Source organism: Natronospira bacteriovora, assembly GCF_030848495.1.
Taxonomy (GTDB): domain Bacteria; phylum Pseudomonadota; class Gammaproteobacteria; order Natronospirales; family Natronospiraceae; genus Natronospira; species Natronospira bacteriovora.
In genome coordinates, this window is the sequence record NZ_JAVDDT010000006.1 from 57,672 (window position 1) to 173,014 (window position 115,343).

Annotated in this window: 99 protein-coding genes (2 of these 99 cut by a window edge); 29 read left to right on the forward strand and 70 right to left on the reverse strand. The window is 63.8% G+C overall.

The features are described 5' to 3' along the window. The 4 genes from RBH19_RS09715 to nadS form a co-directional block, all read right to left on the reverse strand. Positions 1 to 907: the 5' portion of a mannose-1-phosphate guanylyltransferase/mannose-6-phosphate isomerase gene (locus RBH19_RS09715; RefSeq protein WP_306728651.1), read on the reverse strand. The gene continues 524 nt to the left of window position 1, outside the view; only the first 907 of its 1,431 coding nucleotides appear in the window; its start codon is at positions 905 to 907; its stop codon lies off the left edge, out of view. A 58-nt stretch (positions 908 to 965) separates the two neighbouring features. Beyond that, the gene (locus tag RBH19_RS09720) at positions 966 to 2,312 is read right to left on the reverse strand and encodes a phosphohexomutase domain-containing protein (RefSeq protein WP_306728652.1); all 1,347 of its coding nucleotides are present in this window, start codon (positions 2,310 to 2,312) and stop codon (positions 966 to 968) included. 102 nt (positions 2,313 to 2,414) lie between these two features. Next, entirely contained in the window at positions 2,415 to 3,314 is a 900-nt protein-coding gene (gene galU, locus RBH19_RS09725) for a UTP--glucose-1-phosphate uridylyltransferase GalU (protein ID WP_306728653.1), read from the reverse strand. 301 nt (positions 3,315 to 3,615) lie between these two features. After that, complete coding sequence (gene nadS / locus RBH19_RS09730; RefSeq protein ID WP_306728654.1) at positions 3,616 to 3,906, reverse strand: NadS family protein; 291 nt, start codon at positions 3,904 to 3,906, stop codon at positions 3,616 to 3,618. Between the two features lie 562 nt (positions 3,907 to 4,468). Between nadS and ftsY the strand changes: the two genes are divergently transcribed. The 3 genes from ftsY (at position 4,469) to ftsX (ending at position 7,454) form a co-directional block, all read left to right on the forward strand. Further along, positions 4,469 to 5,407 (forward strand): signal recognition particle-docking protein FtsY, encoded by a 939-nt coding sequence (ftsY, locus tag RBH19_RS09735; protein WP_306728655.1) that lies wholly within the window; start codon positions 4,469 to 4,471, stop codon positions 5,405 to 5,407. A gap of 305 nt (positions 5,408 to 5,712) precedes the next feature. Then, positions 5,713 to 6,426, forward strand: a complete 714-nt coding sequence (gene ftsE, locus RBH19_RS09740) for a cell division ATP-binding protein FtsE (RefSeq protein ID WP_306728656.1) — start codon at positions 5,713 to 5,715, stop codon at positions 6,424 to 6,426. Continuing rightward, a complete protein-coding gene (gene ftsX / locus RBH19_RS09745; protein ID WP_306728657.1) occupies positions 6,426 to 7,454 on the forward strand; it encodes a permease-like cell division protein FtsX in 1,029 nt (342 codons plus the stop codon). The genes ftsE and ftsX overlap by 1 nt, the downstream gene beginning before the upstream one ends. 290 nt (positions 7,455 to 7,744) lie before the next feature. Here the strand turns inward: ftsX and rpoH are convergent, their stop codons facing one another. From rpoH to RBH19_RS09780, 7 genes are all read right to left on the reverse strand, one after another. Further along, a complete protein-coding gene (rpoH, locus tag RBH19_RS09750; RefSeq protein ID WP_306728658.1) occupies positions 7,745 to 8,626 on the reverse strand; it encodes an RNA polymerase sigma factor RpoH in 882 nt (293 codons plus the stop codon). 57 nt (positions 8,627 to 8,683) lie between these two features. Continuing rightward, positions 8,684 to 9,817: a carboxypeptidase-like regulatory domain-containing protein gene (locus RBH19_RS09755; protein WP_306728659.1), complete on the reverse strand. Its 1,134-nt coding sequence runs from the start codon at positions 9,815 to 9,817 to the stop codon at positions 8,684 to 8,686. Between the two features lie 246 nt (positions 9,818 to 10,063). Next, the gene (locus tag RBH19_RS09760; protein ID WP_306728660.1) at positions 10,064 to 14,689 is read right to left on the reverse strand and encodes a S8 family serine peptidase; all 4,626 of its coding nucleotides are present in this window, start codon (positions 14,687 to 14,689) and stop codon (positions 10,064 to 10,066) included. 281 nt (positions 14,690 to 14,970) lie between these two features. Beyond that, positions 14,971 to 15,879 (reverse strand): heme o synthase, encoded by a 909-nt coding sequence (gene cyoE, locus RBH19_RS09765; protein ID WP_445353975.1) that lies wholly within the window; start codon positions 15,877 to 15,879, stop codon positions 14,971 to 14,973. A gap of 29 nt (positions 15,880 to 15,908) precedes the next feature. After that, the gene (locus RBH19_RS09770) at positions 15,909 to 16,952 is read right to left on the reverse strand and encodes a COX15/CtaA family protein (RefSeq protein WP_306728662.1); all 1,044 of its coding nucleotides are present in this window, start codon (positions 16,950 to 16,952) and stop codon (positions 15,909 to 15,911) included. Between the two features lie 216 nt (positions 16,953 to 17,168). Next, positions 17,169 to 17,792 carry a redox-active disulfide-containing membrane protein gene (locus RBH19_RS09775; RefSeq protein WP_306728663.1) on the reverse strand — a complete coding sequence of 208 codons (624 nt, stop codon included), beginning with the start codon at positions 17,790 to 17,792 and terminating at the stop codon, positions 17,169 to 17,171. Further along, on the reverse strand, positions 17,779 to 18,495 hold the full coding sequence (locus RBH19_RS09780) for an SURF1 family protein (RefSeq protein WP_306728664.1): 717 nt from the start codon (positions 18,493 to 18,495) through the stop codon (positions 17,779 to 17,781). Before RBH19_RS09780 ends, RBH19_RS09775 begins: the two co-directional genes overlap by 14 nt. 46 nt (positions 18,496 to 18,541) lie before the next feature. Here RBH19_RS09780 and RBH19_RS09785 point away from each other — a divergent pair, with 46 nt between their 5' ends. Beyond that, on the forward strand, positions 18,542 to 18,748 hold the full coding sequence (locus tag RBH19_RS09785; protein ID WP_306728665.1) for a twin transmembrane helix small protein: 207 nt from the start codon (positions 18,542 to 18,544) through the stop codon (positions 18,746 to 18,748). A 365-nt stretch (positions 18,749 to 19,113) separates the two neighbouring features. Here RBH19_RS09785 and RBH19_RS09790 read toward each other — a convergent pair whose 3' ends face one another. The 11 genes from RBH19_RS09790 to bioB form a co-directional block, all read right to left on the reverse strand. Continuing rightward, positions 19,114 to 19,980, reverse strand: a complete 867-nt coding sequence (locus RBH19_RS09790) for a cytochrome c oxidase subunit 3 (RefSeq protein ID WP_306728666.1) — start codon at positions 19,978 to 19,980, stop codon at positions 19,114 to 19,116. Between the two features lie 56 nt (positions 19,981 to 20,036). Continuing rightward, on the reverse strand, positions 20,037 to 20,582 hold the full coding sequence (locus tag RBH19_RS09795) for a cytochrome c oxidase assembly protein (RefSeq protein WP_306728667.1): 546 nt from the start codon (positions 20,580 to 20,582) through the stop codon (positions 20,037 to 20,039). A gap of 17 nt (positions 20,583 to 20,599) precedes the next feature. After that, positions 20,600 to 20,722, reverse strand: coding sequence for a hypothetical protein (locus tag RBH19_RS09800; RefSeq protein WP_306728668.1), 123 nt, complete (start codon positions 20,720 to 20,722; stop codon positions 20,600 to 20,602). A 19-nt stretch (positions 20,723 to 20,741) separates the two neighbouring features. Continuing rightward, positions 20,742 to 22,322: a cytochrome c oxidase subunit I gene (ctaD, locus tag RBH19_RS09805; protein WP_306728669.1), complete on the reverse strand. Its 1,581-nt coding sequence runs from the start codon at positions 22,320 to 22,322 to the stop codon at positions 20,742 to 20,744. Between the two features lie 27 nt (positions 22,323 to 22,349). After that, positions 22,350 to 23,219: a cytochrome c oxidase subunit II gene (coxB, locus tag RBH19_RS09810; RefSeq protein ID WP_306728670.1), complete on the reverse strand. Its 870-nt coding sequence runs from the start codon at positions 23,217 to 23,219 to the stop codon at positions 22,350 to 22,352. Between the two features lie 80 nt (positions 23,220 to 23,299). Further along, positions 23,300 to 23,779 (reverse strand): DUF2244 domain-containing protein, encoded by a 480-nt coding sequence (locus RBH19_RS09815; RefSeq protein ID WP_306728671.1) that lies wholly within the window; start codon positions 23,777 to 23,779, stop codon positions 23,300 to 23,302. Positions 23,780 to 23,998: 219 nt separating this feature from the next. Next, complete coding sequence (gene bioD, locus RBH19_RS09820) at positions 23,999 to 24,691, reverse strand: dethiobiotin synthase (RefSeq protein ID WP_306728672.1); 693 nt, start codon at positions 24,689 to 24,691, stop codon at positions 23,999 to 24,001. Positions 24,692 to 25,066: 375 nt separating this feature from the next. Then, positions 25,067 to 25,936 carry a malonyl-ACP O-methyltransferase BioC gene (gene bioC / locus RBH19_RS09825; protein ID WP_306728673.1) on the reverse strand — a complete coding sequence of 290 codons (870 nt, stop codon included), beginning with the start codon at positions 25,934 to 25,936 and terminating at the stop codon, positions 25,067 to 25,069. Further along, entirely contained in the window at positions 25,914 to 26,684 is a 771-nt protein-coding gene (gene bioH / locus RBH19_RS09830; RefSeq protein ID WP_306728674.1) for a pimeloyl-ACP methyl ester esterase BioH, read from the reverse strand. The genes bioC and bioH overlap by 23 nt, the downstream gene beginning before the upstream one ends. A gap of 441 nt (positions 26,685 to 27,125) precedes the next feature. Next, positions 27,126 to 28,340: an 8-amino-7-oxononanoate synthase gene (bioF, locus tag RBH19_RS09835; protein WP_306728675.1), complete on the reverse strand. Its 1,215-nt coding sequence runs from the start codon at positions 28,338 to 28,340 to the stop codon at positions 27,126 to 27,128. Beyond that, positions 28,324 to 29,388, reverse strand: a complete 1,065-nt coding sequence (bioB, locus tag RBH19_RS09840) for a biotin synthase BioB (protein WP_306728795.1) — start codon at positions 29,386 to 29,388, stop codon at positions 28,324 to 28,326. The genes bioF and bioB overlap by 17 nt, the downstream gene beginning before the upstream one ends. A 210-nt stretch (positions 29,389 to 29,598) precedes the next feature. Here bioB and RBH19_RS09845 point away from each other — a divergent pair, with 210 nt between their 5' ends. Next, on the forward strand, positions 29,599 to 30,309 hold the full coding sequence (locus RBH19_RS09845; protein WP_306728676.1) for a ComF family protein: 711 nt from the start codon (positions 29,599 to 29,601) through the stop codon (positions 30,307 to 30,309). A gap of 455 nt (positions 30,310 to 30,764) precedes the next feature. Here RBH19_RS09845 and RBH19_RS09850 read toward each other — a convergent pair whose 3' ends face one another. From RBH19_RS09850 to RBH19_RS09870, 5 genes are all read right to left on the reverse strand, one after another. Beyond that, on the reverse strand, positions 30,765 to 33,353 hold the full coding sequence (locus RBH19_RS09850) for a bifunctional aspartate kinase/diaminopimelate decarboxylase (protein WP_306728677.1): 2,589 nt from the start codon (positions 33,351 to 33,353) through the stop codon (positions 30,765 to 30,767). An 893-nt stretch (positions 33,354 to 34,246) separates the two neighbouring features. After that, the gene (locus RBH19_RS09855) at positions 34,247 to 34,825 is read right to left on the reverse strand and encodes a hypothetical protein (protein ID WP_306728678.1); all 579 of its coding nucleotides are present in this window, start codon (positions 34,823 to 34,825) and stop codon (positions 34,247 to 34,249) included. An 11-nt stretch (positions 34,826 to 34,836) separates the two neighbouring features. Beyond that, positions 34,837 to 35,856, reverse strand: a complete 1,020-nt coding sequence (locus RBH19_RS09860) for a hypothetical protein (RefSeq protein WP_306728679.1) — start codon at positions 35,854 to 35,856, stop codon at positions 34,837 to 34,839. Positions 35,857 to 35,870: 14 nt separating this feature from the next. Next, entirely contained in the window at positions 35,871 to 36,521 is a 651-nt protein-coding gene (locus RBH19_RS09865) for a penicillin-binding protein activator LpoB (RefSeq protein WP_306728680.1), read from the reverse strand. A 57-nt stretch (positions 36,522 to 36,578) separates the two neighbouring features. Then, positions 36,579 to 38,261 carry a COG3014 family protein gene (locus RBH19_RS09870; RefSeq protein WP_306728681.1) on the reverse strand — a complete coding sequence of 561 codons (1,683 nt, stop codon included), beginning with the start codon at positions 38,259 to 38,261 and terminating at the stop codon, positions 36,579 to 36,581. 730 nt (positions 38,262 to 38,991) lie between these two features. Here RBH19_RS09870 and RBH19_RS09875 point away from each other — a divergent pair. The 3 genes from RBH19_RS09875 (at position 38,992) to ubiA (ending at position 42,322) form a co-directional block, all read left to right on the forward strand. Further along, on the forward strand, positions 38,992 to 40,281 hold the full coding sequence (locus RBH19_RS09875; RefSeq protein ID WP_306728796.1) for an MFS transporter: 1,290 nt from the start codon (positions 38,992 to 38,994) through the stop codon (positions 40,279 to 40,281). A gap of 566 nt (positions 40,282 to 40,847) precedes the next feature. Further along, positions 40,848 to 41,381, forward strand: coding sequence for a chorismate--pyruvate lyase family protein (locus RBH19_RS09880; RefSeq protein WP_306728682.1), 534 nt, complete (start codon positions 40,848 to 40,850; stop codon positions 41,379 to 41,381). Continuing rightward, complete coding sequence (ubiA, locus tag RBH19_RS09885) at positions 41,378 to 42,322, forward strand: 4-hydroxybenzoate octaprenyltransferase (RefSeq protein ID WP_374728973.1); 945 nt, start codon at positions 41,378 to 41,380, stop codon at positions 42,320 to 42,322. The genes RBH19_RS09880 and ubiA overlap by 4 nt, the downstream gene beginning before the upstream one ends. Before the next feature lie 197 nt (positions 42,323 to 42,519). Here the strand turns inward: ubiA and recG are convergent, their stop codons facing one another. The 6 genes from recG to RBH19_RS09915 all read right to left on the reverse strand — a co-directional run bounded on the left by recG (position 42,520) and on the right by RBH19_RS09915 (position 49,810). Further along, a complete protein-coding gene (gene recG / locus RBH19_RS09890) occupies positions 42,520 to 44,631 on the reverse strand; it encodes an ATP-dependent DNA helicase RecG (protein ID WP_306728683.1) in 2,112 nt (703 codons plus the stop codon). Continuing rightward, positions 44,624 to 45,010: a deaminase RidA gene (gene ridA, locus RBH19_RS09895; protein WP_306728684.1), complete on the reverse strand. Its 387-nt coding sequence runs from the start codon at positions 45,008 to 45,010 to the stop codon at positions 44,624 to 44,626. Before ridA ends, recG begins: the two co-directional genes overlap by 8 nt. A gap of 637 nt (positions 45,011 to 45,647) precedes the next feature. Further along, positions 45,648 to 47,834 (reverse strand): bifunctional GTP diphosphokinase/guanosine-3',5'-bis pyrophosphate 3'-pyrophosphohydrolase, encoded by a 2,187-nt coding sequence (spoT, locus tag RBH19_RS09900; RefSeq protein ID WP_306728685.1) that lies wholly within the window; start codon positions 47,832 to 47,834, stop codon positions 45,648 to 45,650. A 22-nt stretch (positions 47,835 to 47,856) separates the two neighbouring features. After that, entirely contained in the window at positions 47,857 to 48,159 is a 303-nt protein-coding gene (gene rpoZ / locus RBH19_RS09905) for a DNA-directed RNA polymerase subunit omega (protein ID WP_306728686.1), read from the reverse strand. A gap of 149 nt (positions 48,160 to 48,308) precedes the next feature. Further along, the gene (gene gmk / locus RBH19_RS09910) at positions 48,309 to 48,935 is read right to left on the reverse strand and encodes a guanylate kinase (RefSeq protein WP_306728687.1); all 627 of its coding nucleotides are present in this window, start codon (positions 48,933 to 48,935) and stop codon (positions 48,309 to 48,311) included. An 8-nt stretch (positions 48,936 to 48,943) separates the two neighbouring features. Continuing rightward, on the reverse strand, positions 48,944 to 49,810 hold the full coding sequence (locus RBH19_RS09915) for a YicC/YloC family endoribonuclease (protein ID WP_306728688.1): 867 nt from the start codon (positions 49,808 to 49,810) through the stop codon (positions 48,944 to 48,946). Between the two features lie 166 nt (positions 49,811 to 49,976). Here RBH19_RS09915 and RBH19_RS09920 point away from each other — a divergent pair, with 166 nt between their 5' ends. The 7 genes from RBH19_RS09920 to RBH19_RS09950 all read left to right on the forward strand — a co-directional run bounded on the left by RBH19_RS09920 (position 49,977) and on the right by RBH19_RS09950 (position 55,890). Then, positions 49,977 to 50,717 carry a PP2C family protein-serine/threonine phosphatase gene (locus tag RBH19_RS09920; RefSeq protein WP_306728689.1) on the forward strand — a complete coding sequence of 247 codons (741 nt, stop codon included), beginning with the start codon at positions 49,977 to 49,979 and terminating at the stop codon, positions 50,715 to 50,717. 90 nt (positions 50,718 to 50,807) lie between these two features. Continuing rightward, positions 50,808 to 51,536 carry a ribonuclease PH gene (gene rph, locus RBH19_RS09925; RefSeq protein ID WP_306728690.1) on the forward strand — a complete coding sequence of 243 codons (729 nt, stop codon included), beginning with the start codon at positions 50,808 to 50,810 and terminating at the stop codon, positions 51,534 to 51,536. After that, the gene (gene rdgB, locus RBH19_RS09930; protein WP_306728691.1) at positions 51,533 to 52,123 is read left to right on the forward strand and encodes an RdgB/HAM1 family non-canonical purine NTP pyrophosphatase; all 591 of its coding nucleotides are present in this window, start codon (positions 51,533 to 51,535) and stop codon (positions 52,121 to 52,123) included. Before rph ends, rdgB begins: the two co-directional genes overlap by 4 nt. Further along, the gene (gene hemW / locus RBH19_RS09935) at positions 52,117 to 53,319 is read left to right on the forward strand and encodes a radical SAM family heme chaperone HemW (RefSeq protein ID WP_445353977.1); all 1,203 of its coding nucleotides are present in this window, start codon (positions 52,117 to 52,119) and stop codon (positions 53,317 to 53,319) included. Before rdgB ends, hemW begins: the two co-directional genes overlap by 7 nt. Continuing rightward, entirely contained in the window at positions 53,319 to 53,507 is a 189-nt protein-coding gene (locus RBH19_RS09940) for a zinc ribbon domain-containing protein (RefSeq protein ID WP_306728693.1), read from the forward strand. Before hemW ends, RBH19_RS09940 begins: the two co-directional genes overlap by 1 nt. 441 nt (positions 53,508 to 53,948) lie before the next feature. Then, positions 53,949 to 54,158 carry a 50S ribosomal protein L31 gene (rpmE, locus tag RBH19_RS09945; protein ID WP_306728694.1) on the forward strand — a complete coding sequence of 70 codons (210 nt, stop codon included), beginning with the start codon at positions 53,949 to 53,951 and terminating at the stop codon, positions 54,156 to 54,158. 433 nt (positions 54,159 to 54,591) lie between these two features. Further along, positions 54,592 to 55,890 (forward strand): citrate synthase, encoded by a 1,299-nt coding sequence (locus RBH19_RS09950; protein WP_306728695.1) that lies wholly within the window; start codon positions 54,592 to 54,594, stop codon positions 55,888 to 55,890. A 192-nt stretch (positions 55,891 to 56,082) separates the two neighbouring features. Here RBH19_RS09950 and hemE read toward each other — a convergent pair whose 3' ends face one another. From hemE to RBH19_RS10000, 10 genes are all read right to left on the reverse strand, one after another. After that, positions 56,083 to 57,156, reverse strand: coding sequence for a uroporphyrinogen decarboxylase (gene hemE, locus RBH19_RS09955; RefSeq protein WP_306728696.1), 1,074 nt, complete (start codon positions 57,154 to 57,156; stop codon positions 56,083 to 56,085). Further along, positions 57,153 to 57,872: an orotidine-5'-phosphate decarboxylase gene (pyrF, locus tag RBH19_RS09960; protein WP_306728697.1), complete on the reverse strand. Its 720-nt coding sequence runs from the start codon at positions 57,870 to 57,872 to the stop codon at positions 57,153 to 57,155. The genes hemE and pyrF overlap by 4 nt, the downstream gene beginning before the upstream one ends. A 42-nt stretch (positions 57,873 to 57,914) precedes the next feature. Then, positions 57,915 to 59,000 carry a 3-dehydroquinate synthase gene (gene aroB, locus RBH19_RS09965; RefSeq protein WP_306728698.1) on the reverse strand — a complete coding sequence of 362 codons (1,086 nt, stop codon included), beginning with the start codon at positions 58,998 to 59,000 and terminating at the stop codon, positions 57,915 to 57,917. Between the two features lie 13 nt (positions 59,001 to 59,013). Continuing rightward, positions 59,014 to 59,538 carry a shikimate kinase AroK gene (gene aroK / locus RBH19_RS09970; protein WP_306728699.1) on the reverse strand — a complete coding sequence of 175 codons (525 nt, stop codon included), beginning with the start codon at positions 59,536 to 59,538 and terminating at the stop codon, positions 59,014 to 59,016. A gap of 128 nt (positions 59,539 to 59,666) precedes the next feature. After that, positions 59,667 to 61,475, reverse strand: coding sequence for an Ig-like domain-containing protein (locus RBH19_RS09975; RefSeq protein WP_306728700.1), 1,809 nt, complete (start codon positions 61,473 to 61,475; stop codon positions 59,667 to 59,669). 156 nt (positions 61,476 to 61,631) lie between these two features. Beyond that, positions 61,632 to 63,800, reverse strand: coding sequence for a type IV pilus secretin PilQ (locus tag RBH19_RS09980; protein ID WP_306728701.1), 2,169 nt, complete (start codon positions 63,798 to 63,800; stop codon positions 61,632 to 61,634). Between the two features lie 19 nt (positions 63,801 to 63,819). After that, positions 63,820 to 64,362, reverse strand: coding sequence for a pilus assembly protein PilP (locus RBH19_RS09985; protein WP_306728702.1), 543 nt, complete (start codon positions 64,360 to 64,362; stop codon positions 63,820 to 63,822). A gap of 2 nt (positions 64,363 to 64,364) precedes the next feature. Beyond that, positions 64,365 to 64,979, reverse strand: a complete 615-nt coding sequence (locus RBH19_RS09990; protein WP_306728703.1) for a type IV pilus inner membrane component PilO — start codon at positions 64,977 to 64,979, stop codon at positions 64,365 to 64,367. Between the two features lies 1 nt (position 64,980). Further along, entirely contained in the window at positions 64,981 to 65,544 is a 564-nt protein-coding gene (locus RBH19_RS09995) for a PilN domain-containing protein (RefSeq protein ID WP_306728704.1), read from the reverse strand. Continuing rightward, a complete protein-coding gene (locus RBH19_RS10000) occupies positions 65,544 to 66,578 on the reverse strand; it encodes a pilus assembly protein PilM (RefSeq protein ID WP_306728798.1) in 1,035 nt (344 codons plus the stop codon). Before RBH19_RS10000 ends, RBH19_RS09995 begins: the two co-directional genes overlap by 1 nt. A gap of 344 nt (positions 66,579 to 66,922) precedes the next feature. Here RBH19_RS10000 and RBH19_RS10005 point away from each other — a divergent pair, with 344 nt between their 5' ends. Beyond that, positions 66,923 to 69,385: a penicillin-binding protein 1A gene (locus RBH19_RS10005; RefSeq protein ID WP_306728705.1), complete on the forward strand. Its 2,463-nt coding sequence runs from the start codon at positions 66,923 to 66,925 to the stop codon at positions 69,383 to 69,385. A gap of 218 nt (positions 69,386 to 69,603) precedes the next feature. Next, entirely contained in the window at positions 69,604 to 70,224 is a 621-nt protein-coding gene (locus RBH19_RS10010; RefSeq protein ID WP_306728706.1) for a hypothetical protein, read from the forward strand. A gap of 83 nt (positions 70,225 to 70,307) precedes the next feature. On the opposite strand, the gene RBH19_RS10015 is transcribed toward RBH19_RS10010, so the two are convergent. Both RBH19_RS10015 and RBH19_RS10020 read right to left on the reverse strand, forming a co-directional pair. After that, positions 70,308 to 71,990 (reverse strand): AMP-binding protein, encoded by a 1,683-nt coding sequence (locus tag RBH19_RS10015; RefSeq protein ID WP_306728707.1) that lies wholly within the window; start codon positions 71,988 to 71,990, stop codon positions 70,308 to 70,310. 217 nt (positions 71,991 to 72,207) lie between these two features. Next, positions 72,208 to 73,140 carry a MerR family transcriptional regulator gene (locus RBH19_RS10020; protein WP_306728708.1) on the reverse strand — a complete coding sequence of 311 codons (933 nt, stop codon included), beginning with the start codon at positions 73,138 to 73,140 and terminating at the stop codon, positions 72,208 to 72,210. A 215-nt stretch (positions 73,141 to 73,355) separates the two neighbouring features. Here RBH19_RS10020 and RBH19_RS10025 point away from each other — a divergent pair, with 215 nt between their 5' ends. Next, positions 73,356 to 74,039: an HAD family hydrolase gene (locus RBH19_RS10025; RefSeq protein WP_306728709.1), complete on the forward strand. Its 684-nt coding sequence runs from the start codon at positions 73,356 to 73,358 to the stop codon at positions 74,037 to 74,039. Between the two features lie 68 nt (positions 74,040 to 74,107). Here the strand turns inward: RBH19_RS10025 and RBH19_RS10030 are convergent, their stop codons facing one another. From RBH19_RS10030 to RBH19_RS10050, 5 genes are all read right to left on the reverse strand, one after another. Next, positions 74,108 to 75,448, reverse strand: coding sequence for an MFS transporter (locus RBH19_RS10030; protein ID WP_306728710.1), 1,341 nt, complete (start codon positions 75,446 to 75,448; stop codon positions 74,108 to 74,110). After that, entirely contained in the window at positions 75,438 to 76,664 is a 1,227-nt protein-coding gene (locus RBH19_RS10035; protein WP_306728711.1) for an SAM-dependent methyltransferase, read from the reverse strand. The genes RBH19_RS10030 and RBH19_RS10035 overlap by 11 nt, the downstream gene beginning before the upstream one ends. After that, the gene (locus RBH19_RS10040) at positions 76,637 to 77,446 is read right to left on the reverse strand and encodes a DUF1365 domain-containing protein (protein WP_306728712.1); all 810 of its coding nucleotides are present in this window, start codon (positions 77,444 to 77,446) and stop codon (positions 76,637 to 76,639) included. The genes RBH19_RS10035 and RBH19_RS10040 overlap by 28 nt, the downstream gene beginning before the upstream one ends. A gap of 3 nt (positions 77,447 to 77,449) precedes the next feature. Further along, positions 77,450 to 78,802 (reverse strand): NAD(P)/FAD-dependent oxidoreductase, encoded by a 1,353-nt coding sequence (locus tag RBH19_RS10045; protein ID WP_306728713.1) that lies wholly within the window; start codon positions 78,800 to 78,802, stop codon positions 77,450 to 77,452. Between the two features lie 199 nt (positions 78,803 to 79,001). Then, complete coding sequence (locus tag RBH19_RS10050) at positions 79,002 to 79,634, reverse strand: arylesterase (protein ID WP_306728714.1); 633 nt, start codon at positions 79,632 to 79,634, stop codon at positions 79,002 to 79,004. Between RBH19_RS10050 and RBH19_RS10055 the strand changes: the two genes are divergently transcribed. From RBH19_RS10055 to RBH19_RS10065, 3 genes are all read left to right on the forward strand, one after another. Continuing rightward, complete coding sequence (locus RBH19_RS10055) at positions 79,612 to 80,307, forward strand: ABC transporter ATP-binding protein (protein ID WP_306728715.1); 696 nt, start codon at positions 79,612 to 79,614, stop codon at positions 80,305 to 80,307. The genes RBH19_RS10050 and RBH19_RS10055 overlap by 23 nt on opposite strands. After that, entirely contained in the window at positions 80,304 to 82,811 is a 2,508-nt protein-coding gene (locus RBH19_RS10060) for an ABC transporter permease (RefSeq protein WP_306728716.1), read from the forward strand. The genes RBH19_RS10055 and RBH19_RS10060 overlap by 4 nt, the downstream gene beginning before the upstream one ends. 129 nt (positions 82,812 to 82,940) lie before the next feature. Continuing rightward, entirely contained in the window at positions 82,941 to 83,459 is a 519-nt protein-coding gene (locus RBH19_RS10065) for an NUDIX domain-containing protein (RefSeq protein WP_306728717.1), read from the forward strand. Positions 83,460 to 83,486: 27 nt separating this feature from the next. Here the strand turns inward: RBH19_RS10065 and RBH19_RS10070 are convergent, their stop codons facing one another. Then, a complete protein-coding gene (locus RBH19_RS10070) occupies positions 83,487 to 84,920 on the reverse strand; it encodes a cryptochrome/photolyase family protein (RefSeq protein WP_306728718.1) in 1,434 nt (477 codons plus the stop codon). A gap of 507 nt (positions 84,921 to 85,427) precedes the next feature. On the opposite strand from RBH19_RS10070, the gene RBH19_RS10075 reads away from it, so the two are divergent. Further along, entirely contained in the window at positions 85,428 to 86,030 is a 603-nt protein-coding gene (locus RBH19_RS10075; RefSeq protein WP_306728719.1) for a DUF502 domain-containing protein, read from the forward strand. A gap of 301 nt (positions 86,031 to 86,331) precedes the next feature. On the opposite strand, the gene RBH19_RS10080 is transcribed toward RBH19_RS10075, so the two are convergent. The 8 genes from RBH19_RS10080 to RBH19_RS10115 form a co-directional block, all read right to left on the reverse strand. After that, positions 86,332 to 87,294 carry a D-2-hydroxyacid dehydrogenase gene (locus RBH19_RS10080; RefSeq protein ID WP_306728720.1) on the reverse strand — a complete coding sequence of 321 codons (963 nt, stop codon included), beginning with the start codon at positions 87,292 to 87,294 and terminating at the stop codon, positions 86,332 to 86,334. Between the two features lie 33 nt (positions 87,295 to 87,327). Further along, on the reverse strand, positions 87,328 to 88,407 hold the full coding sequence (locus RBH19_RS10085; RefSeq protein ID WP_306728721.1) for an EAL domain-containing protein: 1,080 nt from the start codon (positions 88,405 to 88,407) through the stop codon (positions 87,328 to 87,330). 150 nt (positions 88,408 to 88,557) lie between these two features. After that, positions 88,558 to 89,034: a protease complex subunit PrcB family protein gene (locus RBH19_RS10090; protein WP_306728722.1), complete on the reverse strand. Its 477-nt coding sequence runs from the start codon at positions 89,032 to 89,034 to the stop codon at positions 88,558 to 88,560. 72 nt (positions 89,035 to 89,106) lie between these two features. Beyond that, positions 89,107 to 91,821 carry a phosphoenolpyruvate carboxylase gene (gene ppc / locus RBH19_RS10095; protein ID WP_306728723.1) on the reverse strand — a complete coding sequence of 905 codons (2,715 nt, stop codon included), beginning with the start codon at positions 91,819 to 91,821 and terminating at the stop codon, positions 89,107 to 89,109. A gap of 49 nt (positions 91,822 to 91,870) precedes the next feature. After that, positions 91,871 to 92,338: a TspO/MBR family protein gene (locus RBH19_RS10100; protein WP_306728724.1), complete on the reverse strand. Its 468-nt coding sequence runs from the start codon at positions 92,336 to 92,338 to the stop codon at positions 91,871 to 91,873. Then, the gene (locus RBH19_RS10105) at positions 92,335 to 92,976 is read right to left on the reverse strand and encodes a fumarylacetoacetate hydrolase family protein (protein WP_306728725.1); all 642 of its coding nucleotides are present in this window, start codon (positions 92,974 to 92,976) and stop codon (positions 92,335 to 92,337) included. Before RBH19_RS10105 ends, RBH19_RS10100 begins: the two co-directional genes overlap by 4 nt. Further along, a complete protein-coding gene (ltaE, locus tag RBH19_RS10110; RefSeq protein WP_445353978.1) occupies positions 92,973 to 93,983 on the reverse strand; it encodes a low-specificity L-threonine aldolase in 1,011 nt (336 codons plus the stop codon). Before ltaE ends, RBH19_RS10105 begins: the two co-directional genes overlap by 4 nt. Positions 93,984 to 94,360: 377 nt before the next feature. Further along, a complete protein-coding gene (locus tag RBH19_RS10115) occupies positions 94,361 to 97,156 on the reverse strand; it encodes a hypothetical protein (protein WP_306728727.1) in 2,796 nt (931 codons plus the stop codon). 166 nt (positions 97,157 to 97,322) lie between these two features. Here RBH19_RS10115 and RBH19_RS10120 point away from each other — a divergent pair, with 166 nt between their 5' ends. Then, positions 97,323 to 98,708, forward strand: coding sequence for an alanine/glycine:cation symporter family protein (locus tag RBH19_RS10120; RefSeq protein WP_306728728.1), 1,386 nt, complete (start codon positions 97,323 to 97,325; stop codon positions 98,706 to 98,708). 16 nt (positions 98,709 to 98,724) lie between these two features. Here RBH19_RS10120 and RBH19_RS10125 read toward each other — a convergent pair whose 3' ends face one another. Further along, complete coding sequence (locus RBH19_RS10125; RefSeq protein WP_306728729.1) at positions 98,725 to 101,214, reverse strand: CHASE2 domain-containing serine/threonine-protein kinase; 2,490 nt, start codon at positions 101,212 to 101,214, stop codon at positions 98,725 to 98,727. Positions 101,215 to 101,424: 210 nt separating this feature from the next. Between RBH19_RS10125 and RBH19_RS10130 the strand changes: the two genes are divergently transcribed. After that, positions 101,425 to 102,093, forward strand: coding sequence for a hypothetical protein (locus RBH19_RS10130; protein ID WP_306728730.1), 669 nt, complete (start codon positions 101,425 to 101,427; stop codon positions 102,091 to 102,093). 12 nt (positions 102,094 to 102,105) lie between these two features. On the opposite strand, the gene RBH19_RS10135 is transcribed toward RBH19_RS10130, so the two are convergent. Further along, the gene (locus RBH19_RS10135) at positions 102,106 to 102,516 is read right to left on the reverse strand and encodes a hypothetical protein (RefSeq protein WP_306728731.1); all 411 of its coding nucleotides are present in this window, start codon (positions 102,514 to 102,516) and stop codon (positions 102,106 to 102,108) included. Positions 102,517 to 102,601: 85 nt separating this feature from the next. Between RBH19_RS10135 and rlmM the strand changes: the two genes are divergently transcribed. Both rlmM and RBH19_RS10145 read left to right on the forward strand, forming a co-directional pair. Further along, positions 102,602 to 103,693 (forward strand): 23S rRNA (cytidine(2498)-2'-O)-methyltransferase RlmM, encoded by a 1,092-nt coding sequence (rlmM, locus tag RBH19_RS10140; RefSeq protein ID WP_306728732.1) that lies wholly within the window; start codon positions 102,602 to 102,604, stop codon positions 103,691 to 103,693. A gap of 143 nt (positions 103,694 to 103,836) precedes the next feature. Further along, positions 103,837 to 104,667, forward strand: coding sequence for a substrate-binding periplasmic protein (locus RBH19_RS10145; RefSeq protein WP_306728733.1), 831 nt, complete (start codon positions 103,837 to 103,839; stop codon positions 104,665 to 104,667). A 90-nt stretch (positions 104,668 to 104,757) separates the two neighbouring features. On the opposite strand, the gene RBH19_RS10150 is transcribed toward RBH19_RS10145, so the two are convergent. The 3 genes from RBH19_RS10150 to msrA form a co-directional block, all read right to left on the reverse strand. Then, positions 104,758 to 106,803, reverse strand: coding sequence for a M13 family metallopeptidase (locus RBH19_RS10150; RefSeq protein ID WP_306728734.1), 2,046 nt, complete (start codon positions 106,801 to 106,803; stop codon positions 104,758 to 104,760). A 197-nt stretch (positions 106,804 to 107,000) separates the two neighbouring features. Then, positions 107,001 to 107,411 (reverse strand): PilZ domain-containing protein, encoded by a 411-nt coding sequence (locus RBH19_RS10155; RefSeq protein WP_306728735.1) that lies wholly within the window; start codon positions 107,409 to 107,411, stop codon positions 107,001 to 107,003. Positions 107,412 to 107,540: 129 nt separating this feature from the next. Continuing rightward, positions 107,541 to 108,017, reverse strand: a complete 477-nt coding sequence (msrA, locus tag RBH19_RS10160; protein WP_306728736.1) for a peptide-methionine (S)-S-oxide reductase MsrA — start codon at positions 108,015 to 108,017, stop codon at positions 107,541 to 107,543. 201 nt (positions 108,018 to 108,218) lie between these two features. Between msrA and RBH19_RS10165 the strand changes: the two genes are divergently transcribed. Next, complete coding sequence (locus RBH19_RS10165) at positions 108,219 to 109,499, forward strand: NRAMP family divalent metal transporter (protein ID WP_306728737.1); 1,281 nt, start codon at positions 108,219 to 108,221, stop codon at positions 109,497 to 109,499. Positions 109,500 to 109,543: 44 nt separating this feature from the next. Here the strand turns inward: RBH19_RS10165 and RBH19_RS10170 are convergent, their stop codons facing one another. Beyond that, on the reverse strand, positions 109,544 to 109,789 hold the full coding sequence (locus RBH19_RS10170) for a 2TM domain-containing protein (protein WP_306728738.1): 246 nt from the start codon (positions 109,787 to 109,789) through the stop codon (positions 109,544 to 109,546). Between the two features lie 83 nt (positions 109,790 to 109,872). Beyond that, positions 109,873 to 110,127, reverse strand: coding sequence for a PA2433 domain-containing protein (locus tag RBH19_RS10175; protein WP_306728739.1), 255 nt, complete (start codon positions 110,125 to 110,127; stop codon positions 109,873 to 109,875). A 230-nt stretch (positions 110,128 to 110,357) separates the two neighbouring features. On the opposite strand from RBH19_RS10175, the gene RBH19_RS10180 reads away from it, so the two are divergent. Then, on the forward strand, positions 110,358 to 111,302 hold the full coding sequence (locus tag RBH19_RS10180; RefSeq protein ID WP_306728740.1) for a universal stress protein: 945 nt from the start codon (positions 110,358 to 110,360) through the stop codon (positions 111,300 to 111,302). A gap of 88 nt (positions 111,303 to 111,390) precedes the next feature. Here RBH19_RS10180 and RBH19_RS10185 read toward each other — a convergent pair whose 3' ends face one another. From RBH19_RS10185 to RBH19_RS10195, 3 genes are all read right to left on the reverse strand, one after another. Beyond that, complete coding sequence (locus tag RBH19_RS10185) at positions 111,391 to 111,768, reverse strand: PilZ domain-containing protein (RefSeq protein ID WP_306728741.1); 378 nt, start codon at positions 111,766 to 111,768, stop codon at positions 111,391 to 111,393. A 34-nt stretch (positions 111,769 to 111,802) separates the two neighbouring features. Next, positions 111,803 to 113,083, reverse strand: a complete 1,281-nt coding sequence (locus tag RBH19_RS10190; protein WP_306728742.1) for a hypothetical protein — start codon at positions 113,081 to 113,083, stop codon at positions 111,803 to 111,805. 88 nt (positions 113,084 to 113,171) lie between these two features. Then, positions 113,172 to 114,086, reverse strand: a complete 915-nt coding sequence (locus tag RBH19_RS10195) for an NAD-dependent protein deacetylase (RefSeq protein ID WP_306728743.1) — start codon at positions 114,084 to 114,086, stop codon at positions 113,172 to 113,174. A gap of 150 nt (positions 114,087 to 114,236) precedes the next feature. On the opposite strand from RBH19_RS10195, the gene RBH19_RS10200 reads away from it, so the two are divergent. Further along, positions 114,237 to 115,142, forward strand: coding sequence for a DMT family transporter (locus RBH19_RS10200; protein ID WP_306728744.1), 906 nt, complete (start codon positions 114,237 to 114,239; stop codon positions 115,140 to 115,142). Positions 115,143 to 115,182: 40 nt separating this feature from the next. On the opposite strand, the gene RBH19_RS10205 is transcribed toward RBH19_RS10200, so the two are convergent. Continuing rightward, a protein-coding gene (locus RBH19_RS10205) for a hypothetical protein (RefSeq protein WP_306728745.1) crosses the window boundary here: on the reverse strand, positions 115,183 to 115,343 show its 3' portion. The gene runs 100 nt beyond the window's last position; 161 of the gene's 261 nt are visible here — the last part of the coding sequence; the start codon falls outside the window, past its right edge; the stop codon is at positions 115,183 to 115,185.

Below are 115,343 nucleotides of genomic sequence, written 5' to 3' on the forward strand. Positions count from 1 at the left end.
CCAGGGTGTCACCGTCGCAGACATTGCCCCGCTCGTCACAGGCCTGGCCGGCCTGGCCGCGCTCCAGGTAGGACTGCCAGGAGCCGATGTCGCTCCACTGGATGTTGACCGGGATGACCCGGGCCGAGGCGGTCTTTTCCATTATGGCGTAGTCGATGGAGTCGGCGCGGGCCTCGGCAAAGGCGGCCGCGTCGGGGCGGACAAAGATACCATCGGTCTTGCGACCGTCGAATGACCGTTTCACGGCGGCCATGATGTCCGGGGCGTGGGCCTGGAGCTCATCAACGATCTTTTGCGCTGGGAACAGAAACATGCCGCTGTTCCAGAGGAATCGGCCGCTCTCGAGGTATTTTTCCGCCGTCGCCCGATCCGGTTTTTCCACGAACTGCTTCATTGGCCGGACCGGGGCCGAGCCGTCGCCGTCCAGCTCGATGTAGCCGTAGCCCGTCTCCGGGCGGGCGGGCTGGATGCCAAAGGCGACCAGGTCGTCCAGCGTCAGGTGTTCCATGGCGGCCGACAGGGCCTCGGCCAGGGGGCCGTCGTCCTCAATCCAGTGGTCGGCCGGGAGCACCAGCATGCGGGCGTCGGGATCGGTCTCGGCGATCTCCAGGGCCGCCAGGGCGATGGCAGCGGCGGTGTTCTTGGGTTCGGGCTCCAGGATCACGCTGGCGCTGTCGTGGCCGGCGTCCTTGAGCGCGTCCGCAATCAGGAAGCGGTGCTCCTCGTTGCCCACCACCACGGGGTGGCTGTTGCACAGGCCGTTGAGGCGCTGAAGAGTGGCGCCCATCATGGGCTCGCTGCCGAACAGGGTGTGAAACTGTTTCGGAAAGGCCTTTCGGGACAGGGGCCACAGGCGGGAGCCGACGCCCCCGGCGAGGATCACCTTGACGATGTTCTGGTCGGTCATTCTTGCTCCCTTGACGCTGTTCTTGTCGAGGCTGAAGCCTCTCCCACACTATCTTGCTCTAGGCCTGATCGATCAGGTCGAGGATCTCGCGGGTGCGGGCCTGCATGAGGGCCTGGTCGCCGCGGGATTCCACATTGAGACGCAGCAGCGGCTCGGTGTTCGACTTGCGCAGGTTGAAGCGCCAGTCCTCGAAAGCCACGCTCAATCCATCAGTGTAATCCGCCTCGCCGCCCTGGGACAGGTAGGTGTCCTTGATCCGGGCCAGGCAGGCGTCGGCGTCATCCACCTTGCGGTTGATCTCGCCGCTGGCCGGGTAGGCGGCGATGGCCTCGGCCACGAGCTCGCCCAGGGATTTGCCGGTCTTGCAGACCAGTTCGGCCACCAGCAGCCAGGGGATCATGCCGCTGTCGCAGTAGGCGAAATCCCGGAAATAGTGGTGGGCGCTCATTTCGCCGCCGTAGAGGGCATTTTCCTGGCGCATGCGCTCCTTGATGAAGGCGTGGCCGGTCTTGCTCTGGATGGGCGTGCCGCCGGCCTTCTCCACCGTGGCGACGGTGGCCCAGGTGAGGCGCGGGTCGTGGATGATCTTCTCGCCGGGCCATTTCTCCAGCAGGGACTTGGCCAGCAGGCCGACGATGTAATAGCCCTCGATGAAGCTGCCTTTCTCGTCGAAGAAAAAGCAGCGGTCGAAATCGCCGTCCCAGGCGATACCCATGTCGGCGCCGGTGCGCTGGACGGCCTCGGCGGTGGCCTCACGGTTTTCCGGCAGCAGGGGGTTGGGGATGCCGTTGGGGAAATGGCCGTCCGGCTCGTAGTGAATCTTCTCGAAGCGGAAGGGGAGTTGTTTTTCCAGCTCGTCGATCACCTTGCCGGCGGCGCTGTTGCCGGGGTTTACCACGATCCGCAGCGGTTTGAGATTGGCCGGCTCGATGTAGGAGAGCAGATGCTCGACATAGGCCTGGCGGGTATCCACGGAGCGGATCTCGCCGGGCTGCTCGGCCGGGTTGCCGGTGTTTTCTTCGGCGACGCGGTCGCGGATGGCGAACAGGCCGGTATCGCCACTGATGGGGCGGGACTCGGCCCGAACCAGCTTCATGCCGTTGTAATCGGCCGGGTTGTGGCTGGCGGTGACCATGATGCCGCCGTCGGCCTCAAGATGACTGGTGGCGAAATAGACTTCCTCGGTGCCGCACAGGCCAATATTGAGGACATCCACGCCACGGGAGGTGAGACCCTCGCTCAGGGCCTGCGCGAGGCCGGGGCTCGACAGGCGGATGTCGTAGCCAACGACAACGGTTTTCGGCGCCAGCTCCACGGCGAAGGCCTCGCCGATCAGGCGGGCGACCGCCGGGGTCAGTTCGTCTGTGGTGCGGCCACGGATGTCGTAGGCCTTGAAGAAATTCATGTTTTACACCATCCCGATACGACGAGGAGCCGGCCTGTCGGGGGTTCCCCTGCCCCGCCAGGCCGGTGAGCAATCGGAAAGACTACCGTGTTTTCGGGCCCGTCAGGAAGCCCGGGATTGCGCCTGTTCGCGGGCATACCGCATCAGATAATCCGCAAACGGACCACCCAGCTCCGGGTGTTTCAGCGCCATTTCCACCGTGGCTTCCAGATAGCCCAGCTTGTCGCCGCAGTCGTAGCGCTTGCCGTGGAAGTTGTAGGCGTAAACGGCCTCTTCCTGCTGGAGGGCGTCGATGGCATCGGTGAGCTGGATTTCATTGCCGGCGCCCCTGGGGGTGTTTTCCAGGTGGTGGAAGATACGCGGAGTCAGTGCGTAGCGGCCGATGACGCCCCAGTTGGAGGGGGCATTTTCCGGGGCCGGCTTTTCCACGATCCTGTTGAGGCGGCGGAGCTGGTCGCTGACTTTGTCGCCGGCGACGATACCGTACTTGTTGCTGTGTTCCTGCGGGATCTGCTGGACGCCGATGAGGCTGTGGCCGAGCTGGTCGAATTGCTCGCCCATCTGGGCCAGGCAGCCCTTGCCGCCGTTGTGGACGAGGTCATCGGCGAGGACCACATAGAAGGGTTCGTTGCCGACGATGTTCCTGGCGCAGAGCACGGCGTGGCCGAGGCCGAGGGCTTCGGCCTGGCGGATGTAGACGCAGTCCACATGGTCGGGGATGACATCACGGACGGCCTGAAGGCGATCGTGCTTGCCCTTTTTCATGAGCTCGTTTTCGAGCTCGTAGGCGCGGTCGAAATGGTCCGGGATGGGGCGCTTATTGCGGCCGGTGACGAAGATGATGGTATCCACGCCGGCTTCCACGGCCTCTTCCACGGCGTACTGGACCAGCGGCTTGTCCACCACGGGCAGCATTTCCTTGGGGCTGGCCTTGGTGGCAGGCAGGAAACGGGTGCCGAGGCCGGCTACGGGAAAGACGGCCTTGCGGATTGGTGCGTTCATTCGTGACTCCCTCCGACGTCCTGTCAGTGCTGTTTTTTGAGGTATTGGCCCTTCCCGACCAATTCCCTCTTATGTTTAATCACGCGCCGATCCCCCTTCCCCTTCGGCGCGTTGCGAGCGCAATTGAGTATAGGGGATGCGCGGTTGGGTGTGAAGGTGGAAGTGCTGGGTGCTGAGTGCTGAGTGCTGAGTGCTGAGTGCTGAGTGCTGAGTGCTGAGTGCTGAGTGGGTGCTGGTCGGAGGGGGCGGCGGTTCTCGAAGGGGCGGGGCTTTCGGCTGTTGCCGCGCATGGTTCGAGCGCTTAGGCGCTCAAGGCGCGGAATACATGCTCCGGATCGTTACGGACGGCATGCAACAAAGCCAGGGCCGGCCCTCGGGGTTGGCGCCGGTTCTGCTCCCAGTTGCGCAAGGTTCCAACGGGTACACCGATCAGTGCCGCGAACTCGTCCTGCGTCAGTTTCAGTTGGCGCCGAACGGCCGCTACGTCAACGGGATCGAAACGGTGCTCTCTGGCAACAGCGCCTTTCCGGCGGCGAATTTCTCCGGCCTGCCGAATGCTCTCGGTCAGTTCTGCAAAAAGCTTCTCATCCATTGGACAACTCCTCTTCCACGAGGCGGCGCAGAACCTTAAGCTGCTCTGCCGTCAAATCTGCCTGCCTGTTCTTGGCATAGGCCAGCAACATAGCCGAAAGTAGATGATCCTTGCTCCGCCGCGCTTACCCCTTCCAGGCACATTCCAGCGGACTTTGCGCAGACCGCCGCTGCCGGGTATTTCGGCCCCAATCGCCGGATTGGTCACCAAGGCCCACTGCAGTTCCCGATAGCTTTCATCCGTAAGCAGACCATTGATCTGCCTTGTAAATACTGGCGTTTCCTTGATTACCATGTTCTTGGAGAATACGCCATTGGCGTAGTTCCGCAAGTTTGGGCGGCTTTGCCGGCAGGAGTAAGGCGCCAGGAGCAGGGAGCAAAAGGCGGAACAGTTGCCGGATTCGGGGATGGTGCCTTGGGGCGGTTTTCCTCACGCCTTACGCCTTACTCGGCCCATCACAGCGGTTGCCGGAGGGTGGGCGGGCGTCACGCCTTGCTTCTGCCTTTTTGATACGATGATGCTTTGCCTTTCCAGCCATCGAAATGAGATTGTCCCCGCCCCCATGAGCGAGAAAAAAGGTTTCTTCCAGCGCCTGCGCGAACGCCTGAACAAGGGCGACTCCATTCTTACCCGCGATATCACCGAACTGCTGCCCTCCAGTGGCAAGCCGGATGAAGGCACTCTGGAAGAACTGGAAACGCGGCTGCTGATGGCGGATGTGGGTGTGGATGCCACCCGGAAGATCATGGATGGTCTGTACGAGCGGCTTGACCGCAAGGCCCTGGCGGATGGCGCCCAGCTTATGGCCGGCCTGGAAGCCGAGATCGAATCGCTGCTGGGGCCGGTGGAGGTGCCGCTGGTGCCGGAGCATTCGGGCGAGGGGCCTTTCGTGATTCTGGTGGTGGGCGTGAACGGCGCCGGCAAGACCACGACCATCGGCAAGCTGGCACGACGCTTTCGGGACGAGGGCCGCTCGGTGATGCTGGCGGCCGGGGACACCTTTCGGGCGGCGGCGGTGGAACAGCTGCAGGCTTGGGGTGAACGCAATGAGGTGCCGGTGATTGCCCATGCCACGGGGGCGGATTCGGCGGCGGTGGCCCATGATGCGGTGCAGTCCGCCCTGGCCCGGGGCACGGATGTGCTCATGATCGATACCGCCGGCCGCCTGCACACCCAGGCCGGGCTGATGGATGAGCTGCGCAAGGTGAAGCGGGTGATCCAGAAGGCCATGCCGTCGGCGCCCCATGAAACCCTGCTGGTGCTGGACGGCAGCACCGGCCAGAACGCCATTGCCCAGGCGCGGGAGTTTAATTCAGCGGTGGACCTCAGCGGCCTGGTGGTAACCAAGCTGGACGGCTCGGCCCGTGGCGGGGTGATCCTGGCCGTGGCCCGGGAGCTGGGCGTGCCGGTGCGATTCATCGGGATAGGTGAAGGTGCCGAGGACCTGGATGTGTTCCGGGCGAAGGATTTTACTCGGGCACTGGTGGAAAAATCCGGGTGAAAACATTTGGCCGCGAAATGCACGCGAGATGGACGCTAGATTTGGGCCGTGCCGGGTGAGGTGCCGTGCTGCTTCGGAGGGGCCGTGCTTTGGGATGGCGCGCCATCTCTACCAGCACCGTAGGCGCGGATTTATCCGCGATTGCAACCCATGAATTGTGATCGCGGATAATGGAACCTCCGAAGCAGCACGGCGGCGCACCAGGCACGACCCCACATTCGCGTCCATTTAGCGTGCATTTCGCGGCTAAAAAGGTTTTAAGGTTTTATCTCGTGGTCCAGTCTCCCATTCAGCGGGGTTGAGCGATGATCCGTTTTGATCGTGTCAGCAAGAGTTATCCCGGCGGCAATCAGGCGCTGAGCGATGTGAGCTTTGAGCTGGGGGGCGGTGAGTTTGCCTATCTGACCGGGCATTCCGGCGCGGGCAAGAGCACACTGCTGAAGCTGATTGCCATGCTCGAGCGCCCCACCCGCGGGCAGGTGCTGTTCGACGGGCGCAATCTGGCCAAGGTGGGCAAGTGGGGCATTCCCTATCATCGCCGCAAGGTGGGGCTGATCTTCCAGGACCACAAGCTGCTGCAGGATCGCACGGTCTTTGACAATGTGGCGCTGCCGCTGGTGATCACCGGCATGGGGCATCGGGAGATGCGCCGGCGGGTGCAGGCGGCGCTGGATCAGGTGGATCTGCTGCACAAGGAGCACGCTCTGCCCATCACCCTCTCCGGGGGTGAACAGCAGCGGGTGGGCATTGCCCGCGCCGTGGTGGGTCGGCCGCCCATGCTGGTGGCGGATGAGCCCACCGGTAATCTGGACCCGGCGCTGTCGCGGGAGATCATGCGCCTGTTCGAGCGTTTTCAGCAGGTGGGGGTGACGGTGATGGTGGCCAGCCATGATCATGAGCTGATCCGGGCCTCCGGGCGGCGGGTGCTGACCCTTCAGGGCGGACAGATGGTGGAGGCACGGCTGGATGCTCCCCATTCGTCGGCGGATCATCACCCCGATCAGGGAGGGGCGTACTGATGGCTTCCCGTCGACCCCGCCCTGCCCGTCCCCGTCATTCCACCCACCGGGAAGCGGCCGCCCCCCGTGAGCGGCACGGCGCCCAGCGTTCCCGCGGTGGTGTCATCGGCTTTCTGCGGGCCTGGCTGATCCGCCATGCCCAGACCCTGTTCTTTACCCTGGGACGGCTCTGCCGCCGGCCCGGCTCCAGCCTGATGACCGCCTCTGTCATTGGTGTGGCCCTGGCCCTGCCGGCGGCCATGTACGTGCTGGTGCAGAACACCAGCGGCCTGGCCGGCAGCTGGGAAGGGGTGTCGCGGATTTCCGTGTTCATGGAGCCGGGCAGCGCGGAAGACGCCGCCCGACGGCTGGGCCGGGAACTGGAAACCCGGGAGACCGTGCAGCGAGTGGATTACATCAGTGCCGAAGAGGCCATGCGCGAGTTTCAGGACCGCTCGGGTTTCGGAGATGCTCTGGCGGTGCTGGACGATAACCCCTTGCCACCCGTACTGGTGGTTCACCCCACGGAGGCAGCGGGTGGGGCCGATTCCCTGCGCGTTCTGGTGAATGAGTTCGAGAACCTGGAGGGTGTCGATCTGGTGCAGGTGGATACCGAGTGGATCGAGCGTTTCCACGCCATGCTGGAGATAGCCGAACGCGGCATTGCCGTGGTGGCCGCCCTGCTCGCCTTTGCGGTGCTGATCGTGGTGGGCAATACCATTCGACTGGAGATTCAGAACCGGCGCGAGGAGATCGAGGTGACCAAGCTGGTGGGGGCAACCGATGCCTTCATTCGCCGCCCCTTCCTCTATACCGGCCTGTGGTACGGCATTGGCGGCGGGCTGGTGGCGCTGTTGCTGGTGGGCGGGGCGGTGATCGTGCTGCACGATCCGGTGCGTTCACTGGCCGGGCTGTATGGCAGCGGCTTTCGGCTCTCGGGCCTGGGCTTTGTGGAAAGCCTGCAGGTGATCGGCGCCGGTGCCCTGCTCGGCTGGGCCGGCAGCTGGCTGGCGGTGGCCAGGCATTTGAGTGCCATTGAGCCGGCTTGAAACATTTAGCCGCGAGATGGACGCTAAATGGACACGAGATAAAGGCGAAAACCTTTAAAAAATTTGGCCGCGAGATGGACGCTAAATGGACGCTAGATTTGGGTCGTGCTGGACGGGCCGCCGTGCTGCTTCGGAGGGGTCGTGGGTGCGGCATTCCTGCCGCGATGGCAATTCAGCGGTTGGCACGCTGTTCTCTATGGCCTCGCTGTAGGCGCGGATGAGGGAGCCTCCACCAGAACGAAGAAACCCGGCCATGGGCCGGGTTTCGGGGGCGATTGAGGGCGCCGCCGTCAGGCGGTCATGTAACCCCGCAGTTTCTTGATGGCGCCGTTTTCGATCTGGCGGATGCGTTCGGCGGAGACGCCGTAGGTGTCAGCCAGTTCCTGCAGGGTGGCCTTGTTGTCGTCGTCCATCCAGCGGGCCTGCAGGATGGCGCGGGAGCGGTCGTCCAGCTGCGACAGGGCCTGGTTGAGGCGGCGGCTGCCGGATTCGCTCCAGTCGCTGGCCTCGACGGCGTTGGCCGGGTCGCTGTCGTGGTCGGGCAGGTACTGGGCCGGGGCGTAGACGTCCTCGTCGGACTCGCCCGCGCCGGGATGCGGATCGAAGGCCATGTCCTGGCTGGACAGGCGGCCTTCCATTTCCAGCACCTGCTCACTGCTCACGCCCAGGTCACGGGCCACGTTGTCCACTTCGTCCTTGCTGAACCAGCCCAGACGATGCTTGGCCTTGCGCAGGTTGAAGAAGAGCTTGCGCTGGGCCTTGGTGGTGGCGACTTTCACGATGCGCCAGTTGCGAATGACATATTCGTGGATCTCGGCGCGGATCCAGTGCACGGCGAAGGAGATCAGGCGGACGCCCACATTGGGGTCGAAGCGCTTGACGGCCTTCATCAGACCCACATTGCCTTCCTGGATCAGGTCGGCCAGGGGCAGGCCGTAACCCTGATAGCCCCGGGCCACGTGCACCACGAAGCGCAGGTTGGAGATGACCAGGCTGCGGGCGGCATCCAGATCGCCGTCATCGTGATAGCGATGCGCGAGATCCTGCTCTTCCTGTTCGGAAAGGACGGGAATGGCTCCGACGGCGGAAAGATAGCTCTCCAGGCTGCCGCTGGGGCCAGCCAGAGCGACGGCGGTGTTGTCGCGGATTGCCAAAGCCTTGCTGTCGGCCATGATGTCTCTCTCCCGGTAAGTTCTGCTTCCTATCTTAGCACTCTGCGGGTTGGAGTGCTAACCGTTCCGGGAGTTCCCTCGGAAGCCTGCAAGCCCCTGGCGGCGTTGACGAAACAGGGCAGCAGCGGCGGTCAGCAGCAACAGGGGCAGCAAGGGGTCGAAACGGGCATCGGGGCCGCCCAGGGAGCACCTGCCGGCGAGGCTGGGATCATCACCCGGGCAGCGACCGGTATAAAACTCGAATTCCACCCACTCCGAGCTCATGCCCAGGTCATTGGTGAGCTGCACACGGCCAAACATGTTGGTGTCGCAATCCAGGCGTCGGGGCAACATGTAATTGATGGTGACGAAATCGCCCTCGCCGGCGGGAAAGTCTTGTTCCGCGACGGCATGATCGGTGAAGTCGGGATCCTCGCTGTAATGCAGTTCGGCGCTGCCGCCACGGTCATCGGGATTGGCCCGGACAAAGATGTAGACGATGGGCGGATCCAGCAGGCTGATCGCTTGCTCCACCTCGATCACCTGGGGCGGCTGAACATCCACGTCGAACGCCACATCGGTGTAGCGGCTGCCGCCCTCATGCAGGTAGATGGCGGGTTCGGGCTGGTAATCCGCGACCGGATTGCCGCGGGCAGCCAGGCGTACATTGGTATAGACCTGGTGACGCTGGGCGGGCAGCCGAAAGACCGCGACACCCTGATCGTCCGCATCCACAAGGAAGGGGCCTTCGCTTTCACCGCCGGCGCTGTCCAGGTACAGGCTGGCGGTGGCGCCGCCGGAGAGGCCGTGCACCGCCCCCTCGATCCAGGCGTCGGCCGGACGCAGGTAAATGTCGCCGTGGTGAGTGGCCGTGCCGTCGCTGTCGAGGGGAAGCCAGCTGGAGTGAAATCCCTCGGCGCTCACGGTCAGCGGGCCCGCCTCCGGCGTCGCCTCGATGAACAGGGAGAAATGCCCGTGCTCGTCGCTGACGACGGTGGCGCCGCCAGGCTCGCGAATCAGGACCTCGGCCATGGCCTGGCCCTGCGAATCCAGGATGCGCCCCTGCTGCAGCCCGTGGGCTGTGAATGCCGGGTCAGTGATTGCCGGGGCGGAGACTCGGCTTTCGCTGATCCCCTGGCCACTGGCCAGGAGTGCAAAGAGCAGGAGAGAAAGCAGGAAGACAGAGAGCGTTTGCTTGCTCGGCTTGTACATGGAATGACTCCTTGGTGCGCCTGATTTTGCGCCGACCGGTGCTGCCCGCTGACCACCAGCCCATCCTATTACGATAAGTTTCGTAATCTTATAGCCCTGCCGGGGGAATTCCAAGCCCTTCGAAGGAAGCTCTGATTGATTCCCTCGCGCCCGGCACCGGGAAGCTTTTACGAACCATAAAACGAAAATCGCCCCCCCGGTTTCCCGGAGGGGCGACGATCGAGCTTGTGCTCGCTACCGCGGAATTCAGACCCGGCGGCGTGCGAGCAGGCCAAGCATGGCCATGAGGGCAATCAAGGGCAACAGCGGGTCCACCGGCCCACGACCGTCACCCAGGCTGCAGCTTCCGCCGCTGCCACCGCCTGAACTGGCGCACTGGACCACGAAGTTGTCGGGATCCGTGGCCACAGTGTGCCCGCGGTCATTGGCGACGGAAATCTCGTAGAAGACTTCCTGATCGCACTCCAGACCACTGATCTCGAATTCCAGATCCACGAGGCCGTCCTCGGCGGACAGGGTCACCTCCTCAAGGCTGGAATCAAGATCATCGGCACTGCTGCCGTAGTTCAGCGTGATCACCGAGGCACGTTCATTGCTGTCAATGCTGGCGGCAATGGTGGCGCTGGCGTTCATAGCCGTTACCACGGTGGCACTTTCGATCACCGGCGTCGTGGGCATCAGTGCCAGGTCACCGGCATCAACGGCATCGCCCATGCCGGCGAAGCTGAAGCCATCGCCGCCCTGGTCGTCGCTGAAGTCCTCATAGCCGAAGCCGCGCACACGGATTTCGGCATAGGTGGCCTGGTAGTTGGCGTCCAGCTGGAAGGCGTCCTCGCCCTCGCCGCTGCCATTGATGACCACCGGACCCAGTTCCAGTTCGTCGGCACCACCCTGATAAACCAGGTAGAGGTTGACCGACTCGCCGTCTTCCAGACCGATTACCGAACCATTGATCTCGGCACTGGCACTCTGCAGAACCACGTCGCACTGCGGGGTGTCACCGACGCAGTCTGCGCCATCGACCACCTCGGAGACGTAGCCCGGCAGGGTGAAGGACAGGGCGTGGCTGTCCTCGCCTTCCGGCGCGGGGGCCGTCAGGGTAAAGACGCCGTCGCCGTCACTGAAGGCCATGTACTGACGCTCGGCCGGCCCAATGGCTTCCGGCGTGGCGACCTGCACGTCTGCGAGCTCGTGGCCCAGCTCATTGTGGATCCAGCCGGCGTAGGTTTCGCCGACATCCACGGTCAGGCCATCAAGTACCACTTCGCCGTATGTGCCATCACTGGGCACGGCACGGATCTGGAAGGCAGTGGCTTCACTCACCCCGGCGCTGACCACATGGGAACGGGCCGCGTTGGCCGAGCCATGATCGTCATCCGCCGAGACATCCGCCGGATCCATGCTGGCAATGGCGGAGCCGTCCTGACCGTCGGCGTCTTCAACCAGCAGGCTGAAGCCGTAACCGGCGGTGGCACCGCGCACACGCACTTCCGTGCTGTCGCCATTGGCGACCAGGTAATCATGGCGACTGTCGATGCCAAGATCCACGGACACCGTGAAGCTGACACTGGCGCCGGTTTCATCGTCCACCAGTTCGATGGTGTAGTCACCGGCGAAGGCACCCTGGGCAGGCACTTCGAACTCGTAGAAGGCGCCGTGGAAATCCACCACATTGGCGGATTCACCCGTGGTGACGTTCAGGGCCGAGGCGCTGAAGTCACCGGAACCACCACTGGGGTAGAAACGAACACGGTCGCCGGCGGCCAGGTTCATGTCCTCGATGGCATCACCGTTCTCGTCTTCGATGCTCACTTCGTCATAGAAGTGATAGGTGGCGGCGACAACGATGGAGATGTCGTCCGGGCTGCCATCCGGATCAAAGGCCACCGCCTTGAGTGTGGTGGTCTCGCTGATCTCGATGGATTCGCCACTGGCGATTTCCGTACCACTGGCCTGATCCGGCTCGGAGCCATCGGTGGTGTAATGGATGGTCATGTCCGTGTCGGCCACGGTGATGGTGACGTCCACCGAATCACCGGCCATCCAGGTACCGCCTTCGGGATCCAGGCTCGGGGCCGGAACGGCTTGATCAATATTGAGCTGGATGAAGGAATCATCGGTCAATGTGCCGTGCGGCTGAACGGCATAGGTGCCCCAGAGGCGAACCGTCCACACACCGCTGTCGACCTGGCCGTCGAAGTCATCGATGCTGCGACTGTCACTGGAGGAACCACCAGAGGAAGGCCAGCCGAAATCGTAATCAAGCACTTCTCCGGGCGGTGCGTCCCAGGCATCGGCGGCACCGCCGGCCAGGATCCGCTCACCATCGGGGTCGATGATTTCCATGCGGAACTCATCACGCCATGCGCCGGAGGCGGTGCTGTAATTCAGCTCCCAGTCGATACCGGCCAGTTCCCCGCGGGGGGCGACCAGTTCGATTTCCAGCGCATTGCCCTGCCCGCCTGGAACGCTCACGCCATCCAGGTCGAAGCGGTCGCCGGTGTCGGGACCGGCCTCTTCACCATCAAAGGTCACGGCAACAGGCAGATGCGCACGGCTGCTGGCGCTGCTGTCTTCTTCGATCAGCACACCACCGAAGTGCCAGTCGCTGCCGCTACCGCCGGAAACGGTGACGGTGATTTCCTGGCTTTCACCCTCGACCAGGCTGAAGTTGGCGGGCGAAACCTGAATGTCGCCACCACTGAGACCGGCAATGACCGTCCAGCTGCCGTCGTGGGTGGCCGTGAGGGTGCGGGTCCAGCTGCAGCCTGCCACGTCACAGGCGAGACGTGTCAGGAAGGGGACGTTGAGTTCGTGCAGTTCCAGGGAACCGCCGTTGGGGTCGGCATCGACAAAGTTGTCGTAGGTCTCGTCCATCAGCAAGCCGGTGCGTGCCGCATTGGCCACGTTCACCCGGCCGGAGCCCTGGTCGAAGATGTCCGCCGGGGTGCTGCCGTCTTCCTTCTTGAGCACACCGATGTCGGCGGTGAGCATCAGTGCCGACTGCAGTTCGGTGGGCGTCCAGTCGGGCTTGAGGGCACGCAGCAGGGCACCGGCACCGGCCGCGTGGGGCGAGGCCATGGACGTACCGCCAATGGCGACGTACTCGTCATCGTCACCCACGTAGGCGGCCAGGACATTGTGGCCGGGGGCGACCACATCGGGGCCGGGCAGCATGCCGTAGGGGGCGTTGCCGGGGCCACGGGAGCTGAAACCGGACATCACGTCCGCGCCCTGCTGAACCATCTCGGTGGCATGCAGGCGGCCGCTGGCGTCGTCTTCGTCATTGACCCAGGCGATGAGATCCAGGGAGACCGGATAGTCCACCCAGACAGCCGGAATGGGGAAGTCGCCACCCATGGCCGGAATGCCGTGGTCACCGTAGTCGTCACCACTGTAGTAGATGGCGGCCACCGCGCCCGCATCGGCCATGTTCACGGCCTTGTCGGCGAAGGGGCAGCCACCCACTTCAGCGACACCGATCATGCCGAGCATGCTGTCTTCGGGCAGGGCATTGCAGGCCTGGTAGTTGCCGGAGTCAACGGCATCCGCATCAACCAGCTCGGCATCAATCGCTTCAGGCAGGAAAAGGCCGGAGGACGGGATGGTGGCCATGTCTTCAAGATCCGCCGGCACCGGTTCGGGACCGGTGACGCTGGCCGGGGTAATGAAGCTGCCACCGTGATGGCTGCTGCCCACCGTGACGTTCCACGGACCGAAGTTGGAGATGGTCTCCGCGCCCGGGCCGGAGTTGCCGCCCGCGGCGAATGTGGTCACGCCGGCTTCATTCAGGGACAGGAAGGCTGCGGCGGATGACTCCCAGTAGGGGTCGCCGCCCCCCGAGACCGGACCGATGGAATAGTTGATGACATCCACCAGGCCACGTTCGAGGATATCCTCGGCCACGTCCGGCATGCCGGTGCAGCCACCGGCACAGATGCGGTAGTTGACGATGTTGGCCCGCGGCGCCACGCCGGACAGGGGAATCCCGCCGGGGGTGGTTACCGGGTTGCCGGCGGCGGTACCGGCCACGTGGGTGCCGTGACCGTTTTCGTCATGGGCATCCTCGGCACTGCCAAAGAAGAAGGAGCCGATGAGCTTGTCGTTACAGGCGTAACTGTCATCAAAGTCATCGTGTTCGGGATCACAGACACCGATGTAATTACCCGCACCCAGGGGGTTGACGTGCTCGTAGCCGTCGGAGGCCACGGCGGCAAAGGATTCGTGGGTGGACTGAATCCCGGAATCGACGATGCCGATCACCACGCCTTCACCACGGGTTTCGAGTTCGGCACCCAGTTCACCGCTCCAGATGGGGGTGGCATTGATGTATTCGGGCCCGATGAAGGTCAGCGGCTGGTAAACGATCTCGCGCTTGATGTGGGCCACTTCGGGCATGGCCGCAATCTGGCGGGCGGTGCGCAGGTCGATTTCCACGGCAAAGGCGTTCAGGGCCAGCTGCCACTGACGCTCCGGCTGCAGGAAAACACCCGTCTCGGCGGCGATGCCGGCGATGACTTCCTGCTGACGCGTCTGCAGGTAGTCACGATAGGCCCGTACTTCAGCCCGGCTGGCGTCGAAACGCTCGGCGCCGGTCACCCGGTTGGAAGTCGCCTTAAGGCCGGGGATGCCGCCGCGATAGCGGGCAGCCGGTGGCTCATGCAGGCGAATGATGTAGGTGGCGCGCTCGTCAGGGTCTTCACCCCGCAGCTTGATGTGTGACGCCTGTTCCGGCGCGGCCGTGCGGGATAGCGCCTGATCGAGTGACTCGAATGCCTGGCCTGGCTGGCCGGCAAACAACGTCGCACTGCTCATGCCGAGCAGCAGGCTGGCCGCCAGTGTGGGCAGGCCCTTCTTTGCTGAGGTCATCATGCACCCCTCCTGGATTCGATAATTTGCCGACTACTGGGTCGGTCCCATTTTCGGAGCCCAAAAAAAGCAGCGCTGTGGGTCCGGGGCCAGACGATTGGCCCGTGCCCGCAAGGGCTGCTTGTCCTTGCGCCATGCGTAATCGCCCCCCCCCTTGGGAACGATGCACGGCCAGTTTCGCGGCATCGGCAGGGAGCAACAAGGAACTGGTTCACAGTTTTGGGTATTCGTGATCCGGCCTCAGGCGGGAAAAAAGGGCACGGGAGACCAAATGAAAGGGCTTGTCAGGCGGCCAGCCAGACGGCCAGGTAATGATCCACCATCAGGGCGGCAAAGAGGAGGATGAGGTAGGTGATGGAAAAACCGAAGGTTTTCATGGGCCAGCGGCTGTCCGGGTCGCGCTTGAGGGCGATGGTGTAGGCCAGAAAGGCGACACCCAGAATCACGGCGCTGGCCAGGTAGAGCAGACCGGACATGCCGGTGAGCCAGGGCAGCAGGGTCACCAGGATCAGCAGCACGGTGTAGAAGATGATGTGCCAGCCGGTGAAGTGGACACCGTGGGTGACCGGCAGCATGGGCATGTCCACCTTGGCGTATTCCTCGCGGCGGTGGATGGCCAGTGCCCAGAAATGGGGTGGTGTCCAGGTGAAGATGATCAGGAACAGCAGCAGGGCATGGGGATGCACCTCGCCGGTGATGGCGGCCCAGCCCAGGACGGGCGGGGCCGCGCCCGCCGCGCCCCCGATGACGATGTTCTGGGGCGTCGCGCGCTTGAGAAAGACCGTGTAGATGATGGCGTAACCCACCAGGGAGGCCAGGGTGAGGACGGCGGTGAGCGGGTTCACCAGGAACCACAGCAGGGCCATGGCCAGCGCGCCCAGCACACTGGCGAAGGTGAGAACCTGCCAGCCCTTGAGATGGCCGGTGGGCAGGGGACGATTACGGGTGCGGGCCATCTCGGCGTCGATGCGCCGGTCGATGAAATGATTGATGGCGGCGGCCGAGGCGGCCGCCAGCCCAATCCCGATGGTGCCGAAGACGAAGAGATCCAGGGGCACGGCGCCAGGGACGGCCAGCAGCATGCCCACAATGGCGGTGAACACGATCAGCGCCACCACCTTGGGCTTGCACAGGTCCAGGTAATCGGCGGCCAGGGCCGTGAATCCGGGCTTGCTCTTCGACATCGATCTCAACTCTGGGCTGTTGGGCTCAATCCGCCGGCTCAGGCGGACGGGCGCCTACCATACAGCAGCCACAGGGCGGTGACCATTGCCAGCAGGAGTAGCGCCGCACCCGCGTTGTGGGCCGTTGCCAGCCACAGGGGCAGGCCGAGAACCACCACGAAGACACCAATGGCGAGCTGGATGGCCAGCAGGCCGCCCACGGCCACCGACGCCCTTCGCAGCACCAGGCTGCCCTGCGTCCACAGCATCCAGGCGAAGGCCCCGATCACGGCCAGGGCGACGATGGCGCCGAGGCGATGGGTGTAGTGAATGGCGGTACGGGCCTGGTTGTCCAGGACACCGTATTCGTAGTTCTTGCCCAGTTCCCGCCACAGGGTGAAGCCGTCGCCGAAGTCCATGTCGGGCCAGTACTGACCATGGCAGGTGGGGAAATCCGGACAGGCCAGGGCGGCGTAATTGGTGCTCACCCAGCCGCCGAGACCGATCTGGGCCACCAATACGAACAGGACCGCCAGACCGGTCTTCTGCAGGCCAGAGCGGGTCTTCGGTGGCAGGCTGGCGGTATCCGCCGGGACGCCGTCGTCACGGGTGCGCAAATACTGCAGCCAGAGCACGGAAAGGGTGGCGAGCCCGCCGAACAGGTGCGCCAGCACAATGGCGGGCTTGACCAGCAGGGTTACCGTCCACATCCCGAGCAGGGACTGGAAGATCACCAGCCCCACCAGCAACCAGGGCAGCTTCACCGGCTGGCGTTTTTCACGCCGATTGACGGTGGCCAGAATGGCCAGGCCCAGAATCATCAGACCCAGCAGCCCGGCAACGTAGCGGTGGGCCATCTCCTTCCAGGCCTTGGCCAGCCAGCGCTCGTCACCCCGCGCCAGGGGGGTGTCGTCCCAGCCCTCCAGGGCCGACTGAATCTGGTACTCCGTCTGGGGCACGGTGAGCACGCCGTAGCAGCCCGGCCAGTCGGGGCAGCCAAGACCGGCGTCGTTGAGACGCACAAAGGCACCGAGCACGACCACCACCAGGGTGAGGATGGTTGCGGCCAGGGAACCGCGATTGAAAATCTGCAAACGGGTCATGTCATTTCACCGTAGTTAAAGGCTTGAAACATTTGGCCGCGAAATGCACGCGAAATGGACGCTAGATGTTGGCCGTGCTGCGATTAGGCGATGCAGGGTTTTCGAGGCGGCGTGCCAATCGTGCAATTGCAATCGCGGATAAACCCGCTCCTGCCCTGCCAACGCTCACCGCCTATTTTGCGTTCATTTTGCGTTCATTTCGCGGCGCATTTCCCGTCATCCAATCTGGGAAACGCGCAGGAGGCGTTTCATGTCGTCCATGAAGTCGTCCGGGTCGAAGCCGGCGGGGAAGTACATCATCAGGTTGCCCAGGGGGTCGATGATGTAGAGGCGGCCGGCGTCGCGGGGCTGGGCGCCGTCTTCCAGGTTCAATTGCTCCAGCAGATCGGCGGCCTCGCCCTGGTGCAGATCAAGCACGGTCAGGTCTTCGTGTTCGCTGCGGAACCAGTCACGGTCGGCGCCCTCGGCGGGGACCAGCAGGACGCGGTGGACGCGGCCCATGTCACGGCCCAGGGAGAGGCGGATCTGGCGGGTGGCCCACATGACTTCCCGGCAATCCGCGCCGCAACCTTCGGCGGCGATGTACAGCACGGTCCAGCGCCGCTCCACCGGCAGCTGGCGCTCGGCCTCGTCACCACGGGCGGCGATCACGGGCAGGGTGACAGGCTCCATGGGCCGGGCCGGGTACACGAGATCTCCGGCATTGGTGGTGGTGCCCAGTTCCGGTGCGCCCTGGAAGGCATACCACAGCCAGGCCAGAATGAAGGGGCCGGCACAGACCAGGAACACCAGAATCAGGGTGATGCGAAAGCGGCGGGTACGGGGATCAATCTCGCTCATTGCGGTTCACTCGTTTCAGGTTGACCACCAGGAAGACAATCAGCACGGCCAGGGCCAGCGCGGCCCACTGAAAGGCGTAGCCCAGATGACGCTCCGGTGGCATGTTGATCGGGGCCCAATCCCTACGATAGCCGGGCTGGTCGGCATCCGGGGCCAGCAGCAGCCGGCCGTCATGGACGGGGGCACCCAGCTGCGCCTCCAGATCTCCGACCTCGGGGAAATAGATGCGCCTTGGCCACTCGCCCTCGGGGGCGGGAGCCGTCAGGCGAAAACCCGGACGGGGCAGGCTCGCCAGCCGTCCGTGGACGGCCTGGCGGCCAGCGGGGGTCTCGCCGGCGGTCTCCTCGGCAACCCAGCCGCGATCGACGATGATCAGGCCACCGTCGTCCGCCAGGGCCAGCGGCGTCCAGACATGAAAACCGCTCTGCCCGTCCCGCATCATGTTTTCCAGCAGGAACTGGCGATCGTCCAGGAGCTCGCCGTGCAGGGTGACCGGGGCATAGAGTGGCAAGCCCTCCAGCTCATCCAGGGAGCGCACATCACGCCGCTCGGCATCGGAGGCAAACAATTCCAGCAGCACTTCCTTTTCACCGGCACGCTGCCATTGCCAGTGAGAAAGGGAGGAAAAAGCCAGTACCGTGAACAGGGTCAGCAGCCAGGCCCACAGGGGCGGCTTGAACTGCCAGTCGGTCTGGTGTCTCATAAGGCCCCCGCCCGATCGGGCTGAGTCTAAAACTTCCGGAGTAACAATGGGCCTGGTAATTCTGATCCTGATTCTGGCCATCCTGGCCAGCCTGGCGTCCGCCCTGTTCTATCTCTTGAAAGACCCGGGTGAATCCAAGCGAACGGTCTGGGCCCTCACCTTCCGGGTCGGCCTGTCCATCAGCCTGTTCGTCTTCCTGCTGATCCTCTTCGCCCTCGGCCTCATCGAACCCAAGGGTCCGCCAGTCGGCTAAAGCCAGCTGTGGGCTGAAGCCAGCTACAAGCCTCAAGCTACAAGCTGCAAGCTAAAACCCACCTCGGCAAACTGTGGTTGCCGGAACCCTCGGTGGGTGGGCGGTGACGATCAGCGCCCCACTCTTCTCTCAATCCAGGAACCTCAGTCGGTTCCGGCGCTGGCCGTGGTTAGCGCCGAGAGCCGTTCCAGTCTGTCACTGGGTTGCTCGGTGGGTGGGCGGTGGCGATCAGCGCGAAGCCCGCAGCGAGCCCCGACGCCGGGCTGGAGCGAAGGGCATAGCAGCGCTATGGCCTGAGTGAAGCCCAAGTCGCGGCCGCGAGGGCGAAGCGGTGATCGTCACCGCCCGCCCACCGAGCAGCCCCATTACAGCCAGTAGACGAATACGAAGAGGACCAGCCAGACCACGTCCACGAAGTGCCAGTACCAGGCGGCGGCTTCGAAGGCGAAGTGGTTGTCGGCGGTGAAGTGGCCCTTGAGGCATCGGAAATAGACCACCGTCAGCATCAGTGCACCGAGGAACACGTGCAGGCCGTGGAAGCCGGTGAGCATGAAGAAGGTGGAACCGTAGATGCCGGAATCCAGACGCAGGTTCAGATCCACATAGGCGTGGACGTACTCGTACATCTGGATGCTGAGGAAGAGCAGACCCAGGGCGATGGTGGCGAACAGGCCCCAGTTGAGCACCTTGCGGTTGTTTTCCTTGATGGCGTGGTGAGCAATGGTCAGCGTCACGCCGGAGGTCAGCAGGATGGCGGTGTTGATGGCCGGCAGGCCCCAGGCGCCCATGATATCGAACTCGCCGCCACGCGGGGCGGGGCCATCGCTGGGCCAGGCGGCTTCAAAGCCATCCCAGAGCAGCAGGTTGGTGAAGAAGTTCGCGCCTTCACCGCCCAGCCAGGGCAGGGAATACACGCGGGCGTAGAACAGGGCCCCGAAGAAGGCGGCAAAGAAGGCGACTTCCGACAGGATGAACCAGGCCATGCCCTGGCGGAAGCTGCGGTCTTCCTGGGAGCCGTAGACACCCTGGACGCTTTCGTTGATGACGTCGCGGAACCAGCCCCAGACCATGTAGAGAATGATCGCGCCACCGATGAACATGACCGGTGTGCCGAAACGGACACCGTTGAGCAGGGCCGCGGCACCGATTACGGCAATGAACATGCCGATGGTGCCCACCACGGGCCAGTGGCTTTCATGGGGAACGTAGTAACTACCCTTTTCCTGCGCCATTGCTTTCTTCCTCAATGCAGAAACTCTGTCCCTGCCCGGAACGGACAGCCGCGATCTTATTGTTCACTCAGCTTTTGCTGAGCAAAGAAGGAATACGCCAGGGTGACAGTACCAATGTTGCTCGGCAGGGCCGGATCAACATAGAACAGCACCGGCATGCGCTTGCTTTCTTCACCGGCAAAGCGCTGCTCGTCAAAGCAGAAACACTCTACCTTCTGTACGTAACGGGTGGCCCCGGCCGGCGCCACACTGGGCACGGCGTGGCCGATCTGTTCCTCACTGGCCAGATTGGTGGCCAGATAATGGGTGGTATAGAGCTTGCCGGGATGCACCTGCATGCGAGTCTCTTCCGGCCGGAAGGACCAGAGATCCCGCTGGTTGTTGCTGGAGGCAAACTCCACCGTCACGGTGCGGTCGTAATCGGTTTCCAGTGCCACCGGCTCCGCCGCCACCCGCGTGCTGGAACTGCTGATGCCCGTGACCTCACAGAAGACGTCATACAGGGGCACCATGGCGAAGCCGAAGCCGAACATCAGCAGGGAGGCGGTTGCCAGTTTCAGCACCAGGCTGCCGTTGCTCTCCTTTTTCTTCTGCTCTGCCATTCTCTCCAGCCCTCGCGTCAGTAACGCGTGTGAATCAGAAAGAAGATGCCGAGATAGAAGACCACGGCAACAGCACCGATCACCAGGGCCCAGTTACGGGCCCGGCGTCGGTTTTGCTTGGTGCGTTCCTGCTCGTCCACGGTCAGACTCCTGCCCGGCTCACTTCACTTCCGGGGCGGTCTCGAAGGTGTGGTAGGGGGCCGGTGACGGCACCGTCCACTCCAGACCGTGGGAGCCTTCCCAGACCCGATCGGTGGCGCGACCCACGCCACCACGGATGCAGTGGATGATCACGTAGACGAAGATCAGCTGGGAAACACCGAAGACAAAGGCCCCGATACTGGAAATGAAATTGAAGTCCGTGAACTGCACCGCATAGTCCGGGATACGGCGCGGCATGCCGGCCAGCCCCAGGAAGTGCTGCGGGAAGAAGGTCACGTTGATGGAAATGGTGGACAGCCAGAAATGGGTCTTGCCCCAGAACTCGCTGTACATGTTGCCCGTCCACTTGGGCAGCCAGAAATAGGTGGCGGCCATGATGGCAAAGACCGCACCCGGTACCAGCACGTAGTGGAAGTGGGCCACCACGAAGTAGGAGTCATGGTACTGGAAATCCGCCGGCACGATGGCAAGCATCAGGCCGGAGAAGCCACCGATGGTGAACAGGAAGAGGAAGGCCAGGGCAAACAGCATCGGGGTTTCGAAGGTCATGGCCCCGCGCCACATGGTGGCCACCCAGTTGAAGACCTTCACGCCCGTGGGCACGGCAATCAACATGGTGGTGAACATGAAGAACAGCAGACCCGCCACCGGCATGCCCACGGTGAACATGTGGTGAGCCCAGACGATGAAGCTCAGGAAGGCGATGGCGGCAATGGCATAGACCATGGCGCTGTAGCCGAAGAGCTTCTTGCGTGCGAAGGTCGGGATGATCTCCGAGATGATGCCGAAGGCCGGCAGGATCATGATGTACACCTCGGGGTGCCCGAAGAACCAGAAGAGGTGCTGGAACAGGACCGGGTCACCGCCGCCGGCGGCATCAAAGAAGGTGGTACCGAAGTACTTGTCGGTGAGCAGCATGGTCACCGCACCGGCGAGCACCGGCATCACGGCGATCAGCAGGTAGGCGGTAATCAGCCAGCCCCACACGAAGATGGGCATCTTCAGCAGGCCCATGCCGGGTGCCCGCATGTTCATGATGGTCACGATGATGTTGATCGCGCCCATGATGGAGGAAATACCCAGCACGTGGATGCCGAAGACCAGGAAGGGGAAGGCATCACCCGTCTGCAGGGAAAGCGGCGGGTAGATGGTCCAGCCCGCGGCCGGTGCACCGCCCGGCACGAAGAAGGTCATCAGCAGGAGCGTGAAACCAATGGGAAGGATCCAGAAGCTCCAGTTGTTCATGCGTGGCAGGGCCATGTCCGGCGCCCCCACCATCATGGGGATCATCCAGTTGGCCAGGCCCACGAAGGCCGGCATGACGGCGCCGAAGATCATGATCAGCGCGTGCATGGTGACCATCTGGTTGTAGAACATGGGGTCAACCAGATTCATGCCGGGCTGAATCAGCTCGGCACGGATGACCATGGCCATGGCGCCACCGACGAAGAACATGATCAGGCTGAACCAGAGGTACAGCGTGCCGATGTCCTTGTGGTTGGTGGTAAAGAGCCAGCGACGCAGCCCCTTGGCCGGGCCGTGATGTTCGTCGTGATGGGTATCGGTAGCAGTGCTCATTTTTTTACTCGACCTCCGGCTCAGTCTTTACCGGGCCACTTCAATGGCGGAAAGCTGCAGGTTATCGTCGCCCTTGGCCTGGCGTTCACGCATTTCTTCCAGCCAGGCCTCGTATTCTTCCTGTTCCACGGCTTCCACCACGATGGGCATGAAACCATGGTCGCGGCCGCACAGCTCGGCGCACTGACCACGATAGACACCGGGCTCGGTGATTTCGAACCAGAGCTCGTTCACGAAACCGGGGATGGCGTCCTTCTTGCCGCCCAGTTCCGGCACCCACCAGGCGTGGATCACGTCATTGGCGGTGAGCAGCAGCAGAACCTTCTGGTTGATGGGCACCACCACGCGGTTGTCCACTTCCAGCAGGTAGTTGTCCACGTCACGAGGATCAATGTCGCGGTGGGCACGCAGCTGACGGGCACGGTTGCTGTCGCGATCGAGACGGCTGTAGAAATCCACATTCTCGCCACGGTATTCGTAGTGCCAGAACCACTGGTAGCCAGTGACCTGGATACTCATGTCGTAATCCCGGTAATCCTCGAGATCGATGAGCGCCCGGGCCGAGGGAATGGCCATGCCGATCAGGATCATGAAGGGGATGACGGTCCAGACCACTTCCACGGCGGTGTTGTGGTGCCACTTGGCCGGCTCCACGCCGCGGGATTTGCGGTGCAGGAAGATGGAAATGATCATGGCGCCGAAGACCAGAACCGCAATCACCACGCAGATCCAGAAGATCAGCATGTGAAGGTTGTAGATCTCGTCACTCATGGTGGTCACGCCACGGGGCAGGTTGATGCCCTCGCGGAAGGCCAGCGCCGAGCCCGGGAATGCCAGCAGCAGCATCCCGAGCAAGAAGGTGTGGCGAATCGCGCCTGAAAGCTTCGTTTTGAACATGCTTTCGCTTCTCCTGCGTGGTTCAGCAGAAGGCCCGGGGTGGCCCCGGTTCCCCTGCCCCGCCCGACGCCGGACGGGTATCAGTCTTGTTTGGCCAGAAGCCCCTTCAGCCGCTTGCCGAGGGAACGTCGTTCGTCCTCGGGGAGGCAGCGTCCAACCTCCTGTTCCCGATTGCCTTCCCGAAGGAAAAGGCGAACCGGGTAATTTAGATGCGTCGCTTCGTCCAGCTCCACCCGCACCCAGGCCCGATTGAAGCGGTGGGTTTCCTGTGGCCGTCCCATCCCTCGCTGCAAAACGACCTGATCGGCCTCGAGGGTAATTACTTCCCGGAATCGTTGCCGACGCTGCACCAGATAAAGGCACAGGCCCAGCAACAGCAGTTCCGCGCCCGCGAAGGGCAGGATCGGCCACATCCCCCTGGCTGCCCAGCTGAAGGCAATGGCCAGGGCCGGAGCGGACACCACCAGAAAAAAGACCACCGCGCCCCGATTGTTCAGGGAGAGGTTGGGGGTGACCACGATGCGATGCGACTCATCGCCTGATTCCTTGTCCTGGATCATGGATTCGGACCAGGTCGCATGGAAGGCGGAATGTTACTTCAAGGCCTCCCGAGGCGCAATGGCGGCCTCCACCCCCCCCTCACCCCAAATTGCCCCGGCTCTCGTTGTCGTAATCGTAGTCGTAATCGGCATTTTCGGTTCTTCGGTATTTCCCGACTTCCTAAGAAAGGCCCGAAAGGCCGATTACGATTACGATTACGACTACGATTACGAGTGGGGTCAGGGCCGTGCTGGCTGGGAGGCCGTGCTTAGGGGGGAAAGATCCAGCAGCCCCGCCATCCTTTTGGGGTCCGGACTCTCCGCCCAGGGCAGGCGGCCGAGGCAGGGGGCGGGCAGCCATTGCTGCAGGGTGGCGAAATTTTCGTCACGGCGGCTCTGGCACGGGTCGGGTTCGGTGGCGATCCAGCCGGCCAGGGGCAGGCCGACCTGGCGGATGCGGTCGGCGGTGAGCATGGCGTGATTGAGACAACCCAGGCGCAGGGCGACCACCAGCACCACCGGATAGGCAAGCGCCAGGGCCAGGTCTTCCATGGTTTCACGACCCGAGAGGGGGACCCGCCAGCCGCCCACGCCTTCCACCAGCCGCCAGTCCGCGCTCGGCCCGGGCGTGATGCCGGCCAGCAGGCGTTCCACGGTGAGATCGACCTCAACCTCCTCGGCCGCGATGTGCGGGGCGATGGCCGGCTCCAGCACCAGGGGGTTGATCTGATCGTAATGAAAACCCGGCGAGGAGGCGGCCAGCAGGGCCAGGCCGTCCTCGTTGCGAAGCCCCTCCGCCGTGCGCTCCGCCCCCGAGGCCACTGGCTTGAGCCCCACGGCCGTCTCGCCCCGGGCGCGGATGGCGTGCAACAGGCTGGCGGTGACCAGAGTCTTGCCGACTTCGGTGTCAGTGCCGGTGATGAAGAGGTTCATGTTTTTTACCTTATAAAACCTTTAAAACATTTGGCCGCGAAATGGACGCTAAATGAACGCTAGATGTTTTGGCCGTGCTGGCGGTGAGGCCGTGCGGCTTCGGAGGGGCCGTGCCAGTTGGTGGCCTTGTGGTGCGGCATTAGGGCTGTGGGAGCGGCGTCCGCCGCGATGGGGGTCGGTCAAACCCTGTTCGCGGCGGACGCCGCTCCCACAGCTGATCAGCACCCGCAGTGCCAAACCCTATTTCGTGTTCATCTCGTGTCCATTTCGTGGTCAATATCCCCTGCCACCTCCAGGCACGGCCCCTCCGAAGCAGCACGGCAGCCCACCCGGCACGGCCCAACATCTAGTGTCCATTTCGCGTCCATCTCGCGGCTAAATGTTTCTCGCCCGGGGTGCCCAGACGGTGCCGTAGACGACTTCGTAGGTGGCGGGGAGGCGGTCTTCCTGGCGGAACTGTTCATAGGCTTCGCGGAAGCGCGCCATCTTTTTGGGCCCGGTGAGGCCGCGGGGGCGGTCGGCGGTGACGTTGTGGGCGCCGATGCGCTTGATGTCGCGCATGAGTTCGTCGGCGGTTTCATAGGTCAGGGTGAAGTGCTCGACTTCCATCACCGGTTCGGCCAGACCGGCGCGCACCAGGCCGTCGCCGATGTCGTGCATGTCGGCGAAGACATTGACGTGGCTGCGCTCGTCCACCGCCTGCCAGGCGGCGCGCAGTTCCTTGAGGGTGTCCGGGCCGAAGGTGGTGAACAGGAACAGGCCCTGGGGCTTGAGCACGCGACGGATCTCGCGAAAGCAGCGATCAAGATCGTCCACCCATTGCAGGCCGAGGCTGGAGAAGACCAGGTCGACGCTGTCATCGGCGATGGGCAGGTGGGTGACGTCGGCGCAGATGGCGGGCAGTTTCTTCCACCACCCCCCCTGACGGCGGGCCCGTTGCAGCATCTGCTCGGAGAGATCCACGGGGAAGACGCGGGCCTTGCGATACTTGCGGTTCAGGGCGCCCGAGGCCTGCCCGGTGCCGGCGGCCAGGTCGAGGATGACCCGGGGCTCGATGGTGGTGAGATCCAGCCGCTCCAACAGGCGATTGCAGACTTCACGCTGCAGCACGGCGTGTTCGTCGTAGCTGTCCGCGGCCTGATCAAAGGATCGGCGCACGGCGGCGCGTTCCGGCAGCGAGGGATGGGTCTCGGGGCCGGTCTCCAGGCGCGGCAGATTGGGATCAACCCGCTTGGGCGAAGTCATGGGTCAGCTCCAGAAAATGCTCGGGGTCGGAAAGAAAGGGCGCATGGGCGGTGCGCGGCAGACAATGATAATCCCCCCGCGGCAGGGCGTCAGCCAGGGCGCGGCCGGCCTCCGGATGGGTCAGGCGATCCAGGCGCCCGCTGATCACCCGTACCGGTTGGCCCAGACGGCTCAGTTCCTCGCGCAGGTCCACCTTGCCAAGAATGGACAGGCCGTTCTCCAGCACCTCGTGGTGGGGCTCGCCGTGACGGAAGACGGCCTCACGCAGAGTTCGCAGCAGGGGCCGAGCCTGCGGGTCGCCCCGCAGCTGGAGGGTCAGAAACTGCTGCACCGTGGCGCGGAAATCGTTTCGCAATTCGCCCGCAAAGCGGGCCAGGGTGTCCGGGGCCATGGCGTGGGGCCAGTCGGCATCGGTGACAAAGCGCGGGGTGGTAGCCACCGCCAGCAGGCGATCCACCCGCTCGGGGGCGTCCAGGGCGGCACGCATGGCCACCATGCCGCCCAGGGACCAGCCCAGCCAGATGGCCCGCGCCGGCGCCACCGCCAGTACTTCGTCCGCCCACTCCGACAGGCCCTCCCCCACCGGCACCTCGCGACTGCGACCATGCCCGGGAAGATCCACCCGCGTCACGCGAAAGCGCTGCTGCAGATCCGCCAGCACCGGCTCCCAGACATCACCGTGCAGGCCCCAGCCGTGCACCAGAACCAGATCGTGGCCATCGCCTTTTGTTTCATGCCAGAGGGTCATTTAATTACCTGTTTAATTGGGACCACGAAATGGACACGAAATGCACACGAGATAAAACCAAAAATAATGAAAAACATTTTTAGCCACAGATGGACACGGATGAACGCAGATGTGGCCCGTGCTTGGTGTGGGGCCGTGCGGCTTCGGTAAGGCCGTGCCGGGTGGTGGCTTGGTGGTGCGAATGGCTTGTGGGAGCGGCTTTAGCCGCGATGGCTGCCATCAGTTGGCAAGGATCGCGGCTAAAGCCGCTCCCACAGGGGGCAATCAACACCCCCGATAGCCGACCCTATTTCGTGTCCATTTAGTGTCCATTTCGTGGTCCAAATCTCCTGCCATCCCCAGGCACGGCCTCTCCGAAGCAGCACGGCGGCCCACCCGGCACGGCCCAACATCTGTGTTTATCTGTGTCCATCTGTGGCCAAGATTTTTTATCTTTTGGTTTTATCTCGTGTCCATTTCGTGGTCCATGTTTTCCGCCAAAGCCGTGACCAGGCCGCGGACGTCGTCGAGGCTGTGCGCGGCGGTGAGGGTGATCCGCAAGCGGGCGGTGCCGTCGGGGACGGTGGGCGGGCGGATGGCCTGGACCAGATAGCCCTGTGCTTCCAGGGCGCGGGAGAGTGCCACGGCACGGTCCGCTTCGCCAAGCATCAGGGGCTGAATGGGGGTGTCGGAGGCCATCAGCGGCAGGCGGTGGGCCTCGGCGGCGGCGCGGAAGGCCTGGATCAGTTCGGCCAGTTTGTCCCGCCGCCAGTCTTCTTCGCGGCTGATGGCCAGGGCGCGCAGGGCGCTGGCGGCCAGCGGCGCGGGCGTGGCGGTGGTGTAGACGTAGCTGCGGGCATGCTGGATGAGGTGCTCGATCAGGGTCTCGCTGCCGGCGACGAAGGCGCCGAAGCTGCCGAAGGCCTTGCCCAGGGTGCCCATGAGAATCGGTACCTCGTCCGGCCCGAGGCCGGCGGCGGTCACCGCACCACGCCCCTGCGGGCCGCAGACGCCAAGGCCATGGGCCTCGTCCACCATCAGGCAGGCACCCTGCGCCCGGCAGCGGGTGGCGAGTTCGGCCAGGGGGGCGATGTCACCGTCCATGCTGAAGACGCTGTCGCTCATGACCAGGCCGCGGGCGTCGGGCTGTTTTTCACGAAAGGCGGCCAGGCGGCGATCCAGGTCGTCGGCGTCGGCGTGCTGGTAGCGGATGAGCTTTGCCCGGCTGGCCAGGGCGCCGTCCAGCAGGGAGGCGTGATTGAGGCGATCTTCCAGCACCGCGTCCTTGCGCCCGACCAGGGCCTGGGCGATGCCGATATTGGCCATGTAGCCGGTGGAAAACAGCAAAGCGCGGGGCCGGCCGGTGAAGGCCGCCAGGGCCTGTTCCAGTTCATGATGCAGGGCGCTGTGGCCGGTGATCAGATGGGCCGCGCCACTGCCCGCCCCGTGCTCGGTCAGGCCCTCACGCAGGCCATCGGCCAGGCGCGGGTCACAGGCCAGGCCCAGATAATCATTGCTGGAGAAATTGACGTACTCGCGGCCGCCGACCCGGGCACGGGCGCCCGGGCGCGGCTGCACGATTCGGCGCCGCCGATACAGGCCGCGGGCCTCGCGCTCGGCCAGGTCCGCCGCCAGTTCGGCATCCAGCGCGGTGGACGGATCAGGCGCTTGCGGCATGATCCGTTTCGTTGCCGGCCGTCTCCGTGGCGCAGCCACAGCCGCTGCCGCAGTCGCGACGTTCCTCGACCCGCTCCACCGCTTCCGGGCGGATGCCCAGGCGGGCGAACAGGGCGCGGTCGCGGTCGGCTTCCGGGTTATCGGTGGTCAGGAGCTTCTCGCCGTAGAAGATGGAGTTGGCACCCGCGAGGAAGCACAGGGCCTGGGTCTCTTCACTCATGTCCGTGCGGCCGGCGGACAGGCGCACATGGGAAGCCGGCATCATCAGGCGGGCCACCGCAATGGTGCGCACGAACTCGACGGGGTGCACCGGCTCCTCGCCATCCAGCGGCGTGCCCTTGACCTGCACCAGCTGGTTGATGGGCACGCTTTCGGGGTGGGTATCGAGATTGGCCAGGCTGCGCAGCATGTCGGCCCGGTGGCCGGTCTCCTCGCCCATGCCGATGATGCCGCCACAGCAGACATTGAGGCCGGCCTGGCGAACATTGTCCAGGGTCTCGAGACGGTCCTGGAAGCTGCGGGTGGTGATGATGTCGCCGTAGAATTCTTCCGAGGTGTCGATATTGTGGTTGTAGTAATCCAGCCCGGCCTCGGCCATGCGCTCGGCCTGCTCCTGGGTGACCATGCCGAGAGTGGCGCAGGTTTCCATGCCGAGACCGCGCACGCCACGGATCATTTCGATGATGCGGTCCAGGTGCTTGTCGGTGGGGCTGCGGTAGGCCGCGCCCATGCAGAAACGGGTGGCGCCCTTCTCCTTCGCGGCGCGGGCCTGGGCCAGCACCAGATCCACGTCCATGAGCTTTTCCTTCTCCAGGCCGGTGTCGTAGCGCGCGCTCTGCGGGCAGTAGGCGCAGTCTTCCGGACAGGCCCCGGTCTTGATGGACAGCAGGGTGCTGACCTGCACTTCATTGGCATCGAAGTGCTTGCGATGGACGGTCTGGGCAGCAAAGATCAGGTCATTGAATGGCACTTCGAACAGGGCACGGGCCTGCTCCGGCGTCCAGTCGTGGCGGGGCTGGCCGTCGCGGGCCTGGGCGAGGACCTGCATGGGGTCCTGGGTGCTGTGGAGGTTGCTCATGCCGGGCGTCACCTTAAATAGTTTGCGGACAAGGAAGGCCGTACCCTCGTAGTCGTAATCGTAATCGGCTTTTCGAAAGCAGCTACGAGCTACGAGCAAAACCCAAAAGCCGATTACGACTACGATTACGAAGGTGGGGGACAGTCTAATCGAGCGACTGTAAACCGAAAAGGGGAAATCATGGTTAACCGATGGTTGCGGCGGCTGGAGGCGCTGCTGCTGCCGCATCAATGCCTGGTCTGCGGGGCCGGGGGCGAGGATGGCCTGGATCTGTGCCGGGGCTGCGGGGAGGATCTGCCCTGGAACCGCCGGCCCTGTATCCGCTGCGCCAATCTGCTGCCACCGGGCAGCCCGGTGAACAGCGAGTGCGGAAAATGCCAATCCGGGGAGACGCCGGCCGGCTTCGACCGCATCCACGCGCCCCTGCTCTACGACTTTCCGGTGGATCGCCTGATCCAGTCACTCAAGTTCGACGGCCGCCTGCCGCCCGGGCGCATGCTGGGTGAGCTGTGTGCTCATACCTTGCTGCAGGAAGATCGACCGCGGCCGGATGCTCTGCTGCCGGTGCCCCTGCATCCCACCCGCTGGCGCGAGCGCGGCTTCAATCAGGCCCGGGAACTGGCCCGCCCCCTGTCGCGGGCGCTCAACGCCCCCATCCTCGACGGCCTCGCCCACCGCACCAAGACCGGCCCGGCCCAGGCCGAACTGCCGCTGGAAAAGCGCCGCGGCAATGTCCGTGGCCTGTTCGAGATCAGGGGGAAGGCACCGGCCCATGTAGCCATCGTCGACGACGTGGTGACCTCGGCCAGCACCGTGGCCGAACTGGCCCGCTGCCTGAAACGGGCCGGCGCGGAACGGGTGGAGGTAATTGCCATTGCGCGGACGCCTTGAATGGGACCACGAAATGGACACGAGATAAAACCAAAAAAGAAAAAACATTTTTTAGCCACAGATGAACACGGATAAACACAGATGTTTGGCCGTGCTTGTTGTGGGGCCGTGCGGCTTCGGTGGGGCCGTGCCGGGTGGTGGACCCGCCGGCGCGGCATTAGGGATGTGGGAGCGGCGTCCGCCGCGATGGGGGTCGGCTAAACCCTGTTCGCGGCGGACGCCGCTCCCACACCTGATCAGCACCCGCAGTGCCAAACCCTATTTCGTGTCCATTTAGTGTTCATTTTCGTGGTCCAAATTTCCTGCCATCCCCACGCACGGCCCCACCGAATCAGCACGGCATCACCCCAAGCACGGCCCAAATCTAGCGTGCATTTCGCGTCCATCTCGCGGCCAAATGTTTTAAAGGTTTTATCTCGTGTGCATTTCGTGTCCATTTCGTGGTCCCAAGCCCATCACTCAATGACAATCTCAGCGGCCGGGTCGCGGAGGTTGTATTGGGAGCTCATGACGCGGCCGTAGGCGCCGGCGTTGGCGATGGCGATGACGTCGCCTTCGTGGCATTCGGGCAGCAGGCGGTCGTTGCCGAGTACGTCGCCGGTCTCGCAGATGGGGCCGACCACGGTAGCCGGGGTGCCGGCGGGTTCGTCGGGGCGGGAGAGGTTGGCGATGTCGTGCCAGGCGCCGTAGAGGGCCGGGCGGATCAGGGAGTTCATGCCGGTCTCGATGCCCACGTAGCGGGCCTCACCCTTGCCCTTGGTCTGGGTGACGCGGGCAATCAGCACGCCAGCGCGAGCCACCAGGTAGCGGCCCGGTTCCAGCCACAGGCGCTTGCCCGGGAAGGCACGCGCCACGTCGGCTAGGGAGGCGTCCATGGCGGCGGTGTCCAGGGGGTCGTCACCGGTTTTTTCCACCACGCCAAGGCCGCCGCCCAGATCGAGGATTTCCACCTCGGGGAAGTGCTCGGCCGCTTCGCCCAGCACCCGGGCGACCTCGCGCCAGTTCTCGGCCGTGCGGATGCCGCTGCCGCTGTGGGCGTGCAGGCCGACCACGCGGGCGCCGGCCGCCGCCACCCGCTCGGCGGCTTCTTCCAGCTCGAACAGGGGAATGCCGAACTTGGACTGGCTGCCGGCGGTGCGCACGTGCTTGTGGTGACCACGGCCCTGGCCGGGGTCGAGGCGCAGGAAGATATCCCGGCCACGGAACAGTTCCGGCCAGTGCTTCAGGGGGTGGAGGTTGTCCAGGGTCACCCGTACGCCGGCTTCCAGACCGAAGACGTATTCCTCGCGCGGGGCGAAGTTGGGGGTGAACAGGATGCGCTCGGGGTCGATGCCCGGGCGGTGCTCGAGGACCTGGCGCACCTCGCCGGGGGAGACGCATTCGAAGCCGAAACCGGCGGCGTCCACCTGCTCGAGAATGCGCGGATGGGGGTTGGCCTTGACCGCATACAGCACCCGGTCCACCGCCTTGAGCCCGGCCAGTTCATCGATGGCCAACTGCACCGAGGGCAGGTGATAGACAAAGGCCGGGCCGGATTCGGTGGCCAGGGCCAGCAGGCGTTCCCGATCCTGCCACCACCAGTGGGCGCTGCGCGGAATGATCGCCGGCCGGGGCTCACGATCAAACAGCTGCTGCCAGGTGGGGCCGAGTACCGGGTCATCGGGCACGGTGTGGATCAGGCTGCGATGCAGTTGCTCGACCAGGCGCGGGGCCTCGCCGGCCTCGATCACGGCGGTGAAGTTGAGGTCATTGGCGGCCTGGCTGAGGAGGTGGATGCGACGCTCCTCGAACATCTCCAGGGCCGGGCCAAGCTGGTGCAGGATGGAGCGGATGCGCCGCCCCACCAGGCTCACCGTGGCGCAGTTCTCGATCAGGCGGGCGCGGCAGAAGGTGGACAGCTCCTCCAGCAGGGCATTGAGGGCATCGGCGCCGAGATCATTGGCACCGGCATCCAGGGAGACGGTGACGTTGGTCTCGGAGGTGGAGACCAGATCCACCGAGACCCCGTGCTGGCGGAAGCATTCAAAGGCCCGGGCCAGGAAGCCGACCTCCTGCCACATGCCCAGGGTTTCCATGGACACCAGCACCACGCCGTCGCGGCTGGAAATGGCCTTGACCCGGGCCTCGGTGTCGCCGCTGCCGGGGCCGATCTCGGTGCCGGCCATGGCTGGGTCCGGGGTGTAGCGCACCTGCAGGGGAATGCCGTGGCGGCGCACCGGGGCGATGCAGCGCGGGTGCAGGATCTTGGCTCCGGTGGTGGCGATCTCCTGGGCCTCGTCGTAGTCCAGGCGCTTGAGCAGACGGGCCGTGGGCAGGGCGCGCGGATTGGCACTGAACAGGCCGGGCACATCGGTCCAGATTTCCAAGCGGCTGGCACCCAGACGGGCGGCGAGATAGGCGGCCGAGGTGTCCGATCCGCCCCGGCCCAGCAGGGCCGGACCGCCCTCGGGATGGCGGGCGAAGAAGCCCTGGGTGAGGATGAGGTTGCCCCGCCCGGCCAGCCAGGCGCGGCCAGCCTCGTCCGGGCCGTCATCGCAGACCGCCGAAAGCCAGTCGGCCGCCGGCATGTTGCGCGGACGGATGGCCAGCAGCTCGGTGGGATCCACAGCCTCCGGCGCCAGGCCCGCGTCGGCGAGCCGGGCACGGGCAATCACCCCGGCCAGGCGCTCACCCACCACCATGGCGCGGGCACGCACCCGCGGGGTGACCTCGCCGATCAGGCGCGCCCCTTCCAGCAAGCGGGACAACTCATCCAGCTGGGCGTCGAGAGCCTCGCCCACGTCACCCAGGCCCATCTCGGCGGCCAGGGCCCGGTGACGCTGACGCAGGCTATCCACCACCTCGGCCGGCACCACGCTGGCGATGTCATCCAGGGCGCCGGCAATGGTGTCGGAGACCCCGGCCAGGGCCGAGTGCACCAGCAGAACCCGTTCACCGTCCCGTTTTCGCTGGCCCACCACGGACTCGATCTTTTTCCAGTTGTCACTGGACGAGACGCTGGTACCACCGAACTTGAGAACGACGAGGGGACTGCTTGGATCCATCTTCCTGCTCCTTGCGTAAATGACGCCTTCGAAGAAGGCTCGATCGTTTTTCAGGCAATAAAAAAAGCCGGCGCAGAGGCCGGCTTTCTCATGCAATTCGCGTTTCCGGCGTGCGCACTAGCGGGCAGAGCCCAGCTTTTTGCTGACCTCTTTCTTCTCCACTTTGCGTTTGGCGCACATGCCGATCATGGTCTGGTTTCGGGTCTTTGTGGTTTCCGAGGGGGCGTAATGTAACCGGATTTTGGGGCCGGGGGAAGGGATTAAGGTTTTTTTAGCCACAGATGAACACAGATGGACTCAGATGTGGGCCATGCCTGGAGGGCCGCCGTGCTGATTCGGAGGGGCCGTGCCTGGGGGTGGCAGGGGATTTGGACCACGAGATGGACACTAAATGGACACGAAATAAGGGCTGGCACCGTGGGTGCTGACTGCCCGCTGTGGGAGCGGCTTTCAGCCGCGATTCCAATTGCCCGGTTGGCACGCCGACTGTTTTCTGAAAAATCGGTACTGAAGCCGGGCCGGTGTTGTTTACACAAAGATCACAGAGATCACGGAGGACACGGAGCGGGAGGTTGCTGGGGGCTTCGACGAATGCCGCGTGTCGCTGATGGTGAATTGGCCTTAGAAGGCTTGATCGCGGCTGAAAGCCGCTCCCACAACGTGTAGAGAACGGCCTGCCAACTTAGGGATTGTTATCGCGGCTAAAGCCGCTCCCACAGCGGGCAGTCAGCACCCGCCGTGCCATCCTCTGGCACGGCCCCTCCGAAGGAGCACGGCATCACCGAAAGCACGGCCCACATCCGTGTTTATCTGTGTTCATCCGTGGCCAATATTTTTTTGGGTTTTATCTCGTGTCCATTTCGTGTCCATTTCGTGGTCAAGGTTTTCGCCGTTCATTCCCCACCGCGGCGGCGTTCCAGGGCGCGGTCCATTTCTTCGCGGGCCATGCTGTGGCGGAACTGTTCCCAGAGCACGGCTTCGTCCTGGGCGGCCACGGGGCGTTCGCTGGCGGCGAGGATGTCGTCGAAGAGCTGGCGCATGGTGGATTCGCCCATCACCAGCATGGTGCACAGCTGGCGGCGCTCGTTGATGGTTTCGTAGCCGGTGCGGGCCACGCGCAGGCCGCTCAGGGTCTGGTCGGTAAGCTGGCGGGAGACGCTCTGGAAGGTGGAGCCGGAAACGGCCTCGCCGTCGGCGGTGCGGGTCTGCTGCTGGTAGGTCTCGTCCATGGACTCCACCGAGACTTCGATCTGGGCGGCCATGGCCTGGCGGGTCAGGGCCACCGCTTCATTGCGGTCGATGGAGAACTGCTCGGAGGCCGGCACGCACTGGGTGGCGGCCAGGCCGTCACTGACCTGGCTCTGGGGGTCGGCGACCCAGTCCGGGATATGGTCTTCCGGGCGTTCCTCGGGGCCAGCACAGGCGGCCAGGGCCATGGCAATGCCGCTGATGATGATGACGTTTCGGATCATGACGGTTCTCCTCACAGAAAGTGGATGAGCTGTTCACCCAGGGCCTGACCCAGGCTCTGCCCCAGGCGGGCCAGCACCCGGTCTTCGGCCAGTCCGGGATCGGTGGAACCTTCCCGGACGCGGTGTTCGAACTGCCCCAGCAGACGGCCTTCGGCATTGCGCACCTCAACCCGGCCTTCGGCAAAGGCGAAGTGATCGGGGCCGCGCTGGACAAGACGCAGGTCCAGGGAGCCGCCAATCACCAGGTCGGGCTCGCCCGTGCCGCCCACGCGCAGGCCCTGTTCCAGCAGGCCACGGCGCAGCCCGCCCAGCACCCGCTCGGACATGCCGCTGCCGTCCAGCTCGATGTGCAGGCTGTCCAGGGCATCACTCAGGCGACGCAGTATGTCGGCGTGAGAGTCGGCCAGTGGTGGACGATTCAGGGGCTGGGTGGAGACCAATCGCAACTGGTCCTCGATCTCGCCGCCCCGGGCAATCAGCTCCAGCGCCGGCCGCAGACGGCGGATGGTGTCGAGACGGCCCTCGCCCGCCGCGTCGCGGCGATAGTCGTCCAGGCGGTTGCGCAGCTGATTGAGTTCACCGGACAGGCGCAGGGTGGCCATGGGCCGGTCCAGCCGGACCAGGGCGTAGAGGGTGTCCTGGTTCGGATCGATGGCGATGTCCGCCACGCTCATTTCATCCAGGGTGGTGGGCGGAATACGGGTGCGCACTTCCTGGAAGAAGCCACGGGTCACCGGCCCGTCATCCTCCTGGCGCACCCGCTCGATCCAGCTGCGGGTTTCGCCGCTGACCTCCACCCGCAGGCTCTGGATCAGGTCGCTGCGGGCCCGTTCGGTGGCCACCCGGCGGGCCTCGGCGCGATCGCCGCGCAGGGGGGCGGAACCCACGCCATAGGCGTAGCGCATGTCGTGGGGCGTGGCCAGCACCCAGTCCGGCACTGTCGGCCCGCTTTCCTCCGGCGTGGCGGCACAGGCCAGCAGGGCCGTGAGCAAAGGCAGCAGGAGAAGGGGGTGGAAACGGGAACGCTTCATGGCTCAGCCCCCGCTCAGAAACCGCGCCGGGCGCGGTGCATGACCTTCTGGATCTGCTTCTGGCCGTTCCAGACTTCGATATTGCTTTCCAGGTCCACCAGCTTGAGGTCCACCTGATAGAAGGTCACGCGGGTGCCGTCCAGGCGGTCCTGGAAGGAATTGATGGTGCCGGTCAGGGCATAGTCCGCCCCCAGCTCGCGCCCCATGCGGGCACGGGTTTCCTCGTCGGCGTAGAACTCCTGGTCGCGCCGCTCTTCGCGCAGATCCTCGCGCTCGGCACCGCCGGCGACGAAATCCACCCGCCCGGCCCGGATCAGCTCCCGGCGCAAATCGTTGATGAAGGTATCCACCGGAATGTGCTCATGGGAGCGGTTGCGGACCGACTGGATGATCACCCGGGGACGGTCACGGTCCGGGTTGTCGGCACGGAAGCGATCCACCCAGGGGAAGGTGAGCATGTCCTCGATCATGGCCTCGGAGACCAGTCGGGAATCGGTGGCATTCCAGCGATCGGTGAGATCGATCTGCTCATCGGCATCAACGCGGGTGACCTGGGTGCCCCCGCCACAGGCGGCGAGCAGCATCGCCGCAATCAGCAGCGACGCCACCAGGCCCAGCGGCCGGAAACGGGTGGTGGATACGGACATGGTTCCTGCTCCCATCATGACTTCCCCTCTCGTTCTGACCCCCGTGGGGTCAATGCTATCCACGAATCATAATCCCTAATCGACCCGCCGGGTGCGCAGCAGCCGAATTTCACCCGGTGCCAGGGCCAGGGTTCGCTCGCGCCCGCTTTCAGGCCCCAGCCATTCGCCCCGCTCCAGGCGCAGCTCATGCTCGCCGGGAGGCAGGCGCAGACGCAGCACCCGGACCTCCGCTGGCAGGGTCTGCCAGGCGCGGGTATCGGCACGCGCGCTGGCCGAGGTGCCGATGCGCGCGGCCGCGCCCAGCAGGGCCCCGGCCAGTCCACCCTGCTCTTCCAGCTCGCGGGCGGCGGCAGCGGCAATGGTGTGACGCAGCACTTCCCGGGCCGCTGCCCGGCGCAGTTCCTCGCCGGCATTGAGCAGCAGGTCCTGGTGGCTCATGCGGGCAATGTCGTCGGCGGTATGCAGGCGGTGGGACTGGCCGTTGACCGTGAGGCGGCTGACGGAAGCCGGCCGCGGTGGCGGCCCCGGATAGGGAACGGTCACGCGCACCCCGCCCCGCATGGGGTCCAGCACCCCGAGGCCATCCAGGTCCGACCACAGGCCGCCGAGATAGAAGCTTTTCTCGAAATGCCCCAGCACCAGGCCGTCAAAGCCGCCCTGGCGGTAATGGGCCAGCAGGGCCAGGGGGCCGGTGTCGGCATACAGGGTGCGAAACCACAAATTCTGGGCGATCTGTTCTTCATGGGTGCCGGTGTGCACCGGACGCAGGGTGACGGAACGGCGAAAGCCATCCGCATACATCATGAGATTGAGTTCCCCCCGTGCCGGCAGCCGCCCCACCTGCTGGAGGATCACCACCTGGGCATCATCAATGCCGCTGGCCATGATGCGGGCCACGCCTTCCTCGCCGAAGCGGTTCAGGGCGGCCTGCTCCACCTCGTCCCAGAGGCCGGTCAGCCAGGACAGGCGCCAGGCATCCTCCCAGGCCTGGTCGACCATGCCCTGGTCCAGATCGAACTGCTCGGCATAACCGATCTCGTACAGCTCGGCGGCGCGATGGTAGGCAATGCGGGCGTCGTCCAGATCACCGGCCATCTCGTAGAGAAGACCGGAGAGATAACGCAGCCAGGCGGCCTCGCGAAAACGCAGGCTGTCACGATCCGCCAGTTCGGCGCTGAAACCGTGGAAGGCCCGCAGCAGAAAGGACATGGACCGCTGCTGGCCATTGTTGGACTCCTCGTACTCACCTTCCAGACGGGACAGCTCGAACAGGCGGGCATCCAGCTTGCGTACCTCCACCAGGGCCGCGTCCAGCCATTCCCGACGCTGGATGCGGTCCTCGCTCTGCTGGGCCAGGGCGGTGAAGTTCAGGGCCTGATAGTAGTGGATGTAGGCCAGCTCATAGGCCGTGCCCCGGTAGGGGGCATTGCGGGGATGGGTCAGTGCCGAACGCAGGCCATCCCGGAAATAGCGGGTGTAGAGGTCCTCGCCGATCTGTTCGGCCTGGCTGAGCAGACGGATGCTGGCCTGGTAGTCACCCTGCAGATGGGCCAGGGCACCCTTTTCCAGGTGAAACAGCAGGCGATCGTCGCCGTCCGGATCCAGCACCGTGGCCAGGGTCTGGCGGGCGGCCTCGTAATCACCGGCATCAGCCAGGGACATGGCCTCGCCCAGCTGGTCACCATAGGTGGCGCAGCCGACCGACAGCACGCCAATCAGCGCTGTAAGCAGAGCCAGAATCCCCCGCCGTGCCTGCATGGATGAGAACGCCTCAATCGCCAGCTATCGAAAGGCAAGGATATCAAGAGCGGGCGGGGGACGGGGCCACGAAATGCACACGAGATAAAGGCGAAACATTTAGCCGCGAGATGGACGCTAAATGGACACAAAATGAAAGACAAAAAGATTATTGACCACAGATGGACACGGATGAACGCGGATGTGGGCCGTGCTTTCGGTGATGCCGTGCCGCTTCGGAGGGGCCGTGCCAGAGGATGGCAGGGCGGGTGCTGACTGCCCGCTGTAGGCGCGGATTCATCCGCGCCTGCAGGGGGGTCACCAAACGGGCGTGCCAACCAATAAATTGAAATCGCGGATGAATCCGCTCCCACGGTGCCTATAACCGACCCAGGCGTATCTTCCAGCACGGCCCCTCCGCAGTCGCACGGCATCCCACCCCGCACGGCCCACATCCGCGTCCATCCGTGTTCATCTGTGGCCAATAAACATCAAGCCATCCCCCAGCACGGCCCCTCCGAATCAGCACGGCATCCCACCCCGCACGGCCCAAATCTCGCGTCCATTTCGCGTCCATCTCGCGGCTAAATGTTTTCGCCTTTATCTCGTGTCCATTTCGTGGTCCCAATCCCCGCGCATTTCCCTTTCGCCGCCACGGCCCGGCATACTGTTGACAGCTCAGTCGGCTTGAAAGGAGAACACCTTGGTCAGTCGCAAACGGGCACCGGGACGGGAGATCTTTGGTTGGGCGATGTTCGACTTCGCCAACCAGGCCTATACCCTGCTGATCATTACCGTAGTCTTCGGTGATCTCTTCACCCGGGTGATCGTGGGTGACGGGCCGGATTACCGTCTAGGCAATCTGCTCTGGAGCATTGCCCTGGCGGTGAGCTACTTCATGGTGGTGGCGGTGGGACCGGTGTGCGGTGCACTGACGGATTATTCCCGCTCTCGCAAACGTTTTCTCTTTGCCAGTTACCTGCTCACCATCACCGCCACGGCCCTGCTCTATTTCGTGGAGCCAGGCTGGATTACCTACGCGGTCATCCTGATCATCGTTTCCAACTTCGCCTATGCCATTGGCGAGAACTTCATCGCCAGCTTTCTGCCCGACCTGGGGCCGAAGAAGGATCTGGGCTGGATCTCGGGCCTGGGCTGGAGCCTGGGCTACATCGGCGGCCTGGTGGCCACCGCCTTCACCCTGCTGGTGCTGGGCGAGGTGAGTGCGGAGAACTATGATCGCATTCGCTGGGTGGGGCCCTTCGCGGCGGGCTTCTTTCTGCTGGCGGCCATACCCACCTTTGTCTGGCTGAAGGAGCGGGGCCGGCGGCGAGTCAGGCCGGCGGGCCAGGGTTACCTCTCACTTGGTTTTTCACGCCTGGGGCATACCCTGCGCAATCTTGCCGCCTTCCGCGATCTCAGCATCCTGCTGATCTCCATCTTCTTCGCCATGGCGGGCATCTACATCATCATCAGCTTCTCCTTCATCTACGGCTCCCAGGTGATCGGCTGGGAGGAACATGTGCGCGCCATCATGTTCGTCACCGTACAGATCACCGCCGCAATCGGTGCACTGGGCTTCGGTTTCATCCAGAGCCGGCTCGGCGCCAAGCGCACCTATGCCATCACCCTCTGCCTGTGGATCGCCGCCATTCTCGCCATCTGGCAGACGCCGGCCCTGACGGCACTGGCGCGCCATCTGTTCGATGTGGAATGGGAAGCGCAGTACGTCTTTCTTTTTGCCGGCAGCCTCGCCGGGCTCAGCCTGGGTTCCAGTCAGTCGGCCGGCCGCGCCCTGGTGGGAGTACTCACACCCCGCGGCAAGGCCGCCGAGTTCTTCGGTTTCTGGGGCCTGGCCGGCAAGGCGGCGGCCATCTTCGGTATCCTCGGCCTGGGCATCATCCAGACCTGGGCGGGTCTGGCCGACGCCATTCTCTTCTGCATTGCCCTCTTCGCCCTGGCGCTGATCAGCCTGATACCGGTAAACGAAGCCCGCGGCAATACCATGGCCGAGGAATGGCGCGATCCACACCGGGATTGATTGGTCATGACATGGACGCCGAAAACCGTGAAAACATTTAGCCGCGAGATGCACGCGAAATGGACGCTAGATTTGGGCCGTGCGGGGTGGGATGCTGTGCCGCTTCGGCGAGGCCGTGCCTGGGGATGGCTTGAAAGATACTGACCACGAAATGAACACAATATGGACACGAAATAAGGCATGGCACTGCGGGTGCTGACTGCCCGCTGTTGGAGCGGCTTTCAGCCGCGATGACAATCCCTCGGTTGGCACGCCGCTATACCGGAACCCCTGTAGGCGAAGTTATAGAGAATGGCGTGCCAACCGAGGGATTGTTATCGCGGATAAATCCGCTCCTACGTTGCCAGTCGAAGGGCCGTGCCATCCTCTGGCACGGCCCCGCCGAAGCGGCACGGCGGCTCCCCAGGCAGGGCCCAAATCTAGCGTCCATTTCGCGTGCATCTCGCGGCCAAATGTTTTCAAAGGTTTTATCTCGTGTGCATTTCGTGTGCATTTCGTGGTCAAGGTTTTCGCGCCATTCCCCGGCACGACCCCGCCGGCGCCGTTTGGCGGCTGCATCGTTTACAATGGCCCGCAACATGGACAGCACCGTTTCACAACCCGAGACCCGTACCCGGGCCGACTGGCTGGCGCCTGAGCGTGTGCCGGATGGGGAGCGGCCGGCCCACTGGGATCTGCTCACCGAAGCGGCTTCCCTGACCGGACGACTGGAAGCGCGTCTGGGCGCGCCCGTGGAGGTCGAGCGGCTGAGTGAACACCATGACGGCGATGGCGCCCTGCGCCGGGAAGTGCGTCTGTATGCGGCGGGACGGCCGCTGGTTTATGCCGTGAGCCATATCCCGTCCTCGCTGCTGCAGCGCCTGGGTTGGGTCGCTTCCCTGGGCGACCAGCCTCTGGGTTCCCGGCTGTTTGCCAGCGGCGAGGCGGTGCGCGAGGGCCTGACCATTGCCCGTCTGGCGGTGGATGACCCGCTGGTGCAGCGCGCCTGGCAGGGTCTGGATCGCAATCCGGCACCGCTATGGGCGCGGCGTTCGCGCCTGCGTGTCGGCGGGCAGGCGATGGTGATCGTGGAATGTTTTCTGTACGGGGAGCAGGGATGAGACAGCGCCTCGGCGACCGCATTGCCCGTCAGCTCAAGCGCGCCCGTCGCCACTGGCTGGTGGCCGAGATCCTGCCGAAGGTGATCCAGCGCCTCGGCCATTACGTTCGCCTGATGCGGGTCGACCGGCCCATCGGGACCTTCCTGCTGCTCTGGCCCACCCTCTGGGCCCTGTGGCTGGCCGGCGAAGGCCATCCCGATGCGAAGGTCTTTACTGTCTTCGTGATCGGCGTGTTCGTCATGCGCGCGGCCGGTTGCGTGATCAATGACTTCGCCGACCGCAACATCGATGGCCATGTGAAGCGCACCCGGGAGCGCCCCCTGGCCACCGGCGCCATCCGGCCCTGGGAAGCCCTGCTGCTGTTCGCCCTGCTCGGCCTGACGGCCTTCGGTCTGGTGCTTACCATGAACACCCTGACCATCAAGCTGGCCTTCGTGGGCATCTTCCTGGCCGCCAGCTATCCCTTCATGAAGCGTTATACCTATCTGCCCCAGGCCTATCTGGGCATCGCCTTCGGCTGGGCGGCACCCATGGTGTGGGCCGCGCAGACCGGCGGCCTGAGTGAGCTGGCCTGGCTGGTCTTCATCGCCGTCATTCTCTGGGCCCTGGCCTACGACACCATCTACGGCATGGTGGACCGGGATGACGATCTCAAGATCGGCGTGAAATCGGCCGCCATTCTCTTCGGTGAGCTGGACCGTTTGATCATTGGCCTGATCCAGCTCGCCCTGCTGCTCACCCTGTACCTGATCGGGCAGCAGGCGGAACTGGGTGGCACCTATCTCTGGGGCATGGCCTTCGGTGCCGCCAATATCCTGTGGCAGCAGGTGCTGATCTTCCGCCGCCGTCGCGACGACTGTTTCCGCGCCTTTCTGTCCAACAACTGGTTCGGCTTTTTCATCTTTGCGGGCATCCTGCTGGATTACACCTTTCGGGGGTGAGGCGTTAGGCGTAAAACCGAAGCCTTCGGCTTCCGCGCTGCGCGCGAGAAGGCTGGCCGAAGGCCTGCCGCTGGGCGCCGCAGGCGCCCGTCCTTACGCCTCACGCCTTACGCCTTACGCCTCACCTTCGAAGCCGCAACACCCCCAACCACCTCGACACCCGCTACCGCCCCCACCGATGCACGTTTCACTCGCGTTCATACGCTGACATAGCGGGAAGATTCCCCGACCCACCGCCGCATCAGTGCCTCGGCCGCCTCGGGGTATTTCTGCAGCATGGCCTCGGCCGCCTTGGCCACTTCCGGCAGGAGGTCGTTGTCGCGCATGAGGTCGGCGATGCGGAGGTCGGCCGCGCCGGTCTGGCGGGTGCCGAGGACTTCGCCGGGGCCGCGCAGCTCCAGGTCGCGGCGGGCGATCTGGAAGCCGTCATTGGTCTCGCGCATGATCTGCAGGCGGGCCCTGGCAATCTCATTGAGGGGGCCGCGATAGAGCAGTACGCAGCTGCTGGCGGTGCTGCCACGACCCACGCGGCCGCGCAGCTGATGCAGCTGGGACAGGCCGAGGCGTTCGGCGTTCTCGATGATCATGAGACTGGCGTTGGGTACGTTCACGCCCACTTCGATGACGGTGGTGGCCACCAGCAGCTGGATTTCCCCGGCCTTGAAGCGGGCCATCACCGATTCCTTGTCTTCCGCTTTCATGCGCCCGTGGATCAGGCCGACGCTGATGTCGGGCAGGGCTTCGGCGAGCACCCGGGCGCTGTCCTCGGCGGCCTGGCATTGCAGCACATCGGATTCTTCCACCAGGGGACAGACCCAGTAGACCTGACGGCCGGCGCCGCAGGCCTCGGCGACACGGGCCACCACTTCACTGCGGCGGGTCTCGGACAGGGCCACGGTCTTGACCGGTTCACGGCCGGGCGGCAGTTCATCGATCACCGAGACATCCAGATCGGCGTAGGCGGTCATGGCCAGGGTGCGGGGAATGGGGGTAGCGGTCATGATCAGCTGGTGCGGTCGGCGGCCCTCGCCTTCCCCCTTTTCCCGCAGGGCCAGGCGCTGATGCACGCCGAAACGGTGCTGCTCGTCCACCACCGCCAGTGCCAGGTCGCGGAAACGCACCTGTTCCTGGAACAGGGCATGGGTGCCCACCACCACCGGCAGCTCGCCATGGGCGATGGCCTTCAAGGTCCAGCGGCGATCGGCACTGGCCTGCTTGCCGGACAGCCAGCCCACCCGGATGCCCAGGGGCTTGAGCCATTCGGTGAAGTTGCCGAGGTGCTGTTCGGCGAGGATTTCCGTGGGGGCCATCACCGCCACCTGGCCACCGGCCTCCACGGCCCGCAGGGCCGCGAGCACGGCAATGACGGTCTTGCCCGAACCCACGTCCCCCTGCACCAGGCGCAGCATGGGTGCTTCCCCTTCCAGATCGCGGAAGACTTCCTCCCGCACCCGCTGCTGGGCGCCGGTCAGGCTGAAGGCCAGGCTTTCCAGGAAGGGACGCACGAGACGATCGTCGCCGGGGAGCGGGCGCGCCAGATCTTCACGGAAACGGGCACGGGCCAGACGCAGGCTGAGACGGTGGGCCAGCAGCTCCTCGAAGGCCAGGCGGCGACGGGCGGGATGGCTCCCCTCCATCAGGGCCTCCATGGCGACCGAGGGCGGGGGCCGGTGCAGGGTATCCAGGGCGCCGAATAGATCCATGCGAAGGGCTTCGGGCAGGGTGGCCGGTGGCAGATAGTCCGCCAGCAGGGCGGCATCTTTCTGAATGCGATCCAGGGCCTGGTTGATGAGATCGCGCAGGCGCGCCTGCTGCAGGCCTTCGGTGGCGGGGTAGACCGGGGTCAGGGTTTCCTCGACGGGCATGTCGTCGCTGACCCGCCGATATTCCGGATGCACAAGTTCCAGGCCAACGCGGCCGCGTCGGGCCTCGCCATAGCAGCGCAGCTTGACGCCCCGCTTGAGGTTCTCCTGCTGGGCCCGGGAGAAGTGAAAGAAGCGCAGGGTGACGGCGCCACTGCCATCGGAGAGGGAGACCAGCAGGCTGCGCCGGCGACGGAAGACCGTCTCGGCATGCTGGATGGTGCCTTCCACCACCGCGCGGTCGCCCGGTCGCAGGCTGCCCATGGGCACCACCCGGGTGCGGTCTTCCCAGCGCATGGGCAGATGAAAGAGCAGATCCTGCAGTCGCTCGATGCCGAGCTTCTGCAGGCGTTCGGCCAGCTTGGGGCCCACGCCCTTGAGTTCGGTGAGACGGCCACCCTCTTCCATCTCGGCTGCCACCGTGTTCACGGCGCGCTCGTCAGCCATCCACCACCATCACGCCATCCATTTCCACTTCCGCGCCCTTGGGCAACTGGGCCACACCCAGGGCAGCGCGCGCCGGATAGGGCGACTGAAAATACGCCTGCATGATCTGGTTGACGGTGGCGAAGTGGGACAGGTCGGTCAGATAGATCTGCAGCTTGACGATATGGGCCAGGCTGCCACCGGCCGCTTCGCAGACGGCGGTGAGGTTGTCGAAGACACGGCGAACCTGGGTGTCGATGTCCCCGGTGACCAGCTCGCCACTGGCCGGATCCAGGGGAATCTGCCCGGAAAGATAGACGGTGTTGCCCACGCGAATGGCCTGGGAGTACGGCCCAATGGCCTCCGGTGCATCTTTGCTGTGAATCACTTCGCGGCTCATGGCTGGGTCCTTGTGCGGGTACTTGCGGGATGAACGACAGGTTAAACCAAAAGCGGGGGAACCACGAAATGGACACGAGATAAAGCCGGGAAAACAGTTGGCCGCGAGATGCACGCGAAATGGACGCTAGATTTGGGCCGTGCCAAGCGGGCCGCCGTGCTACTTCGGAGGGGCCTTGCTTGGCGATGGCACTGCGTATGCTGACTGCCCGCTGTGGGAGCGGCTTTAGCCGCGATTTCAATCTCCCGGTTGGCACGCCATCCTCTATTGCCTCGCTGTAGGCGCGGATTCATCCGCGCAATGGCTGGAATTCGTCGGTCGATTGTATTTTTGAACTGCGCTGGAAACCCGGCACGGCGGGCAAAAAACCAATGGCGGTATTTCCCTGTTAGAGAATCAAACGGCGGATTCAGGCCATTGCGCGGATGAATCCGCGCCTACAGGGGGCATGGATCATTTGGCGTGCCAACCTAGGGATTGGCATCGCGGATAAAGCCGCTCCCACGGTGCCAGTCGAAGGGCCGTGCCATCCTCTTGCACGGCCCCGCCGCAGCAGCACGGCATCCCCCAGGCACGGCCCAAATCTAGCGTCCATTTCGCGTCCATCTCGCGGCTAAATGTTTTACCGCTTTCAGCGTCAGGAATGGGTGCGGACGATCTTGAGGACTTCGGGCATGGAGCGGATGGAGCGCATGATGTCGGCCAGATGGCGACGGTTCTGGACGTTGAAGACGAAATGGAGGGTGGTGTAGTCGCCGTCGCGTTCCTGGACGTTGACGTGTTCGATGTTGGAGCCTTCCTCGGACATGGTGGCGGCCACCGAGGCCAGCACGCCGCGCTTGTTTTCCACGTCCACTTTCACGGCCACGGAGAAGTCGCGGGAAAGGTCCTTCTCCCACTGGATGTCGATCCACTTGTCCGGTTCGTCGCTGTACTCGTGCAGGTTGCTGCAGTCTTCCCGGTGCACGACGATGCCCCGGCCCTGGCTGAGATAGCCGACGATGGGATCGCCCGGAATGGGGTAACAGCAGCGGGCCAGATTCACCACCATGCCTTCGGTGCCGCTGATGGTCAGGGGCGTGCTGCTGCCGATGCCGCTTTCATCGCCTTCCAGCTCGGGGGCCAGACGACGGGCAACGATGGGTGCCATGCGCTTGCCGAGACCGATCTGTTCGAACAGGTCTTCGCGGCTGTCGAGCTGGAACTCCTCCAGCAGGGCATCAATGCGCGCGGAGGGAATCTTGCGCAGTTTGAGCTCCATCTCCGCCAGGGAACGCTCCAGCAGGCGACGCCCCATTTCCACGGCGTCTTCCTGGTGCAGGTTCTTGAGGTAATGGCGAATGGCGGCGCGGGCCTTGGCGGTCACCACGAAATTGAGCCAGGCCGGGTTGGGCCGGGCATTGTCCGCGGTGATAATCTCCACGGTCTGGCCATTGACCAGACGGGTACGCAGGGGAGCCAGGCGCCGGTTGATCTTGGCCGCCACACAGGCGTTGCCGACCCCGGTATGCACGGCGTAGGCGAAGTCCACCGCGGTGGCGCCACGGGGCAGGCGGCGAATGTCACCGTCCGGAGTGAAGACATAGACCTCGTCCGGGAAGAGATCCACCTTCACGTTCTCGAGAAACTCCATGGAGCTGCCCGAGCCCTTCTGCATTTCCAGCACGCCCTTGAGCCACTCCCGGGCACGGATCTCTTCCGGGCCGGAGCCTTCACGCGCCGTCGACCCGCGTCCCTCTTTCTCGCTGTCCTTGTAGATCCAATGGGCGGCAATGCCGGACTCGGCAATCCGGTTCATGTCGTGGGTGCGGATCTGGACTTCAATGGGCACCCCATGGGGCCCGAACAGGGTGGTGTGCAGGGACTGGTAACCATTGGCCTTGGGAATGGCCACGTAGTCCTTGAAGCGGCCGGGCACCGGTTTGTAGACGCCATGCACGATGCCGAGAACACGGTAACAGGTGTCCACCTTGTCCACGGTGATTCGGAAACCGTACACATCCAGCACGTCGGCCAGGGACAGGCGCTTTTTCAGCATCTTGCGGTAGATGCTGTAGAGATGCTTTTCGCGGCTTTCCACCCGGGCGTCAATGCCTTCCTGTGACAAGGCCTCGCCGAAGGCCTGATTGATGTGACGGAAGATCTGGCGCTGGTTGCCGCGTACCTTGCGCAGGTGCCGGCTGATGACCCGGTAGCGGGTGGGGTGCATGGACTTGAAGCCCAGGTCTTCCAGCTCCAGGCGGATGCTGTTGATGCCCAGGCGCCCGGCAATGGGGGCGTAGATCTCCAGGGTTTCGCTGGCAATGCGACGACGCTTGGCCGGCGGCATGACCCCCAGGGTGCGCATGTTGTGCAGGCGGTCGGCCAGCTTGACCAGGATGACGCGGATGTCTTCCACCATGGCCAGCAGCATCTTGCGGAAGTTTTCCGCCTGGGCTTCGGCCTTGGAACGGAAGCGGATCTGGGTGAGCTTGCTGACCCCGTCCACCAGCTGGGCAACGTCCTCGCCGAAGCGGTCGGCGATATCGTCCTTGGCGGTGGGGGTGTCCTCGATCACGTCATGCAGGATGGCCGCGATCAGGGTCTTGTAGTCCATGCGCAGCTCGGCCAGGATGCCGGCCACGGCCACGGGATGGGAAATGTAGGGTTCGCCGGTCAGGCGCCGCTGCCCTTCATGGGCATGGGCGCCGAACTGGAAGGCATGATCGACCGCCTGCACCTGCTCGTCGGGCAGATACTCGCGCAGCTGCGCCAGCAGACCGTCGATGCCCACCGCCCGCCGGGCCCGGCGGCTCCAGGAATACTTGGCGGCGGGCTCGTTCATGACCTCGCTACTCCGCAGAGGATCAGTGACTGGCGTCCACGTCCCCGCGCTGCTCACCGGCCTCACTGGCCTGTTCGGCCGCGGCGGCGGCTTCGGCGGCCATGGCTTCGCTGGCTTCCCGGGCTTCCTGCTCTTCCAGCATTTCCCGGTTCACCAGGCCATCGGCAATCTCGCGCAGGGCGAGCACGGTGGGTTTGTCGTTTTCCAGCGGCACCATGGCTTCGGCGCCCCGCTCAAGCTGACGCGCACGTTTGGTGGCGAGCAGCACCAGTTCGAACTGGTTGTGGCATTTCTCAATGCAGTCTTCAATCGTTACTCGAGCCATAAGGCAATCCAATCCTCACAAGGTTTTTCAAAGACGCTGTCTATGTCACTAAGACATTGTCCGTTGGGGAAAAGTTTACTTCAGGGGCGAAGCCGCCGCCAGCCGGGGTGGCGAAAAACGCCCCGGGGAACCGGGTTTTCCCGGCCGCCCTATTCCGGGGTGTCGGCCAGCAGCTGCTCGGCCAGTTGTCGCACTTGTGGCCGGGTGGCCGACAGGGCCTCCCCGTCACCGTGGATGATCCGTTGCAGCTCGCCCAGGGCCTGGTCGAAATCGTCATTGATCACGGCGTAATCAAAGCCGGACCACTGCAGCAGTTCCGCGTGAGCCTCACGCAGCCGGCGCTCGATCACCGCCTCGCTGTCCGTGCCGCGGCCCCGCAGGCGCCGTTCCAACTCTTCCCGCGAGGGCGGCAGGATGAAGATGCTGCGCCCCTCGGGCATCATCTCGCGCACCTGGGCCGCGCCCTGCCAGTCGATTTCCAGCAACACGTCATGACCGTCGGCCAGTTCCCGTTCCACCTGGCCACGGGCCGTGCCATAACGGTTGCCGAAGACCTGCGCGTGCTCGAGAAACTCGCCGGCCTCGATCATGGCGACAAAGCGGGCCTCATCCACGAACAGATAATCCTGACCATCCACTTCACCCTGGCGAGGCGGGCGCGTGGTGTAGGAAATGGAAAAGCGCAGGCGCGGCTCCCGGCGCATGAGTTCATGCACCAGGCTGGTCTTGCCCGCACCCGACGGTGCGCTGACCACCCACAGTCTGCCTCTGTTCATGGCGTCACTCATTCCACGTTCTGGATCTGTTCACGCATCTGTTCGATGGCCACCTTGAGCTCCACGGAAATGGCAGTGGTCTCACTGTCCTGGCTCTTGGAACCCAGGGTATTGGCCTCGCGGTTGAACTCCTGCATCAGGAAATCCAGGCGCCGGCCCACCGGCTCCTCGCGCCCGAGGGCGTCGCGCATTTCAGCCACATGGCTTTCCAGGCGATCCAGTTCCTCGTCCACGTCCAGCTTCTGGGCCACCAGGGCCAGTTCCTGCTCAAGGCGGCTTTCGTCGGCCTGGATGTCCAGTTCCGCCAGGCGACTGCGATAGCGTTCGCGCAGGCTGGCCAGCACCTGCGGCACACGCACACGGGCCCGGGCCACCAGTTCCTCCACGCTCCGGCAGCGCTCCTCCAGCATGACCTGGGTGCGCTCACCTTCACGCTGGCGATATTCCCGCAGTTCGGTCAGGGCGGCCTCCAGGCCACGACGGGCCGAGGCCTGCAGGGCCTCCGGATCCGGGGCCGGGCGACGCAGCAGGCCGGGCCACTGCATCAGCTCGCCAAGACTGGGCGGACGGGCCTCGGGCAGACGGGCGGCCAGATCACCCACCGCCCGCGCCAGGGCATCCGCCATGTCCGGGTCCAGCGCCAGGGCCGGGCCCTGACCGTCCGCGGATTCCAGGCGCAGGGTGGCATCCAGCTTGCCGCGACCGACGACCGCTTCCACCTGCTTGCGCAGGGCGGGTTCAATGGCACGCACCACTTCCGGCAGCCGCAGATTCACTTCCAGGTAACGGTGATTGACGGAGCGCAGCTCCCACACCAGCAGGCCGGCATCGGTCTGGGTCTCGCTGCGGGCAAAGCCGGTCATGCTCTTGATCATGTGGAATCCCCGGGGTGCGGGACAGGGGGGCAGCGGGCAGGAAAGCCGTCGTGGCTGTCCATGCCTGTTAAAATGTCTGCCACTGAACGCGGAAAACCGCGCATTATACGCAAGACAGGGGCACGGCTCCATGCAGGACGGCCCCAGCCATCGGGAGACCAGCGGCTTGGAAATCGAAACCGCCGATGTGAGCCGAACCGGCCATCGCCAGAGCAATCAGGATCGTCTGGTGCTGATGGTGGGTGACGAGGCCGTCATGCTGGGCGTGGCCGACGGCATGGGCGGGCACGCGGACGGTGCCCTGGCCGCCGAGACCGCGGTGCTGTCCTGGACCGCCTCCTTCAAGTCCTCCGGCAAGCTGGTGCGGGCACCGGTGAAGTTTCTTGAAAACGCCATGCACCGCGCCCACCGCAAGGTGGCTGAACTGGCGGAGGGCACCACCATCGACAAGGCCCCCCGCACCACCGGGGTGCTGGCCCTGATCAGCTCGGGCAATGTGCGCTGGATTCACGCCGGCGACAGCCGCGCCTATCTGATCCGCGACGGGCAGATCCGGCGGCGCAGCCGGGATCACAGCGTGGTGGACGAATTGCTGACCCGGGGCCAGATCGATGACCAGGAGGCACTGGCCCATCCCATGCGGCATCTGGTGGATTCCTGCCTCGGGGGGCCGGAGGGCGAGCCGGCACTTCGACTGCGCCGGCGTCTGACGCTCCGTCCCGGCGATGTTGTTCTGTTGTGCAGCGACGGCTTCTGGGGGGCGCTGGACATGGACTCGGCCGCCAGCCGCCTGGGTGCGGCGGCGGATCTGGATGCCTGCCTGGAAGCGCTGGCCGAGGAGGCCGAGCGGAATGCCGCCCCCGAAAGCGACAACATCACCGCCGTGGCCATGCGCTGGCAGGGCTGACCCGGCAAGCGCCGCTTCCAGCGGACGAGATCCATCCACTTTCCTTTTTTCATCGCCGAGCCCGGCGAATTCACAAGCAGGAGTACTGAAATGCGACATGACGGCCGTGCCGAAGACCAATTGCGCCCCATCCGGATGACCCGGGGTTTCACCATGCATGCCGAAGGCTCGGTGCTGGTGGAGTTCGGGCAGACGCGGGTGCTGTGTACGGCCAGCGTCAGTGAACGTGTTCCGGGCTTTTTGCGGGGCAGTGGCCGTGGCTGGGTCACGGCTGAGTACGGCATGCTGCCGCGGGCCACCGGCAGCCGTAATGATCGCGAGGCGGCACGGGGCAAGCAGGGTGGCCGCACGGTGGAGATTCAGCGCCTGATCGGCCGCTCCCTGCGGGCCGTCATGGACATGGAGGCCCTGGGCGAGCGGGCCATCATCCTGGACTGCGATGTGCTGCAGGCCGACGGCGGTACGCGCACGGCTTCCATCACCGGTGCCTGGGTGGCGCTGCGCGATGCCATCCTGACCCTGCTCAAGGACGGCGCCCTGAAGAAGGACCCCATGCACGGGCAGGTGGCGGCCATATCCACCGGCATCGTGGACGGTCGACCGGTGCTGGATCTGGATTATCCGGAGGATTCCACGGCCGAGACCGACCTCAATGTTGTCATGAACGATGCCGGTGCCTTCATCGAAGTGCAGGGAACGGCGGAAGGCCACGCCTTCCGCCGCGAGGAACTGGACCGCATGCTGGCCCTGGCGGAAAAGGGCATCGCTGAACTGCACGCGGCCCAGCGCGCCGCCCTGGAAAACGGGAAGGCATCATGAAGGGCCAGCGCCTCGTGCTCGCTTCCAACAATCCCGGCAAGGCGCGGGAGCTGTCCCGCATGCTGGGGGAAAGGGGCTTCGAGATCCTGCCCCAGAGCGAATTCAATACGCGGGAGGCGGAGGAAACGGCCGGGACTTTCGTGGAGAACGCCCTGATCAAGGCCCGCAATGCGGCCGCCACCAGCGGCCTGCCCACCCTGGCGGACGATTCCGGCCTGTGCGTGGATGCCCTGGAAGGTGCCCCCGGCGTTCGCTCGGCCCGCTACGCCGGAGCCGGTGCCAGCGACCGGGACAATGTGGACAAGCTGCTCAAGGCCCTGGAGGGCCTGCCCGAAGAGGAACGCAGCGCCCGCTTCGTCTGTCTCATGGTGCTGCTGCGACACCCCCTGGATCCCCTGCCCCTGATTGCCCAGGGGGAATGGCATGGTCGCATTGCCCTGGCACCGTCCGGTGAGGATGGCTTTGGCTACGACCCGGTCTTTCTGCCCGACGGCATGGATCGCAGCGCGGCGGAACTGGATCCGGCCGAAAAGAACCGGCTGAGCCATCGCGGCAAGGCACTGCGGCAACTGATCGAGGCATTGTGAGCACGACTCCACTCAAGGCACCACCCCTGGCGCTCTACATCCACCTGCCCTGGTGCGAGCGCAAGTGCCCCTATTGCGATTTCAATTCCCACACCCTGGCGGGCCGGCTGCCGGAGGACGATTACGTGGCCGCCCTGCTGGCGGATCTGTCGACCGAGGCCGATCGGGCCGGGGGCCGACGCATTGAAACCGTCTTCATCGGCGGCGGTACGCCGAGCCTGTTTTCCGGGACGGCCATCGGCCGGGTACTGGAGGCCGCCGACCGCCGCATCGGCCTGGCCGGGGATGTGGAGATCACGCTTGAGTCCAATCCGGGCAGCGCGGAAGCCGCTCGCTTCCGGGATTATCGCCTGGCGGGCGTCAATCGCCTGTCCATCGGCGTACAGAGCCTGAATGATCAGCGCCTGACCGCCCTCGGGCGTATCCACGACGGCCACGAGGCACTGGCGGCACTGGACAGGGCGAAGGCCGCCGGCTTCGAACGCATCAACGCCGACATCATGTTCGGCCTTCCCGGGCAGACACTGGACGAGGCGGTCGCGGACGTGAGGGGGGTACTGGCGCGGGGAGTGGATCATGTCTCCCATTACGAGCTGACCCTGGAACCCAATACGGTCTTCTACAGCAAGCCTCCCGAGCGGCCGGACGAGGAGAGCCGCTGGGACATGCAGGCGGCCTGCTTCGAGGCACTGAGCCAGGCGGGCCTGGAGCGTTACGAGATTTCCGCCTGGTCGCGGCCCGGCGAGGCCTGCCGGCACAATCTCAACTACTGGCAGTTCGGCGATTATCTGGCCATCGGCGCCGGCGCCCACGGCAAGTTCACCCGGCCCGCCGAGGGCATCTTCCGGCATCGCAAGCACCGGGTGCCGGAACGCTACATGCAGCTGGCCGCGGCCGGCGAGGCCACGGTGGACTGTCATGCCCTGGACGCGGAACAGCGTATCTTCGAGTACATGCTCAATGCCCTGCGACTGACGGCGGGCTTTCGCGAGACGGATTTTGAGGCGCGTTGCGGCCTGCCCTCCAGCCGTCTGCACGATGCCCTGGACACACTGCGCGAACAGGGTTTGATGGAGAGCATTGCGGCCATCCCGGGCGACGCGCAGTGGCGCCCAACACCGCGCGGCATGGATTTCCTCAATGAACTGCAGGCTCGATTTCTGCCGGATCGTGAGGCGGAAAAGGCGGGCCCGTGATGGAGGGCCTGAACGTCCATGAAGTGACCTGCCCCTGGTGTTTCGAGGCCGTGGAGCTGTACGTGGAGGACGACGCCGAGGCCGGCGAGTGGGTGGAGGACTGCCCGGTCTGCTGCCACCCCATGGCCCTGATCGCCAGCGTGGACGAGCAGGGAGGCCACCGTTTGTCGGTCGAACGCAGCCATTGATCGTGGAATGAAAGGCGTGTCAAGACCCGTCACGCATTTTATTCACATGCCGCCGATTCCTGCCTGCCCGCGGCCCGTGCCGGCAGATTTCAGGTGGAAGACAGACAGGCAAAACTATAAGTCATTGTTTTTTATCGATTAGATCAAGATGGCGACATATTGCCCGATCCGGAAAGACCGCCATCATGACAATGCCTTGCGGCGGTTTGCCCCAAGTCGTCCACACAGTTATCCACAGGAACTGTGGATAATGGAAAAATCCCTGTGAAGACCGCAGCTTAATGCCGCTCACCGGATCCGGCGGGGGCGCGGGCCGGTGGCTTTCGGACATTGCCACAAGACTTGCCCCGCGTGGCATAGGGCGTTAGAATCCCCCGTTTCCAGTTTTCCGGAGCCGGCCTGCGAGGCCGGCCCAATGCGACGAGCCAGGATGACAAGGTCATGAAAGCGGATATCCATCCCGAATACAAAGACATCACGGTGACCTGCAGCTGCGGCAACACCTTTGCGACCCGATCCACCATTGGCAAGGATCTGCAGGTCGAGGTGTGCTCTGCCTGCCACCCCTTCTACACCGGCAAGCAGAAGATCATGGACACCGCCGGCCGCGTGGACAAGTTCCGCCGCAAGTACGGTCGCAAGAGCGCCTGATCACCGGCATTTCGGCCGGCGCCCGGTGGCGCCAGCCAATCCCCTCCCCGCCGCCTGTCATTCCAGCCGCTTCTGCCCTATAATCGGTCGCCCGGTTCCGGGACCGTTTGCTTTGCGACACCGTACGCGCCACGGTCTCAGGCACCCGCCACCCGGGAACCCCCCGGGAACGGTGGTGGTGAGCGGAACCAGCATCCAGGTTTTCCGCCTGATGGCGGGAACAGCAATCAAGTCGTCATCCCTGTCTGCCAGACTCCACTGCGGTCGATCTGGCACGACATAAGACTGGCGATGACCGTCTGCCCGGATCCGTCCGTCGGGGCCGACACCCAAGGGGCAGTATCTGACCGGGGGGCTCCGGTCTGCAACGATCTGTCGAGCGATCTGTCCCGATCAATACGGCCCCTGGATTTCATAGGAGCGAGCGTTGACCATGAGCGAGCAGAAGCACAGCAAGCTGGAGATGCCCGGAAAAGGTTCCGCCACGGAACTGCCGATTCGTGAAGGCAGCCTGGGCCCGTCCACCGTGGACATTGGAAGCCTGTACAAGCAGGAAGGCATCTTCACCTTCGACCCCGGTTTCACCTCCACCGCCAGCTGCAAGAGTGCCATCACCTACATTGATGGCGAGAACGGTGTCCTGCTGTACCGGGGTTATCCCATTGAGCAGCTGGCCGAGCAATCCAGCTTCCTGGAAGTGTCCTACCTGCTCATGTATGGCGAGCTGCCCAGCCGGGAGACGATGGAGAGCTTCAAGAATTCCATTCTTTATCACACCATGATCAATGAATCGCTGCTGCGGTTCTTCAACGGTTTCCATTACGACGCCCACCCCATGGCCATGATGACCGGTGTGGTGGGTTCTCTCTCGGCCTTCTATCACGATCAGAACGCCATGCGGGATCCGAACCAGCGGGATGTGTTCGCCCACCGCATCATTGCCAAGATGCCGACCATTGCGGCGGCGGCCTACAAGCATTCCATCGGCCAGCCCTTCATGTATCCGCAGAATCACCTGGGCTACTGTTCCAATCTGCTGCACATGTTCTTCTCGGTGCCGGCGGAAGCCTATTCCCCGGATCCGGTGGCGGCCGAGGCGCTGGACCTGCTGTTCATCCTGCACGCGGATCACGAGCAGAATGCCTCCACCTCCACCGTTCGCCTGGCCGGCAGCACCGGCACCAACCCCTACGCCGCCATCGCCTCGGGTATCACTGCCCTCTGGGGCCCGGCCCATGGCGGTGCCAATGAAGCCGTGCTGGACATGCTGCACGAAATCGGTGATGTGAAGAACATTCCGAAGTACATCGAGAAGGCCAAGGACAAGAACGACCCCTTCCGCCTGATGGGCTTCGGCCACCGGGTCTACAAGAACTACGACCCGCGCGCCAAGATCATCCGCGAAATGTGCCACAAGGTGCTCAAGCGCCTGGGCAAGGAGAACGATCCCCTGCTGGAACTGGCCATGGAACTGGAGCATATTGCCCTTAATGATGATTATTTCGTGGAGAAGAAGCTCTACCCCAACGTGGACTTCTACTCCGGCATCATCTACAAGGCTCTGGGTATTCCGGTGAGCATGTTCACGGTGATGTTCGCCATCGCCCGCACCGTGGGCTGGACTGCTCACTGGCTGGAAATGGTCGGCGATCCGGCCATGCGTATCGGCCGTCCGCGGCAGTTGTATGTGGGTGAAGGCCAGCGGGATTATGTGCCGGTGGACCGGCGCTAAGGGCTGACGCTGTCGAGAAAACGAAGCCCCCGGTGGTGTTAACCGCCGGGGGCTTTTTTATGCCCCAAAAACCCCGAAGAATGCCGCTCGTTGTCGTTGTCGTTGTCGTTGTCGTAATCGTCTTTTTTTAGCCCCCCAAAAAAATTCAAAAGGCCGAGTACGACAACGACAACGACAACGACATTTTCCGCCTCAACCGCCGTGATGATATTGCGGGCTCAATTTCACCACCGCATCAATCATGGCGCCGGCGTGTTCGGGCGGGATTTTGGGGGTGATGCCGTGGCCGAGGTTGAAGACATGGCCTTCGCCGTGGCCATAGCTGGCGAGGATCTCGGAAACGGCTTCGCGGATGCGGGCGGGTGAGGCGTTCAGGGCGGCGGGGTCTAGGTTGCCCTGGAGGGCGACCTTGTGACCGACGCGTCGACGTGCCTCGCCAATGTCGATGGTCCAGTCCAGGCCGAGGGCGTCACAGCCGGTCTCGGCCATGGCCTCCAGCCATTGACCGCCACCCTTGGTGAACAGGATGACCGGAACCCGGCGGCCTTCGTGCTCGCGGATCAGGTTTTCCACGATGCGGGCCATGGGATGGAGTGAGAATCGACGATAATGGGCGGGACTCAGGGCGCCGCCCCAGGTGTCGAAGATCTGGACGGCCTGGGCGCCGGCCCGGATCTGGGCGTTGAGGTAATCGGTGACCGAATCCACCAGCTTGTCCAGGAGGCGATCGAGCACCTCCGGCGCGTCCCAGGCCATGCCCTTGATGGTGGCGAAATCCTTGCTGGAGCCGCCCTCCACCATGTAGGTGGCCAGGGTCCAGGGGCTGCCGCTGAATCCGATCAGGGGGACGCGGCCATTCAGTGCCCGGCGGATGGTGCGCACGGCATCGGTGACATAGCCCAGATCATCCTCGATATCCGGGCGTGGCAAGGCATCCACCTGGGCGGCGCTGCGCACGGTGCGCTCGAATTTCGGCCCTTCACCCTGCACGAAATACAGCCCGCAGCCCATGGCATCCGGAATGGTGAGGATGTCGGAGAAGAGGATGGCGGCATCCAGGGGGAAGCGCTCCAGTGGCTGGAGGGTGACTTCACAGGCCATGTCCGGGTTCTTCATCAGCTTGACGAAGCTGCCGGCCTTTTCCCGGGTGGCCCGGTACTCCGGCAGATAACGGCCGGCCTGGCGCATCATCCAGACCGGGGTACGATCCACGGGCTCACGCAACAGGGCTCGCAGCAGACGATCGTTCTGAAGTTCCGCGCTCATTGCTCGAACACCTCACGGATAGTGGACTGAATGGCTTCGGCCGCGGCCTTCGGGTTCTCCGCCTTGCGGATGGGGCGGCCGACAACGATGTAGTCCGCGCCGTTGTGGAAAGCCTCTTCCACGGTCACCACGCGCTTCTGGTCGTCGTCGCCACGATTCTCCACCGGGCGAATGCCGGGCGTGATGACCAGCAGGCGGTTATCCACGGCCTCGCGCATCTTCTGTACTTCCATGCCGGAGGCAACCACGCCATCGCAGCCGGCCTCCAGGGCGCGCCGGGCACGGGAAAGCACCAGGGCTTCCACGTCACACTGGAAGCCCAGGTCGTCCAGATCGCCGCGATCCAGACTGGTCAGGGCGGTGACGGCCAGCACCTTGAGATGACCGGAGCGGGCTTGCGCGGCGGCCTCCATGATGCTCTGGTTGCCGTGGATGGTGCAGAAGTGGGCGCCCCGCCTGGACAGCTGGCGGACGGCGGCGGCCACGGTGGCCGGCACGTCGAAGAACTTCAGATCCACGAAGACCCTGGCATCCCGGGCAAGCAGCCAGTCGAGAAAGTCGAAGAAGCCATCGGCCATGAACAGCTCAAGGCCGATCTTGTAGAAACGGACGCTGTCGCCCAGCTGCTCTACCAGCTCACGGGCACTGTCGGTGTCGGCAACATCCAGGGCAAAGATCAGGCGCTCTTCGGCGGGAATGGACTTGTGTTGGTACACGGCGCTCTCCTTGGAATCAGTGGCGCTATTGTACCCGAGGGATCAGTCTTCTGCGGCGGGCCGCCAGGCAATGGTGGCGAGCAGATCGGCCTCACTCACATCGCCGCGCACGCTGGCGTGGCCCAGACGATCCAGAACGATCAGTCGCAGGCCGCTGGCGGTGGCTTTCTTGTCCCGCGCCATCCAGTCCAGCCAGGTCTGATGATCCAGTGCCGGTGCATTCACGGGCAGCTGCAGGTCGCGCATCAGCGCAATTCCCCGGTCCCGCCCTTCCTCGTTGATGTTGCCGAGGCGGCGGGACAGCTCCAGGGCGAGCGCCATGCCGGCGGCCACGGCTTCCCCATGCAGCCATTCTCCGTAGCCGCAGGCTCCCTCGATGACATGAGCGAAGGTATGACCAAAGTTCAGGATGGCGCGTCGCCCCTGCTCGGTTTCATCCTCGGCCACCACGGCCGCCTTGATGCGACAGCAGCGAATCACGCACTCGGCGACCGTCTCTGGATCACGGTCATTCAGCTCGCGTACGCGCGACTCCAGCCAGACCAGCAGCTCCAGATCGGCGATCAGGGCGTGTTTGATCACCTCGGCCAGACCGGCCCGGAACTCGCGATCCGGCAGGGTACTGAGGGTCGCCGTGTCGGCAATGACGCTCCGGGGCTGGTGAAAGGCTCCGATCAGGTTCTTTCCGCTGGGGTGGTTGACGGCGGTCTTGCCGCCCACCGAGGCATCCACCTGGGCCAAGAGCGTGGTGGGAATCTGGTGAAAAGCCGTGCCACGCTGCCAACAGGCCGCGGCGAAACCCGTCAGATCGCCAACCACACCGCCACCGAGAGCCAGCAGCGCGCCGTCCCGGCCGATGCGATGCCGGGCCAGTTCATCGAACAGGCGCTCCAGGGTGACGAGGTTTTTCTGGGCCTCGCCGGCGGGCAAGACCACGGCATGCACCAGGCGCTCACCGAGGGCCCGCTGCAGGGGCGCCAGCCAATGGGGGGCCACGTTCTCGTCCGTGACCAATAACAGGCGGGGCTGCTGCAGAGTCTGGTGCAGGAAATCAGAATCGTTCAGTAGGCCACGATCCGCATGGATGGGGTAGCTACGATCTGCGAGCTCAACGATCAAACGGGGCATGGGCAGGACTCGCTCAATCGGCGCCGTGAATTTCCAGTGCCAGTTTTCGCATCACCTGCTTGACCGACTGACCATCGGTGTCCACGGTCATGTCGGCCAGCTCCCGGTAGAGGGGGTCACGCTGTTCGGCCAGTTCCCGCAGTTTTCTCTCGGGATCCTCGGTTTCCAGGAGCGGTCGATCGTGACGGGACTGGCGGGTGCGGGCGAGTTGATATTCCAGGCTGGTGCGCAGGTAGACCACGAATCCGCGCTCGGCCAGCAGGCGACGATTCTCATCCAGGATCACCGTGCCACCGCCGGTGGCCAGGACAATGGGTTCCTGGCGGCTCAGTTCGGCGAGGGCATCATGTTCCCGCTTGCGAAAGCCGGCTTCACCCTCGAAATCGAAGATGGTGGCAATGTCCACGCCGGTGCGTTCCCGCAGGTAATCATCGGTGTCATGGAATGGATAACCCAGCCGCCGGGCCAGTTCGCGCCCGATGGAAGACTTGCCGGCCCCCATGGGACCGACAAGAAAGATTCTGGTCGGTGTCTCCATGCCATGCCCTCGGAAGGAGAAAGAGATTGGCCGCCCGGGTTCGGGCCTCTGCGCCAATCGATGGGTAAATAGTGCCGAAAAACAAAGGGCCTGCCCAGTGGGGCAGGCCCTTCATCAGCTGCCCTGTATCAAGAGGTACTGCCGCAAATCTCGATTTCCCGCTGCACAATGACTCCGGCCCCACCACAGAGGTCGGCCGGCGTGGTGACCGTGATCACACCGATCTCACAGATGCTGGTGTCTTCCTCGCCGGACTCGGAGATGATGAATTCGACGACGTTGGGGCCATCAAAATTGGTGTTGCCAATTGTCACGGTATCCTGACCAAGCACTTCACCGTAATCAGTTTCCAGCGCAATGGTGGACCCCAAGGGCAAGGTCTGATCCATTGGCCCGCTGACGGTGAACGTCAAGGGGGCGCCACCCACGGTATAACTCGCTGGCGCATCAATACTGACGTTCAGGTTATCGGCCAAGACCATCACCGTCTGCCGCCCAATGGGTGCCTGGGGAAGCCCGCAGTTCTGTTCCTGGAACTGCTCACGAGTGGCTTCATCCTCAATGCCGTAACCACAGAGTGCGCCGTCATAGAGACTGTTGGGGCCGGTCCACTCCCCGGTTCCATGATAATCCCAAAAGAAACCATCAATGCCGGGCTCGAAGCTGCCGCTCTCATTGTCATCCCGAAAAGGCTCGCCGGTGTCGATCCAGCCAATACTTTCGTCTTCATCAGGATCATCCCAGTCATAGCTGCCCTGATGGGGGCCAAAACTGGCTTCTTCCGTACCGAAAAGCCCGTCACCGGTACGATCCTTGAAACTCTCTTCCCCTTCCATGTACGCGAGGATGGTGGAACGCATCGGCATTGGATCCTGACTGACCCATTCCACTTCACACTCGCCGTCTTCCGTCATGCAACTGGATTGGATACGGCCACCCTCGGTAGAGAAATGCACCACGGTGCCATCGACCACCGGATTGGAGAAACGGTCGCGAGCGTGCACCCGTATCGGGATACGAGCGCCCAGGCAACGCTGCACGGGCGGGTTGTAAATATCCAGCCCCAGTGAAATGCCGGCTTCTTCCGCGATCCCGGTACTGATGGATAGCTGACTGGACTGTGAAGTCACGTTGGTGTCCACCACGCGGGCATTGACGCGTACTGAGGTGGCCACGGTTCCGGAGATCACCTGGGTGGTAACCAGGCCCTGGCTGTTGCTGGTGCTCAGTTCGGTGGAGAGGGCGATACCGCCCACGGAGGTACTGAGGCTGAACTGCACGTTGCGACCCGGCGTGGGATTGCCCTGGGTGTCCTGAACCTGGAAGGTGACGGTGGAGGTCTCGCTGATTCCGGCCACGCCCATGCCCCGCAGGCCGATGAGCTGCGGGTCGGCATCAACAAAGACGAGTGAGCCCAGAGTCGCTTCTTCGACCTCAACAGTGGCCGAGGCGACCAGGGTAACCGAGTCACCGCCGTCGCCCACATTGACCGTCGCCGTGATGGTGTCCTCACCGGCACAGCCCTGGGCCGTGTAGGTGGACTGGAATTCCCCGCCAATGGCGGTCACCGGGCTGAGAATATTGGCAATGCCTTCCTCGACGCAGGTGGAGGTCAGGTTGACCTGATAATCCTGGGACGGCGGGTTGCCGTCTTCATCCACAAGGCGCCCCATGACGCCCGTGGAGCCGCCGGAGGCGATGGTGCTCATGCCCAGCTCCAGCACTCCCGCCTGAAAGTCCTCACCCTCACCGCTGCCAAGGATCAGGCCGGCGCCGGTGGCACCTTCGCCGGGATCGGTATCATCATCGTCGTCATCGTCATCATCCGGGGCATCCGTACCCGTACCCGGCTGAACCATGGTACCGGTATCGCTTTCACAGCCCGCCAGGGCAATGAAGCTCATGAAAATCAGGGCTAGAAGAAAGCGCATATTCATTGATCAGATCTCCCCGAGTGTCGCCAACCCGGCGGGTTGGTCTCCCCTCGTCTTGTCATCATTCTGGCAACACTGCCCGGCAAGGCCGGGCAGTGCATACCTTGCTTGATTGTAGATCAGACACCGTGTCTCCCGTCGGTACTCTGATGCCGTATGTCAGTTGATCCGGGCATCGTCCTTGAGCAATTTCGGTGTAACGAACACCAACAGCTCTGCTTTGCTGGCGCTGCGGGTCGTGGAACGGAACAGCATGCCGAGACCCGGAATATCACCCAGAATCGGCACACGGGACTCACCTTCCTGGCGCTGGGTCTCGTAGATGCCGCCAAGCACCACGGTTTCACCATTGTTGACGGCGGCCTGGGTACGTACCACGCGGGTGTCGATACTGGGCACGAAACCACCGGTGGCGCTGGGCACTTCCTCACCAATGGTGTCATTGGAGACCTCAAGATCCATGATGATGCGTTCATCCGGTGTGATCTGAGGCGTCACGGTGAGTGAGAGTACGGCTTCCTTGAATTCCGTGGTAACCGAACCGGCACCACCACCCGCCTGAACCGTTTGGTAGGGGATTTCGACACCCTGGGAGATGGAAGCTTCCTTCTGATCCGCCGTGATCACACGGGGACTGGAAATCACTTCACCCCGGCCCTGGGACTGCAGGGCGGAAAGCTCCAGATCCACCAGGTAATCGGAATCCAGGATGGCCATGGAGAAGCGACCGGCCGGGGAGGCCACCGGCAGATTCACGTTGAGACGATCGTTCAGGCTGGGTGTCGTCACCGGGAAGGGCTGGCCGGTGTTCTGGATGTTGTTGAGACCGGAACGAATCATCACATCGCTGCCCGCGGCGCCGCCGGTGACGGCGATGACGCCGTTGTCACCTCGCTCACGGGCATGGGTCACGCCGAAGCGGGCACCCAGCTCCCGGTTGAAGTCACTGGTGGCAACCACGATGCGGGACTCGATCAACACCTGACGCACGGGTATGTCGAGACGATTGACCATGCGCCGCACATCACCCAGGCGATCGTCCGTGTCCTGGATCAGCAGGGTATTGGTACGCTCATCAACGGCCACATTGCCGCGCTCCGACAGCATGCGGGACTCCTCGGAACGGATCAGGCGAGCCAGGTCGCCGGCACGGGCGTAGTTGATCTGAATGAATTCGGAGCGCAGGGGAACCAATTCCTCACGGGCCTGCCGGGCCTGCAGCTCCTGCTGTTCACGCTGTGCAATCTCCTGAGCCGGGGCCACCAGAATGACGTTGCCAGTCTGGCGGGTATCCAGGCCCCGTGTCTTCAGGATGATGTCCAGCGCCTGGTCCCAGGGCACATTCTGGAGCCGCAGGGTCACGTTGCCGGTCACGGTGTCACTGACCACGATGTTGAGATCGGTGAAATCCGCAATCAGCTGCAGAACGGCACGGGTCTCGATGTCCTGGAAGTTCAGGGTAAGACGCTCGCCGGTGAATTCACGTTCCTGACGCTCTTCCACTTCCCGTTCGGTGAGTGGCCGGAATTCGAGCGCAAAGAGGTTTTCCGACTGATAGGCCACCTGCTCATATTCACCGGTCACCCGCACGTCCACTTCCACCCCTTCCGGACCACGGCGGGTATCGATGGTGCGAACCGGCGTGGCGAAGTCCAGCACGTCCAGGCGCCGCTCGAACTCTCTTGCCACATTGGCGTTCTGAAAGGTCACGAGGATACGTTCGGACGTTTCGTCAATGTCGATGGGGACACGGTCATCGCTCAGCTCGACCAGCACCCGGCCTTCGCCCTGATCACCCCGGCGGAAATCGATCTTCTCGATACGGGATTCACGAACAGCCCGGCGGTCTTCCGTGTCCGGCTGTTCAAAGGGGGCGACGCTGGGCCGATCCGGGGTACGAAGCTGGTCACGCTGGCCGGCGTCACCCACGGTGATGTAGATGTCATTGCCTTCGGTATGAACGTCATAAGGCTGCGTACTGGCCAGGCTGATGACCACACGGGTCCGGTTCTGTGCTTCGGCAAGCATCAGGTTGCGCACGGCGCCGACACTGATGTCATGGCGACGGTCACGCAGACCCAGACGCGTATCCGCCAGATCCAGTACCAGACGGGCCGGCTCATCAATGGTGAAGCTCTGTGGCGCGGCGGCGGGCCCACTCAGGCGCAGGCGGATTTCCACCCGATCGCCCGGCAGGGTAGAGACATTCACGTCTTCCAGGCGATGCTGGCCGGATGACTGGGCCACGGCCTGGGTGGTGAACAGCATCAGCAGCAGGCCGGTGGCGGCCAGCAGGTGATGCTTGCTGTAAATGGTCTTGATCCCCATGTCTGTCTCTCCTGTCCCTTCAGTCCCTGAGGCTGAGACGCCGTTCACGCGCGTTCCAGCCACCGGTACCGTCGGGAACCAGCTCCGTCAAAGTGATATGGCTTTCGGTAATGGCGATGACCTCGCCGTGGTTCTGACCCAGGTAATTGCCGATGGTGACCCGGTGAACGGTGCCATCGGGGTCTCGCACGATGGCGAACAGGCGCCCGCCCATCTCCAGGACGCCCTGCATGCGAAGACCATCCAGCGGGAAACGTTCCAGGTATTCCTGACGCCGATCCATGTCCGGGCGTGGGCCTTCCCCCGTGGTGTCCACGGCATCAGGGCGAAGTCGATCATCCGGCTCGAAGGGGGAACGTTCACCCTGAACCGAATAGGTAAAACCCTCGTAGGGCTCGATTTGCGGGATCGGCTCAATCTGACCACCCGGTCGTTGATTGACTTCGGCAATGTAACGATCCAGGTCACTCATGTCCTGCTCACAGGCAGCCATGCCGAGGCCGAGAAGAACAACGGCAATGGCCAGGATTCGACGATCGGTGGATGGCATTGTTGTTTTCATGCTCACAGGCCTCCGTCGTCTTCACCAAGGTAGCGGTAGGTCTTGGCGATCATCTCCACCTCAAGCTCACCGCCGTCACGCGGACGGATACGGATATCATGCAGAGTGACAATACGGGGCAGCTTGGCCACATCATTGGCGAATTGTCCGAACTCGTGATACGTGCCGCGCAGCCGCAGGCGATAGGGCAACTCGGCATAGAAGTCCCGCTCCACCGGGGGGCGCGGTTCAAAGAGATCCGATTCCAGTCCGGATGCCGCGGCGGTTTCGGAAATATCAATCAGCAATGCCGGCACTTCTGCCTCACCCGGAAGCTGACGCAGCATGGTGCCGAAGGAGGCACGCATTTCGTCTAGCTGGTTCTTGTAGTCATCCAGGTTGGCGGCGCGCTCCTGACGTGATTCGAACTGGGTGCGCAGTTCTCTTTCCTGTCTTTCAAGGCGCTCCAGTCGCTCAAGCTGGTCCTGGATGTGGAAAAAATAACCACCGGCAACAACGCCGGCGACAATGATGGCGACCATGACCATGCGGCCCGCCACCGGCCACTCGGCCATGTCCGAGAAATCAATGTTGCGGAGATCGTTGATGTCGATCTCATTGAGTTTCCTGAGATCCATGTCAGCTGCTCTCCCCGCCTGGTGTGACCTGTCGTGCCCGAATGGTGAATTCGCGAATACGGGCCTGCCCGCCACGTTCCGCCCGGGATTCAATGCCCTGAAGATCCGGATCACCCAGCCAGGCGGCTCCATCGATGGCTCGCATGTAGGCCGCCACACGCGCCTGGGACTCGGCCACGCCGCGAATGGTCAGATTGGCGCCGCTCTGCGTGACTTCCCGCAGATAGACACCGGAGGGGAGGGTCTGCACCAGGTCATCGAAGAGACGCACGCCATTGGGGCGGCTCTTCTGCAACTCCTCGATGATGCGCATGCGCGCCAGCAGCCGCTCCTTGGTGTCCTGCAGGTCTTCAATCTCGGCGATCTTCTCTTCCAGCTGGCGGATTTCCGCCTGCAGACGGTTATTGCGCTGCTGCTGATGATCGATCCAGCCGCTGACCGTTGTATGGGCGTAGAAAAGCATCAGTCCGCCGAGGATGGCGGCGCCGGCCATCTGCACCCCGAATTCTTTTTGCCGCTGCTTGCGAGCTTCTTCGCGCCACGGCAGGAGGTTGATTCTTGGCATCAGTCAAAACTCCTGAGCGCCAGCCCGCAGGCAATCATCAAAGCAGGCGCATCCTTTTCCACGTTCTGGGCCCTGGCCCGGGATGACAACTTCATCTCGCCGAAGGGGTTGCCGATCACCGTGGGCACATCCAGGCGTTCCTGAATCATCTGATCCACGCCGGGAATGGCGGCACAGCCCCCGCAGACGATGACCTGATCCAGTTGCCCGCTGCCACTGCCCGAGGACAGGTAGAACTGCAGGGAACGATTGATCTGCTGGGCCATGTCATCCACGAAGGGCTCGAGAATCTCACTCTCGTAGTTACCGGGCAGCCCGCCCTCCTTCTTGGCCTTGCCGGCTTCCTCGAAGGACAGACCGTAGGCGCGCATGATCTCCTCGGTGAGCTGGCGGCCACCAAAGGCCTGATCACGGGTATAGGCCACCTTGCGATCGAACAGGATGCTGAAGGTGGTGGTGGTGGCGCCGAAGTCGACCACGGCAATGCTCTTGTCCAGGCCATTGTCCGGCATCTGATGGGTGAGCAGGCCGCAGGCGTTCTCCAGGGCATCGGATTCGATATCCACGACCTTGGCCTGGAGACCGGCCGCTTCCAGCACCGCCTGACGGTGTTCCACGTTCTCGCTGCGGGTGGCCGCGATCAGCACGTCCACCATCTCGGGATCGGATTCCGACGGGCCCTGCACCTCGAAGTCGTAGGAGACCTCTTCCAGGGGGAAGGGAATGTACTGATCCGCCTGCAGCTCCACCTGCTCCTCCAGCTCCTTGCCGCTGAGGCCGGCCGGGAGCGCGATCACCTTGGTGATCACCGAGGCGCCGCCAATGGCCACTGCCGCCAGCTTGGTGCGGGTGCCGGAGCGCTTCACCGCTGCCCGCACCGCGTCCCCGGTGGCGTCAATGTCCACGATCACCTTGTCGGAGATCGCGTTCTGAGGCATGGGCTCGGCCGCGTAGTGATCCACGCGGTATCCCGCCTTGGTCTGGCTCAGCTCGATCACCTTCACCGAGGAGGTGGAGATGTCGAGGCCGAGCATCGGCTTTGATCGTCGCTTCGAGAACACAGCGTTTTTCCTTTCTCAGACGGCAACTTGGCGGCAGAATATGGCCCAAAACATTAAGACATGCATTGAACTATATATCATCATGCCGTCAAATCAAATGCGGCTTATTAGCGGGCGCAAGGGGCGGGCGCGGCAACCACACCGCCCCGCGGGGAAGGACTTGCGAATGAGGGCCAGGGATATTGGGATTAATTTCATTAATTCTCAGTGACTTAGCCCGCGAAATGGGCACTTTTCGCCGGTCGGCGCTGTGCCCGAAGCCGCGACACACCTTATAATTGGACGATTGACGATTGGATAATCCCCCGGGGAATGGAATGCAGCGTTTTCTGAGAGTGCTCGGTTTCCTTCTGGCCACCGGCTTCACCCTGTTCGTGGTGGCGGTGGTCGTTGTGGTGGCGGCCTACCTTTACGTGGCGCCGGATCATCCGGACGTGGAGGTGCTGCGCGAAGTGGAGATGAAGGTGCCGATGCGGGTCTACAGCCGCGACGGTCGCCTGATGGCGGAGTTCGGTGAAGAGCGTCGCCGCCCCCTGGCCTACGAGGAATTTCCCGAACGCCTGCGTGAAGCCTTCATCGCGGCAGAGGATGACCGTTTCTATCAGCACCCCGGGGTGGATTATCAGGGCCTGATACGGGCCACGATCAACCTGATACGGACCCGGGAACGCACCCAGGGCGGTTCCACCATCACCATGCAGGTGGCACGCAATTTCTTCCTGACCCGGGACCGGACCTACATCCGCAAGATCAGCGAAATCTTCCTGGCGCTCAAGATCGAGCGGGAGTTGAGCAAGGAAGAAATCCTCAGCCTCTATCTCAACAAGATATTCCTGGGCCACCGTGCCTTCGGCGTGGCCGCGGCGGCCGAGGTCTATTACGGCAAGACGGTGGACGAGCTCAGCCTGGCGGAGATGGCCATGATCGCCGGCCTGCCCCAGGCACCGTCCCGCGCCAATCCCCTGAGTAACCCGGAACGGGCCGTGCAACGCCGGGGTTATGTGCTCGGTCGCATGCTGGAACGGGGCATCATCAGCCAGGAAGAATATGCCGAGGCCGTCATGGCACCGGTGACGGCCAGCCACCATGGCGCCGTTGTCGAGGCCTCCGCGCCATTTGTCAGCGAAATGGTGCGCCAGCACATGCTGGATGCCTACGGTGAAGACGCCTATACCGAAGGCTTTCGCGTCTACACCACCATCGACCCTGAGCGGCAGGATGCCGCGACGGCCGCCCTGCGACGGGGCCTGATGGCCTACGATCGCCGTCACGGCTGGCGTGGGGCCGTGGGTCAGGTGGCCATGCCGGAAAACCCCGACGACGATCGAGCCTGGGCATCCACGCTGGCCAGTTACTACCGCATCGGCGGCCTGGAACCCGTGGTGGTTGCGGCGGTGGACGAGGCCCATTTCGAGGCCGTCAACCGCATGGGTGAACGCCTGACGGTGGACTTCGACACCATGGAATGGGCACGGCCCTTCATCAATCGGGCCCGGGTCGGTGATCCGCCGGAGAAGCCTGCCGATGTGGTGATGATGGGCGATGTGGTGTTCCTCCAGAACCAGGGCGATCGCTGGGGCCTGGCCCAGGTGCCGGAAGTGGAGGGCACCGTGGTGGCACTGGACCCGCAGGATGGCGCCATCATTGCCCTGGCCGGCGGCTTCGATTTCCGCCACAGCCAGTTCAACCGCGCGGTGCAGGCCCTGCGGCAACCGGGCTCGGCCTTCAAGCCATTCATCTACTCCGCGGCCCTGGAGAACGGCTTCACGGCTGCCACGCTGATCAACGACGCGCCCGTGGTGTTCGAGGATGCAGCCCTGGAAGATGTCTGGCGCCCCACCAACTACACGGGCCGTTTCTTCGGCCCCACCCGCCTGAGAGAGGCACTGGTTCATTCACGCAACCTGGTGTCGGTGCGGGTTCTCCGCGACGTGGGTGTCTGGCCAACGGTGCGTCACCTTGAGCCCTTCGGCTTCGAGGATCACAGTCTGCCCCGTGATCTTTCCCTGGCCCTGGGATCCGGTGACCTGACCCCGCTGCAGCTCACGCAAGGCTATGCGGTGTTTGCCAATGGCGGTTACCGGGTTGATCCCTGGTTCATCGAGCGCATCGAAGACCGGCACGGCGAGGCCGTCTTCACGGCCCAGCCGGCCACCGTGTGTCCGGAATGTGAACAGCCCGAGCTGGCCAACGGCTACCTCACGGACATCACCGCGCCGAATGACGAGAACGATGCGGTGACCACGGCCTGGCACCCGGATCTGTTCGATGACGAGCTTTCTCCCTCGCAGCCATTGCGCCCGGCCGAGCGCGTCATCAATCCCCAGAACGCCTATCTCATGGACAGCATGCTTCGCGACGTCATCCGCCATGGAACCGGTCGGCATGCCATGCGGACGCTGGGCCGACGTGATCTTGCGGGCAAGACGGGCACGGCCAATGAATACCGCGACGCCTGGTTCAGTGGCTACAACCCCGACCTGGTGGCCACGGCCTGGATCGGTTTCGACCGTTCCCAGTCCCTGGGGCCAAGGGAAGGCGGTGCCGGCGCGGCGCTGCCCATCTGGACGGATTTCATGGGCCAGGCACTGAGTGGAATGCCGGAGCGAACACTGGAACAGCCCGCGGGCATGGTCAGTGTCCGCATCTCCCGAGAGTCCGGGCTCGTGGTTGGCGCCGATCATCCCAATGGCATGTTCGAGCTGTTTCGGGAAGGTGAGCTGCCGGAACGGGAAGAACGCAGCGACCAGGAAGACAGCGCCGCGGATGATCTTTTCTGAAAGGCGGCCACCCTTGGTCATTCAATGACGGGCCATGCAATGAACGCAGCCCCCTGCTTCCCAAGGAGGAACAGGGGGCTTGTTTTTTTTCGCATCAAGGGCGACCCTGTTTCCAGGGAATTCAGGGAAGCTCTGATCCATACCTCACCGCCTGCCGGTGCCGATACCGGCCGGCGCTGGGGCATCCCGCCAGGTCCATGCTGTCCCGGAGGAATGCCATGGCCAGATCACTCAGCCCCAAACGCAGTGAGCAACTCCGCTCCCGTCTTGCCCAGGAAGCCGCCCGGATACTGGCCGAGGAAGGGGTCCGTGATTACCTCGTAGCGAAACGCAAGGCGGCCGATCGCCTGGGCCTGGGTGGCTCGCAGCAACGGGGCCTGATCCCCAACAACGTCGAGATCGAATCGGCTCTCACGGAGTACCTTCGGCTGTTCCAGGGTGAAGAGCAGGAAGAGCACCTGCGGGAAATGCGGCAGGCGGCCGCCGAAGCAATGAAACTGCTCAAGCCCTTTTCACCCAGGCTGGTGGGTGGCGTACTTGACGGCAACGCTACCCTGCACAGTGATATCGGTATCCACGTCTTCGCCGACATGCCCGAAGCGGTCTACATGCATCTGATGGACAAAGGCATTCCGGTGGACATCGATGAACGCCGACTGCGCCGCGCCAATGGCAATCACGCCGATTATCCTGTCTACCGATTCATTGCCGGCGACGTGGGCATCGACATCACCGTCTTCGGCATTCATGAGCGCGGTCACGCCCCCAAGAGCCCGGTGGATGGGAAACCCATGCGACGGGGGACACTGGCGGATCTGGAAGCGTTGCTGGCGACGTGAGGTTTAGTCGTAGTCGTAGTCGTAATCGGCTTTTTCCAGCGCTGGAAAAGGCCGATTACGATTACGATTGATTGTTGCGGGCTTCAGCCCTCATTTGCATCCGGGTCATCCTCGCGCAGTTTGCGGCGGAGGATCTTGCCCACATTGGTCTTGGGCAGTTCTTCGGCGAAGGCCACTTTCTTGGGGACCTTGTAGCCGGTGAGCTGCTCGCGACAGTGCTCGATGATCTTCTCCTCGGTCAGGCTTTCGTCCTTTCTGACCACCCAGAGCTTGACCACTTCACCGGACTTCTCATCCGGGATGCCGATGGCTGCCACTTCCAGCACACCATCAATGCCCGAGGCGACCTCTTCGATTTCATTGGGGTAAACATTGAAGCCGGAGACGTTGATCATGTCCTTCTTGCGATCAACGATGTAGACGAAACCCTTTTCATCCATCTTCGCCACGTCACCGGTCTTGAAGAAGCCGTCCTCGGTGAAGGTCTTCTTCGTCTCCTCCGGCTGGTTCAGATACTCCTTCATCACCTGGGGCCCACGCACGGCCAACTCACCGGATTCACCCTGGGGCAGAACGTTGCCTTCATCGTCGAGAATGATGACCTCGGTATTGGGAATCGGCAGGCCGATACTGCCCGTGAAATCCTTGATATTGAGCGGGTTGATGGTCACCGCCGGTGACGTTTCGGTGAGACCGTAGGCCTCCAGCATGGGTGCGCCGGTTACTTCCTCCCAGCGTTCGGCTACCACCCGCTGCACCGCCATGCCGCCGCCAAGGGCCATCTTGAGCCTGCTGAAATCCACGGACTTGAAATCCGGGTGATTGAGCAGGGCATTGAACAGGGTGTTCACACCGGTGATGGCCGTGAAGCCGGACTTGCGAATGGTCTTGATGAAGGTGGGGATATCCCGGGGATTGGTAATCAGGAGGTTCTTGCCACCGGTGCGCATGAACACCATGCAGTTCGCCGTCAGGGAAAAGATGTGATAAAGGGGTAGTGCCGTGACCACGATCTCGCGGCCTTCCTCAATCTCATCACCCAGCCAGGCGGCTGCCTGCTGCATGTTGGCCACCATGTTTCCATGGGTGAGCACGGCCCCCTTGGCCAGGCCCGTGGTGCCTCCCGTGTACTGCAGGAAGGCCGTATCGTCCCGGCTCAGGGTGACATCTTCCAGTGTCTGCCACTTGCCTTCCGAAATTGCCCGCTCGAAGGTCTGTGCCGACGGGATGTCCCATTCCGGCACCATCTTCTTGATGTGCCTGACCACGAAATTGACGATCATGGACTTGGGAAAGCCCAGCATGTCACCCAGGCGGGTGGTCAGCACGGAGCGCACTTCCGTCTCGTCGATGACGCTCTGCAAGGTCTTGCAGAAGTTCTCCACGATGACGATGGCCTTGGCGCCGGAATCCTTCAGCTGGTGCTTGAGCTCGCGCTCGGTGTAAAGCGGATTGACGTTCACCACGGTCAGGCCAGCGCGCAGAATACCGAACAGGGCCACCGGGTATTGCAGGCAGTTGGGCATCATGATGGCAACCGGGTCGCCCTTCTGCAGGCCAAGTACCTTCTGCAGATAGGCCGCGAAGTAGCGGCTGCGCTGATCCAGTTCCGCATAGGTGATGACGGTGCCCATGTTCTCGAAAGCCGGGAGGTCCCGGTACTTTCTGACACTCTCTTCGAAGATTTCCTTGATCGACTGATAGGCCTCCACATCAGCCTCAGCCGGCACACCTTCGGGGTACTGATCAAGCCAGATTTTGTCCACCACAGCGGTCTCCTAGCATTCAGACGCCGGACTCCCGGCATCCGCCCGATCCGGGGGAGCGGGATGGGGATTTTTCACGGCCTCGGGCCGGAACCAGTGAGCCGATTGCGGGTTCCAGGCAGCGGGATACCGTCCAAGGCGTGATTGACCTGCCAACATATAGCATTGCGGCGAGGGGCCGGGCAAGGATTTGCCGGCCCCGGTGGGGGTGGGGCCTTCAAGTCCTGCGGCGGGAAGCGATCGGCCGGGGCTTGTGGGCATCCAGGTGCTCGGCCAGCTTGCGCAGCCCGGCGTCAACGTCATCGCCCAGCATGATGGCACCCATGGCGCGGATTTCCTCGGCCACCTGGGCGGGGCCCACACCGCCAACGAAAACCGGCACCCTGGCGGCCGACACCACCTCGGGCAGGCGATCCTGCAGGGTTCGGGCGGAGGGCTTGACCGAGCCTGACAGCACGATGGCGTCGGCACGCGCCTGGGTCACGGCCTGGGGCAGTTCCTCCAGCGGCATGTTCGCCCCCAGCAGCACGATGTCGAAGCCACGGCTGCTGGCGGCCAGGGCCACCAGGAGCAGGCCGATCTCGTGATACTCATCCGGCAGACAGGCCATCAGAAGGCGGGCACCCCGCACCTGCTTGGGGCGATGATGGAAACGGGCACCCAGCTTGTTGCGAAGATAACAGCCAAAGAAATGCTCCTCGGCCACGCTGCCTTCCCCATTCTCCCATCGATCACCGAGATCCCTGAGCAGGGGCACGATCATCTGGCGGGTCACCAGGCTGACCGGATAGAGCGCCAAAACCTCGTTGTAGGTTTCTTCCAGGCCAGACTCATCGAAGCGGGTGATGGCCAGCAGCATGCGCTTGCGGTAGACCTCCCAGTTGTCGTCGGGGCCCTGGGTATCGTCTTCGATTACCTCGTTCTCGAGGGCATTGCGCACCTGGCCGATGGACATGCCCCGCTCCAGCAGGGTCAGCACGCGATGGATCATTTCGATGTCGTCGCGGCTGTATAGCCGGTGCCCCTTTGGTGTGCGCTTCGGCCGGATCAGCCCATAGCGTCGCTCCCAGGCCCGAAGGGTGACGGGATTGACCCCGGTGATCTGGGATACGGTGCGGATGGGAACCAATTCATTGCGGACACTGACCATGGCGATTTCTGCCCCCTGGGGCCACCCTTGCGGCGGCTCTGGTGGAAAATTGCATCTTTATTATACATTCCCGATACATCGGGAGGTGCTTTCAGCTGACCTTTGATCCGGATTCCGGCCCTTTGAGGGATTCAGGCGGCCTTCATTTATAATACCGCCCCGCATTTCGCTCCCTGGGGCCGCCGGGCCCACAGGCAGCCCGTCAACGGATTGTCATGTCACTCATACGCGCCATCACCTTCGATCTCGACGACACGCTCTGGCCGGTGGCGCCCGTCATTGATTCAGCGGACATGGCGGTTCACCGCTGGTTCCGAGAGAACGCCCCGGCCGTGGCACGGCGTTTCCATGTGGACGATCTGCGTCGGCTGCGCGTCGACACCGGTCTGGCTCACCCGGAGTTGGCCCACGATCTCAGCCGTCTGCGCCGGCTCTCCCTCCAGCGGGCCTGCCGGGAGGCCGGCGTGGACGAGGCTCTGGCCGAGCCGGCCTTCCAGGCCTTCTTCTCGCATCGTCAGCGAGTCACTCTGTTCCCGGGTGCGCGATCGACCCTTGAGTCCTTGTCCAGTCGCTACCCCCTGGCCGCCCTGAGCAACGGCAATGCGGACATCAGCCGGACCGGGCTGGACGGCGTCTTCCGTTTCTCCCTCTCCGCCATCGAGGTGGGGGCAGCGAAACCCGATCCACGCATGTTCGAGGAAGCCGCGCGGCGTCTCGAGCTCCGTCCCGCAGAGATAATGCATGTGGGTGATGACCCGCTCAGGGATGTGGCCGGTGCTCTGGAGGCCGGGTGCCGGGCGGTTCTGCTTGACCGCAGCGGCCGCTACGCCCGCTTCGTCGAAGCGCCCGTGATCCGCTCGATCGAGGAGCTGCTCGACCAGCAGGCGCTGATGGAATGATTCCTGTGCCGGCAGCGAGGTGGCGGTCAGGCCGGCGAACAGGGCAAGAATGATCGGGAATCGGGCGTTCATGCGGCACCTCCCAGCTGACGCTGATGTTCCGCGATGGTGGTCTGCAGGCGGGCCTGTCGCTGCTGATCGAGCGGGAACCGCCAGACCAGGGGAATGACGGCCAGCTTGGCGGCAACCGGGGCGGCGCCGTACAGCAGGGACAGGGTCAGCAGGCTACCCTGGGCGTTCTGTCCGCCGGATTCGAATCCGGCCAGGTCAAGAACGGGGAAGGCGATCCCCACGGCCAGTGCCCAGGCAAACTTGGTTGCCATGTTCCAGAGCCCGAAGTAGAGGCCGGCCCGTCCACCGCCACCCCGCGCACTGTCCTCATCCACCACGTCAGCCTGCATGGAGGCCGGAATGGCCTGATCCACGCCAAGACTGAAACCGGTGAGAATGGTAATCAGCAGGAACCAGTGGAAATCCCCCTCTCCGAGCAGCGGCACGAAGGCGAAGATGAGGGCGGCCCAGGCCATGGAGACGGCCCAGATACGGTGCTTGCCGAAACGTCGGGAGGCCCTGAGCCAAAAGGGCAATGCCACCACGGCCGAGAGGAAATAGACAATCAGCAGCAGACCAATCCGGTCGCCGGCACCGAGCACTTCCGTGGCAAAGAGAATGAAAAGGCTGGCCGGCAGGGCGTTGGCCATTCCGTTGACCAGATAGGCCAGCAACAACCGCCGGAAGGGACGATTTTCCGCGAGCAGGCGCAGGCCCTCCCCCCAGGGCACCAGCTTCCTCGCCGGGCGTGGCGGCTCCTGCACCCGCCACAACAGGATCAGCAATGCCAATGGCAGCAGCATCACCATGGCCGCCGCCAGGACCCGCAGGGCATCTCCCCGGGCCGCACCCATCTCTTCCATGGCCCCGGGGACGATGACCGCCGCCAGGGTACCCACCACCACGAAGCCCTCCCGGAAGACCGTGATGCGGGATCGCTGATGGTAGTCCCCCGACAGCTCGGCCCCCATGGCCACGTAGGGCAGCTGGATCATGGTCCAGCCCAGATAGGCCACCAGGGACCACAGCAGCAAATGGGATGCGCCCGCCCCGGACGGGGGCACCATCAACAACCAGACACCCAGCATGAACAACGGTGCACCGGCCACCATCCAGGGCTTGCGGCGGCCCCAGCGGCTGCCGCGATAGTCGGTGAGACTGCCCACCAGTGGGTCGGTGACCACGTCCCAGATGCGCGCAATCAGCAGCACCAGCCCCACGACCCCGAGAGGGAGACCCAGTGACTCGTGATAGAAGGCCGGCAGGAAGATATACAGGGGCAGGCCAACCGCGGCCAGAGGCAGACCGGGCAAACCATAGGCCAGCAGACGGCCGCTGCCTGGACGATCAGTCTGCATCGTCGTGTCCGAGAACGGTCTGCAGGAGGTTGATGCGGCCGCTCTGGAAGCCGGCCTCGCAATAGGCCAGATAGTATTCCCACATGCGCTGGAAGCGGGCATCGAACCCCTGTGCCCGAATGTCGGCTTCCACGGACCGGAAGCGGCGTGCCCAGGCGTTCAGGGTGCAGGCGTAGTCCAGGCCGTGGAACTCGCTTTTGAGCGCCTTGAGGCCGGCCCGCTGATACTGCTCGTCCAGGGCCGAGGGTGAGGGCAATACGCCGCCCGGAAAGATGTAGCGGCGGATGAAGTCGATGTCCCGTCGGTAGCGTTCGAAGTAGCGGTCATCAATGGTGATGACCTGGAGAACGGCGCGACCGCCCGGCCGCAGGCGTCGGCGCAGGGTGTCGAAATAGACCGGCCAGTAGGCCTCGCCCACGGCCTCGAACATTTCGATGGACACGATGTGATCGAATTGCTCTTCGATGTCGCGGTAGTCCTGGAAGCGAAAGGAAACCCGATCTTCCACGCCGGCGTCCCGTGCCCGTTGCCGTGCCAGGGCAAGCTGCTCACGGGACACGGTGACCCCCGTCACCCGACAGCCCAGGGTCTGGGCGGCACGAATGGCGAAGCCGCCCCAGCCGCAACCGATTTCCAGAATGTGATCGCCGGGCAGGGCCCCGGTCATGGCCAGCAGGTGATCGTATTTGGCCAGCTGGGCCTGCTCCAGATCCTGCACGTCTTCCTCGAAGCGGGCAGAGGAGTAGGTCATGCTGGGATCGAGCCAGAGGCGGTAGAAGTCATTGCCCAGGTCATAGTGATGGGCAATGTTGCGCTGACTGCCGATGCGGTTGTTGCGGCGCACGAAGCGCTGATGCAGCGCCTGCAACCAGCGCAGCAGGGCACGGCCCCGTTCCAGTGACTCGAAATGATCGAGGTTGCGATCCAGACAGGCCAGCAGACTGCCGAGGTCAGGTGTACTCCACTCACCCGCCATGTAGGCCTCGGCAAAGCCCAGGTCTCCCCGGGACAGCAGACGGCGAAACAGATGGCGATCGTTGATCTGCAACACCCCCGTCGGCCCCGATTCCGGCCCCGAAAACAGGCGACCGCCCTGCCCGGGCAGATGAATTTCCAGGGCACCGTACTGGATGCGACGGGCGGCGCGAAACAGCAGCGTCTCGGCCAGACCGGGGCGGCCGGTGCGCTTCAGTGAGAGGGGTCGTTCTGCGGACATGTGACCGTCGCCTCCTTCGTCGGGGGAGCAGGCTTGCGATGAAAGGGCACACCCCTCAGCCACAGCTTGAGGGCATGCCAGTGAATCAGGGTGATGATGCGGATGCCCAGGGGCGGCAGGCGCAGGGCCAGGCGAAGCAGCGTGCGGTCACTGAGTTCGCGACGCCGGCCCGACCAGGTGGCCAGCATGTGGGGCTGGCCGCCGTCCACCGGAGGGACGCCACCAAAGAACTCTTCCACCCGCACCAGCAGCTGCTCATCGGGCTCGCGCAGGCGAAAGCAGTAACGGGCATCGGGACCGATGAAGGGGGATACGTGGAAGGCCTTGTCCGCCCACCAGGCCCGTGGCCAGTTCACCTGACCGTCGCTTACGGGAATCAGGTAATGGTGTTTTTCACCGAAGGTATTGCGCACTTCGAGAATGACCGCCATGAGCTCGCCATCACGGCGATGGCAGTACCACGCGGAGAGGGGATTGAAACCGTAGCCCAGCACCCGGGGGAAACACAGGATGCGCATGGAACCGCCGTCCGGTACCAGGCCGGACTGGCGCAGCAGGCCTTCGGCCCACTGGCGCAGATCGCTACCGTCGCGGGGGCCGAAATCCCGGTCATGGAAGCTGACCAGATTGAAGCGGTTGCGGGAAAACAGGCGCAGACGGCCGGCGAGCTCGTCCAGCTCGTCGATGTCCAGCAGCAGACTGAAGACGCGATAGCGGAAACGATAGAACCGCGGCGTCTGCCGCCGATGCATCACCTGGCAATCGTAAGTGGCTGACCGCATCAATCAGCCCTCCTCCATGAGCGCCTCAACGGCTGGCGCAGGGGGCGCCAGCCGCCGGCGGGAATCAGCGACCCCCTGCTGCCAGGGGGCGTGCACACCCATGGCATTACAGACGTTCACGGCCGAGCGCAGCCCGTCCTCGTGAAAACCATAGGCCGTCCATGCACCACAGAACCATAGTCCACGTTGGCCCTGAATGGCAGGCAGATGTTCCTGGGCGCGCAGGGCCGACAGATCGAAAACCGGATGCTCATAATCCACGCAATGCCAGGTGACCGCGGGATCGGGTCGCTGCGCCGGATTCAGAGTGACGAAATAGTTCCGCTCCGAGGCCAGCGGTTGCAGACGGTTCATCCAGTAGGACACCGCCACCCGGCTATCCTCCCGGGTTCTGCGATCCGCCAGGTAGTTCCAGGAGGCCCACACTCGGCGACGTCGTGGCATCAGGCGGGAATCGCTGTGCAACCAGGCACGGTTGGCCTGGAAGCGGAAGGCGGAGAGCACGCGGCGCTCCTGTTCGTCGGCATCCTCGAGCAGAGCCAGGGACTGATCCGCGTGGCTCGCCAGCACCACCTGCTCGTATTCCGCCTCGTGGCCGTTGCTGTCCCGAACCAGGACGCCGGCGGGCGTGCGCCGAATGCCCTCCACGCCGATGCCGGCGATGGCGCGGTCACCCAGCGGCTCGATCAGACGCCGGACATACTCCCGGCCGCCCCCCGTGACCGTTCGCCACTGGGGCCGTTCGTTGACCTGAAGCAGGCCGTGGTTGCGGAAGAAGCGCAGGAAACTGATGGCCGGAAAATCCAGGATTCTGGCCATGGGCGCCGACCAGATCGCGGCCGCCATGGGCAGCAGATAGCGCTCACTCAGTTCCATTCCGAAACCATGGTGATGGAGAAACTGGCCCAGTGTGAGGGCTTGCTCACCGCCACCCCGCTTCCCGGCCTGCTGATCGAGCCAGTCGATGGCTCGCTGATTGAATTTCAGGATGTCGGCCAGCATTCGCCAGTGGCTGGGGCGGAACAGGTTGGCGGGCTGGGCGAACAGCTTGAGCAAGTTGTCACCGGCGTACTCGATCTCACCCTCGCCCAGGGAGGCGGCGAAGGACATGTCGCTTTCCGCCGAGGCCACGCCGAGGTGACGGAACAGGGACGACAGATGCGGGTAATTGAGGTCATTGAATACGATGAAACCGGTATCCACCGGCACATGGCGATCGCCCTCGCGGACCGTCACCGTATTGGTGTGGCCCCCGAAACGAGTCGCGGATTCATACAGCACCACCTCGTGCTCGGCCGACAACAACCAGGCCGCACCCAGACCGGAGATTCCCGAACCCACCACCGCAATACGCATTCCGGACCTTCCCTTCGATAAAAATTGGCTGCCTGCTGGCAGTCCGTGTACAGGAAGTATAATCTTTGTATAGGTAAAGTCCAGAAAAGTTTTACGCCAGGCAGGGTGGAAGTGTGCAGGGGCCGACAGCCGGGCACACTGGCACACCGGCGGCTGACACGCCGTCAGCCGCCGGTCGACAGAGGAGGAAGAAATGGGTTCAGTTGGTTTCGAGAAGGCCTTCGATGGCGGGCCAGAGATTGTCCAGGATCAGGGGCTGCGCTTCCGCCGTGGGGTGGATGCCGTCCGCCTGCATGAGGTTTTCCCGCTCGGCGACCCCTTCGAGAATGCGGGGCACCAGGACCACGCCCGTGTCCGCGGCGACGGTCCGGTACATGTCGGCGAAGGCCTCGGTAAAGCGGCGACCGTAATTGGGCGGCATGCGCACCCCCACCAGCAGCACCCGGGCCCCGGCGGCCTGGCTGGCGGCAATCATCTGGCGCAGGTTGGCGGCGGTTTCCTCCACCGGCAGCCCCCGCAGGCCGTCGTTGCCACCGAGCTGGATGATGACGAGGGAGGGCTCATGACGCTCGAGGGCGGCCGCAATGCGTGCGCGTCCGCTGCGGGTGGTGTCGCCGCTGATGGCGGCATTGACCACGCCACGGGATTCACCGCGCTCGTCCAGGCGGGCCTCCAGCAGATTGACCCAGCCCTGGGCACGGTCAAAGCCGTAATCGGCGCTGAGGCTGTCGCCAATCACCAGAATGGGCCCGGGACTGGTATCTTGCTCAGCCTGAACGCTGAGCGCACAAAGCAGCAGGAGCAGGCAGATGAATGAGGCAGCACGTAACACGGCGATACTCCGGGCGGATCATGTTTCCCGGGAGGTTAGCAGCCCGGGTGGAACACTGACCATTGTTGACGACATCAGCCTGGCCGTCGATGCGGGCGACAGCCTGGCCATCGTGGGCGCCTCCGGATCCGGCAAGAGCACCCTGCTCGGCCTGCTGGCGGGCCTCGATCTGCCCACCCGTGGCTCCATCCACATCGGCGACGCCGAACTCACCACCCTCGACGAGGACGGCCGGGCCTCGGTGCGCGCACGCCAGGTGGGCTTCGTGTTCCAGGCCTTCCATCTCATCCCCGGCCTGACGGCACTGGAGAACGTGATGCTGCCGCTGGAACTGGGCAATCGCGGCCAGGCCCGGGAGCGCGCCCGCCGAGCCCTTGCGCGGGTCGGTCTCAGTGCCCGGGAAGCCCATTACCCGCGACAGCTCTCCGGCGGTGAGCAGCAACGGGTAGCCATCGCCCGCGCCTTCGCCACCGGCCCCGCCCTGCTGTTTGCAGACGAGCCCACCGGCAATCTGGACAATCGAACCGGGGAAAAGATTCGCGATCTGCTGTTCAGCATGAATGAAGAGGACGGCACGACGCTGGTGCTGGTCACCCACGACGAACGCCTGGCCGAACGCTGCCATCGCCGTATTGCCCTGGACGATGGTCGCCTGCAGGAGGCGGCGGCGTGAGCGGGTCCGGAGACTTTCGCCCCGGCCTGGCCCTGCGCTGGCTCGCCCGGGAATGGCGGGCCGGTGAACTGCTGGTACTGGCCACCGCCCTGGTGATTGCCGTGACCGCCATCAGCGCGGTGGGTTTTTTCACCGACCGGGTCAGTGCCGCCATGGAACGTCGGGCCGCGGAAGTACTGGCGGCGGACAGTCTGCTGCGCTCCCGCGATCCGCTGCCGCCCCATTTTCGCGAGGAAGCCGAACGGCGTGGACTGAACACCGCCGAGGTGGCCACCCTGCCCACGGTGGTGGCCAGCGATACCGGTACCCAGCTGGTGGATCTGCGTGCCGTGGAAGCGGCCTACCCCCTGCGCGGGGAGCTGCGCATCAGTGAACAGGCCTTCGGTCCCGGCCAGGTGACCCGGGATCGGGTCGAGCCCGGCACGGTGTGGGCGGATGCCCGTCTGCTGGCCAGTCTGGATCTGTCACCGGGGGAGTCGCTGGAGATCGGTGAACGGACGTTCGAGGTGCGCCGCATACTCGCCGACCTGCCGGACCAGGGCATCGGCTTTGCCGATGTGGCACCGGCGGTGCTGATGGCAAAAAGCGATCTCGACAGCACCGGACTGCTGCGGCCCGGCAGCCGCATCAGCTGGCGCCTGCTGGTGGCGGGTGAACGGGGCCCGCTGCGTGAATGGCAGCACTGGGCAGGGGAACGCCTGGAAAGTGGCCAGCGCCTGCAGGATGTCTCGGAAAGCCGGCAGGAGATCGGTGCCGCCATTGATCGCGCCGAACGCTTCCTCGGACTGGCCGCCCTGGTGAGCGTCATGGTGGCGGCGGTGGCGGTCGCCCTGTCCGCACGGGAGTGGGCGCGTCGACGCCTGGATGCCGTCGCCATCATGAAAACCCTGGGCAGCCGGCAGGGACAGGTGCTGGGGCTGCTGCTGACCCAGATGCTGGTGCTGGGCCTGCTGGCCGCCACGGCCGGCGTGGTCCTGGGCTGGCTGGCCCAATGGGGCCTGGTGGCCACCCTGGGCAATCTCCTGGGCGAGTCACTGCCCGCCGCCGAACCGGGGGCCGCCGTGGCCATGGGCCTGGGCACGGCCCTGATCCTGATGCTGGGCTTTGCCCTGCCGCCCCTGATGCGCCTGCGCCGCACCCCGCCCGCGCGTGTGCTGCGACGGGAGCTGGCACCACCGGCGCCCAGTGCCTGGCTGATCTATGGCACCGCCATCACCGCCATTGCCGCACTGATCATGAGCCAGGCCCGCGATCCCATGCTGTCGGCCGCGGTGTTGATCGGGGGCGGCGCCACCCTGCTCCTGCTGATGGCCGGCGGCCTGGTGCTGATTGCCGGCCTGCGCCGTGTCGGCGGCCACATGGGCTCGGCCTGGCGCCAGGGCCTGGGCAATCTGGTCCGCTACCCTGGCCGCAGCCTGGCCATGATGACCGCCTTCGGGCTGGGCCTGATGGTGCTGGCCCTGCTCACCACCGTGCGTGGCGATCTGCTGGACGGCTGGCGGGCCACGGTGCCGGATGACGCTCCCAATCATTTCCTGATCAACATTCAGCCGGACGAACGCGAGGGGGTGGCGGAGATCCTCGAGGACATCGGTGTCCCCTCCACCCGTTTCGATGCCCTGGTACGTGGCCGCCTGATCGCCATCAATGACCGGGATGCGGACGGCATCGACTTCCCCTCGGAGCGGGGCAGCCGCTTCGTGCAGCGGGACGCCAACCTGAGCTGGGCCAGCGAACCGCAGGCGGACAACCGGGTGGTAGCCGGCCAGTGGTGGAACGAGGAACAGCACGACCAGGCCCTGGTCTCGCTGGAAGAGGAGATCGCCGAGGCCCTGGGCGTGGGCATCGGTGATCGCCTTCGCTACCGTATTGGTGGCGAGGAGATCGAGCTCACCGTCAGCAATCTGCGCAGCGTGCGCTGGGATTCCTTCAACACCAATTTCTTCGTGCTGGTGCCCCCGGACCTGCTGGACGAATTCTCCGCCACCTGGATTACCAGCGTGTACGTTCCTGCCGAGGCCCGCCCGGAACTGCGCCATCTGGTGCGGGCCTACCCCAGCGTGACGGTGATTGATGTGGACAGCATCCTGCAACAGGTGCGGGACATCATCGACCGGGCTTCCCTGGCGGTGGAATACGTTTTCCTGTTCACACTGCTGGCGGGCCTCACCGTGCTGTTTGCCGCGGTTCAGGCCTCGCGGGATCAGCGCCGTTTCGAGAGTGCCCTCGTGCGCGCCCTGGGTGGCCGCCGGCGCCATGTCCTGGCCACCGTGGCCACGGAATTCGGTGTTGCCGGGGCCCTCGCTGGCCTGCTGGCGGGTGTTGGCGCCAGCGTGGCGGGCTGGCAGCTGGCCGTGCGCGTGTTCGAGCTGGAATACCAGCCGGCCCTGACCCTGGTTCCCGGGAGCATGCTGGTGGGCATGCTGCTGCTGATGTCGGCCGGCTGGGTGGCAACCCGGCGTGTGGTGACGCGCTCGCCCATGCTGGTGCTGCGGGAAGAATGAAGAACGGGGATAAAACCGCCGGCAAACTTGTCCACAATGTCATGAACCTGCGGTCCTTGCGTTCGCATCGCCTTGCGTGCCCGGGAAGCGCATTCCCTGCCCGTTCGCGAGGATGAAACGGCTATACTGATGGACATGAGCATCAAGGGTGACCCTCTTTCCGCTGGCGTCGTGGTGATTCGAGAGACCACCGAGGGTCGCCGCTATCTGCTATTGCGGGCCTGGAACCACTGGGACTTTCCCAAGGGCAAGGTGGAGGACGGGGAAAGCCCCAAGCAGGCGGCCCTGCGTGAAGTGGAAGAAGAGACCACCATAACGGAGCTGGACTTCCACTGGGGCGAGCGTTTTCGCGAAACCGGGCCCTACAACCGCGGCAAGATCGCCCGCTATTACCTGGCCCGGACACGCACGCGGCAGGTGGAACTGCCGGTCAACCCTGAACTGGGGCGGCCGGAACATGCCGAGTACCGCTGGGTCACCCTGGAAGAAGCCTGGGAGCTGACCTCACCCCGGGTGAGGCAGATTCTGCGCTGGGTGGCTCGTGAGACGGGCGACCGCCTGCCCCGCTCGGCACGGCGCGGCCCGGGGCAGCGCACACGCCGCCGACGCCGACCGGAAGCCCAGACCGAAGGGGACGACCGGAACTGACCGCCCGATCCTGAGCCAGGCTGCTCTTCAGCGCAGCTGCTTCGCCGCCGCCAGGGCGGCCGCGCGACTCTCCCGATAATCAACCACCGGCCGCGGATAATCCTTCCCCAGCCGGACACCCGCTGCCTGCAACAGTGACGCCTCCGCCTCATGGGGGGCGTGCAGTGCCTTGTCCGGAAGCCTGGCCAGCTCGGGCAGCCAGCGGCGGATATACGCCCCGTCGCCATCGAAACGCCGGGACTGGGTGAAGGGATTGAAGATACGGAAATAGGGCGCGGCATCGGCACCGCAGCCCGCCGACCACTGCCAGCCCATGGTGTTGTTGGCCAGATCCGCATCCACCAAGGTGTCCCAGAACCAGCGGGCACCCGCCAGCCAGGGGGCACGGATGTTCTTCACCAGCAGGGAAGCAGCGACCATCCTCACCCGATTGTGCATAAAGCCGCTGTGCCACAACTCCCGCATGCCGGCATCCACGATGGGATAACCGGTCTCGCCCCGCTGCCAGGCACGCAGCAGCGGCTGGTGATCCTCCCGCCAGGGGAAATCGGCCCAGCGCTCGTATAGCGGTGCCTCGGGCGTGTGCGGAAACTCGAACAGGACGTGATGGGCGAATTCTCGCCAGACCAGCTCGCGAAGCCAGGCTTCGCCACCCTGAGTCAGGGCCGCCTGGGCCGCCAGGCGTTCACTGACCCGTTGCCAGGCCTGAAAGGGGCTGAGTTCGCCGTGATGGAGATGGGGCGAGAGTCGCGAAATGCCATCCACGGCGGGCCGGTCGCGGTCTTCGTGATAGCTCGACAGGCCGCGATCCAGAAAACGGGTGAGTGCCGCCTCGGCACCGGCCTCTCCCGGCTGCCAGCAGGACGCCAGCCTGGGATACCAGCGAACGGCGGGCAACAACCCCAGGGCCTGGAGGGACTCGCTGCGGGGCCAATTCGTGGCCGGCCGCAGGGTTCCGGGTTTGCGTCGAGGTGAACGCGGCGAACCCCGCTTGCCGAAGGCCCGCCAGAAGGGCGTGAACACCCGATAGGGCTCACCCTTGCCAGTACGCATCGCCCAGGGCTCCACCAGCAGGGCCGCCTGAAAGCTGCGCGCCTCATGCCCCTCTGCCCGCAACCACTGTTTGATAGACCGGTCTCGTTCCACCAGGGCGGGTTCGTACAGACGATTCCAGTACACGCCCTCGGCACCCGTCTCCGCGAGCAGATCCGCCAGCACTTCTCGGGTGGAGCCACGGCGCAGAATGAGCCGGCTGCCGGATTCGGCAAGCCGGTCCGCCAGCGAGGCCAGGCTCTCGTGCTGCCACCAGCGCGCGGCCTCGCCCGGCGCCCATTGCCCCTCTTCCTCCGGAGCATGGATAAAGACCGGAATCACCGTCTCCGCCACATCCACCGCGGCGCGCAGCGCGGGATTGTCGCTCAGGCGCAGATCGCGGCGAAACCAGAGGATGAGGGTTTTCATGGGGACGACGGAGCCTCAATTGTCGGGGCTTCTATCCTAATCGTTGTCGTTGTCGTTATACGTCTCATCCATGAGACTTACCCCTCCCTGCGGTCGGGGCCTCGCGCAGAGCGCGAGTTCAAATACGTTCCCTACGCATTTGTGTCGTTGTCGTTGTCGTTGTCGTTGTCGTTGTCGTTGTCGTTGTCGTTGTCGTTGTCGTTGTCGTTGTCGGCATTATGAAATCAGCGACGAACTCCGAGCAACGAGCCGCGAGCCAAAAGACGAAAAACCCTCAGCCTGTCGGTTTTCTCGTAATCGCAATCGTAGTCGTAATCGTAATCGGGTTTTCCCAGGTAAGGCAAAAAGAAAAAAGCCAAAAGCCGATTACGATTACGACAACGACAACGACAACGACAACGACAACGACAACGACAACGACAACGACAACGACAACGAGCATAACGGAGTTGCGTTTTGGTGGGTATAGTGGGGGGATGCAAGGCACTTTTAACCAAGGAGCCGATCATGCGGAAAATCGGGAAAGTCTTTCTCACGGGGCTGGCGACCCTGCTGCCCGCTGTCGTGACCCTGTGGTTGGCGATCTGGCTGGTGGTGAGCGCGGAAAGCGGGCTGGGCAGCCTGGTTCGGCTGGTGCTGCCGGATGAATACTACATTCCCGGTACCGGCGTGGTACTGGCTGTCGGTCTTGTCTTCGGTGTCGGGCTGCTGACCCAGACCGCGCCCATACGGCGCCTGTTCGGTCTCGGCGGCGCCATCATGGATCGTATCCCTCTGGTGAAGACGGTCTATGGCGCCTTTCGTGACCTGGTCCAGTTCATCACCGGCGACAAGAAGGATCGTTTCAACAAGGTGGTGATGGTTCGCCCCACGAAGGATCCGGAGGTTGAACTGCTCGGCTTCGTCACCCGCGAGGATTTCAGCGGCCTGCCGGAAGGCATTGGCGGCGAGGACCGCATTGCCGTTTACATGCCCATGAGTTACCAGGTGGGTGGTTATACCCTGTTCATTCCCCGCGACCGCATCCGCGCCGTGGATATTTCAATGGAGGACGCCATGCGCATGGCGTTGACGGCGGGAATGTCGGTGAAACGCGACGACATTGGTTGAAGAACCTGCTGTTTGCGAGTGTTGTTTTTCTCGTAGTCGTAATCGTAGTCGTAGTCGTAATCGGCCTTTTCAGGCCCCGATAATGCCGATTACGATTACGACTACGACTACGACTACGATTAGGAAGAACACCGGCGTGCCAGACTGGTGGATTGTCATCGCGGATGAATCCGCTCCCACGGTGCCATTCCCGAGCCCCGGGTTTTGCTCCTTGCTCCTTGCTCCTTGCTCCTTGCTCCTTGCTCCTTGCTCCTTGCTCCTTGCTCCTTGCTCCTTGCTCCTTAATCTTTGCTCCTGCCCTTCAAACCACCCGATTGCGCTTTTCCCCCTCCAGGAACGCGCGCACATTCATTGCCATTTCATCCAACGCTCGCTGGCGAGCTTCGACGGCGCCCCAGGCGATGTGGGGGGTAAGAATGAGGTTGGGGATGTCATCGGCGAGCAGGGGGTTGCCGTCCACCGGGGGTTCCTGGCTCAGCACATCCACGCCGGCACCGGCAATCTCGCCCTGGCGCAGGGCATCGGCCAGGGCCTGTTCATCCACCACGGCACCGCGGGCGGTGTTGATGAGCAAGGCGTGAGCCGGCATGCGCCGGAGCGCGTCCGCGTCAATCAGATTGCGGGTATGCTCGGTGAGCGGACAATGCAGGCTGAGGATATCGGACTGCTCAAGCACGGCCGCCAGGGGGAGCCGGCCTTCCCGCAACGGCCCCTCATGACCGGGGCGTTCGGCCACCAGCACTTCCATGCCGAAGGCTTCCGCCAGCCGCACGACGCCGCGCCCCAGTTCACCGTAACCGATGATGCCCAGGCTACGACCGGCCAGCTCATGAATGGGGTAATCCAGCATGGTGAAATGGGGGGAGCGTTCCCAGTCGCCTTCCCGCATGCGCTGACGATAGGCATCCAGGTGCTGATTGAGGGCAAGAATCAGGGTGAACACATGCTGGGCCACCGAGCGGGTGCAATAGGCCGTGATATTGCAGACGGCAATCCCGCGCTCTTTCGCCGCTTCCACATCCACGTTGTCAAAGCCGGTTGCCGCAAGACAGATCAGCTTGAGCTTCGGGGCGCTGTCCATGACGGCAGCACTCACCTTCACCTTGTTGGTCAGCAGCACCTCGGCATCGGTCAGGCGCCCGGGGATCTCCTCCGGGGCACTGACCGGCCAGGTCACGAACGCATCAAGGACGGCGTCCAGCTCCGTGGTGTGAAGATCGCCCTCGTGGCAGACGGTATCGAAATCGAGAAAAACACCCTTCAAGTGACTGCTCCTTGATCAATTCCTGTCAATGAATCATTCGGGGATGCGGGCCGTTGGTGGCGGGGCGTCCGGCTTGCAGAGCAGGAAACCCTGCACGTAATCAATACCCTGATCGGCCAGGTAATCCCATTCCGGCCTTGTCTCCACGCCCTCGGCCACGGTACGCACACCAAGATCCCTGGCCATCTCCGCCAGCTTGGAGAAGACTTTCTGCTTGTAGGGGTTGGCATCAATCTCCCGAATGAGTTCCCGATCGAACTTCACGTAGTCGGGCCGCAGTGAGGACAGCAGGTTGAGGGAGGCATAGCCGGCACCCAGATCATCCAGGGCGACACCGAAACCGGCACGGCGATAGAAGTTCATGATGTCGAGCAGGTGCTTGCTGTCTTCCACCTGGTCGCTTTCAATGACTTCGAAGACCAGACGATCCGGCGCAATGCCGGCATCCTGGGTGGCGCGCACGGTGGTCTGAAGACAGAAGGCGGGATCGTAGATGGCCGTGGGATTGAAATTGATGAAGATGCGGGACGAAAGGCCATGTCTGACCGCGTCCCGGATCGCCGTCAGTCGGGCCGCCCTGTCGAGGTGAAAGAGCAGGTCGGCACGACGGGCGGCCGAGAAGATATCGAAGGGCGGGATCACCCTTCCCTGCTCATCCTGTCCGCGCAGCAGGCATTCGTGGGCATGCACCTCGTGAGGAGAGGCCATGGTGACGATGGGATGAAAATGGGCGAAGAGCCGATCCTGTTCCATCAGCTCCACCAGCCATCGGCTTTCTGCACGGCTGGTGAGTCGCTCCAGTGGTCCCGACTGCATGAGTCCGGCCATGGTCAGCTCCTCACCCTGATTGAGAAACAGGGCATTGGACTGAGCCCGTTCGGGCTCGCTCAGGCGATTGAGAAGGGCGGCGAGCAGCTTGTCCAGATGACCGTCGGACAGTTCCACACCGACGATACCCGTCATCTCCTCGTGACAGGGCATGGACAGGGCGCGTGCGGCGTCGGTGATTTTCCTGCGGGTGTGGGGAACGGCCGGTGCGATGTGCAGGGTACCGGCTGACTGCGGGGGCATGGACACCACTTCGCAGCCCTGACAGCGATTCGGCTGTGACATACCTGGCAAGTCTCCTTGGGAACCTCTGATCCCTTCGCGGTGAACGCGGGCCGCCAGCAGCGGGAAGGGAGCTGGGATCTCGTCAAGCAGGCACGGTCACGAACCGGGCGCTGCCTTCCATGTTGTCTTTCCACCCGGATGCAGGGGTGGTCAGCAGTCCACCTCACGCTGTTCCACGTCGAACTCCACCGGCCCGTCCACTCGCGGCAGGCTGATGAGCTGCCAGGGCTGGGTGAAGGCCTGGGTGGTCATGCAGTTGGGCCCCGGCGCCGTCATGCGAACATGGACACGAAAGCCCTCTCCCTCGCGTACCACTTCCTGGACACGCACCTGATAGCCGCCGGTGCGTCGCTCTCCCATGAAAATGGCCAGCACCATCTCCGACTCCAGATCGACCGCCGGACGTTCACGACCATGGCGAACCTCGGACCAAATCCGGTCCAGTGCCTGCTGATCCCGAACCACGGTCATGCGCTCGGCCTTTACATCACTGCTGTTGCCCTGGGCCAGCTGACTGAATTCAATATTGCCATTCACATTGTCCTCCTCGGTGGCGTTGTTGCCGGCACAAGCCGTCATCAACACCGTCATGCCAATCCAGGCGATCATGGTTACTGCACGCATCATCCCGTCCCCTCTTGGTTCAACCGTCGTTTCATCAAACAATGGTCACAGCTTATCCCGTTCCGGTGCCGAGCGTCACCCGGTATTCTGCAGGCCCTGTGCAATGCCATTGACGGAGGCGATCAGGGCATTGAGCAAGGCGTCATCGCGACGATCACCGGCACGCCAACGTGACAGCAGATCCACCTGCAGAAGGCTCATGGGGTCCACATAGGGATTGCGCAGGCGAATGGCACGGGCCAGGACCGGATCGTCCGACAGCAGTTCATCTTCCCCCTTGACGGCCAGCAGTTGCTGCACCGTGCTGTCATGGGCCTCGCGAATATGGTCGAAGATGGCCTGGTGAGAGTCATCCACCAGGCTCATGTAGCGGCTGGCGATGGCCATGTCGGACTTGGCCAGCACCATTTCCACATCCGACAGCAGGCCACGCAGGAAGGGCCACTCCCGGGCGGCCTCGGCCAGGGCCTCGCCACCGTATTTCTCCTCGGCCGCGCGAAGGCCGGCGCCCAGCCCGTACCAGCCCGGCAGCAAGGCCCGTGACTGGGTCCAGGCAAACACCCAGGGGATGGCGCGCAGATCCTCGATACCCTGGCCCTTGCGGCGACTGGCCGGTCTCGAACCCATGGACATGCGCTGGATGACATCGATGGGCGTGGCCTGGCGGAAGAATGCCTCGAAGCCTTCCCGCTCGTACACCAGGCCCCTGAAGGCAGCACGACTGGCGTCGGCGATGGTTTCCATGATGGCGCACCAGCGCTCGCCGGGGACAGTGGCCTGGCCCGGCATGCTGGCACGCAGCACCGCGCCCACGCTCTGCTCCAGACTGCGCATGGCGATGGAGCGAAGACCGTATTTGGCGCTGATGACCTCGCCCTGTTCGGTCACCCGCAGGCGGCCACGCACGCTGCCCGCCGGGGCGGCCATGACGGCCTGGGGCACCTTGCCGCCGCCCCGGCTGGTGCTGCCGCCCCGGCCGTGAAAGATGCGCGGCTCCACGCGGTGGCGTTCCGCCGCCGCCACGATCCGGGACTGGGCCTGCTGCACCGCCCAGCGGGAGGCGGCGATACCGGACTCCTTGTTGCTGTCGGAATAGCCCACCATCACTTCCTGGGCCTGACCCCGGGCGGCGATATGTCCGGCATAGACCGGATCCGCCAGCACTTCATCCAGGATCTCCGGGCCGCGCTGGAGATCCGGCACGGTTTCCAGCAGCGGCACGATATCCAGCGCAACCTGGCCCGCCTCGTCCGCCAGGCCGGCAATCCGGGCCAGCAGGAGCACGGCCAACAGGTCTTCGGGGCCCTGGGCCATGCTGATGATGTAGGTGCCGATGGCCGCATCCCCGAAGCGCCGGCGACATTCGGCGATGGCTTCGAACACGGCCAGGGTGCTGGCGAGCACGTCGGAATCACCCGCCGCCTCCGGCAGGCTGTCAGCGGCCAGCCATTCCCGCATGCGCCCGGCGCGCTCTTCCGGGGCCAGCTCGAGCCAGGCGGGATCGTTCAACCAGTCGGCAATGGCCTGACGGTGCACGGCGGAGTCCTGGCGGACGTCCAGGGCCGCCATGTGGAAACCGAAGGTGGCGGCACGCCGATACAGGCGACGGACCGAGAACAGGCCGGCATGCTCGCCCAGGTTCTCCCGCAGGCTGTCGGCCATGAGCACAATGTCATCGACGAAATCACCCGGGCGTTCATAGGCCGCCGCCGCGTCATTCAGGGCGGCCTGCAGGCGGTGCTGCATGAAGCGGATCATCAGGCGATAGGGCATGTCGAGATGGCGGCGCGGCATATCCTCCAACGGCTCCGGCCAGGCCTGACGGTAGGCCTCCAGTCGCTGAAGCAGGGCGTCGCTGGCCGGCACGCGTGACAGGCCCTGGCTGAGACGGCGGTAGAGTTCGTTGAGCTCGCCCAGATAACTGCGAATGACCAGGCGCCGATGCTCGGCCAGGGTCTCGCGGATGGTGTCGGCATTGACGTTGGGGTTGCCGTCCATGTCGCCACCCACCCAGGATCCGAAGCGAACCAGCGGCGGCAAACGCTCGGGCAGTTCCGCTTCCGGCCAGACGGCTCGCAGGGCCTCTTCCATGGCTTCATAGAAGGGCGGAATGACCCGGTACAGCACGTCCGTGAAATAGAACAGCACATGCTCCATTTCATCGGCCACGCTCGGGCGCTGACTGGGATGCTCTTCCGTCTGCCAGGCCGCGGTGATTTCCATGCGAATGCGTTCCTTCGCCGCCCGGTCCTCCCGCGGGGTCAGATCCGGATCCATGCGGCTGACCAGCAGACGGGCCATGCGCTGCTGCTTTTCCAGCAGGGAACGGCGCATGGACTCGGTGGGATGCGCGGTGAACACCGGCACGAACTGTACCCGATCCAGGGCCTCGATCACGGCTTCCCGGCTGACGCCATCGGCATGCAGGCGCTCCAGGCTGTCGCGCAGGCTGTCAGGCTGGGGAATATCGTCCCGTTCATAGTCGCGACGACGACGGATGCGATGGACGCGCTCGGCCAGGTTAACCGCCTGAAAATAGGTGGAAAAGGCCCGGATCAGGGCAGCGGCATTGTCCGCGGACAGGCCCTGCACGGATTCGGACAGCTGTTCGGCGGCGATGCGGTGCCCCTCCCGGCGGCGGATGGCATTGCGCCGGGCCTCTTCAACCCGCCGGTAGAGGTCGACGCCACCCTGCTCCCGCAGCATGGCACCGACCAGGGCACCCAGCTCGCTGACATCATCCCGCAGGGGCTGGTCCTTGGGGGCAAATTCGATATCCCTTCTTGGCACGTGGATTACCTCCCCTCCGATGACTTGCGAAGCGGCGCGTGGGCCGGCTTCAATTCATCCACCACAGGGTGAAATTGAGCACGGAAGCGAAGGCGACCCACAGCCAGTAGGGCAGCAGCAGCCAGACGGACATGGGGTCCTCGCGCCGGAACAGCACCATGGTAAGGGTGATGGCGGCCAGCAGGATGAGAATGTGCAGAAAGGCCGCCCCCGGCATCTGCAGACCAAAGAAGATGGCCGACCACAGGGCATTGAGAACCAGCTGGAACAGAAAGACCGCAAGGGCGAGCCGGGCCGCCGACAACCCCCGGCGCCACCAGACCCGCCAGGCGGCCACGGCCATCATGGCGTACAGCAGGGTCCAGACCGGGCCGAAGACCCAGTCGGGCGGATTCCAGGCCGGCTTGTCGAGGGCGGCGTACCATTCCCCCGGCGGAAACAGGATGCCGAACAGGGAAGCCGAGAAGCAGATCATCAGCCAGGCGACCAAGCCGCCCAGCCCCTTCATTGAGTTCATTGCATGGCCTCCATTCGCCACCGGGGTTCCTGTTCGGGTGCATTCAGCCCCCGCCACTTCATTTCTAGCACATCTCCGGGCGCCAGCGGGCCTACCCCCGCCGGTGTACCGGTGAGGACCACATCACCGGCACGCGGGCGCCAATAACGTGACAGGGCCGGCAGCAGGTCGGCAGGGCTGAACAGCATATCGACCAGCGTGCCCCGCTGACGGCATTCCCCATTGAGCCAGGTTTCCAGGCCGAGATCGGGCGGCAATTGCCCCGGCAGACCATGCCATTCATGAAAATCACCCAGCAGGGCGCTGCCGTCGAAGGCCTTGGCCACGTCCCAGGGCAGGCGCTCTGCCTTGAGTCGGCTCTGTTCGTCGCGCAGGGTGAGATCCACGGCCAGGCCCAACCCGGCAATGGGCCGCTCCGTTTCACCGCTGAGCAACAGCGCCAGCTCACCCTCGAAATCCAGCCGCCCCAGGTGGAAGGGCAGCCTGGCCGTTCCCGGCGCCTGGCGGACGCTGCCCGGCTTGTGAAAGAAGACCGGCTGCGCGGGGCGCTCCGCCCCCATTTCACGGGCGTGGTCGGCATAGTTGCGGCCCACGCAGAAGAGGCGGCTGGCGTCGGTAACCCGGATGGAGGCTGTCATGCCGCCAGGCTCTTTCCGAAGGCGGCCACGGTCTGCTCGATGGCGGCGTCATCAATATCCAGGTGGGTGACAAGGCGCAGGGTTGGCCCCGGGTTCACCCGTACCCCCTGATCCTGCAGCCTTGCCGCCAGCGCCTCACCCGCCATACCCGATGGCCGCACCATGAGGATGTTGCTGCCGCTGCGATCCACCGCCAGCTTCCCGGTGGCCTCCAGTTCATCCGCCAGCCAGGCGGCCCGGCGATGATCATCGGCGAGGCGATCCACATGGTGCTCCAGGGCATGAATGCCGGCCGCCGCCAGGATGCCGGCCTGGCGCATGCCGCCGCCCAGAACCTTGCGCCATCGACGGGCCTCATGAATCAAGGAAGTGCTGCCGCAGAGCACCGAGCCCACCGGTGCGCCCAGGCCCTTGGACAGGCAGAAGGACACCGAGTCGAAACGAGCCGTGATGTCGGCCACCGGCACACCATGGCTGACCGCGGCATTGAACACACGGGCACCGTCCAGGTGAAAGGCCAGGCCATGATCGCGGGCCAGCGCCTGCATGCGATCGAGATAGTCCATGGGCAGGGGTCGCCCCCACCAGGTGTTTTCCAGGCACAACAGGCGTGTTCGAGCGAAATGGGCATCATCCGGCTTGATGGCCGCCACCACGGCCGCGGGATCCATGCAACCGCGATCGTCCAGGGGCAGGGGCTGCGGCTGAATGCCACCCAGCACCGCGGCACCACCGCCTTCATACTGATAGGTGTGGGCGTTGTGGCCGACGATGTATTCGTCCCCGCGCTGGCAGTGAGCGAGCAGGCCGGCCAGATTGCTCTGGGTGCCGGAGGGCAGGAACAGGCCGGCCTCCAGGCCCAGTCGTTCCGCCGCCAACGCCTCCAGGCGGTTCACGGTGGGATCTTCCCCGTACACATCGTCACCCACCTCGGCGGCCATCATCGCGTCGCGCATGGCCGCGGTGGGCCGGGTCACGGTGTCACTTCTGAGATCGATCACTTTCAGGGGCTCCGTCAAACATGGCGGGAAAGTGCCAAACCATACCATCCATCCGAAAACATCGCTGCAAGGAAGAAAAGGGCTCTTCGCGGAAAAGCGGGGAGGAAATTCGGGCGAGGTTGCCGGGGCGGGTCTTGGTGGCCCTGCCCAGAACACGCCGTGAATACGTCCTTGTAGGCTCGAGGGAAACATCCCTGTTTCCCACGGTTCTGGTCAGGGCCACCAAGACCCTTTCCAGAGCGGTGATTCGGCGGGTTGGCGGGGGCGTGCCCGCCAACCCGCCGCCCCCAAAACCGCTCGTCCCTCCCCGCTTTTCCGCGATGAACCAAAAAAAGGGGCACCCTTGGGTGCCCCTCTTCGTACAGCTCACGCCAAATAGCGGTTTACCAGTAAAGGGACAGGTCCTGATCGATACAGATCAGGCCCTGCCGAGTCTGCCCATCATAATAGTCGGCAGTTTGGCCTACCCAGTTGGAAACCACCATACAAACGACACCATCACTCCGTTCGGCGACATCAGCCACGGGGACAAGGTTGGCACCCGGGCCAGCAAGGAGCTCAAAATCCTCATTCACTGCACCCGAGTCCTTATCCACCAAAGCAATCCCGTCACGCTCCTGGCCATCCACTTCCAGGAAGTCGCCAGCGATGAATACACCCAGCGAGGTGGCACCAAGACCGAACTGGGCATCTAGATCCGAAGACGGATTCCACGGCTGAAGTACACCATCGGTGTTGAAGGCTGCAAAACCGTCACGGGGGGTACTATTGGCGGTGTCGAAATTGCCGGCCACGTAAATTATGCCGTCGTGGTAGCTGATATGCCTCACTGATCCGTCGAGCTCCGGTGACCAGGAGGTGACATTGCCATCGGCGTCGATGGCGGCGATATAATCGCGGGACTGCCCGTCCAGGGTGTCAAAATCACCACCCACATAGAGCACATCATCGGAGCCATCCATGGTCCCGATACTGCCACCCTCAGGATCAGGAAAGTCCGCCAGCACGTTGCCGCCGGCATCCAGGGCGACAAAACCATTGCGGTTGGTGCCATTGACCTCGGCGAAACTGCCACCCATGACGATGGCATCGCCCAGGGCGTGTAGCCGCGTAACCCGGGGGTTGGGGAGGGAGCTGCCATCCTCCAGCTCCAGATCAGGCTGCCAACCCAGATCAAAGGCCCCGGTAAGCCGATCAAAACGGGCCACCCCATCGACTCGAATCCCTTCAGCCGTGCGCTCGCCCAGGCTACCCACATAGATATAGTCATGAGTCTCCGCAAAGGCTGTGACCGTGGAACCCATGCCAGGCCCCCAGTCGCGAAACTCACCGGCCATATCCAGTGTGCCAATGCCACGGGGATCCTGCAGATCCCAGACCGTGCCCGTGGTCGCGAAAAGCAGGCGGTCGTCCTCGACAATCACCCGGCTCGCACCCCGGGGCAGACGCAACTCCGGCCCATCAAGCAGTGTTCCCTCCGGCGAGAAGAGAGCATAGTTTTTCTGCCGTTCGCCACCGATGTAGCGAAACAGCCCGGTAACCAGGATGTTGCCATCGATTTCCTGAATGTTAGACACCCCGACGGACCAGCCGAGGTTGCCATAGTTGGGCTGCGCCTCGGGCCAGTTCAGCTCATCACCGGTGTCGCGATCAAAAGCTTTCAGAGGCGTGGATAGGGATGGAAAGGGCGACTCCCCAAGATAGATGGCATCATCGGTGACGAGAAGAGCGCCGACCCAATTGAAGCCATGGTCAATCATCAGCGCCGACAAGTCACCATTTTCATCGATCCTGGCAAAACCATCCCTGGGCTCACCATCAACCTCGGTAAAATTGCCTGCCATGTAGACAGCACCATCCTCGGCAACCGTCATGTGGGAGATAGTCTCATCAGGATCGATCTGTGCGACCCAGCCCAGGAAGCTGCCGTCATCGGCGAAGCGGGCAACCCCTTCCTCCTCGTCGCCGGCAGTCATTTCCAGCGTCGTGACGGCGTAGATCTCGCCGTCGTGCATAGTCATCCGGTTAATGCTCGCATCATGGTCTAGCTCCCACGCCAGTACATCCCCTTGCCTGTTGAGCTTGGCGATCCCATCGACGTTGGCTCCGTTGATTGCGGTGAAACTACCGCGAACATAGAGCCGATCATCGTGAAACAGCAATTCGCTGACCATCCAACCATCTATATCTACTTGCCAATCACTGTCCAGGCGACCATCTTCGTCAACCCTGGCAAGCATCTGCCTTTCCTCTCCGTCGATGTAATCAAAGTCACCGGCGAGGAAATAGCCATCTTCACCATCGCTTACCATGGCACGAACCCGACCGCCCACCTTGGCAGTGGGCAGGGGCGTGTAGTGTTCCCGCTCCAGCGCCACAAAGCCCCCGCTCATGCGGGCACCAGCGGTCATTGACCCGCCGAAGAAGAGGTTGTCATCCTGATCAAACATCACGGCCCGGGCCCACATATCGGTCACCGGCGCCATGGGGCGGCTGCCGAACACGGGCCCGAAGCCGGCACCGTCTTCCTCCAGGGCAAAGTAATAGCGCTGGTCGTTGTCCAGCTCTTCCACCCGGTAGGGGGGCTCGATGTCACTGGCGCTGCCACTGCCATCGTGGGCGGAATAGTTTTCCGGGTCCATGTCGGGGTCGGTGGACCACACCAGGCTGTAGCTGGCGCCACCCGCCGCATCCCAATCGACTTCGACTGCCTGATTGCGGGGCTCGGCCCAGGCATGGGCGACGGCTTCGGCGCTGCAGCTCACCTCGACGTCATCCACATCCTCGCCATCAATGACGCCACTGGCATTGTCGATCTGGCACTGCTGGCCATCCGGATGGCTGTCGACGGTGACCTCATAGCTGTCGCCATCGTCCAGGGTGGTTTCAAAGCTGAAGGCGCCATTGTCGCTCAGCGCCAGAAGATCATCGTCGTTGAGCAGCAGCTCCAGGGTGCCACCCGAAAGACCGCTGAGATTGCCGCCGACAGCGAAACCGTCGTCATCGTCGTCGTCATCACCATTGTCGTCGCCGTTGTCGTCATCGTCGCCGTTCTCCCCCGCATCGGAATCGTCGCTGCTGGACGAGCCCCCGCAGGCCGGCAGGATCACCGCCACGGCCAGTGACAAAATGAGCGCTGCGAGCAGACGCAGCAGATTCTCAGGATAGAGCTTTTCCATGACCCGCTCCCCTTCGGAAGGTACAGAGTTTTTGGTTCTATCCAGCTTGGAACAGCCGGTCCAACGCTGCCATCCCCCACGTGAGGCCCCCCGAGGCCCCAGATTTCGAGCCGAGCACGGGGAATGCTAGGCTCTGTGACGTTCGCACAGCCCGGGGAGCGAGAGCATGGAGACCATCGGCGAGGCCTTTCAGGCCCTGTCCGGCTTTCTTTGGGGGCCGCCGCTGATCATTCTGGTGGTGGGCGGGGGCCTGTACTTTCTGATCTACAGCCGCATGGGCCCCTACCGCTATTTCGGCCACGCCATCGCCATTCTGCGGGGCAAATATGATGATCCCGACGACCCCGGGGACATCACCCATGCCCAGGCCCTGTCGGCGGCACTCTCCGGGACCCTGGGGCTGGGCAATATCGCCGGGGTGGCGGTGGCCATCGGCATGGGCGGGCCAGGTGCGGTCTTCTGGATGTGGGTGACCGCCGTGGTGGGCGTGGCGACCAAGTTCTTCACCTGCACCCTGTCGATCATGTACCGGGGCCGGGACAGCATCGGCCAGCTCCAGGGCGGGCCCATGTACATCATCCGGGAAGGCCTGGGTGAACGCTGGCGCTGGCTGGCCGTCTTTTTCTGTGTCGTTGGCCTGTTCGGCACCCTGCCCATCGTGCAGATCAATCAGCTCACCCAGGTCGTGCGGGATGTGATCTTCGTGCCGGCGGAGCTGGTGGACCCTGACAATCACTTCACTTTCGATCTGATCTTCGGGCTGCTGATGGCCGGTATCGTGGCTGCGGTCATTTTTGGCGGCATCAAGCGTGTCGGTTATGTGGCCGCCCGCCTGGTGCCGAGCATGGTGGCGGTGTATCTGCTCATGACCGCCGGGGTGCTGGCCGCCCATGTGGCCGATCTGCCCGGCCACCTGCTGTTCATCGTTCGCGATGCCTTCACCGCCGAGTCCATCGGCGGCGGGGTCCTGGGCATGATCACCATCGGGGTCATGCGCGGGGCCTTCTCCAACGAGGCCGGGATCGGCACCGAGGTGATGGCCCATGGGGCGGCAAAAACCAAGGAACCGGTGCGCGAAGGGCTGGTGGCGATGATGGGGCCGGTGATCGACACCCTGATCGTCTGCACCTGCACCGCCCTGGTGATCCTGGTCACCGGTGTCTGGCAGCAGGAGGATCTGGGCGGGGTGAGCATGACCGCCATGGCATTTGGCGATGTGCTACCCGGCGAGCTGGGGGCCTGGGTAATCGCTTTCGTGGTGCTGATCTTTGCCTCCAGCACCATGTTCACCTTCTGGTACTACGGCGCCAAGTGCCTGGGCTTTCTCATCGGCGCCGAACGCCAGCACTGGTACAAATATTTCTACACCCTGCTGATTGTGGTCGGCGCGGTGGTTTCCCTGGAGGCCGTCTTCGGCCTCATCGACAGCGCGTATGCCCTGATGGCCATCCCCACCATGACGGCAACGCTGATGCTTTCACCGAAGGTGCTGGCCGCCGCACGACATTATTTTACACGCCTGAAAACCGAGGAAAGCGGCATGCGGCGTTAGCCGCCAGTGCAGGCCATCAGGCTCTTCCACGGGATGCGGCAATGGGATTGTTGTTCTCGGCGTTACGCTTGGCCAGGGCGACCACCTGCTTGCGACACTGGCGGATGGCCTGAGCCATTTCCGAACCGCGCTGGAAACGGTCTTCCGGCTTCTTGGCCAGGGCCTTGTCCATGACCTGGCCCACACAGGGCGGCAAATCCAGGCGCAGATGGCCCACGTCAGGATGGCGGTCGTTGGCAATCTTGTACATCAGGGTCGCCAGTGGCTGGCCATCAAAGGGCAGCTCGCCCCGCAGCATCTGGAAAAACGTCACCCCAAGGGAAAAGAGATCCGAACGGCCATCCACCTTGCGGCCGAGCACCTGTTCCGGCGACATGTAGGACGGGGTGCCGAGAATGGTGCCGGTCTTCGTCTTGCTGGCATCCGTGAGGCAGGCCACGCCGAAATCCGTGACCTTGATACGCCGGGTGCGGCGATCATAGATCATGTTGCCGGGCTTCACGTCACGATGAACCACATTGTGGCCATGGGCATAATCCAGGGCGTCCGCCACCTGAGCCACGATGTCGAACACCGTCGGCACCGGCAATAGCTTGCCGGGGCGGGTGTAACGCTGGAGGCTGCTGCCATCCAGATAGTCCATGGCGATGTAGGCGAGATCGGATTCCTCACCCACATCATAGATGGTGACGATGCTGGGGTGATTGAGGCGCCCGGCGGTTTCCGCTTCACGGAAGAACCGCGCGGTGACCTGCTCGAGTTGTTCGCCTTCGAATTCCTCGGAAAGCGCCACGGTCTTGACGGCCACCGTGCGGCCGATGCGCGGATCCCGGCCCAGATAGACCACCCCCATGGCACCCCGGCCTATCTCCTTTTCAATTTCGTAGCGGCCCAGCATGGGCTTCTGCATGCCGTCTTCGGTGAGCACCAGGCTGCGTACCGCACCACGACCGCTGCCAAGGGCCATCTTGCTTTCCAGTACGGCCAGCTTGCGGATGCGTGCATCCACATCGGCGAATCCGGGCGCTTCCCGGGCGATGTGCTTGAGCACGGACTGCGCCTTTGCGAACTGTCGCCGGCGTTCGAAGTCCAGCGCCAGGTCGTAGAGCTGATCCAGCAGGCGAGGGCCGGGCTGACAGCGCTTGAAGCGCTCGAAGGCGGCATCCAGCTTGCCCTGGGCCTGCCAGGCTTCACCCAGCTGCCGGTTGGCATCAGACAGCTCGGCAAGAAACACATGCCGCCGATCGGCAAGATACTGCTTCAAGCCCAGCAGGGCATGCCCGCCCAGCAGGGCCACTACGGGCATGGCCAGATCCAGTCGAATCATGCGCGCCATGGGCATGACCAGCTGGATGTTGAACAGCAACACCGCGAACAGCAGGGTAACGGCAATGGACGTGGCCAGGCTCAGTCGTGGCAGCAGATAGGCCAGATAGAGGCCCACCACCAGCAACAGGGCCCAGGGCAGCACAGCCAGCCATTCCGGTGCCGAATACAGGTCACCCCGGATCAGGGCGGTGCTGTGATGTGCGACGACCTCCACCGGACTCATGCGTTCGCCCAGGGGGGTCGGCAATGCATCCGCCCACTGTCCCGACGTGGTTCCGATCAGTACCGCGCGACCGGCAAGATCCGCGTCGCTGACCCGCCCTTCCAGCAGGGCACCCATGGAGACGCGCCGGATGCCCAGGTCACGACTGTCACTGTAGAAGTGGGGCTGAAAGCGATAGGCGCTGTCCGTCGGCAGACGCACCCCCGGGCCCAGGGAAATCCCCGAGGGATCATTCACGCGAATGTCGCTGGTGGTGACACCCACCAGATGGGCCGCCACATGCAGGGACAGGGCCGGAAGATAGCGACCATCGCTGCGAAGCAGCGCCGCCGGCTCCCGGATGGCGCGGCGATCAGCCGGTGGTGGCAGAAAGCCAACGCCGTTGACCTCATCGGCGAGACCGGGGAAAGCCGGCAGCAGACGCCCTTCCGGAATCGGCGGGGCAGCCGTCATGCGGCGCTGCAGCGTACGCCCGAAGGACGGTTCGATGGAGGCGGGAATCATGCTGGCCTGCAGATAATCCGGCAGCCAACCCCCATCCAGGGCCTGTGCGCGAGCCTCCGGGGCCCAGCTCCGATAGGGCAGACCAAGCAACACCGGGCCGAGCCCATCCATGCGGGAGGCGAGCACGGCATCCGCCACCGGCCCGGCGAGACCCCAGTCCGAAGGCAATACCAGAGCGGTCACGGCCGCATCCGCTCGACGTACCCGCGACACCGTTTCACCCACCGCGGCCGCCAGACTGGTCCAGTCGGGATACTCGCCAAGGGCATCGTCATCAATCTCGACCAGGATCAGGCGATCACCGGCGGCCCGTTCAGGCGCCAGGCGCATGCCCCACTCGGAAATGGGACCGTCAACCGCCTTCCAGAGACCGCCAATACCGGCCAACGCCACCAACAGGGTGACAGTGAATCCGATGAAGCGATCCTTGTTGGCCCAGTTGAGTTTCAAGCGCCCCCCTCGTTTCCGACCCGGAGCTTCCCGCAGAAGCCCGATCTTAACTGGTATATTAGCCTGCTGATCACGAAATGACCGAACCCGGAGCCAAAGGGTCCGGGCATTTTCGCGCCGGCCCGACTTCGGTTTAACGCCCGAACCGGGTCGGGGTTGACCCGCTCAGAGGCCCATATGAACACCCACTCTGCCACAAGGCGACGGAATATGCTCCTGTTGCTGCCCTGGCTGATTCTGGCCGGTGCCGTCGAGGCAAGCGGGCTTGACGGGCCGCGGGAAAGCGGCCTCAGTTACGAGGCCCGCCTGCAAAGCGAGCGCCTGCTACCCCTGGTGGAGGGTTCTCAACGCGACTTCAACCTGGAGTCCGCCAGTCTGCATCTTCGCGAGAGCGTGCGGGGCGGCCTCTACGGCGGCCTGCTGGGCGGTCTGCCTTCCCTGCGCTGGCGCTCGGAAGACAGCGAAGACACGGTCAGAGTGGGCGGCCATCTCTTTGGCCTGAGCCTGGGCGGCCGTCATCCGGCCCGCTCCCCGCTGGCGATGGTCTGGGAGGGCAGCTACATCTGGACGGAAGTGGGTGGGTCACTGGGCGACGGAGAACTGGATCTGAGCCTGCGGGAATCCTCGGCCCGCCTGGGGGTGGAATGGTGGCCGGGAACCATGGGCATGACATTGGGGGTGGCCCGGCAACGCGTCAGTGGCGAGGAGTTTCGTTCGGACGGCGACACGACACGCAGCCGCAGTCTTGGCTGGCGATCGGACGATCATGCCTTTCTGGAACTGGGGCTGGATGTGGGTGCCGGTGGCTGGATGAGCATTCGCTACCTGAATCGCGAGCCCCGCGGCACGACCCTGCTGATCTTCGGACAACAATTCTGAACGCCAGCCGTTTCAGTAGGGCGGCAGATGCTCGTTCAACCAGTCTTCGATCTGCTCGCGACTGAGCCGCCCACTGCGAACCGCCACCGTGCGACCACGGGCATCGAACAGCACCAAAGTGACGGCATCCACATCATGGTTGTCGGCGAAGCGCTGGCCTCGGGGGGTATTCAGATCGGCCACCAAATAAAGCATGGCCTCGGGTTGACGCTGACGCACACCATCCAGTGCCTCCATCAATTCCACGCTCTCGACGAAATTGTGGTCATGCACCAAAACCACCGCACGCTCACCGCCACCAATCTGGGTCAGATCGGTATCAAAACCCGGCGGCAGCATCCGCAGCAGTACCCAGGCCAGTGCAAGCAGGGCCAGGAGAACGATGAGCACCTGGATCATTTTCTTCATGCGCGACTGCGCCATGTTCACTCCTCATGGCCGATCGGGATGGATATCATCAGTTTGTCGAGACTCCAGAACAATGAAGTAAAGGCAAAGGAAACTCAAGATGGGCTCAAAGCCTGACAAGGCTGCCGACCTGCCTTCCTGTGACAGCTGGCTGGTGCATTGCCGTGCCGGCTACGAAGGCAACTGTGCAGCCGAACTCACTGAATACCTCCACTTGCGGGGCGTCCCCGCGGCCTACGCCATGGCCGCCAGGGGCGAGGCCTGGCTGCGCCTGGTCAATCCGATGCCGGAGAACGGCCCGGATCTGGCCACACTGGTGCCGGATGATGCGATCTTCCCGAGACAGATCATTCCGCTCTGGCGCTGGCTGGAGGCGTTGCCAACCGCGGATCGCGTCACAGCAATCATTGAGGCACTGCCCGCCGGACGGGATTTCAACGGACTCCAGATCAGTTACCCGGACAGCAATGAGGGCAAATCCCTTGGCCGCCTGATCAAACCCCTGTCGGTGGCGCTGCGTCAGGGAATGAGGTCACGGGGCATCACACTTGAGCGGAACGGGGCGCCCTGCCTGCATCTGTTCTTTCCCGATGGCCGGCGGGTCAGCATCGGCCACACGAGGGATGACCGCGAGCCGGTCGGTGGCGTCATGCGCCTGCGTATGCCCGGTGCCGCACCCAGCCGTTCCACCCTGAAGCTGGATGAAGCCTTCCGCCGCCTGATGGGGGAGGAAGAACGGGGATCCCTGCTCTCGCCCGGTCAGCGGGCAGTGGACCTGGGCGCTGCACCGGGCGGATGGACCTGGCAGATGGTTCGTCGGCACATTCACGTGACCGCCGTTGATAACGGGCCGATGGCGCCGGAGCTGATGGAATCCGGCCTGGTGACCCATGTTCGGGCCGATGGCTTTACCTGGCGCCCGGAACGGGCGGTGGACTGGCTGCTTTGCGACATCGTGGACAAGCCGGCCCGGGTGGGCCAGCGCATGAGCCGGTGGCTGGTGGAAGGCTGGACGCGGCATGCGGTCTTCAATCTGAAACTGCCCATGAAACAGGCCTGGCCGACGGTACGTGACCTTCTGCGCCAGCTGCGGGAAGAGCTGGCGGAAAGCCGCCCCACGGTGGTCGTGCGAGCCCGCCACCTTTATCACGACCGGGAGGAAATTACCGTGATCGCCCTGGACAAGGGCTGAGTCGGGGGCTGAGTCGGGGGCTGAGTCGGGCGGCAGAAAATCCTGCAGCTGCTACATTTGAAGTGAGGGCTGCGCTTTCCGGACACATTTCCGGACACATGGGGGCAGCTTCCTTTCGGGCCTTTTGCAAGGGGGATAGCATCATGAGCACTCGAACAACCCTGTCCTTTCTCTTTCTCGCATTACTGGCCGCGCTGACGGCAGGCTGTGCGGAGGAGGCCGAGCAGAAGGGAGATTACGTGGAGGGTGCAGGGGATGCGCCGAAGACATTGGACTGTCAGCTGACGATGGGCTGGGACCCCTGGGAACCGTACCAGTACCTCACGCCCGCCGGGGACGTGGCGGGCCTGGACGTGGAACTGATCAAGGCCGCCGCCCATCACGCCGGTTGCGCCATCGTCTTCGAACAGGGCGATTTCGTGTCCCTGCTTCAGCGGCTGCGCGAGGGTGATGTGGATTTCCTACCCGGAGCGACACTGACCGAGGCCCGCCAGCAGTTTGCCTATTTCAGTCAGCCCTATCGGGAAGAAACCTTTTCCCTGTGGGTGCGGGCCGAGGATCAGGAACTGTTTGCGGATGCCAGCCTGGCCAGTCTGCTGGAGAACCGTCGCCGAGTGGGTTACACGGAAGGCTTCATTTACGGTGAAGAAGCCGAACGCCTGATGGCGGATCCACAATACGAAGCGTTGCTGGTAAGCGCCCGAATCGGCGACCTCAATCTGCTACGTCTCATTGAGCACGATATCGACGCCTTGATCGAAGATCCCTTCGTGGCGGCTTCCATTCAGCGTCGCCTGGGGCTCAGCGACCAGGTGGTCGCACTTGACCAGGTACTGGAAAGCGCAGAAGTCCGACTGATGTTCAGCCGTGAAAGCGTGGATGAGGAGACTGTCGAGCGCTTCAATGAAGGCCTTGAACGGGTCATTGAAGATGGCACCCGGGATCGGGTCACGGCCCGCTATCGGCGGGATTGAAACGCAACGCTCGCTGCATGGCATGGACTGAAAAACCGCCGCCCTTCGGGGCGGCGGTTTCTTTTTTGCCGGCGTGACGGCAGACGCCGATCACCAGATGTCGGCCCGCTCATCCTTGGGCAGATACATGGCGTCACCGGGCTGTACATCGAAGGCCTCATAGAATCCCGGAATATTGCGCAGCGTGGTGTTCACCCGGAATTCACCCGGCGAATGGGGACGGGTCTGCAGGTGCTGACGCAGAGCCTCTTCACGGAACAGAATGCGCCAGATCTGTCCCCAGCCAAGGAAGAATCGCTGCTCGCCGGTGAAGCCTTCGATCACCGGTGCCTCCTGCCCTTCCAGGGACAGTTGATAGGCGCGCCAGGCCACCCGAAGGCCGCCGTGGTCGGCAATGTTCTCACCCAGGGTCGCCTGGCCATTGATGTTGAGGCCTTCTATCGGTTCCTCGGCACTGAACTGCTCAACCAGCACCTGGGCGCGGCGCTGGAATTCCGCTTCCGAGTCCTCCGACCACCAGTCCCGCAGGTTGCCGTCTCCATCCACGCGGCGACCGGAATCATCAAAGCCATGACTGATTTCATGACCAATGACGGCCCCGATGGCCCCGTAATTGACAGCATCATCGGCATTCACATCAAAAAAGGGTGGCTGCAGGATGGCGGCCGGAAAGACGATCTCCGTCATGGACGGGGAATAGTAGGCGTTCACCGTCTGTGGCGTCATGAACCATTCATCACGATCCACTTCCTGGCCGAGGCGGTTCAGCATGCGCTGGTACTCGAAGGCCCGCGAACGCTTGTAATTGCCCACCAGCTCGCCGGCCCGAATCTCGAGGCCGTCGTAATCACGCCATGTGTCCGGATATCCGATCTTGGTATTGAAATTGGCCAGCTTGTCCAGCGCCTCGTCACGGGTCTCGGGGCTCATCCAGGGTGTATCCCGCAGCGTTTCCTCGAAGGCCACCATGAGATTGTCCACCAGCTCGGCCATGCGCGCACTGGCTTGATCATCGTAATGACGTTCCACGTAGAGCTTGCCCAGCTGGAATCCGAGGGTGCTGTTGAGACCGCTGATGGCTCGTTCCCAACGCGGACGCTGCTCTTCGGTTCCCTGAAGGACACGGCCACGGAAATCGAAGCTGGCGTCGGAGAAGTCACTGGACAGGAGGGAGGCGTAACTGCTCAGGGCCCGCCACTGGAAGTAATCCCGCCAGATATCGATATCGGTGTCCCGGATGATTTCCGCCACCGCCGTCAGGTAATCCGGCTGACGAACCACCACGCCTTCGGCGGCATCCACGCCAAGATCAGCGATGAAGGCGGACCAGTCAAAGGCGGGGGCCAGCTCGAGCAGATCGTCGAGGGACTTCAGATTATAGGTGGCAACCGGGTCCCGGTTCTGCACCCGGGTCCAGTGATGCTCGGCCAGGCGGGTTTCCAGACGCATGATGTTGGCGGCCGCGACCGCCGGTTCGTCGTGCCCGGCGAGAGCGAGCATTTCGGTGACATGGGCCACGTAGGCGTCGCGGATCTCGGCATTGCCATCATCAAAATAGTAATCCCGGTCAGGGAGACCCAGGCCGGACTGATTCAGGTAGCTGATGTAGCGGTCCGAATTCTGTGCGTCCTGACGGACAAAGAAACTGAATGGATTCCCCACACCGCGGAAGGGCAGTTCGGCCATCAGTTCACGCAGCGCCTCATGGTCTTCAATGGCCGCAATATCGCCCAGCAACCCTTCGATGGGGGTCATGCCCAGGCTTTCCAGGCGCTCTTCGTCCATGTAGCTGCGATAGAAATCGCGGATCATCTGGGCGGCGGAGCCGTCCTCGACGTTCTCCTCCTCGGAGACTTCTTCCACCAGCACGCGCAAATCTCGTTCGGCCTGCTCACTGAGCTGATCGAAAGCCCCGTAACGGGCACGATCCGAGGGGATTTCCGTCTCGGCCAGCCAGCGGCCGTTGACGAAGCGGAAGAAGTCATCCTGCGGTCGCACCGAGGGATCCATGTTGTCGAGATCCACGCCCAGACCGCGCTCGACCGTCTGCTCCCCTTCGCCATCCCGCGAACCATCCTGGTCACAGGCCGCCAGCGGCAATGACACCGCCAGCAACACCATCAGGTGTCGTTTCATGAGTTCACCTCTTTGGCTTGTTTAATGTCACAGCGCCCCCACGCCGTGACCATGATCAGCAACGGCAGGAACACAGATTGATGGAAATATCGGAAATCTCTGACCACCGACTGGGTATCGGGTTCAGAATGGACGATGGACGGACCCCGTCAGCTCATTACCCGCTCACTCCGGACACAGCCACCCTGGCCGCCCTTCTAGCTCAGCCAGTCGTCGATGAAACGTTCAAGGTCATCATAGGTGTAGTTCTCGAACCAGATGTAACGAAGGCCGATACGGAAACGGTCATCGTCATCCGGGCGGGCCGCCACCACGCGGCAACGGGCATCCACATCCGAATAACGGCCGTCCTTCAGGGGCAGTTGCATCTGCACCCGCAGTTCCTCGCCCTGGAAACGACCTTCCAGCGCCGACTCCGGCAACAATTTCGCGGCCGTCGCCATGTTGCACAGAATCTGCAGACCGGTCAGGGAGATGTCCAATGCCAGGGCCGGATGAGCGTGCCCCTGGGCATCCAGCACCTTGACCGGATGCTGGGTATCAATGCGTTCAAAAACCCGACGATCGCTGTTGCCACCGTTCCGCGGGGTCTTTTCCAGTTCAGCCATCGCTGCCTCCCTCCAATGCCTTGCTGGCTACCGTGAACCGGCGGTCTCCCCCTGGTGACATGCCCGTGTTCACTGTCCTGCTCCCTCCATCATTCACGATTGCAGCGACGTCCGAACGACACTGCCGCTTCAGATGGCACAACTCGACAGACCTTTCTTCTCCAGATAACGCTGATGATACTCTTCTGCCCGATAGAATGTGGAGGCGGCCGTGATTTCGGTCACGATGGGGCGCGGATACCGCCCCGAAGCGTCCAGCGCCGCCCGAGAGGCCTCGGCCTCCGCCTGCTGCTCCGGATCGTGGTAGAAGATCGCGGAGCGATACTGGGTCCCCACATCCGGCCCCTGCCGATTGAGGCTGGTGGGGTCGTGCATCTCCCAGAAGACCGCCAGCAGTTCCGGATAGCTCACCTTATCCGAATCATAGACTATCTGAACGACCTCCGCGTGTCCGGTGCGGCCGCTGCACACATCTTCATAGCTGGGATTCTGGTAATCTCCTCCCAGATAACCCACCTGGGTATCCAGTACGCCGTCGATTTCCCGGAATCGGGCCTCGACACCCCAGAAACATCCGGCACCAAAGGTTGCGGTTCTCTCTGCCATGCTTGCATTCTCCCGATGCGATTCGGTCAAGCGTGCCGAATCTTCGCAATAGACCATTTTCGTTTGCCGGCCGTTCCGCATTCCCACCACGCTGCGGGCAAAACATTGCCGCGAGCGCTTCCGGCAGGCATATTCGACGCCCTCGCGCCATGATGCGCTGACCTGAGCCAACGCTGACCGGAACCAACATGGGGGAGAAAGATGGTGGAATCAAGCCGGGCGGGGCAATATGCTTTTCTGAAAACACTGGGGCCGGGCCTGATCATGGCCGGGGCGGCCGTCGGGGTCTCTCATCTGGTACAGGCCACCCGCGCCGGGGCTGAGTATGGCTATCTGCTGATCGGGCTGGTGCTGCTCACCTGCCTGCTCAAGTTTCCCTTCCTGGAATTCGGCCCACGCTATGCGGCGGCCACCGGGGAAAGCCTGCTGGACGGTTATCGCCGCCTGGGACGCTGGGCGATCACTCTGTACGCCCTGATCACCTTTGGCACCATGTTCGTCATTCTCGCCAGCGTCACTCTGGTCACGGCCGGCCTGGCTGCCCGCATCTTCGGGCCGGGGCTTTCCACCACGGTCTGGGCGGCTCTGGTGCTGGCGGCCTGCGGGCTGATTCTCCTGCTTGGCCGCTTCCGCGGTCTGGATCTGAGCATGAAGCTGATCATGGCCGCCCTGGCCCTGATCACACTGGTGGCGGTCACCCTGGCCCTGGCCAGCCCCGCAGCTCAGGAGGCCGCCGTGGCTGCCCCCCCGCTGGCCAGTCTCTGGAATGCGGCCGCCATTGGCTTCCTGCTGGCACTGATGGGCTGGATGCCCATTCCACTGGATGTGGCCGCCTGGCACTCCATCTGGACTCTGGAACGGCGTCGGCAAAGTGGCCATCAGCCCAGCCTTTCACATGCCCTGCTGGATTTCCGGATCGGCTATATCGGCGCCACCCTGCTGGCCGTGGGCTTCCTGATTCTGGGCGCGGTGGTCATGTTCGGCAGCGGCAGCCGCTTCTCCGACAATGCCGTGCAGTTTTCCAGCCAGTTTGCCCAGCTCTACGGCAGTGTGCTCGGCGACTGGAGTGTGCCGGTGATTCTCGCGGCGGCACTGGTGGTCATGTTCAGCACCACCCTGGCCGTGAGTGATGCCTACCCCCGAGTGCTCAGCGCCCTCAGTAGTTTTCTGAGGCCTTCACTGGTGATTCGCGCAGCTTCCCGTCGCCTGCTGTACCTGATCTTCTTCCTGGCGATGGGGGTGGGCGCACTGAGTCTGATCAGCCTCTTCGGGAAGCGGCTCACCACCCTGATCGACTTCGCCACGACCGTGTCCTTCCTCTCCGCCCCGGTGCTGGCGTGGCTGAACTATCGCCTGGTCTGCGGTGAACACATGCCCGTCCATGCACGGCCGGGCCGCGGACTGCGGCTGCTGAGCCTGCTCGGCATCGTTTTTCTGTGTGCTTTTTGCGCCGTCTGGCTGGGCTGGCGGCTCATGGCGTAAGGCGGGAAGGGAAGGAACGGTATCGGGCATGACCGGGACGCGGGTCAGGCACCGCCCAGGCGATCCAGCAGGCGGGCAAGACGTCGCAACGGTTCCAGCAGGGAAAAGGCATGCAGGGCAAGGCCGATGGCCCAGAGCAGAGCCAGCCAGAGCGAAGGCATGCGGTCACTCTGGATCAGCCAGTCCATCAACAGCACGGCCGGAACCGTGAGCAGAAACAGGCCCAGGTGGATATAGAAATCCCTTCGACCGCGTCGGCGGGCTTCTGCCTGCCTGTAGGGGTTATCCATGCTCATACGCCCGGCCGATCATTGAACAAGGGGAAGGACGCACCTGACATCGACTCGCGAGCCGATGCCAGGTTGCGGGATCGTCACTGGCCGCCACTCTCGATCAGGCCCAGTGCCTGATCCAACACGGCAATGGCCTGATCGTGATCGCCGGCCTCATGATAGGCCTTGCCCTGATCACGAAGGGCCTCGATCTCTTCGACGGTCTGCTCATCCAGCCCCATTTCCTCCGCCATCGCCAGCGACTCATCGATCATGTCGACATAGGCGGGACAGGTATGTGCCCAGGCAAGCGTTGGCGCGAGAACGAGAACGAACATCAGGAGCAGCTTCTTCATATGAACCTCCGGTTGGTGCGTCGGACAAGACTCAGGGTGACATTCCGCTGCCATGGCGACAAGTCGCGCCCCGCCTTGACCCCGTCACCCTCCCGGCGTTGACGCTCGGCGGGTACCTTGATACAGATCAATCGCTTTCGGTGATTAAGGCCTATTATGGAACAGGAAAGCGGGGAATTCCCTGATTGCCCCCTTCGGCGTTTGCGCAGTCGCAACATTGGAGCAGAACAATGGACATCAAGCATATCCTGGCCATCCTCGACCCGGAGCATGCCCCCAGGCAGGGCGCCTCACGGGCCGCCCGTCGTGCCGTGGACATCGCCGCCCGGACTGGTGCCAGGGTCACACTGGCCGTGTTCGAGGATCATCAGACCATCGTGGAATCCGGCGTACTGGGCGACGCCCTGACCCGGGAAGCCCTCGATCTCTGGCGGCAGGAAACCGAGTCCTGGCTGGGCCGCATGAAGGATGGCCTGGAGAGTGACGGCGAGGTGGCGCTGCATGTGGGCGGCGGTCATCCACTGGCGGATCACGTGCTGAAGAGCATCGATGAAATGCAGGCTGATCTGGTCATCAAGGACTCCCACAGCGAGAGCTTCCTGTCCCGTGCCCTGTTCACGCCGCTGGACTGGCACCTGCTTCGCCGCTGTCCGGTACCGTTGATGCTGACCAAGTCGGACGGACGGGATGGCCTTGCCCGCGTGGCGGCCGCCGTCGACCCCTTCCATGAGCGGGGCAAGCCAGCAGAGCTGGATCAGGACATTCTCGCCACCGCGAAATCGGTGGCCGGATGGTTTGGCGCCGACGTGCATGCGGTGCACGCCTGCCAGACCCAGCCACTGGGCGCGGGATCGCCCATCGAGGGGCCATCGCTGCAGTTTGAAAAGGTGCGCGAGGAAATCAGCAAGCACCATACTCGCGCGCTCCGGGAGCTGAGCGAGGCAGCGGGCATCGACGCCGAACACAGCCATTTCATAGACGCGCCCGCCCGACGGGCCATTCCTGATTTCACCCGCGACAAGGAAGTGGATCTGCTGGTAATGGGGACGGTGACCCGCAAGGGGCTGACCCGTCTGATCATGGGCAGCACCGCGGAAGCCATCCTCAATGATCTCGGCTGCGATGTGCTGGCAATCAAGCCCAGCGGCTTCGCCCAGGCCGTCAAGTCGTCTTGAGAAGACGCGGTTTCAGCAACGCAAGAAGAGCGGCCACCGGGGCCGCTCTTTTTTGTAAAGCGATAAGGATTCCGTTGAAGGACAGGCCTCAGCTTGATGCCTGCCCGCGACGGTGACGAATCAATTCACGCAATTCGGCCTGCACCGCAGCCGGATTGCCGGTATTCAGGGTCAGCATTCGCCGCAGATGAGACAGCCCCTCGCTGTCCAGTGCCGCCCAATAGCCACCGACGGCGTCTTCATTGCACCAGGTGACCACCAGCTCACCCTGGAAACGTACCTCCGCGGAAAGCAGGACCCTCAACCTCATGCGGTCGCCGGCCTGCAGTCTGGGCGTTGGCCGCAGGCGGATGGCGGCACCCGCCAGTGACAGGTTCACCACCTGCCCCCTGGCGCCCACCGGGTCGCTTTCCAACACCGCCTCGGCGTCCGCAGGCATGCGTTGGAATTGTCGCTGCTCGCTCACTGGATCCTCCCTGTGCCTCGGCATGGCGTCCACCTCAGTGGGGATGGGCCTGTGGATGGTGATGGAGGAGGTGATCCCGGTAATCACGCGGCAGTGCGTCCGGGGCCAAGGTGTCCGGGGCCAGGTTTTCATGCCAGGTCGCACCCGGAACCAGCGAAACGGGTGGGGGCAGGTCGTCCAGCCATTCGCTGAAATCGAATTCCGGCAGCATGACAGCCAGGATGCTTTCCGCCCGCGGCCGGATGGACGTTTCGGCAAGACGATTGCGCTGCCCCCAGACAACGACCAGATCGTCATTGCTCATGCCGGACTCGGGTCGAGCCGTGATCGCCACGTCCATGGGCATGTCGAAGTGATACAGGCTCATGATGGCCTCGAACAGCATGGCCTGGTCTTCCCGCTGGGTGGTGTAGCTGTAGAAATGCGTGGCCCGATCATCAGCGAACAGGGGCGCCACATCCTCCGGCAACAGGGCCCGTTCTTCCGCATTGCTGTCCCAACCCAGGTAACGAACCCCGGCCAGTCGATGCATGGTCTGGGAGAGCAGCGGATACAGGCTGCTCAGGTGATCGGAAACCGTGGGCGCCGTCCAATAGGCGATGGGCAAGTCAGGGGGGATGGAAAGGCGGCCAGGCCGCAGGTAATCCACCGCATGCGCCAGCTCGTGATACATGAGCCTTGCCAGAGACAGGCGAATGTCGTCCAGCTCACGAGGATTCACCTCTTCGACACTGACAGGAATGAAATCGAAGGCATAGTCATTGTCACGAACATAACGCCAGGGAAACACGAATTGCAGATCGGCACCGAAATCGCTGCGATAGTCGGGACTCAGATCGATCTGCTGACGCTGCTCGTGCGTCAGCCACAGATAGTTGGGATCGATGAAGATCGCACCGCGCCAGGCTGAATAATAGGCCGGCCGCACATCCGCCGAGATGGTGATGGCCGTCACGGAACGCAGCAGATGAAGCATGTCTTCCGGCATGCTCTCCAGAAAGGCTTCGAAGTGGGCACCCATCCAGTCATGACTCACCAGAACGCGCTGCATCACGGTGTCCACATCCGGTACCTGCCCGTCCGGGTAACCCAGTGGTGGCAACCTTGAGGGAGTGCAGCTCTCAGCCGCGTCGCGGATCATCATGCACGGGCCAAGCACGTGGGCGTAAGGGCTGTCTTCCCGATAGGGGAGCGGGCGGCTGGATTCCAGCATCCGCGTGTAGCTGAGCTCGAAGGCCCGTGTACTGTGCTCGAAGCAGGCCGTCAGCAGCAGCGAGGCGCCGAGGATAAGGGCCGATGAAACGATACGTAACACGGAGCATTGCACCTCGTTAAAGGAAGTCTTGCCACAAGTATAGTGCAGCGAGGTGCTCTGCAACGGTTGTCGGAAACGATGAAGGCGGTCAGGGAAAAGGAACTTCCGGGCGTGAGCGAGCCGTGAGAATGCCCAGACAGCGCTGCAGGGCATCCTGGCAGGGTTCGGCGACCTTGAAATGCAACAGATCATCGGCGCGGGTGCGGCCCTGGTTGATGGCAATCACCGGGCGCCCCGCCTGATGGGCCTGTCGCACGATGCGATACCCGGACCAGACCACCAGCGACGACCCCACCACCAGTACGGCATCGCACTGATTCACCGCAGCGCGAACGGCTTCCACCCGCGGCGGCGGCACGTTTTCACCGAACATCACCACATCCGGCTTTAGGCGCCCGCCACACTCGGGACAGGGGGCGGGATGGAATGTGGCGTAGTCCCCGTCCGCCAGTTCGGCATCACCATCCGGATTGACTCGCCGAACCCGTGCCCGCCAGTCCGGGTTGAGTGCTTCCAGTGCCTGCTGATGCGCCTCACGGTGCCGATAATGACCACAATCCTGGCAATGAACCCGGGACAGACGACCGTGCAGTGCGATGACATCGGCCGTTCCCGCACGTTCATGCAGTCCGTCCACATTCTGTGTCACCACCCCGGTGAGGTAAGCGAGGGCCTGCAGGCGCGCAAGGGCGAAATGAGCGGGATTGGGCTCGGCGGCGCGCATGCGCGGCCAACCAAGATAGCTGCGGGCCCAGTAACGGCGCCGGGCTTGTTCGCTGCCCATGAAATGCTGATATTGCATGGGCTGACTGTGTTGCCAGCGTCCCTCCCCATCCCGATAGGCGGGGATCCCCGAGGCCGCACTGATGCCGGCACCGCTCAGAACCAGTGTACGGCGGTGTTTCATCAGGAAATCCGCCAGATCCTCGGCCTCGCCCTCGGCAACGCTGGCATCGGGCCAGCGTCTGAACTCGGGCAGACGCGTGGTGAATGGCTGTGCCATGGTTAACGCCCCTCGTGGGTGATTCGCCGCGTTGGCTCCTGATCGGGGAACGGGATCCGGCCAATGTCCGCCTCCGCCTTGTATAGTGGCGAAAACCGTTCAGGAGGTTCCCGGCTGTGGGCCTCGGAATGCCAGGGACTTTGCGAAACGATGATTGACCACAAGCACTCGGGCGCCCTGATGGTTCTGCTGGCGGCTGCCCTGTGGGGAACCGCCGGGGTGGCGGCACGCTGGATTTACGAGGCCGAATCCCTGTCCGCCCTGGAAATCGGATTCTGGCGCATGGCGCTGGCCGCGCCACTGCTGCTCATCCTTGCCACCCTCAATGGCCCTGTTCGCGGCCTTGGCCAGGGTCGCCCGCTCATTCTGCTGGTCAGCATGGGCCTGTGCCTGGCCGGCTTCCAGGCCGGCTATTTTTCCGCCATTGCCGCCATGGGTGTCGCCGTGGCCACCCTGGTGGCCATCTGCACCATCCCGATCCTGACCGCTCTACTGGCCTGGCCGATCTACGGTGAAGCGATCGGGCTGCGCGTGGCGTCGGCCTTGCTGGCGGCGGTGGTCGGCATGGTGCTGATCGTGAGCGGCAGCGACACGCCCACCCTGCCGGGGGCTGAGGGTCTGGCGGTGGGACTGCCGATGGCGCTCGCCGCCAGTCTGTGCTTTGCCTGTCTCACACTGGCCGGCCGGGCGCTACCAGGTAGGCTGGACCCCCTCTGGACCACTGCGGTGACGCTGACCCTGGCGGCCGTGGTTCTGGCGCTGCTGATCGGACCTGCCGCCATACGCTGGCCGGACAATATCGGATCCACCTGGGCGGCCATGGCATGGATTGCACTCATGCCCACGGCTCTGGCCTATGTGCTGTTCTATCGCGGCCTGCCACGCGTCGCATCCGGGACAGCAGGACTGTTGATTCTGGCCGAACCGCTGACCGCCAACATCCTCGCCTGGCTGTTTCACGGTGAACGGCTGGGTACGCTGGGCTGGATGGGTGCGAGCCTGTTACTGGCCGCGATGGCACTGGCGGCGTGGCGCCGACCGGCCGTGCCGGGCTGAATGAAACGGGCACCGGGTGGAATCACCGTGCTGCGTGTGATCAATCACCGAGGATTTCGGTTTCGGCCACGGATTCGCTCACGTGATGCGCCTGGCGAACGGGCCAGACGACCAGCAGCAGGGACAGCCCGACACCACCAAGCACCAGCGAAACCTTCCCGGCCTGACTGAGGTGCGGCAGGAACAGCAGTGCCAGCACCG

Coding starts and splice junctions, on each gene's coding strand:
- RBH19_RS09795 (WP_306728667.1), bottom strand. CDS start 20,582: ATGGCAGAGCAGAAGAAAAAGGAGAGCAACGGCAGCCTGGTGCTGAAA.
- bioH (WP_306728674.1), bottom strand. CDS start 26,684: ATGACCCTCTGGCATGAAACAAAAGGCGATGGCCACGATCTGGTTCTG.
- ftsX (WP_306728657.1), top strand. CDS start 6,426: ATGGCTTCCCGTCGACCCCGCCCTGCCCGTCCCCGTCATTCCACCCAC.
- hemE (WP_306728696.1), bottom strand. CDS start 57,156: ATGAGCGCGGAACTTCAGAACGATCGTCTGCTGCGAGCCCTGTTGCGT.
- RBH19_RS10070 (WP_306728718.1), bottom strand. CDS start 84,920: ATGAAAACCCTCATCCTCTGGTTTCGCCGCGATCTGCGCCTGAGCGAC.
- RBH19_RS09865 (WP_306728680.1), bottom strand. CDS start 36,521: ATGATGGGAGCAGGAACCATGTCCGTATCCACCACCCGTTTCCGGCCG.
- RBH19_RS10065 (WP_306728717.1), top strand. CDS start 82,941: ATGGACATGAGCATCAAGGGTGACCCTCTTTCCGCTGGCGTCGTGGTG.
- RBH19_RS10145 (WP_306728733.1), top strand. CDS start 103,837: ATGAGCACTCGAACAACCCTGTCCTTTCTCTTTCTCGCATTACTGGCC.
- ctaD (WP_306728669.1), bottom strand. CDS start 22,322: ATGAGCACTGCTACCGATACCCATCACGACGAACATCACGGCCCGGCC.
- rph (WP_306728690.1), top strand. CDS start 50,808: ATGCGACATGACGGCCGTGCCGAAGACCAATTGCGCCCCATCCGGATG.
- aroK (WP_306728699.1), bottom strand. CDS start 59,538: ATGGAGACACCGACCAGAATCTTTCTTGTCGGTCCCATGGGGGCCGGC.
- RBH19_RS10030 (WP_306728710.1), bottom strand. CDS start 75,448: ATGCAGACTGATCGTCCAGGCAGCGGCCGTCTGCTGGCCTATGGTTTG.
- rdgB (WP_306728691.1), top strand. CDS start 51,533: ATGAAGGGCCAGCGCCTCGTGCTCGCTTCCAACAATCCCGGCAAGGCG.
- RBH19_RS09975 (WP_306728700.1), bottom strand. CDS start 61,475: ATGAATATGCGCTTTCTTCTAGCCCTGATTTTCATGAGCTTCATTGCC.
- bioD (WP_306728672.1), bottom strand. CDS start 24,691: ATGAACCTCTTCATCACCGGCACTGACACCGAAGTCGGCAAGACTCTG.
- ridA (WP_306728684.1), bottom strand. CDS start 45,010: ATGAGCCGCGAAGTGATTCACAGCAAAGATGCACCGGAGGCCATTGGG.
- ubiA (WP_374728973.1), top strand. CDS start 41,378: ATGAGACAGCGCCTCGGCGACCGCATTGCCCGTCAGCTCAAGCGCGCC.
- RBH19_RS09880 (WP_306728682.1), top strand. CDS start 40,848: ATGGCCCGCAACATGGACAGCACCGTTTCACAACCCGAGACCCGTACC.
- RBH19_RS09845 (WP_306728676.1), top strand. CDS start 29,599: ATGGTTAACCGATGGTTGCGGCGGCTGGAGGCGCTGCTGCTGCCGCAT.
- ftsE (WP_306728656.1), top strand. CDS start 5,713: ATGATCCGTTTTGATCGTGTCAGCAAGAGTTATCCCGGCGGCAATCAG.
- RBH19_RS10010 (WP_306728706.1), top strand. CDS start 69,604: ATGGCCAGATCACTCAGCCCCAAACGCAGTGAGCAACTCCGCTCCCGT.
- RBH19_RS10025 (WP_306728709.1), top strand. CDS start 73,356: ATGTCACTCATACGCGCCATCACCTTCGATCTCGACGACACGCTCTGG.
- RBH19_RS09950 (WP_306728695.1), top strand. CDS start 54,592: ATGAGCGAGCAGAAGCACAGCAAGCTGGAGATGCCCGGAAAAGGTTCC.
- gmk (WP_306728687.1), bottom strand. CDS start 48,935: ATGAACAGAGGCAGACTGTGGGTGGTCAGCGCACCGTCGGGTGCGGGC.
- aroB (WP_306728698.1), bottom strand. CDS start 59,000: ATGCCCCGTTTGATCGTTGAGCTCGCAGATCGTAGCTACCCCATCCAT.
- RBH19_RS09855 (WP_306728678.1), bottom strand. CDS start 34,825: ATGATCCGAAACGTCATCATCATCAGCGGCATTGCCATGGCCCTGGCC.
- RBH19_RS10020 (WP_306728708.1), bottom strand. CDS start 73,140: ATGGTCAGTGTCCGCAATGAATTGGTTCCCATCCGCACCGTATCCCAG.
- RBH19_RS09785 (WP_306728665.1), top strand. CDS start 18,542: ATGGGCCTGGTAATTCTGATCCTGATTCTGGCCATCCTGGCCAGCCTG.
- RBH19_RS10180 (WP_306728740.1), top strand. CDS start 110,358: ATGGACATCAAGCATATCCTGGCCATCCTCGACCCGGAGCATGCCCCC.
- RBH19_RS10090 (WP_306728722.1), bottom strand. CDS start 89,034: ATGATGCGTGCAGTAACCATGATCGCCTGGATTGGCATGACGGTGTTG.
- RBH19_RS10085 (WP_306728721.1), bottom strand. CDS start 88,407: ATGTCACAGCCGAATCGCTGTCAGGGCTGCGAAGTGGTGTCCATGCCC.
- RBH19_RS10000 (WP_306728798.1), bottom strand. CDS start 66,578: ATGCTCGGCCTCGACATCTCCACCTCCTCGGTGAAGGTGATCGAGCTG.
- RBH19_RS09760 (WP_306728660.1), bottom strand. CDS start 14,689: ATGATGACCTCAGCAAAGAAGGGCCTGCCCACACTGGCGGCCAGCCTG.
- RBH19_RS09990 (WP_306728703.1), bottom strand. CDS start 64,979: ATGGATCTCAGGAAACTCAATGAGATCGACATCAACGATCTCCGCAAC.
- RBH19_RS09815 (WP_306728671.1), bottom strand. CDS start 23,779: ATGATCCAGGACAAGGAATCAGGCGATGAGTCGCATCGCATCGTGGTC.
- RBH19_RS09875 (WP_306728796.1), top strand. CDS start 38,992: ATGTTCGACTTCGCCAACCAGGCCTATACCCTGCTGATCATTACCGTA.
- RBH19_RS10055 (WP_306728715.1), top strand. CDS start 79,612: ATGAATGAGGCAGCACGTAACACGGCGATACTCCGGGCGGATCATGTT.
- RBH19_RS10150 (WP_306728734.1), bottom strand. CDS start 106,803: ATGAAACGACACCTGATGGTGTTGCTGGCGGTGTCATTGCCGCTGGCG.
- RBH19_RS09790 (WP_306728666.1), bottom strand. CDS start 19,980: ATGGCGCAGGAAAAGGGTAGTTACTACGTTCCCCATGAAAGCCACTGG.
- RBH19_RS10075 (WP_306728719.1), top strand. CDS start 85,428: ATGCGGAAAATCGGGAAAGTCTTTCTCACGGGGCTGGCGACCCTGCTG.
- RBH19_RS10035 (WP_306728711.1), bottom strand. CDS start 76,664: ATGTCCGCAGAACGACCCCTCTCACTGAAGCGCACCGGCCGCCCCGGT.
- RBH19_RS10130 (WP_306728730.1), top strand. CDS start 101,425: ATGCTCCTGTTGCTGCCCTGGCTGATTCTGGCCGGTGCCGTCGAGGCA.
- RBH19_RS10135 (WP_306728731.1), bottom strand. CDS start 102,516: ATGGCGCAGTCGCGCATGAAGAAAATGATCCAGGTGCTCATCGTTCTC.
- RBH19_RS10170 (WP_306728738.1), bottom strand. CDS start 109,789: ATGGATAACCCCTACAGGCAGGCAGAAGCCCGCCGACGCGGTCGAAGG.
- rpoZ (WP_306728686.1), bottom strand. CDS start 48,159: ATGGCTCGAGTAACGATTGAAGACTGCATTGAGAAATGCCACAACCAG.
- RBH19_RS09770 (WP_306728662.1), bottom strand. CDS start 16,952: ATGACCCGTTTGCAGATTTTCAATCGCGGTTCCCTGGCCGCAACCATC.
- RBH19_RS10040 (WP_306728712.1), bottom strand. CDS start 77,446: ATGCGGTCAGCCACTTACGATTGCCAGGTGATGCATCGGCGGCAGACG.
- RBH19_RS09720 (WP_306728652.1), bottom strand. CDS start 2,312: ATGAATTTCTTCAAGGCCTACGACATCCGTGGCCGCACCACAGACGAA.
- RBH19_RS09755 (WP_306728659.1), bottom strand. CDS start 9,817: ATGTACAAGCCGAGCAAGCAAACGCTCTCTGTCTTCCTGCTTTCTCTC.
- RBH19_RS10100 (WP_306728724.1), bottom strand. CDS start 92,338: ATGAACTCAATGAAGGGGCTGGGCGGCTTGGTCGCCTGGCTGATGATC.
- RBH19_RS10005 (WP_306728705.1), top strand. CDS start 66,923: ATGCAGCGTTTTCTGAGAGTGCTCGGTTTCCTTCTGGCCACCGGCTTC.
- RBH19_RS09940 (WP_306728693.1), top strand. CDS start 53,319: ATGGAGGGCCTGAACGTCCATGAAGTGACCTGCCCCTGGTGTTTCGAG.
- bioB (WP_306728795.1), bottom strand. CDS start 29,388: ATGCAGGTCCTCGCCCAGGCCCGCGACGGCCAGCCCCGCCACGACTGG.
- RBH19_RS10115 (WP_306728727.1), bottom strand. CDS start 97,156: ATGGAAAAGCTCTATCCTGAGAATCTGCTGCGTCTGCTCGCAGCGCTC.
- RBH19_RS09860 (WP_306728679.1), bottom strand. CDS start 35,856: ATGAAGCGTTCCCGTTTCCACCCCCTTCTCCTGCTGCCTTTGCTCACG.
- RBH19_RS10200 (WP_306728744.1), top strand. CDS start 114,237: ATGATTGACCACAAGCACTCGGGCGCCCTGATGGTTCTGCTGGCGGCT.
- RBH19_RS09985 (WP_306728702.1), bottom strand. CDS start 64,362: ATGAAAACAACAATGCCATCCACCGATCGTCGAATCCTGGCCATTGCC.
- rpmE (WP_306728694.1), top strand. CDS start 53,949: ATGAAAGCGGATATCCATCCCGAATACAAAGACATCACGGTGACCTGC.
- recG (WP_306728683.1), bottom strand. CDS start 44,631: ATGGCTGACGAGCGCGCCGTGAACACGGTGGCAGCCGAGATGGAAGAG.
- RBH19_RS10120 (WP_306728728.1), top strand. CDS start 97,323: ATGGAGACCATCGGCGAGGCCTTTCAGGCCCTGTCCGGCTTTCTTTGG.
- RBH19_RS10045 (WP_306728713.1), bottom strand. CDS start 78,802: ATGCGTATTGCGGTGGTGGGTTCGGGAATCTCCGGTCTGGGTGCGGCC.
- RBH19_RS10155 (WP_306728735.1), bottom strand. CDS start 107,411: ATGGCTGAACTGGAAAAGACCCCGCGGAACGGTGGCAACAGCGATCGT.
- bioF (WP_306728675.1), bottom strand. CDS start 28,340: ATGCCGCAAGCGCCTGATCCGTCCACCGCGCTGGATGCCGAACTGGCG.
- RBH19_RS09780 (WP_306728664.1), bottom strand. CDS start 18,495: ATGAGACACCAGACCGACTGGCAGTTCAAGCCGCCCCTGTGGGCCTGG.
- RBH19_RS10195 (WP_306728743.1), bottom strand. CDS start 114,086: ATGGCACAGCCATTCACCACGCGTCTGCCCGAGTTCAGACGCTGGCCC.
- nadS (WP_306728654.1), bottom strand. CDS start 3,906: ATGGATGAGAAGCTTTTTGCAGAACTGACCGAGAGCATTCGGCAGGCC.
- RBH19_RS10105 (WP_306728725.1), bottom strand. CDS start 92,976: ATGACAGCCTCCATCCGGGTTACCGACGCCAGCCGCCTCTTCTGCGTG.
- galU (WP_306728653.1), bottom strand. CDS start 3,314: ATGAACGCACCAATCCGCAAGGCCGTCTTTCCCGTAGCCGGCCTCGGC.
- rlmM (WP_306728732.1), top strand. CDS start 102,602: ATGGGCTCAAAGCCTGACAAGGCTGCCGACCTGCCTTCCTGTGACAGC.
- bioC (WP_306728673.1), bottom strand. CDS start 25,936: ATGACTTCGCCCAAGCGGGTTGATCCCAATCTGCCGCGCCTGGAGACC.
- RBH19_RS09850 (WP_306728677.1), bottom strand. CDS start 33,353: ATGGATCCAAGCAGTCCCCTCGTCGTTCTCAAGTTCGGTGGTACCAGC.
- RBH19_RS10165 (WP_306728737.1), top strand. CDS start 108,219: ATGGTGGAATCAAGCCGGGCGGGGCAATATGCTTTTCTGAAAACACTG.
- RBH19_RS09995 (WP_306728704.1), bottom strand. CDS start 65,544: ATGCCAAGAATCAACCTCCTGCCGTGGCGCGAAGAAGCTCGCAAGCAG.
- RBH19_RS10175 (WP_306728739.1), bottom strand. CDS start 110,127: ATGAAGAAGCTGCTCCTGATGTTCGTTCTCGTTCTCGCGCCAACGCTT.
- RBH19_RS09870 (WP_306728681.1), bottom strand. CDS start 38,261: ATGCAGGCACGGCGGGGGATTCTGGCTCTGCTTACAGCGCTGATTGGC.
- RBH19_RS09980 (WP_306728701.1), bottom strand. CDS start 63,800: ATGGGGATCAAGACCATTTACAGCAAGCATCACCTGCTGGCCGCCACC.
- RBH19_RS09775 (WP_306728663.1), bottom strand. CDS start 17,792: ATGAGCGAGATTGATCCCCGTACCCGCCGCTTTCGCATCACCCTGATT.
- spoT (WP_306728685.1), bottom strand. CDS start 47,834: ATGAACGAGCCCGCCGCCAAGTATTCCTGGAGCCGCCGGGCCCGGCGG.
- RBH19_RS09915 (WP_306728688.1), bottom strand. CDS start 49,810: ATGATCAAGAGCATGACCGGCTTTGCCCGCAGCGAGACCCAGACCGAT.
- coxB (WP_306728670.1), bottom strand. CDS start 23,219: ATGTTCAAAACGAAGCTTTCAGGCGCGATTCGCCACACCTTCTTGCTC.
- rpoH (WP_306728658.1), bottom strand. CDS start 8,626: ATGGCCGACAGCAAGGCTTTGGCAATCCGCGACAACACCGCCGTCGCT.
- ftsY (WP_306728655.1), top strand. CDS start 4,469: ATGAGCGAGAAAAAAGGTTTCTTCCAGCGCCTGCGCGAACGCCTGAAC.
- msrA (WP_306728736.1), bottom strand. CDS start 108,017: ATGGCAGAGAGAACCGCAACCTTTGGTGCCGGATGTTTCTGGGGTGTC.